Here is a 94,364-nt window from a genome sequence, read left to right as displayed (position 1 = left end):
AACCCAACCCCAACCCTCAGCAACTACCCTAAACTATACGGTATTGATATGGCATAGCTGGCCTTCAGAGGGCGTAATCATGCATGTGAAATCTGTTTTTGAATCAGTTTGCAGTCTGCTGTGGTTGTTTGTATCAATTTGGCTGCTAATGACGTTATCTGTTTCTTTTGCAATGGCGGCGACTCAGCCTCGGCCACAGGATGACTTCTACACATATGTAAATGCCGACTGGCTGGAAAAGACGCCTATTCCGGAGGATTTACCGGGCATCGACAACTTTACGCAAGTGACTCTGAATGTGAACAAGCAGGTATGGGATACGCTGGAAACGTTGCGTAAGGCAACGTCTCCGTTAGCGCCGTACGAGAAGCAGTTGCTGGACTTATACCTTTCTTACAACGATATCGAACAGCGCGATAAGCTGGGGATCCGTCCGCTCACTACGGAGCTCGAGATGATCGATAACTGTAAGGATCATTCATGCATAGCCAGAGCCTTTGCCGAACTGGAAAAATTGGGAGTGGGTGGCCCGTTGATTATTGGCGTGACCAATGATGCCAAAAATTCCTCTCGTTACATTGCCACCGTGGTGCAGTACGGTCTGGGCCAGACGCAGGCCGTGCTGGTAGGCGACGATGATCGCTCACAGAAGATTCGGGCGTTGTATCAGGAGCACATCTCAAACATGTTAACTCTGGCGGGTTTTAATGACGGCAAGGAAAGGGCATTACGGGTAATAAATCTGGAACAGAAGCTGGCGCAGATTCACTGGACTCCTGCTCAGAACCGGGACCCTCAGAAAACCTATAACCTGTTTGATACTGCCAAACTTCAACAAACTCTGCCACATTTCCCGGTGAAAGATATGCTGTCGGTTCTGGGTTTTGAGCCTGAACTGGACATGGTCGTCAAGCAACCGTCATACCTTGTCGCGCTCAATGCGCTGTTTGCCAACACCAGAATCGAAACCTGGCAGGACTACCTCCGAATGCGGTTGATTGCTGAGCATGCCGCGTTGCTGTCGAGCGCTTTTCAGGATGAAGTAAATGCTTATCGCCGGAAAATGGGTATCGCAGGGAAAGACATGCCGCAATGGCTTCGCTCGGTTTTTTTCCTGGAAGAAAAAGCCGACATGCTGGTTGGCCGGGTATATGTCGAACATCATTTCAGTGATGACGAACTGGCCCAGATCCAGAAAATCATTCAGGCCATTAAAGAGGAATACCGGAGTGCGATAACCGATTCAACCTTCTTCAGTGAGCCGACCAAGGTACAGGCACTCGCCAAGCTTGAGGCGATGCGGTTTTATATTGGTTATCCCAAAACCTGGAAGGACTACAGCGCACTGACAATTACCCCGGATGATCTGATTGGCAACACACGACGGATTGCGCTGTTTGACCATGAGGAAATGGTGGCCAAGCTGAACAAACCTGTCGACCCGGATGAATGGCTTCAGGCTCCAACCATGGTAAATGCTTACTACCAGCCTTCGGCGAACAAATTCATGCTAATGGCGGCGATTTTGCAGCCACCGTTCTTTGATGCGTCCTGGAGCGATGCAGCTCAGATGGGGGGCATAGGTTTTATTATCGGTCACGAAATCGGCCACGGTTTTGATGACCAAGGCAGCCAGTATGACGCCGAGGGTAATTTGAGAAACTGGTGGACACCAGAGGACAGAAAAAAATTTAACGCGGTAGCGAAAAGGGCGGTGACACAGGCCAATGCGTATGAGATTTTGCCGGGACATTACCTCAACGGTGAGCTGGAACTGGGGGAAATTCTGGGGGATCTGAACGGCTTGCATATTGCTCATCGTGCCAACCTTCGCATGGTGAAAGCGGCGGGAAGTACCAATGAAAATGAGCTCAAACTGCAGATAGAAAAAGCCAACCGTGATTTCTTTGAGCAGGCCGCGAAAGTATGGCGTAGCCATCTTCGCGAGGCCACGTTGCTGAAGTTTCTGGAAATCGATGGGCATCCGCCGGGGAAATACCGGGTAAACGGCATATTCCCCCATCTGGATGCGTTCCATGATACCTACCAGATCAGCCCCGGCGACGGCATGTACTTACCGCCGTCAGACAGGCTGAAAATCTGGTAGTTCGCCAGGAAAGACTGTGATCAGACCTTGGTGGTCTTACGTTCAATCAGTTTGACCGGGACCATCATCTTGACCAGGCTGCTGTTCTGATTGCAGATTTGATCCACGATGATTTTGACCGACTCGCGCGCCAGACGTTTAAAGTCCTGGCGGAACGTTGTGAGCTGGTAGCTCAGCCATTCGGTTTGCGGAATATTGTCGAACCCGATCACCTGCAAATCGTCAGGAATGTCTAATCCACATTCCAAGCGGGCAACATCCATTACAGCCATCGCAAGGTTATCGGTGGCACAGAACACGGCCTCTGGTCGCTGTGATGTTTGTAACAGCTCGCGGATGGTATCCAGCGAGCTGGTGTAATCGTAGGACGCCTCAACCACTCTTGGTGTCTGCCCGGCTAGCTCTTCAAATTCAGCAATAAAGCCATTTTTTCGTTCAACGTTAGTAAATGTTGGCACTTCACCGGTCAGGTACACGGCCGACGTAACGCCGGTTTTGTGCAAGAGCTGGGCGGCTTGTTGCCCTGCCTCATAGTTGTCGCTGATGACATAGCTGCTTCTGGTTCCTTCCACCACCCGCGCGTATTGCACTACCGGAATATTGAACTCTTCACATTCTTCATACAGGGTCTTATTAAAGGTGGCCGAAGCGGCAATCACACCATCAACCCGGTACTGGAAGATGTTCGGAATTGAGTGATTGTCTTTTTCATCAACCTGCCAGGGGATTAAGACCGTCGAGTAGCCCTGTTTCTGTAATTCACTGGAAATCAGCTGCAGGGTTTTCATATGAATAGGGTAGTCGGCATCCGGAAAAACCAGACCAATGAGTCTGGATTCGTTGGTGGTCAGGCTGCGCGCAAAGGCGTTGGGCCGATAGTTGAGAGCTTTTGCGGCCTCAAACACTTTCTGCTTGGTTTTTTCGGATACAGAGCTGCCCGGTATAAATACCCGGGAAACCGTGGACTGAGAAACGCCTGCTAACTTAGCGACATCTTTGGATGTAACCGTGTTTTTTGGTGAATTCATGTGTGTTGCTTACCAGCCTGATGAAGAGTCGGTAGAGTAACATAAATAGGTACGTATTCATAAATAGAGGCAGGTTAACACTCGAAATTTAAAGGGGTCAAGCAGAGTTTACTCATGGGTTTGGGTTAATCCAATTCTGAACAGGCCTATCGAGCGGGTGGATCGCATTATAACAGCGGCTAATCGCGACGATCGGCAACGGTGTTGACCAAAAGTGCTGGTGAAAAAAGCCGCTCAAGCATTTGCGGTACTTGAGCGGCTTGTATCAGCCAATGTTAACTAGGATTCGCTTATTGATAACGTGCGTTTATCAATAACGTACGTTTATCAATAATCACTACGACTAATTGGTTTGCTCGACATCCTGATTGCGAGCCGGGCGTCGGAAAGAATAAGCGATATAGCCAAGCAAACTCAGTACGATAAGCACGGAGCAGCCTCGGACAAAATTGATTAATAGCGGCGCATTATCGATAAACTCATTGATGCCCCAGAGCAAGACGATAGAGAAGGCAAACATCATCAGCAGGCCGTAACAGGGTGCATCGATTTTACCCGGCACCACATACCAGCCGTCTTGCTTGATGGGCTTGTTCAGGCGGGCAAATTCAGCTTGCTGGCCTTTGACCGTATACAGGTGCATGGTTTTCTGCTTGCCGGACAACGCCAGGCTGGCAACATAGGCAACCACGCTGTTCACCACCACACCAATCACACAGTACCATGGCCATGAAATGTCGGTGGCCACTGCCACATACCAAATCGCAATGAAGCTTGCTGCGACCCCGATCAGCAGTCCTTTTTCTGTAATGTGTTTAGAGTAGAAACCCAGCACAAACATACAGAAACTCGCCCCAACAAAGTAGGAACCGGCTTTACTCAACACTTCCAGCACTGATCCGGTACTGGTCGCAAACATCAGCGCTGGCACGATAACCAAAATGGCCCAGGCAACGGTAAAGACGCGTGACATTTTGAGGTAATGCTCATCCGACTCTTCCGGCTTGTAAAAACGGCGGTAGAAGTCTGCCACCGAAACGGTCGCCATGGAGTTGAACGCCGAATCCAGGCTCGACATGCTGGCGGCCAGAATGGCGGCTGCGATGATCCCCATCAGGCCCGGCATGCCGTATTCACTGGCGTAATGCAGAATGATAGTGTTGCCGTTTTCAAACTCTTTGCCGTCGTAATAGGCGTAGAACAACACACCCAGCAGAATGAACACGAAGTAGATGAAGAACGCTACATAACCCATCATCAGCATTGCTTTTTTTGCATCGCCCATGCTTTTGGCTGCCATGCAACGCTGTACCATCATTTGGTTACCGCCGTAGACCGTAGTGTGGAACATGGTCATTGCGATCACACCAGCCCAAACGGTCGTCACCTGGCTCAAATCCATGCTGGTTAACAGGGCATCGGTCATGCCGTCCGCTTTGAGCTTGACCATAATATCCGTCATGGGGGCAGGCATGCCGTTCCATACCGCTTCGATGATGATAAAGGCACCGGCGAACAGAATGAAGGCCTGAATCACGTCTGTCCAGATCACTGCCGCAATGCCGCCCATGACGGTGTAGATCAGCGCGATAGCGGTCACGATGACGATGCAGTACACCACGTCGATACCCGTAATGAACTCTAGAATCATCGCGGTCGCATAAAGTACAGCGGCAGAGCTCAGGGCTTGCTTGATCAGGAAGATCATTGACAGCGTCAGGCGGGATGCCTTACCAAAACGGCGTTCCTGGTATTCATAAATCGAGGTCAATCCGTTGCCGTAGAAAAATGGCATGAATACCGACACGATGAAAAATATCACCAATGGGTAGTTAAGGTGAATGGCAATGACTGACAGCCCTTCCTTGTAGGACCAAGCCGGTCCGCCAAGGAATGACATGGCGCTCACATAGGTACACACGACTGAGATACCTATGGCCCACCATGGGATGTTTTTGTCACCCAGCGCAAACTGGTTCGCTGAGGTGACTTTCTTACCGATCACCGCGCCCAATATAAGGGTGAGCACAATGTAGCTGCCAAGAATTAACCAGTTGAGTGTGCCGAATTCATGCATACGTTGGCCCCTCCAGTTGCTCTTTCATTTGCGCGAACACGTCGTAACCCAGTTGCAGCAGCATGTGGATAATGTCGATCGCGACCCAATTTTCTTTCAGTAAATCGCCTTCCCGACGCCAGAAGTCCATGACACGAAGATCGATTCTTTTACTGGTTGGTGCCATGCCCAGCCAGCCACTGTGCCCGGTATGGGTACCGAACATGTGAGGCCAACCGCCAGTGGATACGTAGTCATTTTGAGCCAAAATATTAATGTCTACAGTCACCCCGCGATCAGGGAACGCAAATACAAATGGTGCCTGGTGGTGGTTGCGGAAACCTTTAATGCCCCGTGTGGTGCCAATACCCGCCGGGCCGTACCACATGAAGTCGTCATGCCAGTAGTTTTCGAGATCCATCGAATACAGGTCTTTGCCATCAAAGCGACCCAGGCAGGCCAGCATATCCAGTACTAACTGAAGACTTTTCTGGCTGCGATCAGGGCAAACCGCACCGTGGTTAAAACCGTCACAGGTTGCCGGTGCCGGAACCAGTCCGTCGTGTCCCAGGCTCTTGCGCAGCGGGTTCACACCGGCCTGATTCATGGCATCGATGAAATCCGGAATCATATAAGATTCGGTGATCTGATTGTCTTCGATACACACAAGCTCGGTGTAACGTAAATACAGTGTCTTGCCTGTCGCCGGGATACCGAACAGGGCATTGTCGAACGTACCGACAAAGTAACCTGTCGAGTTGTACCAGGTACGGCCTTCGTACTCGCCGTCCATGACGATTTGCGGGCGGCGCTCAATATCCGGCAAGGCGGATTGCAACTGGATGAGGAACTGCTCATGCGCAGACTGAGGGTTGTTCAGATCATTAACAGGGTGAGCCACACACCATTTCACATCCGGGTTCAAGTACTGTTGGGCGATAGATGCTTTTTCATCGGCAGAAGCGCGAAAGTAGTCGTGGTAAAACTGCTCTATTTTATTCAAAAACATGGTGTTTCCTTACATTATGTGAGTATGAACGGCTTAACCGAGGGGGCCGGTTTATCCCTGTTGGAGCAAAATTTGTTTCCATACGGCGGTTTCATCAAACAGGGTGAATTCACGACGTAGTCCCCAGGGACCAAATTCGGCGTGGCTGATACCCATGATGTAAACGTCCTTGCCTGACGGCTTCCCAAAGATGCCGTGGCCTTCATGTTTGCCCTCTAGTGACCAGCGAATGGCTGCACGTGGTGACATCATGTCGTCGTTACGGCCAATGCGATGGTGAACCTTGAAGGTGGCATTAGGGAAAGCTGAACGGAGTGACATCCAGAACTGATCAATACCCGCGTGAGAAAGTGCCGTTTGGCCGCCGGTGTATTCGCCGATACAGGCCCGGTCATATGCTTGAGGAATAACAGAAAACTCAGCGCGCATCAGACGTTGAAGAATATCTTCGTATCGCTGGCCGAATTCGTTGTCATTGCCGATGCCGGTGTAAGGGCCGGCGACATCCTGCTCAGGGGTAAACGGGAAAGGGCTGGATTCAACGCCGCCTCCCTGTTCAATCTGCTGGCGTGCGAACGCTTCTGAAGTTATCCCTAACTGGTGGGCAATGGCAGCCACATCGCGGATCATCCACTCGTCGTTAATCTGGTTATTAATGGCGTGGCAGTCGGCGATGATGCGAAACTGGAGTTTCTTGTTGGTAGCTTGACCAAATGCGCCATGGTTGGCATGGGTGGCGGTTGAAATAATGCGGTGGGAAGAAAGCATGCCTTGCTCGGGATTACCAGACCAAATGACATCTTCGCCATACAGGGTGCGATCGGGAAATTCCGCGAGTGTACCCATGGTCGCACTGATGACATTGTCGTTACCTTTTACAATGGAAAGCGGCGTCCGTACGATAATGTCTGGCGCGTAATAGTGCTGTAAAGTGTGCAGCCCTCTGTCTTCCCAGATCTCTTTCGTGATTCCCAGAATGTAATCGGGAAAATCACGCCACTTTGGGTCAAAGCCTGCCATAGCCATAAACTCTCTCCTTGTTGAATGCATGCTGTAATTGGTTTTTGATTACGTATCCAAAATCGTAGAATGTTGCGTTTATGTCAATGGAATGTTTTTCTTGTGTGTGTGGTTTGTGCTCGCGATCGGGTTTTTAATAAAATAATAAATAGCGTTTTGACAGGAAATAATCGTCGTCTATGGCATGAATCTATTCGTTTGTTGGCACTGATTATGAATATTCAACCATTACCGTATGGGGAGGAGAACTGTGGGGGAGTGACGTTTACGGCGAGTGATGATTACCTCATCCTGACGAATTAAATTGGATACGAATCCAATGTGGCTTTTTCAGTTGGGGGATGGACCCAGCACGTTATGCGTAAGCAGAAAGCAGAAAGCAGTAAGGTGAACGTGACGGGATGGCAATAAAAAAGCCCTGCCAAGAAGGCAGGGCTTTTTAGTGTTTGTGAAAACGGCATCTTTGCCGTTCGAGCAGATTGAAGTGCCTAAACGCTGCCGCGCTCGATCAGAGTACCTTCTTCGAACAGATAAGCGCCTTCTGCATCCTGATTAGCGTTAATCCGGTTCATCAGATCTTCGACGGTGCGCTTCACTATTTTATCTATTGGCTGGGCGATGGTGGTCAGGTTGTAGCTCGGCCATGCTGCCATAGGAATGTTATCAACCCCCATGACGGCATAATCTTGAGGAATCACCGCGCCTTTTTGCCGCAAACCGTCCATTACGCCCATGGCCAGAATATCGTTGGCACAGAAGATGGCATCGGGCTTCATCCCATGCCCCAAAATTTCACTGGCTGCCGCCAGTCCCGCTTCAAAGCTATATTTGGCCTGGATAAAAATGGGGGATGGTAACCCCAGTGCCTGCAATGTAGACGAAAAACCTCGCCAGCGTTCTTCACTGGTCATCGAGCCTGCATCACCACTGACGTAGGCTAACTGCCTGTGTCCCTTGCGACTGAGGTACTCTGCTGCTTGTTTACCTGCCAGCTGATTATCAATACCGGTGATATTGGCATTAATCCCTTCCGCATAACGGTTAATCAGGCTTAGGTGTACCCCAAATTTCTCACATTGGGCAAAAGCGCGAGAAGTCAGTCGACTGGTAGCAATGATTAGCCCATCCACCTGATATTCAATGGCGCGCGAGATGGCCAGGTCGAGATCATCCTTGTCGATTGGGCACAGAACAACCTGACCGCCACGCCGTTGGATTTCGAGTGCTAATGCCCGGGACTGGAGATCGTACATCGGGTTCGATTCGCTATCTAAGGCAATAGCGACCAGTCCGGAGCGGTTGGAGATCAGGCCGCGGGCGATTGCGTTAGGCGTGTAACCCAGTTTGGCCGCAGCATCCATCACCATTTTGCGCTTTTTCTCGCTGATGCTTGCTGTCGGACTGAATGCCCGGGATACCGTCGATTGTGAGACGCCGAGCATTTTGGCGACGTCCATCGAAGTCACTTTCGCTTTAATGGTGATACTCCTCTAACTTAGCGTAAGCCAAGAGTGTATGAGCTGAATGATTTGCGTGTCTAGTCGAGACCGGTAATCCTCAATAAGTAGAAGAAAAAACTTATGAATTCATCACATTTATTTCTCTTTTGAAGCCGTCTATGATCATCTTATGCTCTGATCCGACACAGAAAAACTGCACACCCAGCTCTGCCCACTGTTTTGCTGCTTCGGCTGTCGCGACAAACATGCCCACCGGTTTATGGCTCGCTTTTGCAGCTTCAATAATCCGGATACTGGCCTGAGTCACACGATCGTCATTCACACTGCTTGCCCCATAGGCGACGGTTAAATCCACCTGTCCGATGAAAAGCGCATCAATCCCTTCAACCTGCGCAATACGCTCAATATTTTCAACGCCTTCCGGGTCTTCAATCTGAGCAATCACCACCGTTTTTGCTTTGCTGTCTGACAAGTGCTTTGCCATTGGTTTGGTGGTGTAGCATGCTGCCCGACTTGAGCCGGCATAGCCCCTTCCACGCTCTCCGTAATGACACATTCTTGCGATGTCTTCGGCTTGTTGCGCTGTACAGACATGGGGGATCTGCACGCCAGTCGCACCGCAGTCCAAAGCATTGAGCACGGTCGATGGGTTGCTGTCCGGTACCCGGACAAGACAAGGCAACTGATGTGCTCTTGCAGCCAGAATACAGACATCAAGACTTGCCCTGTCGAAAGGGGCGTGCTCGGCATCCAGCACAATAAAAGGCAGTTCCGCTATTGCCAGCACTTCGATGATGTGCGGGTGAGGGGTTTTGACAAACGTGCCTAATAGAACCTGCTCACTGATTGATGGTTTGAAATTGAACATTGTTAACTCCTGTTGCAAAGGTATGCAAAATCTAACATTTAAAGTTGTAAATAAAGAGTGAAATTTGTGTGATCTATTTATCATTAATGAGGTTGAAATCGAATTCAGACACCTGGAAATCTTCATAATTTAAACGAAAATCAATAAAAATCAGTGCTTTGATGGATTTTTTTGATGGTGGAGACAGTATCTTGCTTAATGTTAATTTTATGTTTATCGTTATTTTGCATTCGTATCCAAATATCGAAATTAACTTATCGTTTGCCTCAGCTCATTAAGGAGAAAGTCGCATGGCTCGCATTTTGAAAAACGGAATCACGGAAGAAGTCTCAGCATCAAACGACGCGAAAGTGCGTCAGACGGTGGAGAACATTCTGGCGGATATTGAGAATCGTGGAGACAGTGCCGTACGCGCACTATCAGAGCAGTTTGATAATTGGTCACCAGAGCAGTTTCGTCTGACACCTGAGCAGATTCAGGCGTGTGTCGATGCTCTGGATGAGTCTACTCGTCATGATATTGAATTCGCTCAGGAGCAGGTGCGTAACTTTGCGCAGATCCAGCGTGACTCGATGAAAGATGTCGAAGTGGAAACCCTGCCGGGTGTCGTGCTGGGCCACAAACATATTCCGGTCAACAGTGTGGGTTGCTACATCCCTGGGGGGAAATACCCTCTGGTGGCTTCAGCACACATGAGTGTCCTGACGGCTAAAGTGGCTGGCGTGAAACGTGTTATTGCATGTGCCCCTCCGTTTAATGGCCAGCCTAATGTCGCGATTGTTGCGGCGATGGCGATGGCGGGGGCGGATGAAATTTATTGCTTTGGTGGCGTGCAGGCCGTGGGTGCTATGGCTCTGGGAACCGAAACGATTGCCCCGGTCGATATGATTGTCGGCCCGGGGAATGCGTTTGTGGCAGAAGCAAAGCGCCAGCTGTTTGGCCGTGTGGGTATCGATCTGTTTGCGGGGCCGACTGAGACCCTGGTGATTGCCGATGAAGAAGGCTGTGATCCTGAACTGGCTGCTGCTGATCTGCTGGGCCAGGCTGAGCACGGTTATAACTCACCGGCAGTGCTGTTGACCAACAGTGTGCAATTTGCCGAAGAAACCATCAAAGAGGTTGAGCGTCAGCTGACGATTCTTCCGACGGCGGAAGTGGCAGGCAAAGCATGGGCCGATTATGGTCAGGTTATCGTGTGTGACAGCTATGAAGAGATGGTGGCTGTGGCGGATGAGATCGCTTCTGAGCATGTGCAGGTGATGACTCGGGACCCTCAATATTTCCTCACTAACATGACAAATTACGGAGCGCTGTTTCTGGGGCGTGAAACCAATGTGTCTTATGGCGACAAGTGTATCGGGACTAACCATACCCTGCCGACCAAAAAAGCGGCGCGCTACACCGGTGGATTGTGGGTCGGCAAGTTTATTAAAACCTGTACTTACCAGCGTGTCAGTGAAGCTGCCTCGCTGAAAGTCGGTGAGTACTGCTCACGGCTGTGTGCGCTTGAAGGGTTTGCCGGCCACAAAGAGCAGGCTGATATCCGGGTTCGCCGTTACAAAGGCAAAGTCGAAGAGGCGTGATATGTCAAAAATTGCCTTAGTAACAGGCGGCAGTGGCGGCTTAGGTGCTGCCATTTGTCGAAAACTGGCGCAGTCCGGCTACCGTGTTGTCCTGACTTACAACAGTAACAAACAGGCGGCGGAGGAACTGCTCTCTGTGTTGCCGGGGGGCGGCCATCTTGCTTATTCGCTCAATGTTGAAGATTCGTCCGCCATCGTGAATCTGGCCGCTCAGGTCTCTGAAATCGGCGGCAAGCTGGACTTGTTAGTGAACTGTGCAGGTATGACCAAATTTGTTGCTCACTCCGATCTGAATGGGTTGAGTGATGCGTTGTTTGATCAGATCTTCCGAGTCAATGTCAGGGCCCCCTTTGCGATGGTCAGGGCGTTTACTCACTTACTCAGAAACGCTGGTGGCTGCGTGGTTAACATCACGTCTATTGCGGCGCAGACGGCCATGGGCAGCAACATTGCTTATTGTGCCAGTAAGTCGGCGACGGAAAACATGACTCGCTCATTGGCCCGCGCACTGGCGCCGGATATTCGTGTTTTGGCCGTTGCTCCTGGCCTCGTCGATACCGAATTCGTCAAAGGCTTAGATGACAGTTGGCGAAATCAACAAGAAATGTCGACGCCGCTGAAACGCCTGGCCAGTGATGATGAAGTGGCGAATGCCGTTTATGCGGCGGCGGAAGTGCTGACGTTTTCGACGGGTAACACAATTTCCGTTGATGGTGGCCGTCCGCTGGGAAACTGAGCCTTTAGCTTTAACAAAAGTGCATCTTACAAAGGACGTTTTATAAAAAGCGTCTGACTAAAAGCGCTGTAATGGATGAAAGGATTCTTATTATGTCTCTGCAACAAGCAATTGATCGTAACCTGGTGCGTTACCTGGAGCTGATTCCCGGTACGAGTGCCTTCATTGATGCCCGTACGCCGGGCAGCGATATGAAAGACAACTTTTGTATTATTGGTGCCGGCGTTGCGGAAAGCAGTCGTCAGCATGTCCATATCCGTGAGACGGCAGGGTTTAACATAGGGGCGGCCGGTCAGCCGCCGGGTATTAAAAACTCTCTGCATTCACACCGCACTGCGGAGTTGTTTATTGTGTTTAAAGGCCTGTTCCGTTTTTACTGGGGCAACAATGGTGAACACGAAGCGGTATTGTCTCACGGTGATGTTATCTCTATCCCGACCAACTTGTTCCGTGGTTTCGAGGTAGTGGGGCGTGACTATGGTTTCATGTTCTCGGTACTGGGTGGCGATGACTCTGGTGGTGGCGTAACTTGGCACCCAAACGTAATCAAAGACAGTCAGGGCTATGGGTTGTATCTCAAAGCAGATGGTTCACTGGTGGATACCGTTGACGGTGATCCTATCCCGAACACGGAGGAGCTGATGCCGCTACTGACCCAAGACGAGCTGAACACGTTTGATAACTACACTACTGAGGAGATGATGCCATTTGTTGCGTTGCGGCGTGACTATCACACGATCAGCAGCGATTTTTCTTCTTCTGGCGTAAAGCAATATGCGTTAACCGGTCATCCGGCCGCGGAATACGATTTTCAGGTAAAGAGTGCCGATGACGTAAGCATTATGGCATATGAGCTGTCGGAAGGAGCCTCGATTCCAGCGCACAATCGTGGCGTCAAAGAAGTGCTTATTAACTTTGATGGTGATACCGAAGTCTGTGTCGAACAGGATGGCGAAGAGGCCCGTCTGGTAATGACTCGGGGGGATGTATTCAGTGTGCCGGAAGGGGCATCTTATGCACTGAAAAATCTTCGTGGCAATAGTTTTACCTACTCTGTGATGGGATCGGATCTGCCGGGTAAACCGGGATGTTCAAAAGGAGTGTAACATGGCACAGCCTCTGTCTTTGCTCTGGCTTCCCGGACTACTGTGTGATGAGACGTTGTTTGCTGAGGTGAATCAGACATTACCGAAATGGGTGAGGCCAGAGACGGCTCAGCTGGGGTATTTGGAGTCGATGACGCACCTGGCGAGTAAGGTGCTTCAGGAAGCCCCGGAGCACTTTGTGCTTGGCGGATTGTCGATGGGGGGCATCCTCGCATTTGAAGTATATCGTCAGGCCCCCGAGCGGGTGAAAGGGCTGATCTTATTGGACACTAATGCGGCTGATGAAAAACCAGAGGTGAGCGAGCGACGCAATGCGCTGGTGGAACGCGCGCTGAATGGTGAGTTTGAGGCCATTACACCGGATGTTCTGATGCCGCTGCTGATCCATCCGAGTCGGTTGGGTGACACGCGGCTGACTGACTGCATTTCGACTATGGCCATTAATGTGGGTATCGACGCTTTTCAGGCGCATGCAAATGCTCTGGCTTCACGTCCGGATGCCCGACCGCTGCTACGTGATATAAGTGTGCCGACACTGGTGGTGACTGGCCGGGACGATTTGCTTTGTCCTATCGGTAACCATCTTTTAATGGCAGAGCAGATACCTGACGTCACTTTACACATCATTGCGGATTGTGGCCACCTGTCAACGTTAGAGCAGCCTGTGAATGTGGGTCAACGGATCAATGCCTGGTTAAGTCATCACTTTAGTTAACTTGATCGCTTTGGCTCCTCCACTATTTATGTTCCTCCACGACTTTGGTTCATTTGCCACTTTTCTTAACGCACCACTTTGGCTGAGCTACGGCTGTCTCTGAGTGACAACCTGATCTCGGCCTGAGTCATTGTAAATCAGACATTAGACCCGGTCGGAATAGAGTTTTAGCATCACAGGTGATTCAAACTCTTATCGTCGACGTGGAAGGTCACGCCAATATAAAAATCCCCCATCGAAGCATTCTCCCCGTGAGCAGTAGCCACATCTGATCGCCATTTATCGTGTTTTAACATCTGGAGCCAGATGCTCTGCTTGGTCTCTTAATTTTTGCTAAAGAAAGCTTTTGAAGAAAACTTGTTGAAGAATGTTTGCTGAAGAGAACCACTGTGGGTTCTCGTCCGTGTTTGTTGAATCAATGAGAGACTGTCAGTCGAGACGGAGGCAACAGGTCGAGGTAAAGAGTGCCTCATCCATGATGAGGCACAAGTTGGGTACTGACACCCGAACAGAGGAGCGTTCGGGCGCTGGGACTGATTGTAAGATTGGCTTGAGGACTGGCTTAAAGTGAAGGATTCATGATCTTCTGTGTGCGCTCGAACACATCCAGGCCTTGCTGTTTCAGCCAGTATGGCAGGTCAATCAGTACCCAGTTTTCAGAAAGTTTGTCACCGTCACGGTAGTAAACATCGACCACCTGCATATCGGCACGGATTTCACCGCCAGTCATTCCCAGGAAGCCGCCGATCGGAGTATTAGATAGGTTCGGCCAGCCGAAGAAACAAGCAAAGTTGCCTTCAGCAAAGCGGCAAACGTGGCCATTAAACTTCTTATCCTTCAGGTTATTACGGAAGGGAAGCTGGTGCTGCTGCTGGTAGCGTGGAATGGTATAGGAAGCGCCGATACCACACGGGCCGTACCAAATCATGTCTTTCGACCAGCTTTTTTCAAGCACTTCCGGCGGGCAACCCATCGCGCCGCTGTCGTTAAGAGTTGACAGGTCATCAACCATCTTGTTAACCAGAGCCAGTGTGGCGATGCCTTCTTCGGATGCCGCATCCTCAAACAGCAGGCCATCATGGTTACGTGGGCCCGGATACACGTAGTGTTTGCCGGTTGATGGTGGTAGTGGGTAACAACCTGCCTGATCCATGACACCTAGCAGATCCAAGAACAAACCTGTTTTCGTGATTTTACCGTTTTCAACACAGTTAAATTCTGCGTATCGGATGTTCATGATTTTTCCGGTTGGGCGCATTCCCAGATATTCCGTATCAAACAGCCCCATGAAGTTGCCCATGCTCATTACCCAGATTTCATCAGGATTGATTTCGTTATTACCGCCGATAAAGATGTCCTGACGTCGCTGCATGCGAGTCATTGATTTCATCAACGGTGACCAGAAAACGTCAGCGGCGGCTTGGGCTCCTTGCTGTTCGCGGAACGGGTACACGCCGCGCCATAAATAGTCGTCAGACGTATGAGCCTTCAGCACTTCGGCCACGTTTTCATGGGTTGCGTTTTCCATCGCCGAAAAATAGTTGCGAACAACACGTTTAGCTTCTTGATATTTCGCCATTGTAATCTCTCTTGTTTGCTGTCGAGCCCGCTTGGGCGCAGGGCTTGAAGATGTTTGGGGTTCCGGCTGGTTGTACCAACCGGATATGTCATTTCAGTCAGGCTTTTGCCGTTTGTGCTTTCTTGTCCTTGTCGAACAGACCGCCTTTGAGTGTTTCTGGTAGGGACAGCCACAACAGACCCGCCGCAATCCATACAACAGGGGAACCCCACATCGCCGTTTGCAGATCCGTGCGCTCTTGAATGAAGATCAGTACCATTGGCGCCCACATGCCGATGATTCGGCCTCCGTGGAACAAGGCTGCGCCAAAGTTGCGCAGATGAGCCGGAAACAGTTCAGAGAAGTAACCGCCCCACACCGCAGAAGCTGAGAGGCCAAAGTTGTAAATCAGGCCGAGAATAGCCAGCATGTTGAGGCTGCCAATCATCAGATCTCCCGGTGCTACAAAGAAGACCGACGCCATGATGCCCGCCAAAATGAAGCCAAAGGCATTCACTTTTCGGCCAAATTTATCGGCGATAGCACCCCAAACCCAGGCACCAAACAGAGAACCAAACGCTGAGATGGAGAAAATGACACCGATGGTGGAGCCGTCGAACTCACGCACTTCTTTCAGGTACGTTGTTACGAAGCCGCTGAAAAATTGGTAGCCGTAGAAGTTCAGACCCGCAAGAAGAAGACAGGTGATGGTGAGTATGCGATAGGGTTTGCTCAGCATCTCGCCCCAGGAGCCTTGTTTAGCTTTCAATTGGGTAGGATCTGCCTGTGATCCCATGTCTTGATCTTCTTCCCCGTAAGCGATCACTTTTTTATCGCTCGGTAGCACAAATACCATGGCCACGGCGGCGACCAGAGGCGGAACACCCCCGACCCACATCAAACTTTCCCAAGGGGCGTCAACGCTTGAAATAAAGGCGGCATACGCACCCATTACCATCAGGGCAACGGAGAACATTGATGAAGCAAATGCGGTCAGCTTCCCGCGTACTGTCGGGGTAAACAGGCCAATCATCAGGCTGACAGCAACGGTAAAATAGCCTCCCAGAGAAAGACCAATAATGAAACGCATCGCTGCCCAGGTTGAGTAGTCGGTAAACATCATATTAATGATGGTCGCGCTACCGTTTAACGCAGTGATGGCGATCAGCGTGGATTTCTTACCAAATTTTGTGGCGAACCAGGCACAGCTCAATGCTCCAATCAAGGCACCGACGGATTGCCAGGTATAGAACTGTGCAGTATCTGACAGGCTGATCCCGTCGTAAGCTTCAACAATATATGGGCGTACGTAATCAATAATTACAAAGTTATAACAATAGAAAAAGTAACCGACCAGAATCGCTAGATAGGCCGCTACCCTTTGAATCATAGGAACTTCGCTCATGTGTCGTTTGGCATTCATGACCGATAAACCTCTATTTCAATTAGGATTTTTGGACTTTTAAGTTCACGGATAATGATCGCTCAAGGATCCTTCCCGTTTTCATTGCGTTGAGGATAGTAATTTTTTTTCGGTTAAATGATCTGTGATCATTATCAAGTTTAAAATGAGTGCGTACCCATTTTGTGGGTTTTGGTGATCTGGATCTCACTCAGGAACTGGTTATACAGTTACTGAATAGTTTCTCAGTAATCTTGGTGATTCTAGTCACAGTTATGGCTGGTGTTTAATCCATTGTGGGCTTTTTTAAGTAATATGGATCGAAAATCAATCACTGACAGGGATTAGGAAAACCTTAAAATGGTTACGTACTCAAGTTTTGTGGTGATCGCGTTATACGTATCAATTACCATTTTAATCAGCTATTTAGTGAGTCGGCGCGACAAGGTAAGTGGCGACTTTTCTACCGGTGGCAAACAATTTGGTTGGTTTACCGCTGGTGTGTCGATCCTGGCGACTTACATCAGTGCGATGACATTTGTCGGTATGCCCGGTTGGGTATACAGCGCAGGTATGGAAGCGATGAGCGTTCATCTTAACTACCCCATTGTTATCTTTTTCGCCGTAGTCTTCTTTGTGCCGGTGTTTTACAAGCTGGGTTTGACGTCAATATATGAGTATCTCGAACATCGGTTTGGGGTGTATGCCAGAACAATAAACTCTGTCGTGTTTATTGTTGTGCAGTGCATTTCAGCCGGTGTCATCTTGTATGCGGTGTCGTTGATTCTGGTGCAGGTGCTTCCTATCAGTATCTCCGAGGCCATTATTTACATCAGTATCTTTACTGCAGGTTATACCTATGCCGGCGGTATCTCGACGGTGATATGGACGGATATGCTGCAATCGGCGGTGTTAGTGGCGGGCAGTATCGCCATTTTTGCGGTGTTGCTGATGGAAGTGAATACCGCGAGTGTGCTGTCTCGAGATCACCTCAATATTGTCAACCTGACGTTTGACCTGGGGGTCGACACTAGCTTGTGGGCGGGCGTGGTGGCAGTCAGCTTTTTGCACCTCAGCGTGTATGGCACCAACCAGTTAATTATCCAGCGTACCTTAGCCACCAAGTGCGAAAAAACAGCTCAGAAGTCGATGCTGCTTTGCGGCTATGGCGCTTTTTTCATTTATCTGTTTTTTTCGATACTGGGGGTATTGTTAAGCCTGTTCTATCAGGACACAACGTTTGCAAACAGTAACGAAGTGATCCTCGATTTTGTGTTTTACCATACCAACCCCGTCATCATCGGGCTGGTGATTGCTGCGTTGGCGGCAGCGGCTATGTCGACATTGGATTCTACATATAATTCGATGGCGACCGTTGTCACTTTCGACATTTATAAGCGCTTTGTACGCCCCGAAGCCCCGGGTAGTCACTATGACGGCATTGCCCGTAGAATGAGCCTGCTAGCTGCCACTTTAGTGGTTGTTCCGGCATTGCTGGCGGTTTCTAATGAATCTGTACTCAAAACCATTGCGAGTTTAACTTCGATTTTTGTCGGTATTCGACTGGGCTCATTTTTGTTGGGGTTATTTTGTGCCCGCGCGAATGAGGTGGGCATTATCGTGGGCAGTGTTGCCAGCGTGGCTGCGGTATTTGGCTGCATGATGCTGAACATCGCCTGGCCTTGGTTTGCTCCTGTCGGTACCGCTGTGTTCCTGTTATGTGGCATCGTCACCAGTTATTGGTGGGGGAGCAATACGGCGGAACAGCAAACCTTCTTCAAAAATCAAAAGTCCCTTTTTGCAAAGCCAACTGCCAGCCATTACGGTTTGCTGATGTTTGCGGCCGCAACCATTGCATTTTGTATGGTTATTCCTGATTGGCTTTATTCTGCACTGACATAATGAGTGAGTTTATGCTGTCTATTTTTGATATCTACAAGATTGGGGTCGGGCCTTCGAGCTCACACACCAATGGGCCAATGATTGCGGGATTTCAGTTCACCCGTTTGCTTAATTCAAAACTGGAATCGGTAGTTCGGGTTCAGGTGGATCTGTACGGGTCACTGTCACTGACTGGGATCGGGCACCATACCGACCGGGCGACGATACTGGGGCTGTTGGGCAATAAGCCGGATACCATCAAAATCTCAAGTGCCAATCAGGCGATGCGTCAAGCTATGGATAAGGGGCTGTTGTTGCTCGATGGCCGTCATGAAATAGCCTTCAATTATCAGACGGATATGCGGTTTCATCAGGAAAATCTGCCTCTGCATGAAAATGGGATGACCATTACCGCTTTGGACAGCCAGGGGCAAATCGTGGCGTTTGAGACCTATTACTCCATTGGCGGCGGTTTTATTGCTACTGGCGATGAGTTGCAAAATGGCAGTACAGAGAAACCGGTCGCTGTCGAGTTTCCTTTTTCTTCTGCCGATGAAATGCTGCTCAGGGCTGAAAAGAATGGGATGAGCTTGGGTGGCATGATTCTGCGAAATGAACTGGCTTTTCAGGATATGGCAGCCATTAACACCAAAGCCGAACAAATCTGGCGTGTGATGACTCATTGTATGGAACGCGGCTTTGAAACAGAGGGCATTCTGGAAGGTGGGCTGAATGTCACCCGGCGTGCACCTAATTTGCTGAAAAAGCTGGAAGCCAATGCCGCCATTGAAAATGATCCGATGGAGATCATGGACTGGATCAATCTGTTCGCGTTTGCGGTCAGTGAAGAAAACGCGGCTGGCGGACAGGTTGTGACCTCGCCGACGAACGGTGCCGCAGGCGTCATTCCGGCAGTATTGATGTATTACCATCGTTTTATAAAGGCGCTGGATACCAAGCAGCTGAAAGATTTCCTCGCAGTATCAGGCGCAATCGGTATTTTGTATAAAACCAATGCTTCGATCTCTGGTGCGGAAGTAGGGTGTCAGGGTGAAGTGGGGGTCTCATCGTCAATGGCTGCCGCGGGGCTGACGGCATTGCGTGGCGGCAGTAACGAACAAATCTGCATGGCGGCGGAAATTGCTATGGAGCATTCACTCGGAATGACCTGCGACCCGATAGGTGGCCTGGTGCAGGTGCCTTGTATTGAACGAAATGCCATGGGGGCCATGAAAGCGATCAATGCATCAAGAATGGCGTTAAAGCGTACCAGCAAATGCCTTATCTCTCTGGATAAAGTTATTGAGACTATGTATCAGACCGGCAAAGACATGAATAAGAAATATCGTGAAACGTCGCTAGGTGGACTGGCACTGATTCACATCGCGCCACCTTGCGAATAACCAGCCAATCACATCTGTACCGCCTCGGTGTGAGATTCGCTGGGGCTGTATGCTATTCGCCCTGCTCTTTAATTTTGTCCCGGCTCTGGGGCGCGTTTGCATTCTTTATCGAAAATCTGACGGTGTCTGGTTGGTAAAGCGTTTGAATTTGGTGCTGAAATAATTGCTGTCTTTGTAACCAACCTGAAAGGCGATGTCAGTGATTGACTGCTCTGAATAGTGCAGCAGGTTCATCGCGTTGTTGATGCGTACACGGTGAACGTAGTTATTGAATGAAAGATTAGTGATTTGCTTTATGCGGCGGCTCAATGTTCGTGATGATACGTTAAACTGGTCTGCCACCGTGTTAATGCTAATTTCTTCCGCATAGTTGTTTTGAATCCAGTCGATGACCTTAAGAATACTGTTATCCGCTTCGTTTTTAGAGGCTGATGATAATCGGCCACGAGAGAGTTCCACTACCAACTGTTGAAACAAGGCTTCAGTCATTAGCCGTGAATCCACGGTGTGATGCTGGGATTCATACTCAATTTGGTTGAGTAACAGGTTTACCTTTTTCATGCTCTCGGCAGTAATGAACCAACTGTTTTGTTCGTCTTCATCCTTGGGCAGCATGCTTTTCAGCAGCGGGGAGTAGGCCAGCTTGTTTTTCTTGAACAAGATATTGGTCAAATGTAGGTTATCGACTTGTTCGTACAGATGACGGTCTTTTGGGGAAAGGTAGCAAATATAGTTCTGTGACAAATTAGTCGGCACGTCGTTAATAATATGCTGACCAGCTCCTTTGGTCACAATAATAAGTTCATGAAAATCGTGAGCATGCTCAGGGTAGGCTTCCTGAGGCGAGCGTATTTCGGTACAAATTGTACTGTCAGACGTTTTGAAAAAGTCTTCACAATTTAATTGAAACATATTTTCATTCCTGGGGTCTTGAGCTTTTAAAGTAGATAAAACACTCAATAGGCTCAAGTGATGCAGATCATAGATATGATGTAGAAAAAATGGAAATATCCTGAGTGTGATCTTGCTTAAAAAAGCCTGGCAGTGATGAATTTCGCTGACAGGCTTTTTGATACTGAGATTGGCATCGTCAGATTGTCTACTGCTTGATTAGAGGCCTTTGTTATCTCAAAGATTAAAGGTGTCCTTCAATGCCTGCATATTTTCGACACTGACTCCTTCCGGTATAAACCCGCTTGCCAGACATTTCAGGAATAGCTTGGCCCCTTTATTGGCGACATCAATGTAGTCGAAAGCGGTTAATGCGTCGCTGCCGGTGGCTACAGCGCCGTGTTTTTCCCATACCGCAACATCGTGTTGAAGCAATTTGTCACGGGTGCCGTCAGCCATTGTTTTACTCCCTGGCATGCAGTAGGGCACGATACCAATTCCACGGGGAACAAAGGCTCTGACTTCCGGTAACATTTGCCAGCAAGCGTGGGTATAAACTTTATCGCTATGGGCATAGTCAGGGTGGTGTGACAGGACAATCAATTCCAGTGGGTGGGTATGTACGACGCAGCGATCGTCGGAGCCGCTATGACGTTTGGCCATGATAATCTCGACATGTGAGATAAACTCGCTTGTCGGAGCAAAGTCACAGCGGTTACCCCCTCCCCACAGAAGGTGATAACCTTTGGCTTCATCATCAATGCGCAGAATACAGCCGGCTAAATCGGGACGGCGAAGTTCGCGGATGCGTTCACCAGTACCTTTAACGAAAAATATGTGTCCGGCACTATGACGCGGGAAAGTATCATCTCCAATCATTGCCAGCGTTTGGTATGGATAGCTATTAAGATCATCGGGTAGTTCGCCAAAAATATCTGTCAGTAAAACGGAAATGTTTCCCCCGTTGCGTTCTGCCCATTCCCGTTGCCAAAGATAGTCTGCCACTTCAGAGACTTTCGCGATTTCTGCCAGAACGGCATCATTCAAAATCAGTTGTTTCATGTGGTTGCCTGCTTGTCGTCACTCAAAATAAAACATGTCGGTTAGTGAGGTGTGTTTTGGAGATAAGTCGTCATTGACGAGCATGATGTCCGACATATAACACCACCATCGCTGACACACCTCGCTGTCGGCGATAGCCTGCCATCGAGCGGCATCGTCCACTTCCAGGTAGGCGAACAGCTGTAATGTCTCCGGATGGAGAAAAATCGAATACTGATGGGCACCATGGGTTTTCAGCAAAGTGGCCATTTCTGGCCAGAGTGCGTTATGGCGTTCTTTGTATGTTTGTTCTGTGCTGGGTTTGAGCTGCATCACCGATGCCAGCCGCAATTTTGGTCGCTGACTTTGTTGCTGAGTCATCTTTTTCTGCCTTTTGCTGAATCGGGTTAGCCTTCGCGGTGACGCAATATGGTTTCTTCATACGCTTTAACATGCTGCAACCAGTCGATACCTACGGGTACGCCATGCTGATGGCAGTAATAGTCCCAAACGGCAGACCAGGGGGCGGTGCGTGATTCCTCCATCCAGGCGAGGCGAGCGGTGTAGTCGCCATCAATCTCAGCATGTTGAAGCTGGTGCTGAGGTTCCAGCATGGCTTTGAGCAGGGCTTTTCGCATGTTGCGGGTGCCGATGACCCAGGCCGCAATCCGGTTGATTGAGGCATCGAAGAAATCCAGCCCAATATTTACCCGGTTGAGTAGTTGATGACGGACAACCTCATTGGCAATCGCCTGGGTTTCATCGTCAAGCAGTACGACGTGGTCGCTGTCCCAACGGATTGGTCGGCTGACATGAAGCAGAAACTCTTTGACATACAAAGAGCAGGCGCTGATCTTGTCACTTATGACCTCGGTCGGATGAAAGTGACCAGCATCGAGGCACAGCAGGATGTCTCGCGAACTGGCGTAACCGAGATAAAATTCATTGCTGCCAACGGTGTAGGCTTCGGCACCAATGCCAAAGAGCTTACTCTCGACTGCATCTTTGTGGTATTTCACATCAATAGGCTCGGCGATGATTTCATCCAGGGAAGCCATCAACCGCTGTCGTGGTCCCAGTCTGTCGTAGGGTAAATCTTTCATGCCATCTGGAACCCAGATGTTCATCACCGACGGGGTACCCAGTTCTTTGCCAAAGTACTCAGAGATGCGGCGACTGGCTTTGCAGTGGTCAATCCAGAATCGGCGAATGACAGGGTCGGGATGAGACAGGGTCATACCATCTTCACTCAGCGGGTGTGAAAAACAGGATGGGTTAAAGTCGAGTCCGGTACCGGTTTTTTTGGCCCATTCGACCCAGTTTGCAAAGTGTTCCGGGCGAATGTGATCGCGCGATACCGGTTCATCGGCTTCCAGATAAAGCGCATGCAGGTTCAGGCGTTTGCAACCGGGAATCAGGTTGAATGCCTGATTGAGATCCTGACGTAATTCCTCTGGGGTACGGGCTCGTCCGGGATAATTACCGGTGGCCTGAATGCCGCCGCTCAAGGTCTGATCCGGGTTTTCAAATCCTCGTACATCATCGCCTTGCCAACAGTGAATAGAAATAGGGATGTTATCAACAGCCTGAATTACGCTGTCGGTATCAATACCGAGCTTCGCAAAGTGGTTTTGGGCTAACTGGTAGGCCGTTTCAATGGCATGAGTTGGTGACAGAGTGCTGGTCGCGGTGACTGGCATGGTGACTTCCTTTACTGAGTTTGAGTTAATTGTTCGAAACAGGTGATGGCAGGTTTAAGCCCCGCAATGGCGTTCGGAGAATACTGTGTTAATTCAAATGACTGGCGGACGATGCAGCGACCTTCCGATATGTTGGCAATTCGGCCAATGGCAACCAGCTGGCCAAGCGCATTCCCGATGGCAGAGGCTTCGGTAGGATTGGCGCACACGGGCACCTCACAAATATCAGCACATAACTGATTGAGAAAATGGTTTTGAGCTCCGCCACCGACGATGTGGATGTGTGACAGTGGTGAGTCTGACAGGTGTTGTAATTCCAAAAATACCTGACGGTAACGTAGAGCCAGGCTGTCATAGATGCAACGGACGATCTGTCCCAAAGAACCAGGTGCGCCCTGGCCGGTATCCAGACAGTAGTCAATGATCGACTGTTCCATGTTGTTTGGATGCAGGAAACGCTTGTCGTCAGGGTTGATCAGGTAAGCAAATGCTGGTGCCTGTTTTGCTAATGCAGCCAGATCGGAAAAACTGTAAGCCGGGTACTGTTGTTGCAAGCGCTGGATCAGCCACATGCCCATGATATTTTTCAGCACTCGGTACAGGCCTTCACTGCCACCTTCGTTGGTGATATTCGCGTTGAGTGAAAGTGCATTGATGATTGGTGCCGCACGCTCAAGACCCATGAGCGACCAGGTGCCAGAGCACAGATACACGGCGCCGGTCTCTGATAGTGGTGTACCAACGACCGCTGAGGCGGTATCGTGGCTGGCAATAGACGCTACGGGTATCTGATGAGACTGACGTTCTTTATCCTGGGTTTGATAGTGCCCAATAATCTGATTTGGCTGTTGTGGCGGCAGAAACCAGTGGGACGGTGCCCCGATTTTGTCCAACAAGGCCGAACTCCACTGGCGGGAGTTGCTGCCTAGCAATTGGCTGGTGGAAGCGTTGGTATATTCACAGTGTTTGACCCCGGTTAGACGAAAGTTGAGGTAATCCGGAATAAACAGCAGAGTCGCCACTTCGCCCAGCCACTCAGGTGCAGTACGGGTCCCGCGATAAGACGCTGATTCAAGGGGAAGTAAGTCAGGGTTGAGCAAGGCAGCAAGCTGATACAGGGTATTGAATGGCAAGAACTGTATGCCGGTCTCGGTATACACTTCTGCTTTATTCTGGTGCTCTGCAAGAAATGCATCCATGACACCGTCTGTGCGGCTATCGCGGTAAGACACAGCTTGACCCAGGCGATGCCCTTCTTTATCCAGTAAAACAAAATCGACTCCCCACGTATCTATGCCGATACACGCTGGCGTAATGCCCGCGTCGAGGACGTGCTGAATACCGAGATAAATTTCAGCGAGTAGCGCATCCGTATCCCAGCATACCTGATTATTTCGGTGACACAGTCGGTTAGGAAAACGGTGTACTTCCTGCAATGAGAGTCGTTTGCCGTCCAATGTGGCGACCATAATCCGACCGCTGGAGGCGCCGATGTCGATAGCAATCACTTGAGTGGTCATAAGGATTTCCTGAGTATCGTTCATGGGCTCATTATCAGAAAAGCGGCGAAGGTCAGACTTAAAAAAACGACCGGTTTAGACGGTGAAATGTCAGTTTTATCGATATCCGCGTGCGTTACATCACACTTGCCTGTTTTAAGCGATTTGGTGCTTGTTGCGGTGGGTTAACAAAGGAATTCAGAAGGGTTATTGATTATGATTGTTATTAAATCGAAGTCGTGATGCGCAGATGAGCTGCCGAAAAAAGCCCCACCAGAGGTGGGGCAAACGGCGTGTATCCAGAGGTATCAAAGATAGGTTCGCAGGTATTCCGACAGGCATAAAATTGCCATTGCCTGCCCGTATGGCATAGATGTGAGTGGAATTTGACGATAATAGTCGAGATCATCCCCCATCGCGGTACCAAACGAGACATTGAGTAGTTCGCCCGAATCACTGATGAAGTCGCTGACCAGAGCATCGACGGCTTTATGGGCTATGTCAGCGTATTTCGGATCGATATAGCGTTTTCGTACTGCTTTAAGAATGCCGTAAGCAAATCCTGCGGTCGCAGAGGCTTCAACGTACGAGCCATCATCATCCAGCAGGGTGCACCAAAGGCCTCCTGCTTGCTGGTAGCGGGCCAGTGCCTCCACCTGTCGATTAAGAATATGGATAAGGTGGCGACGGTAAGCGTCGTGTTCAGGTAAATCCAGCAGTTCCAGAAAATCCGGGATCACAATGGTGACCCAGCTGTTGCCACGAGCCCAGCGTGCATTGGCAAAATTATGGTTACCATCGAAAGTCCAGCCGTGGAACCAGGTGCCGGTGTCACGATCCATCAGATACTGAATATGGGTCAGGAACTGGTATTTCGCTTCTTCAACATATTCCGGACGATTGAGCAACAGGCCGATTTTTGTCAGCGGCATGACACTCATCATCAGGGTGTCATCCCACATTTGCTGCGGGTTTTCACTGTTGTAGACAATGTGCTGGATACCTCCGCTTGTTGTGCGTGGCATCTGGTACATCACGTAATCCGCCCAGGTTTCCAGGTAAGGTATGAGGGACTGGTCTTTGGTGTCTTCGAAGCGGTATGCCAGTGTCAGAAATGGGCAGACTGTATTCACGTTCTTTGTGGCTTGCTCTTCGGCAAACCGGTCTTCAAACCATTCATCAATGATGTTCAGCACGCTCTGGTCGTTTGTCTGCTGATAGTATTTATACATGCCGTAAAGGCCAATACCATGGGTCCATTCCCAGCCTGCCCAACCTTTGGTATCAATGGTTCGGCCATCATCAAGATGCAGCAGAAATTCACCGGTTTCATCTTGAATATTGATTAGGTTGTTAATCAGGCTGGTGACTTTATCAACAATCACTTTGCGTGGATGGGGGCGTTCAACCCGACGAAGAAGATCACTGTGTTTTACGGGAAATACGTTCATAACGTCCTCAGAAATAAATTACATTACGCCAAGCAGTTTTGGCAGAAACAGGGTGAGATCCGGGATATAGGTAATGAGCAACAACATCACGATGATCGCGGCATAAAATGGCAGTAAGGGTTTAATCAGATGTTCGACTTTTACCTGTCCGACACTGGCGCCCACGTACAAACCGCTACCGACCGGTGGCGTGATGGTGCCAATGGCAAGGTTAAAGACCATCAGGATGCCGAAATGGACGGGGTCAACCCCGATCTTCTGCACAATGGGCAGTAAAATCGGCGTAAAAATGAGGATTGCTGGGCCAATATCCATAAAGGCGCCGACGATTAACATGAACAGTGTGACAACCAGCAGGATGATGGCCGGGTTGTCGGAAATTCCGAGAATCATCTGGCTTAATGCGCAGGGAATACCTGTCATCGACATGGCAAATGACATTGCCGAAGAAGTAGCCAGCAAGAACATGATTACGCCGCTCATGATGAAAGTCTGAATCAATATTTTGGGAAGGTCTTTCAACGTCAGCGTTTTATAAAGAATGAGCGTCAGATACGCGGTATACACCACGGCAATGGCCGACGCTTCGATGGCAGTGAAAATTCCTTGTACGATCCCGCCGACAATAATCACGACTAGCAGCAGGCTGGGCAACGCATCGCGGGTGACTTTCAGTGCCATCCCTTTTTGCAGCGAAAAGAAATTACGGTAGTTATTGCGCTTCGCCACAACATAGGTCACAGCCATGCATCCGATTCCCCATAAGCTGCCGGCAACGAGACCTCCGGCAAACAAGGCCGCGATGGACGTCCCACCACTGGCCAAGGCATAGAGAATAAAGGCTGTTGTCGGCGGGATTAGCATACCGGTTGGAGCTGAGGCGATATTGACTGCTGAGGCAAAGTTACGGTTATAGCCTTCTTTAGCACTCATCGGAATCATTACACCACCGATAGACGTGGAGGCTGCGATGGCTGACCCTGATACTGCGCCGAACATCATATTTCCGGCAATGTTGGTATAGGACAGAGAGCCTGGAATGCGACCGGTGAAAAGCTTAGCGAAGCTGACCAGACGGGTCGCAATGCCGCCATTATTCATGATGACGCCGGACAGAATAAAAAACGGCACAGCCAGTAGGGCAAAACTGTCAAGGCTGGAGAACATTTTTTGGGCGGTGGTGAACATCGCGATATCGAAGGGCAATACCAGCATCAGGGTGCTTCCGGAAGCGATGACGATACACAACCCTATCGGGGTACCCAAGACGAGTAGCAGCACAAACACCCCGACCAACATGGCAGAGGCGATGACGGGATCAATCATAGCGACCTCCTGCCAGTTCATTGGATAAAGGCGTGTCTGATGCTGCTGCTCGTAATGAAGCAATCAGATCGGAAATATTGAGCAGGCAGTAAAGAATTGTCAGTACGCCGGAGAGTGGCAGGGCGTAATAGACCTTGCCCATAGACAATTGCAGAACTGGAGAGATTTGCAGCATGGCATTGGATGAGACTTTCCAGCCGCCAATGACTAGGATGTAGGCGGAGAACAGTATGAATACCACTTGAATGGCAATCTGCCAGTAAGTGGTTAGTGATTGAGGGCACTTGTCGAGAAACAGTGTCAGGCTGATATGCTCACTTTTTCCGGCAACATAGGCCAGCCCGATGACAGAGAGCCAGACTAGCGAGAAGCGCAGGAACTCTTCGGAGAATGTACTGGGCGTGTTAAATACATAGCGACTGATTACCTGCCAGCAAGCAATCAGAACCATGACACAGATAAGGCTACAGCTGAACATCTCTATTGTTCGGTCCAGCCAGCGTCTAAGTTTTTTCATAATAACCTCTGACCATATTGGTGCAGAGAAGGCCTCAGGCTGACAGGCAGCCTGGCCTTCTGCAGCATGGTACGCTTAGTTGACCTGACTGATTTGTTGGAACAACTGATAAAGTTCAGGTTTATTTTGGAGCTGGTCGTAAATAGGCTGAACGGCGGCTTTGAACGGGCTAGTGTCAATGTCATAGAACTCAACGCCAAACTGGGATTGAGCCAGTTCACGTGTTTTCTTCATTTCTTTCTGCCAGGCGCTTTTTTCTACCTCAATGGATTCCTGAATGGCTTCGTTTAGCGCAGACATCTGTTCAGGCGTGAGTTTGCTGGTGGTCAGATTGCTCATTACGATGATGTCAGGAATGCGGGTGTGCATGTCGTAGCTGTAATGTTTTGCAACTTCACCATGGCGGGCAATAGTGAGGGCAAATTCATTATTTTCAGCACCATCGATGATGCCTTGTTGCAGCGAGGTATAGACTTCGGCCTGACTCATCGCGATCGGGGACGCGCCAAGAAGTTTCATCGAGTTAATGGAGGTTTCACTTTGCATTACCCGAATTTTTTTCCCTTTCAAGTCATCAACGGTCTTGATGGGACCTTTACTCATGTAGAAGCTACGTGCACCTGAATCGTACCAACCCACACCGGTAAAACCCTGTCCGGCGGTAGATTGGTAAACCGGGGTCATAATGTCCGGGTTGTCCATCACCTTGTAGAAGGCCTCTTGGTTTTCAAACAGGTAAGGTAATGAAAAGACACCGTAATAGGGTGAAAAGCTTTCCAGCAAACCGGATGACACTTTGGTGAGATCGATGGCACCAACTTGTGCCATTTCCACCAATTCTCGCTCGCCCCCCAGTTGGCTGTCGGGAAAATACTGAATGGTGACTTCGCCCTTGGTTTTCTCGGATACAGCCTTGCCGATATATTGCAGCGCCTCTTTAACAGGCTGGCTATTCTCGGCATAAGCCAGTTTTAATACCGTTGCTGCCTGCGCGACGTTGCTCAGTGGTAGCAATAAAGATGTCGCTAGTATGAGTTTCAGTGGGGTACGGGTAGCGGACATGGATCCTCCAAACACTTTTGTCTTTATTCCGCTGCCTGTTGTTGGTGGTCAGTAACTTTGGCAGCAGTTGATGATTTGTATTAAGCCTTGTCATCATCGCAGCCTGGAAAGTCCTCCACCTTTGTAATTCTGCCAACCTGATAAAATGTGACGGTGATTTTGTCCCTTTTTCGATGTTTTAATCACAGTTTGGTGCGAGCCTTCATTGGGAGGAGACGGGAGGGGCTAAATGGACGTTCCCTCTGGCATCGAACAAATGTTGGCAGTGCAGGAAGAAAACCACGGAAGTATAAACCAGTGCTTTTGCCATGATGGCAAACACTTAAGAGGCCTGTCACGGAGGGAGACGTTGTGGTAGGCAACATAGAAAGGAAAGGAAAAGAAAATATAGATAGGAAAGGGAGCAGTAAGCGGATACCAATAAGTTGATACCCGTAAGTCATAAACTGTGCGAGCGGGTTTTAAAGCAAACAATGCGGACGATAACGGATGCTGAGGTAAATAAAATGACAGTCAAAAATCAGTGGGATGTCTTTAATTTATCCCGCTATGTGAAAGCCGGATCGCCCGTAACATTGACCAGGCGTTAGTTCGTTCTACGCTGCAATCCTGCCATTTCGCACCAGTGCCCGGCGGACGTTTTTACACAGTTTGCCAAAGCTGTATAGCTCGTCGAAAGTGGGCGGGAGGCCACGGTTGAGTTGGTGTTGCCAGTAAGACAGTTCAGAATCGACAAGCTCCATTAACTTTTTCGGGCAGCCGACACAGGTGTTATCCGGTCCGCAGACAAAAGTATCTTCCTGATACAGTGGAAATTCCTCTTTAACCGCATCAATGATCTGCTGCATGGCGGTGATTCTGTCAGGTTTTTTACTCATGGTAACGACAGTTGGCAGATGAAAGCGACATATTTTACCCTGCATACCGGATTAAACCATACCTTTAAAGTGGGTAATTTTTTTTGGAGGGGCCGTAACAAGGCGTTTTTCCTGAGCTTTTGTGGTGCGCAAGGCAATCACTGCTTGGTGAGCATTGCAGGTAGCCGACAATGAATCCGGGGTGATTTACGCTCGGCATTTTGTTGTTGCCACTGCCGTGGGGCGATGCCAAACCATGACACAAAAGCGCGTGAGAAAGCGCAAGCGTCACTGTAGCCCAATAATTCAGCTAGCTGAGCCATGCTCATGTTGGATTCTGTCAGATGACGTGTCGCCAGCCGCTGCCGGGTCTCTGTCAGGATAGCCTGAAATGACGTGCCTTCAGCTTGCAAGTAGCGTTGCAGGGTTCGGGGACTGAGCATCATGTATTTTGCTACCTGGCCCACTGTGCTTTTTCCGGAAGGCAATAAGTGATGGAGCACATAGCGGACATAGTCCGGCAACTCCTCAACGGTAAGATTGGTCAGCGCGTGGACATGGTTTTCTATCAGAGCGTGCAGCGACGGGTCGGCATGGTTCAGGGTTGTTTTCAGGGCACTTTTCTCAAACGCGATGCCGGTCAGAAAAGCGTTGAAATGAGGAGTAACAGGGAGCAACTTCTGATACTCCGTGACGGATGCCAGAGGATAGTGACGAATGTAAATCGCCTTGGGTTTCCAGGCATGACCAAAGAAGAGCTGGAGCAATTTTAGCCCCACACCAATCGCTATTTCGGTACATTGCGCATGATCGTGCTGCTCGAGGAAAATGCTGGGCTCATAGCAAAGCAACATCTGATTTTCTTTTTCTGTTAACTGCAGGGTAGCCCCCTGAGAATGCCAGTGGAAATAGCTGATCAGCTCGCTTAGCGCCTGTTCTACGGTTTGGGCGTTGTTTATGAGGTGAAATAACGGGCCAATGGCGGCAATGCTCTGAAACTGTCCGAATTCCAGCCCGAGCAGTGGGCAGGAGAAGTGGCGTTGGGAAAGCTCGATGAGGCGCAAAAACTGATGATAAGAAATCAGTGCTTCAGGGTGGGAAAACACATCGTCCGATAACCCGACCGCATTGAGTAAGGCATGATGGTTGACCTGGTGCTGAGTGGCAAACTGATCAAACCGAGCGATGTTTGCTCCGCGGATGTATAAGTTTTTCATCGTTTCCCTGAATCCTTTCTCTCTTGGTTTCAAACCCTGTTTTCAGTCAGTGTTCCAGCTTTAGCTTCTGCACATGTTTCAGTGTTAACCACGCTATTGAGCCTTCTGTCTGTCGATGAATGGAAAATGCCATTGCGGTATGAATAATTGCCACAGGCAGTATTTGTATAAAACTTGGCGTGAATTATCAATGCTAAGTTTGCTACTTTGTTTCAATCTTGTTGTGAAAATGATGGTTTGGACAACAAGAATAGAAAGGAACGCAATATGGGATTTCCATTTTTAGTGAATGAGCACCATGAGCTACTGACCCTGAACAATAACGACCTGCCGATTTACCGTGACCTCTTACCGGGGGTGCATGTTCAGCCGCAATTTCTTGATGTGGTCAACGGTGTTTGGGCACTGAGAGTACAGTTTGAACCGGGTGTGGTGCTACCGGCACACTACCATACCGGCAATGTGCACTTCTGGACTCTGTCGGGTAAATGGTATTACAAAGAGTACCCGGACCAGCCGCAAACGGCAGGTTGCTACCTGTACGAACCGGGCAGCTCAATTCATCAGTTCATCACACCTGAAACGAATACAGAACTGACCGAAGCACTCATGATTATTCAGGGAGCCAACATCAACTTTGACGATGAAGGAAACTATCTGGGCATGCTGGATGCTAACTTTATCGTTGCCACTCTGGAAAAGCACATCGCTGACAATGGATTGGATCCGGCCAAGTATATCCGTCCACCGCAAACGGATTACTCCACGAAGTAATCTCCCCTCTATCGTTTTGATCAAAGGCCGGTTTTGAGCCGGCCTTGTTGACTCTCCGAGGAATCATCGATGAGCAAAAACATTTTTATTACGGGTGGAGCAAGCGGTATAGGTCTTCAACTGGCGAAGCATTACCTGAAAAGTGGCCATAACGTTGCGTTGTTTGATCTGTCATTTTCAGAATCTGTGCTGGAAGAGCTGTATCCGTATCAGGGGGCTTCGCAAAACCTTGTTAGCTTGCAGGCTGATGTTTGTGACATGGCATCACTGAGTGGGCAGGTGGAAGCTGCGGTTAATACCCTGGGCAGCCCGGATCTGGTTATCAACTGCGCCGGAATCTTACGGGCAGGACGATTTACTGAGCTGCCACAATCTGAATTTGAGCAAGTGGTCGCGATCAATCTGTTCGGCACCCGTAATTTTATCTGTGCGGTATTGCCGTTCATGAAAAAGGGGGCGCATGTCTCCATGATTTCTTCAATGGCAGGCGTTAGCGGGGTGTATACCTATGCGGCGTATTGTGCATCAAAGTTTGGTGTGATGGGGCTGGCGAAAGTGTTGCGACAGGAGTTGAAGCCACGTGGCATCGATGTTTCAGTGATCTGTCCGCCGGAAGTATCCACACCTATGGTGGTAAAAGAGCACCAGACCATTGACCCTATTTGCCTTGAACAAAAAATGGTGGCCGGGGTGCTGACGGTAGAAGAGGCCGTTTCGAAAATTGCCGCGGGCTTAGCCACCCGAAAACACGTGGTGGTTCCGGGGGGCAGGGCGAAGATCATTTACCTGATTAACCGCTTTGCGCCGGACAGCATCATGTTCGGAATTGTTGACAGAATCATTGCGAAAGGGCTGGCTCGACAGTCTCAGACACCTCAAACTGACATTTAACCGGCCTTATTGTCCGACGGGAGGGCGTTAAGCGCTCTCCTGAACCTCGTGACTCTTTGCTGCAACATGCTCAATGCAACATGTTGTTATTCCACTTTTAATCAAAGGGCAATACTGCTGTCACTTTGGCACTTCAGGATTAGCGCGTTTAAAAACAACCACTAAACTAAAGACAGCCAAGGATAGTCAATGAGCAAGGCAATTTTTAACCCGACTCGTTTTAATAAAAGTGACAACGCGACCTTCGATGATGTACTGGATGCATTTGTTTCCCGCCGCAAGATTCTGAAAGGGGGCATGGGCCTCAGCGCTATGGCGGCCATGGGAGCGTTTGGACTGACCGGCTGTAACTCCGATTCCGGCAATACCACAACCGACACGCCGGACGCGCTGACACGCGTATCACTGAAATTTGAGTCGATTCCGGGCTCGCTGACGGATGCCGTCAGTGTCGCAGAAGGCTATACCGCTCAGGTATTGGCGCCTTGGGGAACCCCGTTGAATGCCATTGCTCAGGACTGGAAAAATGATGGCAGCAACACCGCGATTGATCAGGCGAATGCCGTGGGCATGAACCATGACGGGCTACATTTCTTCCCATTGAATGACAGCGCGACTGAAGGCCTGCTTTGCGTCAATCACGAATATATTGAGACCGCTGAGCTGCATCCTGATTTCGATGCGACGTTTAACGCCGAAGGTGACCGTATTGATGTTGACGCGGTACGAAAAGAGATTTTTGCCCATGGTGTCAGCGTTATTCATATCGCACTGGAAAACGGCAACTGGGTGGTGAAAGAGGATGCCCGCAACCGCCGCTATACCGGGGCAACGGCAATGGATATCGCCGGACCGCTGGCGAACAGTTCGCATCTGGTAACTCCTTATTCACCTGACGGCAGCCAGGCGCGCGGTACCCTGAACAACTGTGGCAACGGCTACACCCCATGGGGGACGTACCTGACCTGCGAAGAAAACTGGCCGGGATATTTTGTGAATCAGGGAACGGCGGCGGCCGATCAGGAACGTATCGGTATCACACTTGGTGCGGATGCAACGGGTCGTTATCGTTGGGAAACCCTGGCCGGACACGCGGACGAGCAAATGGACGAATTCCGTCGCTTTGATATCACGCCAACCGGCAGCAGTGCACTGAGCGATTACCGTCATGAAGCCAATGGCCATGGTTACATCGTCGAGATTGATCCGTACACAGCCAACTCCCGCGCGGTAAAACGTACGGCGCTGGGGCGCTTCCGTCACGAAGGTTGTACTTTCGGGAAACTGGAAGAAGGCAAGCCGCTGACGTTTTACTCGGGCCATGACTCGCGATTCGAGTACCTGTACAAATTTGTCTCGAAAGCGGTTTGGGATGCGGCAGATGCAACCCCTGCAGACCGTCTGGCTACCGGTGATAAGTACATGAACGACGGGACGCTGTATGTTGCCCGTTTTGATGCCGACGGTAAGGGCGTATGGCTGCCGCTGACACTGGATGCCTTGACCAAAGACGGCGGTGTGCTGGCCGATCATTTCGCGACGTTGGCGGACATCATCCTGAACACTGCAGGTGCCGCAGATTGGGTGGGGGCAACACCGATGGATCGCCCGGAGTGGTGTGCGGTGGATCCGATCACCGGCTCTGTGTACCTGACACTGACCAACAACACCAAGCGTACAGAAGAGACCGGCACTAACCCGGCCAACCCACGATTGCTGAACAAGTTCGGCCACGTCATTCGCTGGGATGAAACTGAAAACCACACAGATTTCAGCTGGGATATCTTTGTCTTTGGCTCATCTGCCGACGCAACTGCGGATGTGAACCTGTCAGGATTGGATGAAATGAACCAGTTTGCCAGCCCTGATGGCCTGGCTTTCGATCAGCGCGGTATTTTGTGGATTCAGACTGACAACGGCGCCAAAGAAGTCACCAGTTATACCAATGACCAGATGCTGGCTGTGGTTCCATCCAACCTGATGGATGAAGCCGGTAATCAGCAAACTATTGGCAGCGGCAATCAGGGGGAACTCAAACGATTCTTTGTCGGCCCGAATGGCTGCGAAGTCACTGGTTTTACCATCAGCCCTGATTACCGTTCGATGTTTGTATCAATCCAGCATCCAGGCAACTGGCCGTACAGCGACAATGCCGCTGAAGCCGCCCCCGAGGGCACCACAGTCCGTGCTCGCGCATCGATTGTCGTCATTCGTCGTCAGGACGGTGGTGAACTGGCGGTATAACGCTGCGCTTTAAACGTTGAACACCCTTAACCCTCAACGTTTATTCTCAAACTACTAAACTAAAACCCGCCAATGTCTGCGCATTGGCGGGTTTTATTTTTCCGCCTGCAACCTCAGCACCTCTCTTAATAACTCACCGTCAACTTCGGGCAGGGTGTCACTGAGCCGGATGGCTTCGCCAGGGACAAAAGAGAGCATCACGTTTTTCAGGGTGGCATCCGGGTTCTGCTGATTTTGGGTGTGGAAGTTGACCAGTTGTTCGTACAGTTGTCCTTCCATTTTGCGGATTTGCTCGTCCGTCAGTTTAATCCGGGCCATGCAAATGGCGGGGCGTTGCTGATGCCGGTCCTGGCTGGTTTTGAAACGCGCCACAAATAGCTTGTCTAAGGGGCTGTTTTCTTCCGTAATAAAACGTTTTTGAGGGTTAAGTTTTACCCGGGTTTTTTCGATCGTCTCCACATAGCCCATCATTTCCAGCGCCCGCAGGTAGTGGATGATGGACTGTTCTGACAGGGTAAAGTGTGTCTGAATATCCTCGACCGACCAGCCTAACGATGTCAGCAGGTAAATGAAATCGTACAGATACGGGTGTTTTGCGAAGATGGCATTATTATTCGGCGAGATGGCTTTAATGTCCCGTTGCTGAATACGGTTTGCCAGCTCCGACAGTTTCACTAAATCGGTGTCCAGGTAACTGGCATAAAACGTGATTTTATCAATGCCCAGGCTCGGATTATGAAACTGGCGCTTCAGACTGCTGACTGGCACGCTGCAGTATTCTGATAACTGCGCGTAACTGATATTGCGTACCTTCAGTGTTTCCCGCAAAGCCGCCAGTAAATACTGGGCTGATACCGTCATGGTTCCCTCCATGTCTTACATCTTTCATTACCAAATGGTGTCGCTGTCACGAGTCGCTGAGCCATGAGTCGCTGAGAAGACGGCCAGTTTGTTCTCTCAAAGGTGCCTAAGGTACCTAAGTTGTCACGCTGACTCGTTCAGGAAGTATAACGATCAAAATTGTATATTGTATGCGAACTGCATTTGTCGTTGTGGTTTCTTGAGAAACCTCGCACTTCAGAGCGGCGCATGAACAGTCTCCAGTCAGTGAAGAATGGTATAAATAGAGCAATTAATGGCTACGGCAATGAATGGCGTGGCTAGGGCTGGCGGTAAAGATTCTGACAAGGCGATTCGCCAAACGGCGGATGACAGGGGGAAACATGCTCAACCGGTTACGACAATTCTTCCATTTTCTGACAAAAACCAATCCGAATATTGAGCAGGAGGTGGATGACGTAATAGCTGCTCTCGGCGGGCTGGACAATATTCTTCAGTCGGGAGCCTGCGCGACCCGGTTGAGAATGCACCTTAACGATACCGGGCGTGTGGACAGTGAAGCCCTGAAACAGTTGGGCGCATTCGGTGTCGTGCGTCTGGATAAGCAGAATGTACAGGTTATTTTTGGCCTCAAAGCAAACAGCTACTCACAGCTGATCGAGCAAAAGTTGCAGCAGCTAAAATAGGAACAATTGCTTTTCATTCCTGACCTCATTTTTCTGATAGCGGTTGGGATAGGATGGGGCCAGTTGGTAACTTAACAGGCAGGATAGCGTCATGACGACACATGCTGAGACAACATTTCCAAAGCACTTTTTATGGGGCGGCGCCATTGCGGCCAATCAGGTGGAAGGCGCCTACGATCTTGACGGCAAGGGGCTGTCAACGTCAGACATGCTGCCTAAGGGGATTCTGAGCCCGCATCAGCCACGTAATGAACGTACACCGGGGATCAAGGATCTGGCGATCGATTTTTATCATCGTTACCCGGAGGATATTGCGCTGTTCAAGGAAATGGGGTTTACCTGCCTGCGGTTGTCGATCGCCTGGACTCGGATTTTCCCGAATGGCGATGAATCAGAGCCGAATGAAGCGGGGTTGGCGTACTACGATAAGATTTTTGATGAGCTGGTCAAGCATGGTATGCAGCCATTCGTGACCCTCTCGCACTATGAAATGCCGTTTACTCTGACCGAAAAATACGGAGGCTGGGGCAGCCGTAAACTGATCGATTTCTTTGCCCGTTATGCGCGTACGGTGTTCGAGCGCTATAAAGACAAAGTCAAACTGTGGCTGACATTCAATGAAATTAATATGTCGCTTCATGCGCCGTTTACCGGCGTTGGTCTGCCTGAAGAGGCATCGGAGCAGGAAATCTATCAGGCCATCCACCATCAGCTGGTGGCTAATGCCAAGGCCGTAAAACTGTGTCATGAAATTATTCCGGATGCCCGAATCGGTAATATGCTGCTGGGTGCGATGAACTACCCGTATACCTGTCACCCTGATGATGTGTTGGCGGCCATGCATGAAAACAACAAATGGCTGTTTTTCGGCGATGTGCAGACTCGCGGTAAATACCCGGGTTACATGTTGCGTTATTTTCGTGAGAAAGGCATTGAAATAGCCATGGCCGCGGGGGATCTGGAAGAGATTGCCGGTGCCAGCGTTGATTTTGTGTCTTTCAGCTATTATGCCAGCGGGTGTGCCAGTGCAGATCCGAAGCAGAAAGAAGTGGGTAACATCATCGACAGCGTGCCAAACCCGTATCTGGAAAAAAGCCAGTGGGGCTGGCTGATTGATCCGAAGGGGCTGCGTATTTTGCTGAACTTCCTGTATGACCGTTACCAGAAGCCACTTTTCATTGTCGAAAATGGCCTTGGTGCCCGTGATGAGCCGGATGAAAACGGCGAGATTCAGGATGATTATCGCATCGCTTACCTGAATGGTCACCTGGTACAGGCGCATGAAGCGGTCAAAGATGGCGTTGAACTGATGGGGTTCACCAGCTGGGGGCCGATTGATCTGGTGGCAAACTCGACGGCAGAAATGAGCAAGCGTTACGGCTTTATCTATGTGGATCGCCATGATGATGGCAGCGGTACGCTGGCACGTAAGCGCAAGAAGAGCTTTTACTGGTATCAGGATGTGATTCGGACACAGGGGGCATCGTTAACCCGGTAGTGAAGCTGTGTAAATTTACTCTCAACAAAGGGCGCATAGGCGCCCTTTTCTGTTTTTCATGTTCTGCGGATAACGCAATGAACGGATAAAATTTATAAAACCGAATGCACATTAAATCTGTGTAGCGCTGAAACCTCTCGCTTTGTAACTGAATACGGTTCTCATTTCCATCACCGCCTTTTACTTTCCGGGATTGTATGTTTGCATATTGTATACAATATACCAGTATTACCTTCTGTCACCCTGGTGATTGCATTTACACATCCTGTTTGAAGTCGTTGAAGGATGAAAACATTAACTTCAAGAGAAGAAAAAGATGGAACTTAAAGCACTTGCGTTAACGGTATCAGCCCTGCTTGTGGGTCAGTCGGTGTATGCATCTGAGGTGTTTTCTCACCCGGGCATGCCGGTTCAACAAAAGTTGCAGCCAAATTTGCTGCAGCAAAGTACCAGGCTTCAGCCAGAGCAACATATCCACGGGCTTGAACGCACGGATCGGCAATATCGGCCGACAGATGCTACTCAGCAGCCGGAACCGCCAACGTTACTGAAACGTCAGGTATCGGTTCAGCAGGATGCGGTTGAACAGTGTGATCTCAGCCAGTTTCAGACGACCAGCAGTAACCAGTTGATGGCCGCGATTCGCCAGCAGGGCGCCAGTTGTGTCAATGCCTTGTTTAGTGCTGACACGGGAGTACAGGAAGCCGCGTTTTCGTCCAACCACATGTATAACGTCGCACAATATACCCGAACACTGGCGCAGCAATATGCGGGCGGGGGCAGTGATGAGCTGGAAGCCTTGTATCTGTATCTTCGGGCGGGGTATTACGCTGAGTTTTATAACAGCAATATCACGTTTCTGTCGTGGGTGACGCCGGCAGTGAAAGGTGCCGTGGATGCGTTTGTCCAGAATGCCCATTTTTATGACAACGGCGACGCTCATGGCAAGGTGCTGAACGAGGTGATCATCACGATGGACAGTGCTGGGCTACAGCATGCCTATCTCGATGTAGTGACGCAGTGGCTGACCCGTTGGAATGCGCAATATGCCGAGCACTGGTATATGCGAAACGCGGTCAATGGTGTCTTTACTATTTTGTTTGGCGGGCAGTGGAACAATCAGTACACCAGCCTGATTGGCGAGCAGACTGCGTTGGTGACGGCCTTACAGGCATTTGCGCTGGACCGTACGAAAGTGAATTCGCCAACGGAGTTTATGGCGGCCAATGCGGCCAGAGAACTGGGGCGGTTAGCTCGCTACACGGACGCGACCATTGCGCCTAAAGTCACGGAAGGATTAACCGCGATCTTCGGCCAGTATCCGTCCTATGGCGATGGAGATGCTATCTGGCTGGGGGCGGCGGATACGGCCTCTTATTATGCTGATTGCAGCCAGTTCAACATCTGTGGCTTTGAAGACGCGCTGCGTGATGCGGCGCTGAACCAGACTTTTATCTGTAGTGATACGATTAAAATTCGCTCACAGGATATGTCGCAGGCACAGCATCTCGCGGCTTGCGACAAAATGGCTTATGAAGAGTCATTTTTCCACACCACGCTTGAAACCGGTAATCAGCCGGTGGCTGATGATCATAATACGCAGCTGCAGGTGAATATTTTTAATTCCGATACCGATTACGGTAAATATGCCGGTCCGATATTTGGGATTGATACCAACAACGGCGGTATGTACCTCGAGGGGAATCCGGCCAATGTGGGCAATATTCCCAATTTCATCGCGTATGAAGCCAGCTATGCCAACCCGGACCATTTTGTCTGGAATCTTGAGCACGAGTACGTCCACTATTTGGATGGGCGGTTCAATATGTATGGCGATTTTGGTACGCCTACCGAGCTTGTGGTCTGGTGGAGCGAAGGGGTGGCCGAGTATGTGTCGCGGGTAAATGATAATCCTCAGGCGATTGCCACCATTCAGGATGGCAGCACGTACACTCTGGCGCAGGTGTTTGACACGACGTATGACGGTTTTGATGTGGATCGTATTTACCGATGGGGATATCTGGCGGTGCGATTCATGTTTGAGCGTCATCCTGATGAAGTTCAACGTATGCTGAGTGCCACCCGACAGGGACGCTGGGCTGAATACAAGGCGATCATTAGCGGTTGGGCAAATCAGTATCAGTCAGAATTTGCCCAATGGACCGAGGCGCTGGCGAAGGGCGACAGTGGCGCTGGGAACGGTGAGGGGACAGGCTCCGGTAATGAAGGGGGCGGTGAATCTGGTGGTAATACCGGCTTGCCGGAAAACTGCGTAGTACTGCCAAAAATCAGTGATGGGCGTTTAGCACTGGATGAAGCGGCCTGTCTGGCCGACACGGCTTCAGCGTCTGACGTATTGTGGTTCAGTATTCCGGCTGTCAGTGAATATCAGACCACTGCCATTACGGCGGGCAACGGGACTGGCGACCTGACGCTGGAATACAGCAACCTGAATTGGCCAGATGGTACCAATGTGCAGGCATCATCGGCAAATATGGGTAACAGTGAATGCATTATTCTGGAACATCAGGCGAATTATTGGGGATATCTGAAAGTCTCGGGTTCCTTTGAAAATGCAGCGTTATTGGTGGAGGCTGGCAGTAACCAGTGTCGTCAGTAACCCGTTTCAGCGGTGCTTCTCGCAGCCCGGCTTTTGCCGGGCTTTTTTACTACTGAATGCGATGTATGATTCCAGGCCGGTGAAAGAGCGGCGAAAAGTGGCAGGGCTACGGGCTGTCGTGCCGCGTTACCTATGTATACCTCACACAAAACCGATAATGCTCCGAATAATGGAAAAGGTCCGAATAATGGGGCTCGCCACCAAGTTTGTTCGCTATAGATCGTCCTAAAACGAACGTCCTGAAACAAAGTCCTTCAAACTCTGATTGCTTAAAGCCAGGGCACTTGAAATTAGCGACATCAAAGCCATCAACTTGAAAACAAACCATTTCAAGACTAGCCACTTCAAATCCAGTTACTTCAAAACCAGTCACTTCAAAATCAGCTACCTCAATGCCTCCAGAACAATGCCTACAGATCAATGTTAGCCGCGGCATAAAGACCCTGAATATCTTGGCTATAGCGTTAAAAGGTCAGTTGGTTGGCGTCTCAGAAGGGCTCACAGCGTGAACGGCAGCGAGTTTAAGTCTCTGTTTAAGTCACTGATCATGGCATGACATGGTGAGGGGGGAGATTAACATCTTGGGGCGATGAAAAAAAAGCCGGCTCCAGGGCCGGCAAAACATAACAGAAGCAAGGAAAGTGAGGGCCAGCCTTAAACGATGGCAGTGGCTGGTAATGAGGGACACAAAGGATATAGGTAAACGCCATCGCTTCCGGAGACAAACCCGGTGGCTATGCGTTGACTACACTCACCGCGCTTACACCGGTGCGGTCGCCGTTTGAAGCCAGTTTCGTTCTTGCAGCGTCAACGCCTCATTGAGCACGGCATATACCTGTGCGTGATAGGTGTTCAGCCATTGTTTCTCTGTGTTGTCCAGCATCTCCAGGTCCAGAGCCTGCGTGGCAATCGGCGCGAGAGTCAGGGTTTCGAAGCCATAAAACGCACCAAATTCTGTTTCTTCACATTCCACAACCTGCATGATGTTTTCGATACGTACGCCGTATTCACCTTCACGATAAACGCCCGGCTCGTTAGTGATCACCATGTTAGGTTCCAGTGCTACTTCTTTGTGAGACTGAGAAAAGTTTTGCGGTCCTTCATGCACGTTCAGGCACAGGCCAACGCCATGGCCGGTACCGCACTTGTAGTCAATACCATGCTGCCAGAGTACCCCTCGCGCCATAATGTCCAGGTTGGCCCCGGTTGAACCCTTCAAAAATCGGGTCTGGGTCAGGCGAATAACCGCTTTTAACACCAAGGTGTAATCGGTGCGTTGTTGCTCACTGAGCTGACCAAAGCTGAAAGTACGGGTGATGTCGGTCGTGCCGCCAAGGTACTGGCCACCGGAGTCGACCAGGAAAAAGTTAGGTTCATCGACGTTGGCATTGCTTTCGATGTCGGCGGCATAGTGCATTTTGGCTCCGTGTGCGGCAAAACCGGCAATGGTCCGGAAACTGTCGCCGATATATGTCGGTTGTTGGGAGCGAAATGCCTGCAACTGCTGCTCAGCATTCAGCTCGGTCACGCTGCCCCCAGGCACTTGCTGATCCAGCCAGTGCATGAACTTCACCATTGCGATGCCATCCAGACGTAAGCTTTCTTTCATGTTGCACAGCTCAGTCTCGTTTTTGATGGCTTTGAGCTCAGTGAAATAACTTAATCGGTGGCTGAGTGTGACGGTGTCAGGCAATTTGCTGACCAGCAGAGCATCCGTGTGAAGGTCACAACAGCGGAAATGGCGACCGGCAGCCAGACCGGAAAGGGCGGTGGCAATCTCCTCATACGGCTGGCATGTCACCCCCTGGGTTTCAAGGTGGGCGGCAACGTCTGTCGGCAGTTTTTGCAGGTCAATAAACAGTGTCGCGTGAGTCTCTGACAGCAGCAGGTACGATTCCGAAATCGGGCTGTACAGGGTATCACCACCACGAATATTGAGTGCCCACATCACATCATCCAGCGTGGAAACCAGCAGTTCGTCGACGCTGTCCTGAGACATCAGTTGGCGTACCTGCGACAGTTTCTGGGCCGTTGTCAGTCCTGCATATTTAAGTGGGTGATTAAATACCGGCGTGGCCGGACGCGCTGGGCGATCAGCCCAGACTGCGCCGATCAAATCGTGAGTGAGGACAATATCGATCCCTTTGCCAGCCACCGCCGCCTGCAGGGACAGATAAAAATGATAGCTGATGGTGCGTCCATCTACCCCAATGCGACTTTGGGACGGCAGGGTATCAGCCAGCCATTGCGGAATACTCGGCGTTTCCGGCAGGCGGGCCTTAAACAGGTCTAGTCCACTGCCGCTTAACTGCTCTTCGGCCTGAATGTAGTAACGGCCATCGGTCCATAAACCGCCGCCTTCCGGCAGAATCACCGCTTCGCCAGCAGAACCGGTGAATCCTGTGATCCACTGGCGGGCCAGCCAGTGAGCAGCTGAATACTCGCTGGCGTGCGGGTCATAGTTGGTCGCAATATAGGCATCTAACCGGTGCTCTGCCATTTGGGACCGCAGCTGAGCAAGGCGTTGCGAAACAGTCGGTTGGTTCATGGGTTTTTCCTTAAACATCAAGTTGTGAACAGAAAATATGGTGGCCGGTTTTACCGGTCAGTGGCGGACGTTGCTCGGCGCAGTCCTCTGTTGCTTGCGGACAGCGGGTACGAAACACGCAGCCCGACGGCGGATTCAGCGGTGACGGTAGGTCGCCCGGCAGCAGCTGAATATCCCGGGTTCTGGCCAATTGTGGGTTGGCAACAGGCACCGCGGACAGCAGCGCCTGAGTGTAAGGGTGACGGGCATCGTCAAACACGTCCCGGAAATGGCCGATTTCCATGGGGCGACCCAAATACATCACCATGACCCGATCGCTGATGTGGCGTACTACGCTCAGGTCGTGGGCAATCATGACCATGGTCAGCCCCATCTCCTTTTGCAGGTCGCTAAGAAGGTTGATGACCTGCGCCTGAATTGACACATCGAGTGCACTGACGGGTTCGTCACACACGATCAGTTTGGGATTGAGGATCAGCGCGCGGGCGATGCCAACCCGCTGGCACTGTCCGCCGGAAAATTCATGGGGATAACGGTTTCTCTGGCTGGGTAGCAGACCCACTTTGTCCATCATCTGGAACACGCGTTGCTCGCGGTCGCGACGGGAAAGCTGGGGTTCATGGGTAAGCAGCGGCTCTGCGATACATTCTGAGATGGTCAGGCGCGGGTTCAGACTCGCGGAGGGATCCTGAAAAATCATCTGAAAGTCACGCCTTTTGCGGGTCAGCGTCGATTTGTTGTACGCCCGCATGTCCTCTCCCTGCCAGTGCAGGCTGCCATCTGTCGGTTCAATCAGACGCAGCAGGGCGCGTGCCAGGGTCGATTTGCCGCAGCCGGACTCACCGACAATCCCCAGGGTTTCTCCCTGATAGATGTCTAAATCAATGCCGTCCACCGCTTTCACCTCGGGACGATGCGACGACAGCCAGCGTGGCAGAATTGTCTGACCTGTGCGGAAATGGACTTTCAATCCGCGTGCCGACAGCAAGGTTGGTTGGTGTTCCATGGTGATTTCCTCAGGCTGATTTCACGACAGGGTTTTGAACGGCGTTGTACGAAGACAGGGATGCCGCACCAGCCAGGTGAGAAGCCTGCTCCTTGAGATGACAAGCGAGTGCTTGCGTCGCAGACAGTCGGGTAAAATCCGGTATTTGCTGGTGGCAGACGGATTCAGCCAGACTGCAGCGATTCTTAAACGGACAGCCCTGATGATTGATCAGCGCACTGGGCGGGTTACCCGGGATGGTCGGCAACCGATCCATGTCTTCATGAATGGACGGAATCGCTTGCAGCAGTCCTTGCGTATAAGGATGCTCCGGATGCTCGAACAGCGTGAAGGTCTCCGCTTCTTCCATTTTACGTCCGCCGTACATGACCAGCACCCGGTCACACATTTCGGCGACCACCCCCATGTCGTGGGTGATCAGAATGATGGCGGTGTTGAATTCGGTTTGCAGATCCCGTAGCAGCGCCAGGATCTGTGCCTGTACCGTCACATCGAGAGCGGTAGTCGGTTCATCGGCAATCAGCAGTTCAGGTTTGCACAGCAGGGCCATGGCAATCATCACCCGCTGGCGCATACCGCCGGAGAGCTCATGTGGATACTGGTTCATCCGCGTTGCTGCGGAAGGAATACGCACCGCATCCAGCATGGCAATCGCCGCAAGGTTGGCCTCTTTTCGGCTCATGCCTTTATGGATGCACAGCACTTCAGCCAGCTGTTTACCGATTTTGACGAACGGGTTAAGCGAAGTCATCGGATCCTGAAAGATCATCCCGATTTTTTCCGCGCGGATATGGTTGAGCTCACGAGCAGACAGGCCAAGTAAATTGGTGCCGTGGAAGTTTGCCAGGCCTTCTGTGATGCCGTTGTCTGCGGTCAGCCCCATCAGGGCAAAAACCGACTGGCTTTTGCCTGAGCCGGATTCGCCGACAATGCCCAGAGTTTCGCCGGCGCTGACGGAATACGACAGATCACTGACCGCCTGCACCAGCCCGTCAGGGGTGCGAAAACGCACATTCATGTTTTCTACAGATAAAATCGTCATTGCTTATCCTTGCGAACTTTTCCTTGTGAGCAGCGCTTTCACGCGCTGCGCGGATTAACGGTCTTTCGGGTCCAGTGCGTCACGCAGGCCGTCGCCGATGAAGTTAAAACAGAACAGCGTGGCAACCAGAAACAGAGACGGAAACAGCAGCTGCCAGATGGCAACATCGATAGTTTTCGCACCTTCTGAGATCAGGACGCCCCAACTGGTATCCGGCGGCTGCACGCCAAGCCCAAGGAAGCTGAGAAACGATTCAAACATGATGAAACCGGGCACCATCAGCGAGGAATACACCATCACAATGCCCAGGACATTCGGCAGAATATGGCGGCGGACAATAGTCAGTCTCGATACCCCGATCGAATGCGCGGCTTCGATGAACTCGCGTTTTTTCAGGCTGAATGTGACGCCCCGTACCACCCGAGCAATACCGAGCCAGGACACCATGCCAATGACAATAAAAATCAGATAGATATTGTTGCCAAACAGGGTCACAAACATGATGACCATGAACATAAAGGGTACCGAGTCCAGCACCTCAATCACCCGCATCATGGCGCTGTCGACGACTCCTCCGACAAAGCCGGATATGCTGCCCCATAGGGTGCCGATTACCACGGCCACCAGTGCGCCGAGGAAGCCAACCATGATCGACAGCCGACCGCCCTGCATGGTGCGGGCAAACAGATCCTGTCCCAGATCGTCGGTGCCGAAATAGTGGCCGGAGCTCAGGGACGGTCGGCCCAGCTCATGGGGCTCTGCCACTACGCTCCAGTCAATTTCATCGTGGGCGAACGATGACAGGGATGGGCCAAAGGAGATGCACAGGACGATCAGCAGTAGTACACCTACTGAACCCATGGCCGCTTTGTTCTGCCGGAACCGCCCCCAGGCGTCCTGCCACAGACTGCGGCCTTCTACCGCATCGGGAGTTTGGGTCAGTGATTCAGTGAGTGCCTGTGTGTCGAGTTTTTTCGTTAACATGCTCGGGTTCCTACATACGAATGCGAGGGTCGATGACGGTATAGAGAATGTCGACCACGAGGTTAAACAGGATGGTGAGCGTGGCCACGATAAGGGTAATTCCCATCACCAGGCCGTAATCCCGGTTCAGTGCGCCAGAGACAAAGTGCTGACCCATACCACCGGTACCAAAGAAAATATCAATGATGACTGAGCCCGTAACCACGGCGACAAAACTGGGACCCAGCATGGCAATGATGGGGATCAGTGAGGGGCGTAGCGCATGGTGAATCAGGATATAGCGGGTTGAGAGCCCCTTGGCCTTGGCGGTACGGATGTAAGGCTGGTTCAGGGTTTCGATCATCGCCCCGCGCATGACCCGGGCAATGCTGGCGATGGAGCCGATGGCCAGACTCAGTACCGGCAGCACCAGAAATGCGGGTTTGCCGCCTTCCCAGCCACCGGCAGGCAGCCAGCCCAGGTGTACAGAAAACACCGTTACTAACACCGGAGCCAGTACGAATGCCGGAATCACGATGCCTGTCATCGACAGGGACATCAGCAGGTAATCCAGTCGGCTGTTGCGATTCAGAGCCGCCACCGTGCCGAGAAACATGCCGGTCGGGACAGCAATTACAAACGACAGCAGTCCCAGAATGGCGGATACCGGCCAGGACTGGGCAACCAACTGGGTGACGGTAAAGTCCTGATAAACAAAACTCGGCCCCAGATCACCCTGAACAAAGTTTGAGATATAGATGAAAAACTGCACTAAAAAAGGCTCGTTTAAGTGAAACTTGGCCTCGATATTGGCGCGAACGATCTCCGGCATCGGCCGTTCCATATCAAACGGACCACCGGGGGCAATGTGCATAAGCCAGAACGACACCAGTGCGATAAACAGCAGGGTCGGAATGGCGATTAACATACGACGAAAAATATAGAGAAACATTAGGTCACCTTATTGACCGATTTGAACGATGCCGGTTTCCTTGAAGCGCATAATCAACATCAACCTCTCAGCCAGCTGAAGAGCCCAGCCAGTGGAAGCCTGACCATAACGCTTGCAGAAAATGGCATAGCGGGCAGCGCGGTCAGGGTGCCGGCTGCGTCGCCATGCCAAGTTCAATACCGGGTTATAAACCGAGAAACGTACCGGAATTCAAGCCGGCAGAGGCATTAGTGCGCCTTGACGTAGACGTTTTTGCGATAGAATGCCGACTCTGGATTTGTGCGTTCATAGCCGCCGATATAAGGCTGGCGCAGGTACTGATCATCGCCCGGGCGGAACATCGGAATGACGGCCATATCGGCGATCAACTGTTTTTCAGCCTGCATGTAGATTGCGGCGGGATCGGAAAGGGACTTGGACTCCTGCATCCATTCATCATATTGCGGGTTGTTGTAGCGGGAATCGTTGTACTCGCCGGTGGAAACAAAGATATCCAGCCAGGTTGAGGCTTCGTTGTAATCAGCCGTCCAGCCGCCGCGGCTGATGTTGCCCGGCTCTTTCAACGCATAGAACACCTTGGGTTCCAGCTGTTTGATTTCCACCTGAGCACCCAGCACGCTTTTCCACATGCCGGCCATCGCCGTGGCGATTTTGACGTCAGTAGAGAACGTTGGAATGGTGAAAGTCAGCTTAAGAGGATTTGCTGCGCCGTAACCGGCGTCCGTCAGCAGTTGCTTGGCTTTCTGGTTGCGGACTTTTTGTGTCCAGGTGGCAAATTCCGGGATAAAACTCTGGAACCCGTCTGTTTGCGGCGGCACCAGGGTATACATTGGCACCCCACCGTTTTTCACCACCGCTTGGGTCATGATGTCGCGGTCAATGGCGTAGGCCAGAGCCTGACGCACGCGCAAATCCTGGGTCGCACCGGATTGCGTGTTCAGGTAATAGAATGTCGAACCCAGTGACGCACCGGTATTGGCGACCTTCTCCGGGAACTGTTTCAGAATGCGGTTCTTTTGTGCTGCCGGGATCGACAGGGCTTCATCAATCTCACCCGCCAGGAAGCGGTTCAGTGACACGTTGGCATCCCCAATTGGTAGCCAAGTAATTTTATCCAGCACCACCTCATCGGCGTTCCAGTAGTGGGCATTTTTCACCATCACCATTTTTTCATTCACCTTCCATTCGGCAACGGTGAAAGCGCCATTGGTCACGATATGTGCCGGTTGGGTCCAGGCACTGCCATTTTGTTCAACGATTTCACGCGGCACCGGTGCCAGCACCGGATGGCTCAGCAATTTGACGAAAAACGGCACGGGCTTCTCCAGCGTGACCTCAAACGTCAGATCATCAATGGCTTTCACGCCAAGGGTGGCGGGATCAGCTTGGCCGTTCATGATGGCCTTCGAATTAACAATACCGGGAATGGCGGCAAACCAGGCATACGGCGAGGCGGTTTCAGGATTGATCAGACGTTGCCAGCTGTACACGAAATCCTGTGCAGTCAGTGGCTTACCGTTTGACCAACGGGAAGGGCGCAGATGAAAGGTATACACCGTATTGTCGTCGTTAACCTCCCAGCGGGTCGCGATACCCGGAATGGTTTTACCGGTTTTATCCTGCGTGGTGAGCCCTTCAAATAAGTCGCGTCCCAGATTAAATGCCGGCTCAGCAGCCTGCTTGGCCGGATCGATGGACGTGACTTCTGCGCCATTATTCAGGGTAATTTCCTGTTTATTGGCCAGTTGGGTTCCCGCCGGATAGGGGGCGGCCATTACCGCCGGGCTAAGCAAACTCGCTATCAGGGTACTGAGCAGTACGATCTTCTTGGCTTTCATCATATCCGTTTACTTCCGTGTGAGTGGGTCTGATAGAAAATGTATATTGTATACAAAACGCTCACAACAAAAGGTTACATCTCATTAACAAAGGGCCGTTATTTGAGACTGGCAGGATTAAAAAGTGAGACTCTCAGTGTGCTACCCGATTTAGCATACAGGGTTAAATGACGAGTGCTTCAAGGGGCGAGCTGAGAACAGAGGACTGAAAGTAGAGAAAAACAATTGAGAAAAGAAGCAGAGAAAAGAAAACAGAGAGGGGAGTGGAGAAAACCCGTACGAACAAGTCACAGTAAGCGGCTCGCATTTCAAACAATGTCCTGTTTTCTTCGAGTGCGAGTGTTACAACAAGGTAGTTGGATGCTCATCGGGTAAGGGCTGGCAACATTGCCAAGCCTTTCCTGTATATAGCTCCAATATATTCAATCCAGCATCGTAGCTGATCACCGAAATTCTGGTGGGTCATCCCGGTCTTAGCGGGTTAACCAGGTGCGCTGTTTATTTTTCTCTTCTTTTTGGCGAAAGGCATGTTCAAGGTTTATGTCATAGCGGTTTGCCAGTGAGCAGAGGTAAATAAACACATCAGCCAGCTCATCACCAATGTCGCCGATTGTTGAGTGAGGATTGGTGGCGATTCCTTCTGCTTTGCGAATGGCTTTAAACAGTTCGCCGACTTCTTCACCCATTAACAGGCATTTTGCTAGCACCGGTTGCTGGGCAAAATTGCGTTCGATTTCCAATTCCGCGACATAGTGCTGGAAGTCACTCATGGTTGGTTGGGGAGTAAGGGTAGGCATCACGTCTCCTGATTAACTGAATATTCCTGACATCTGACGGTATTATGCATGAAAAATAGCCGGTGAAATGATTGGAAAGGCAACAAAATCCATGTTTTCGCTGTAACCTTAATCGCTTGATTCGGTGTGGGTAATTTTGCCCTTTACAAGCTACCGCGGGATTCGTAATATTCACCGCACTTACGGAGAGATGGCTGAGTGGTTGAAAGCACCGGTCTTGAAAACCGGCATACGTTAATAGCGTATCTAGGGTTCAAATCCCTATCTCTCCGCCACATTCTAAACCCCAGCAGAGATGCTGGGGTTTTTCGTATCTGGCGACAGGTAACCACTGCTTGGGATGTAACCAGAGAGGCCAGTGCCGCTCATTTCCCTAAAGCAATCTTCCAGTCCATCCCACTTTCCCCCTGATTTCCTGCTTTCTGGTGGGCAAAAGACAATTTTTGGTTGCTACACCGCCGTGAAAACCTCAGAATGTCGGACTTTTCGTCACTATCGTTGGCGACGAATGTTTATATCAACAACAATTGAGAATCAAATATGGGTTTTACCTCGTTAGGTCTTTCTGCACCAATCCTTAAAGCTGTTCAGGAAAAAGGATACGATACCCCTTCACCTATTCAGGCGCAGGCGATTCCTGCCGTGCTGGAAGGCAAAGATGTCATGGCAGCAGCTCAGACTGGGACAGGTAAAACCGCAGGCTTCACGCTGCCGATTCTGGATCGCCTGGCTAATGGCCCGCGAGTCAAGGGCAACCATATCCGTGCCCTTATCCTGACGCCAACCCGCGAACTGGCGGCTCAGGTACAGGAAAACGTCTACACCTACAGCCGTCACCTGCCGCTGAACAGTGCGGTGGTTTTTGGTGGCGTGAAGATTAATCCGCAAATGTTGCGTCTGCGCAAAGGGGCTGATGTACTGGTGGCTACGCCGGGTCGTTTGATGGATCTGTATCAGCAGAAAGCGGTGAAGTTTGATCAACTGGAAGTGCTGGTTCTGGATGAAGCAGACCGCATGCTGGATATGGGCTTTATTCGCGATATCCGGAAAATTCTTGATTTGCTGCCAGCGAAGCGCCAGAACCTGCTGTTCTCTGCCACGTTTTCTGATGAAATCCGTGCGCTGGCCAAGGGGCTGGTGAACAATCCGGTTGAGATTTCGGTTAACCCGGCAAACTCGACAGCCAGAACGGTTGAGCAGTGCATTTATCCGGCGGACGTGAAAAAGAAAGCGCCGATGCTGGTTAAGCTGATTAAAGACGGTGACTGGCAGCAGGTGTTGGTCTTTACCCGTACCAAGCACGGCGCAAACCGACTGGCTGCATTCTTGACTGAAGAAGGTCTGGCGGCTGCAGCAATTCACGGCAACAAGAGCCAGGGGGCTCGTACCAAAGCACTGGCCAACTTTAAGTCAGGTGAGCTTCGGGTGCTGGTGGCGACGGATATCGCTGCTCGCGGGATTGATATTCCTCAGTTGCCTCAGGTGGTGAACTTTGAACTGCCAAAAGTGGCGGAAGATTATGTACACCGTATCGGGCGTACCGGCCGTGCGGGAGAAACCGGTAAGGCCATTTCTTTGGTCTCTGCCATAGAAGCGCCAGAACTGTTCGCGATTGAGCGTTTGATTCAGGAACTGCTTCCGCGTGTTGAACTGGACGGCTATAAGGCAACCAATACCGTACCGGAATCGAAACTGGATACGCGTCCAATTAAACCGAAGAAGCCGAAAAAACCAAAAACGCCAGGTGCTGCAAATGCTGAGGGTAAGGAATCTAAAGCCGGACAGCAACCAAAACGTCGCACCAATGGTGGCGCTGGCCGAGGGGCTGCGAAAGGCCCAGTGAAAAACGGTGCCGCTAAAGGCAACAGCAAACCAAAAGGGCAAGCGCGGGATGCCGCTGGTACCAAACCAGGTTCATCGCGTTCGGGTGCTGCCAAACCGGGTAAACCTGCGGGCAAAAAGCCAGGCGGTAATCCGCAAGCAGCAAAGCGTCGTCAGCCGCGTCCGCAGTCGGCGTAACATTACCTGACGGGCTTGGGCCGGACAGACAGTAACAGAAACAAAAAACCGCTGTGATGACAGCGGTTTTTTTATACCGGCTTTTGTGGTCGGCAGTCATGCTCTTCGAAGTGCTGCCCGCTAGGTTTTTTTGTATTTATGCAAAAGATCAAACGGGATGTGGCAATAGCTGTGATCTTCAGGGTGAAGGGTCAATCTGTCCTGATGCTCATCGTCACTTTTGACATAGTTGTGCAGCGGTAACACCTCTACAGCGATCAAACGCGCATCATCTCGGGCAAGGATGTAATTTTGCACTTTTTCTAAGTGTGCCGGATGGCGACTGTAAACACCGGTGCGGTATTTTTCTCCCACATCCTGTCCTTGTTTGTTCACGCTGTAGGGATCGATGATCTCGAAAAAATAGTCCATCAGCTGCTCAACCGATATCACGCTTGGGTCGAACTGGGTGCGAACACACTCGGCATAGCCGTCATACTCGCCTTGGGTCGTGTTCGTTGTGCCGTTGGCTCGGCCCGCTTCGGTGCTTATGACGCCGGGCAGGTGCTTCATGAACTCCTGAACGCCCCACAAACAGCCACCGGCAAAAAAGATTTCTTCCATTTCAGATGATTAGCATAAACAGAGTCAAAGATAGGAAAAACTGTAACAAACTTGGTTGCAGAGATGAACGCAAAACTGGTTCAACCTCACGGAACCTGGCTATATCGAAGGGTGATCAGCGGTTGATCACAGAAATTTCGCTGGGTTGTTTGATTTCCGTGATCGCTCGCTTTTTATGCCAAAAAGCCGGTTGGGTATCAGGCGGGGACGTAATAGAATCCGTGTTGCTCATTCATGAGCGTATAACGAACAATCACAATTCAGACATGTGGTGTTTTCACCCTGTCATTATTGCAGTCAGGCTTGTCCTGACTTCTTTTTTGCCCTTGCTTGGGAACGGTTCCACTTTGATCTGTTCCCGAAAACGGTGTCACTGGTTTCGTGCTGTATCATGCCCCTGCTTTTGAGCTGGCTGGACATTGGCTAACCAGAGCCCGCTGAATCCCCAAAAACTATTACCCAATATCTATCACCCAATATTTATCTCCGAATATCTATCACCGAAAATCTAAGACCGACTAATATCTAATGCTTGCTACCAGCTGGCGTCGGGGACGTCTGCCAGTCTGGTTGCGGATTTACTTCAGGTACTGGGTGACGGTTGCCCGCCCGTTATCGACAGCCACTTCGGCAAGTGCCCCGTTAAACAGGGTCAGGTTCGGTGGAAAGTGACCGATATCTGCATCGTACACGACAGGAATATCGATATCGTCAAGGGCTGACAGCAGGGCTTCTTCTGAGGTCATGGCCTGATTGGCGTCGGCGGCCATAGAATCAGAGATAAACGCGTTGCGGCCAAAGATCACGGCGTTGACTTTGCTGAAGACCCCCCGGTATTTCAGGCTAAGCAGGGCGCGGTATAGATCGGTTGGTGACATCTCTGCATTTTCGAGATAGAGAATAATACCGTCACCCTGAAAGCGCCGATCCAATGCGTTGAGATCCAAATATTCTGTGCCGACAAGGTGGTGCAGGATATCAAAGCACCCTCCAATGAGTCTCCCGCGAAAAGAGGCACTACGCTGTTTGCCAAGCAGTTTCCAATAGGTCGGCTCGCAAGGCTTGAGGATTGTATCCGGATTGACAGCAAACGATTCTCCATGAATCTGATAGGCGGTGGAGGATTGCTGATGCAGGCTGGCCCCGGCTTCTTGTTTCAAAGAGGGGATTACGCTGATTACGAATGCACAGCCCTCATCAGGATGCATCTCCATCAGGTTGGCCGTGTGAACGGTAGCCCAGCCCAGCTTGGTGGTCATGGCGGTCAATACGGTGCTGACATCGGAAAACCCAACCAGCCATTTGGGACGCACGGTGCGGAGACGGTCGTAATCAAGCAGGGGCAGGATATCCATTGCCAGCTCGCCGCCCCAGGGAGGCATCACGGCATCAATGGAATCGTCACACAGGAACCGCATCAGCTCCTGTGCGCGTTGTGCTTTGCTGGCGCTGGCGTGCTTAATGTTTTGTCGCAGACACTGGCCTTCAATGACGTCAAATCCTTGTGCTCTGAGGTTCGCCAGCACTTTGTTCAACCTCGGATGACACTCTGCTTCTACGCCGGAGGAAAAAGCCGTCACGGCAATTTTGCTGCCAGCCGCTAAGGGGCGGGGGTATAACGTGTGGCGCGGTATGAAGTTTGTCTCGGTCATGCTTATCCCTGAAGTTGTCATTGTCGGGTCCATTGAGGCTGCAGCGCACGAGGTGCTGCTCAACGATAGATATGATTTGGTTCCGGTCTCGCTCCCGTCAGGCAATTCTGGTTGTGGCCTGTTTAATGGGTGATTTATCCATGTCGTTTTTACTGCGATGCGAACGTTTTTTTGAAGCGGATAGAATGACAATATGCAACGTCTTGTTTTTAAAAGCAACGGCATCAGAACGGGTATAACTGGGTTTGGTAAAATGCAACAGCCCCTTCCATCTTAGGAAGGGGCTGCATGACTAACTCGCCAGAAGTGGCGGCGACATTAATCGATAGCCAGAGCTGATGGGCTGGCTTCCGCCAAGCGCTCCTCTTTCGATAACGTCTTTTCGTACTGGCTGTATTTCCACCACGCGTAGCCAAGGAAAATCACAATTCCGCCGACGTTGTAGAAGATGATGGTCATGATGTCGGCACCGGTCGGGAATGTCGATGCCAGGAAGCCGACGGTGAAAATACCAATCAGGATAGAGACCGCCACAATCCCGGTCATTCGTGAGCCCATTTTGAAGTCGCGTTCCAGATGATCCAGCTTCAGACGCAGGTTCAGGTAGGCCAGCATGATAAACAGTGGTGGCAGCATAGAAGCCGCAGCAGTCATGTTGATCACTGTGTTCATCAGATCCTGTGCAGTGTTGGAACCCAGACTAGGGATAATCATCAGCGGCAGAACAATCAGGTACTGGATCCAGGCTGCGCGAGCCGGTACGCCGTTTTCGTTCAGCGCGACAGTTTTCTCACCAAAAATGCCGGACGGGATTTCAGAGAAGAAGATTTTCACGGGTGTAGCTGTCCACATCAATAGCGAGCCAAACATGGCGGTGAAAGAAACCAGTCCGACAAAGCGGTTCATCAGAATTTCAGGCAGGCCAAAATGGGTTGCCAGGCCTTCAAATACCTGAACTGAGCCACCCGTGAATTTGAGGTCGTCACTGACCACAAACACATTGATCAGCACAGAAGCGACCGAATACAGCACCCCGATAAAGATACCGGCCAGAATGATCACTTTGACGAAAGATTTAGAGCCGCCTTTTACGTCATTGACATACACGGCAACAGATTCTGCGCCACCGGCAGCCATAAAAATCCAGGTTGTAATGCCAAGAAATGCCCAGCTGAAATCAGGGATCATCGCCTCTACCGTAATAGGGTCTGCAGGTTCGACACCACCCAGCAGCGCTGCGCCGGACAGCAGAATGTAAGACAGCGTCAGTAGCAGCATGAGTGAGGAAGTGACCGACGTAATAGGCCCCAGCATTTTGGCTCCGTTGGTTGAAACATAGGTGGCAAAGGCAAAAAGCAGCATGCTGAGAAAAGTGGTCGCAAACGGGGTAAGCACGTACTCGTAGCCAAGGAACGCATAAGAGGCATACGCAATAACGCGCGGCAGCAGCGAGGTAAAAAAGAACAGGTTCACGAACCAATAGGTGTAGGCGGAAATGAATGCCCAGCGTCCGCCTAGAGAGCTTTTGACCCAGGCATACACACCGGCTTCCGAATTTTTGTTCAGGGAAACGAACTCCGCCACGATCAGGCAAAACGGAATAAAGTAAAAAATGGTTGCCAGAAAGAACATCGGCGCCGAAGCCAGACCGATTTCGATGTTGTTGTTAATGACATTGTTAAAGCTGAAAACGGCGGCAAAAGTCATCGACAATAAGCCGAACTTGCCGAGCGTATTACGTTTGGATTCAGACATAGGGTTCTCCAGTGAATCACGTCGGTATTGTAGGGAAGGAGGGACTGGGTAACTGTGATACCTGTCCCTCTCTGTTTTTTTGTTTCGTTCCCGGACCACCGAGGCAGATGCCGCGCCGGGTGCTTTTCGGTTAAATCGCTACGGTTAAATCGCTACGGTTCAGGTGCTACAGTTCGGTAGCTATATTTCAGTAGCGATATTCAGTAGCGATAGCTTTCGGTGTTGCTGGTATCTCAGAACTTGTTATTTATTCAGGAAATAGCCGTCTTCAATGGTGACTTTGAGGACGACTTTCCGTACTGGATGCCCCTCAGATTCGCCACAGAATCGGTAAGCTTTGGTGTTATCGAAAATGGCGATTTGTCCGGCGCTGACATGGCGCATTTCAGGTTTTTCATCTGTTTCGCCTTTCTCTCCATCACAAGCCAGCCATTCGCGATCGGTTTCATTCTGATAGGCTTCAAGCGTCCTTAACGCTGATTTATCCGCAACTTCAAAGGTTTCACTGCCGCTCAGGTAGTAATGCACATCCAGATAGCGGCGGTGACCCAGAAAAGCGTCTGATACCGGCTCGGCACTTTCCTGAACCATGTACACCAGTGAATCGCCCACCGAGTGCATAACGCCCGGACGAAGCTGGTGGCTGTTGGCGATGGCTTCCAGGCAGCGTTGCCATTTCCGGCCTTTGTGGTAGATGGCCTGAAATTGCGTCAGGTTGTCTAAAACGATCATGGTTATGCCTCCACGGTGGCAGCAGTGAGCTGCGATTTCTGAACTGTGCGTGTATCGCTGCCGGATTTACCCTGCGGCGGTACATCGATGGCAGTGAAAAAGTCACGGCCGAAGTCGAACGCCGCCAGGGTTTGAGCACGGCAATTGCCGGTATTAACAGGAGCAAGCGTCAGACCGAATCGGAAATCCTCAAGGTAGACCCGGTATGAGTCCAGCACCTCGCTGCCCCAGGAGTTCGAGCCTAAGCCCAGCACTTTGTGGTCAATATTCAGGGTAATAAAGCCACTTTCCTGCAATTCATGGGTATGCTGTGCCTGATGAAGTTTCTCGCTGGTATACAGCCAGGCACTGAGGTGAATAGGCTGCTGGGGTTTAACCAGTAATCCGCTGCCATGGCGGTCAGTAAGCGCGGCCCAGCGTACGTCCTGACGGTTACCGTTGTTTTGCGGGAACGGGTAGTTTTCAAATAAACCAGCAACCGTGCTCTGGTACACATCAATAAGGTTTGCCTGGCGGCTGTCGGGATAGTTTTCTTCCGGACCGCGACCGTAATACTGCACCTGATCAAACTGGCGACTGATGCCCAGATCCAGACCGATGGCTGGAATCACATGCGGATAGTCACCGTATTTTTCTCCACTCAGTTCGAGATTGAGCTGACCTGCCGCCGTGATTTGGTAGTGATAGGTACAGCGCATACCGAAATCAAAGACCGGTGGGGCAATAATGCTGGTGACCGCCACGATGACGCTATCATAGTGCTGAACGACATCCAGAGTGCGGAAATGCTCCTGCATGATCTGCAGATGTGCCGGGTGCCACAGCCCTTCGTATTCCTGCTTGTGGTTATCGATCATCGGCTTGAAGAAATGCAGTTTTGGCTCTGCAGCAATAAGCTGCTCCCCATTGACAATCCATGAAGTCAGTTTGCCGTTGAGCTTGGAGAAGCACAGTGCAAAGTGCTGACCGGTGATCTCGACGGTAAGGCAATTGTGCGTAACCTGAAGCTCTGTTTGCGCTGGCTGACAGAGTGTTTTGCGTGGCGCGGTGCTGGCTTTCAGCGGGAACTGGTAAACCGCGACAGGATGGTTGGGCTCGCTGTAGCGGGTGCGGCTGTCTTTACGAATAGTGAAGTTAATAAATGCTTCGCGCTCATCCAGCCAGCTATTCTGTAAATAGGGCTTCTCCCCGTTGCTGCCATTCGAACTGCTGTCACCCGAATCCCTTACTTGGCCAGTCATCAGCAGGGGCTGGCTATTGAGCACAACCATGGCATCTTCTGCCAGTTCCGGCAGGGTAATGTCGCGGCTGCTATTCGCTGCCAAGGCTTCCACTTTGAAACTGAACGTTTTCAGCGTCTCGCCTTCGGCGCGGATTTCGGCCGTGATGGTGTGATCATCCAAAGTCGAGAACCAGAATTTGTTCTCTACCGTAAAGATGCCCCGGCGAATGTCTTTCACGCGGATTTTAACCGGCGCAATAACCTGCTTGTATTCTTTCAGACCCGGCCCCGGCGTCTGATCCGGATACACCAGCCCGTCCATGCAGAAGTTGTAGTTGTTAGGGTAATCCCCATAGTCACCGCCGTAGCGATAGTACTCTTTGCCATTTTCATCACAGGCCAGAATGCCGTGATCGCACCATTCCCAAACGTAGTGCCCTTGAATGTGGTCATGGCGGTAAAACACGTTCTGGTATTCAGCCAGTCCGCCAGGCCCGTTGCCCATAGCATGGGCGTACTCGCAGATAATGCGCGGTTTGTGATGCGGGTATTCGCCAAAGTAGTTCATTTGCTGAACCCGGGAGTACATGGTGGAAATCACGTCAACGACCTCGGCATCGCGGTCTTCTTCGTAATGCACCAAACGGGTGTCATCAATGGCTTTAGTGGCATGGTACATGGCGCGGATATTACAGCCATAGCCCGATTCATTGCCCAGTGACCACATGATGATCGACGGGTGGTTCTTTTGGGCATGAACATGACGTACGGCGCGATCCACGAATACAGCTTCCCACTCGGGATCGTCGGTGATCCGACTGAGATCGCCGATATTGGCAAAGCCGTGCGTTTCCACATCGGTTTCGGCCATCACAAACAGCCCGTAAATATCACACAGTTCATAGAAACGGGGATCGTTCGGGTAGTGCGCGGTTCGGACAGAATTGATGTTGTGTTGTTTCATCAGGATCAGATCTTTCTCGACCCGGTCCATGCCGACAGCACGGCCTTTGCGGTGGTCGTTGTCGTGTCGGTTGACCCCGTGCAGCATCACATAGTGGTTATTGACGTAAAACAGGCCATCACGCACTTTGATATCTCGAAAGCCCACGCGTTGTGGCACGATTTCCAGCACATTGCCCTGAGGATCTTTCAGGGTCAGTAGCAGGTGGTACAGGTAAGGGGTTTCAGCGCTCCAGTGGGTTGGGTTTTCCACTGCGATCTTAAACTGAGCATGGCCATGAGGTGTCGGACACACGTTGTTGAGGTTGCCTTCAGCCAGGCAATGCTGCTGGTCAAACAGGGCATAATTCAGGGTGTAGCCGGTCGTTGGTTCGGCGAGCAGACTTTCAAGCGTCAATGCACAGCTGAGAGTGGCACTGTGGTAATCGTCGGCAAAATCGGTACGAACAAAAAAATCCTGAATATGGACGGGATGTTTACCGATCAGGTAGACATCTCGGAAGATCCCGGCTGTCCACCACATGTCCTGATCTTCAATGTAGGTAGAGTCTGCCCATTGCATGACCCGCACGGACAGCAGGTTGTCACCGATCGTTACAAAGTCAGAAATATCAAACTCGGCGGTCAGGCGGCTGCCTTTACTGAAGCCGACATAGCGACCGTTTACATACACTTCAAAGTAGGTTTCCACCCCATCGAATTTGATAATGGTCTGCTGGCCCTGCCAGTTGCTATCGAGGGTAAAAGTACGCTGGTAGGCACCGGTCGGGTTATCAGACGGGACGAACGGGACATCGATCGGAAACGGGAAGCCTTCATCGGTGTACTGCAGATGTCCGTGGCCTTCCATTTGCCACATGTTAGGAACGGTGATGTGGCCCCAGTTTTCCATCTCCTGAGAATAGAAATCTTCCGGTACCAGCAGCGGGTGGGAGAAATAGCGGAATTGCCACTGACCGCTTAATGAAATAAAGCGCTGACTCAGCTCGCGCTGAAAGGTACGGGCAGTGTCCTGCGAATCATACGAGAAGAAATAGGCGCGAGGTGCTATTCGGTTCTCATGCAGTAAATGGAAGTTTTCCCAGTTGTTCACGTGGCCTCCTGATTATTATGCCTACGGTATGGCTAGGTGTTGTTATTGGTATGGATGTCATTGGGCTGTTAAAAGACAGGCATTCCTGCCGGGAGCTTTGATCAGGCGTCCTGGAAAATATATTAGTAAAACTTTTACTAAATAGAATTGGTGAAAACGTTTTACTTTAACTTGATCACGATTTAATGAGTGATTTATCGAGAGGGTGTGATCCGGTTAAAGAAAAACCGGTCTGTTGGTTTTTTGGTGCAGTTGTCCTTCGGTACTGTTCAGACGCTGCCTTGTTTTACGACCCTTGAAAAACCGAAAAACAGGTGCGGCTAAGCGCTCAACGCAACAACAGCTAGTGCAATAAACCGAGTGACGAGGTGGGCGACAAGTTGAGCGACAAGATGAGCAAACAGTAAGTGGAGAGTTGAATGATAAGGCGAACGGTCAGGTAACGCACCGTGATGTCAGCAGAAAAAGGGGCATTAAAAGGGAGCGGAAGATCGTATAAATACGAATTTTATCAATGCGTTACATGGTGTCTTTGTAGTTTGTTCAGGCGTGTTTAAAGGCGTACAGGGTACGCCTTAATCACTTACCGTATTGGTTTACTGACGTGTGGTATCGCGCAGTTTCAGCTGGCTCGGCACATAGACCTGCAAGGGTAATGTCCGGCCATCACGGTTTTTCTCGACAAGCAGATTGACCCCCTGAATTCCCATCATCTCGGAGTGGATACGCACTGTTGAGAGGGAAGGGTAGGTAAACTTGGCGGTCGGGATATCATTGACGCTAATCAGCGCAATATCGTCGGGAATCGCCAGACCGTGCTCGTGAATTGCACGCAACACGCCGATGGCAATCGAGTCGGAAGCGATAAACAGCGCTTGCGGCCAGTGTCCTTTCTCCAGCATGGTTTTTGCCAGATCGTAACCAGAGGCACTGGAAAAATCACCGCGATAAATATCGTCTGGGCTGACCACCCCTTTCAGCACACCGTACTCAGCAAATGCTATTTCCCGAATATCTGGGGTGTTTGGCGCATCTTCGCCACCAATAAAGCCAATTCGGTCATAGCCTTGTGCGATAAAAAAGTCGGTGATTTCTTTGCTGATACGCGCCAGGTCAATATCGACGGAGTCGTAAATGCCGTCGAGATCCGTGCAATCAATAAAACAGATATTGTCGGTTAGCTTCTTGGCTTGTTTGAGGACGGCAGGTTTGTTTCTGCCGATTAGGAGAACGCCTGACACCTTGTGCGGCGCGTTATCCATTACCCCGTCATAACAGTTTGTCAGGGTGATCCCCAGTTTGTCGCACTGGGTTTCAATACCGTGGCGGATAGACAGGTAGTACGGATCATTCACTTCCGCAGCTTGCGGGTAATGGTAAATGGCCAGAAAGTGGTGCTGCTGGTGTTTGCCTTGCACATTTTTCTTGGCGCTGATGGTTTTGTATTCCAGTTTTTCAGCAATTTCGAAAATACGGTGCTTGGTTTCTGCTTTGACATTCAGGGTGGGATCGTCATTGAGCACCCTGGAAACGGTGGCCAGCGATACCCCCGCCTCAGTCGCAATATCTTTCAGTGTTGCCATTGTTACTCTTTCCTGTTGGCAAGCTTCTTATCGGAAGTCGTCATGAATCTACCGTCCCCATTGTAAACAATCCGATCCCGGATGCACGATTTTTTAGTAAACCGATGGAAACTGACCGCAAAATTCCGCTGTTTGTGGCCGGAGGTCGTCGTCCGTCGTCGGGTATGGCCTGGTAGTCCTTGTGGTTAGCGTACAGCTTTAGGCGAACGGTTGCTCTGGGATAATGCACTTCTTTCACTAAAGCGATGATCTCTTATGGCTTAGTGATGACATTTTATGGAATTTGTGGAAACGTTTACACTCTGCGTGTTTGATCACGGATCGATCCTATAACGGCTTGCTAGACTTTCGTCATATCGCGAATAAACGGCAATCGGAAGAGGTGAGGCGTGAAAGTATTAGTGACCGGCGGCATGGGGTATATCGGCAGCCACACATGTGTGCAGTTAGCGGAAGCGGCGATAACGCCAGTGATCGTCGATAACCTGAGTAATGCAAAAGCTGAGGTGCTGGCACGGATTGAAGCGCTGACAGGTATCCAACCTGATTTTCATTTGGGGGATATCCGGGACGAGACTTTTCTGGATTCGGTGTTTGCAGTGCACGACATTCAAGCGGTGATTCACTTTGCCGGACTGAAAGCGGTGGGAGAGTCGGTGGTTAAGCCACTCGAATACTACGACAACAATGTAAACGGCACGTTGGTGCTGGTGCGCAGCATGCGAAAAGCCGGGGTGAAATCGCTGGTCTTCAGCTCATCAGCGACGGTATACGGCGATCCTGACAGTGTTCCGATCACCGAATATTCACCGACCGGCGCAACCACGAACCCGTATGGTCGCAGTAAATACATGGTCGAGCAGTGCCTGTCGGATCTGTATGCCGCTGAAAATGACTGGAGCATTACATTGCTGCGCTATTTCAACCCGGTTGGCGCGCACGCCTCTGGCACGATGGGAGAAGATCCGCAGGGAATCCCCAATAACCTGATGCCGTTTATTGCGCAGGTGGCGGTCGGGCGTCGGGATCACCTGTCAATTTTTGGCAACGACTACCCGACCCCAGACGGAACCGGGGTGCGGGATTACATCCATGTGATGGATCTGGCTGATGGTCATCTCGCCGCACTCAGAGTTGTCGGCCAGCAACCTGGTTTGCATATCTACAACCTTGGCACGGGAAAAGGATCCAGCGTGCTGGAGATGGTCGAGGCATTTCGTCTTGCTTCGCAGCAGCCGATTCCCTACGAAATCTGTCCGCGTCGTCCTGGGGATATCGCAGAGTGCTGGGCAGATACAGGCAAAGCCGAACGTGAACTGGGCTGGAAGGCCACACGGACGGTAGCCCAGATGGCGGCAGATACCTGGCACTGGCAGTCACAAAACCCACAAGGGTACTGATCGATTTCTTTGCCGATTTTTCCTGATGAATTGGCTTCCCAGCTCTTTATTGAATCGCCTAGCCTGAGAGAAACCCGAAATGACACACACTGAGTTTAACCCTGTTGATCATCCGCATCGTCGCTATAACCCGCTGACCGGGCAATGGGTGCTGGTCTCCCCTCACCGGGCCAAACGTCCCTGGAGCGGTCAGGATGAAAAAGCGTCCACAGAAGCGCTACCGGCTTACGATAGCGGCTGTTTTCTGTGCCCAACCAATACCCGGGTATCGGGGGATGTGAATCCGGACTATGCCGGAACCTATGTGTTTAACAACGACTTTGCCGCCCTGATGACGGACTCGCCGGATGCTCCGCCATCCGACAATCCGCTGTTTAAGACACAAGGGGTACGCGGCCTGAGCCGGGTTATCTGTTTTTCACCCGATCACAGTAAAACCCTGCCGGAACTGTCACTGGAAAGCCTGCGTGGCGTGATTGATACCTGGGATACCCAGATTGAAGAGCTGGGTAAAGAGTATGTTTGGGTACAGGCGTTTGAAAATAAAGGGGAGGCGATGGGCTGCTCTCAACCTCACCCGCACGGTCAAATTTGGGCAAACAGCTTTCTGCCGAACGAAATTGAGCGTAAAGACCATAACCTGAAAACGTACTATCAGGCACACGGCACCAACCTGCTGCTTGATTACGTTCAGGCCGAAATGCAGGACGGCGCACGGACAGTGGTCGAAACGGAGCACTGGCTGGCGGTGGTACCGTATTGGGCTGCCTGGCCATTTGAAACCCTGTTACTGCCTAAAACGCACATTCGCCGCATGAGTGAGCTGAATGCCGCACAGCGTGATGATCTGGCTCTGGCACTCAAGAAACTAACCAGCCGTTATGACAACTTATTTCAGTGTGCTTTTCCGTATTCCATGGGGTGGCATTATGCCCCGTTTTTTGAAGCCAATGGCCCGGAAGGCAAGCCGAATACGCACAACACAGACCACTGGCAGTTGCATGCCCTGTTTTATCCGCCGTTGCTACGCAGTGCAACGATCAGAAAATTTATGGTGGGCTACGAGATGCTGGCCGAAACTCAGCGTGATCTGACGGCTGAGCAGGCCGCCCAGCGATTGCGAGATGTGTCCGATGTGCATTACAAGGCCGTTGATGCGGATAACCGCTGAACGACCGCACTCTTGTTATTCATGCTTTTGATGTAAAGCACTTTTGTTTTTAAGCAATGTTGTTTCAACACATTTTTTGATTTCAGCCCGTCAGATTTTACGACGATGTAGCAGAGAACTTTTGTATGACTGATCTTATTCACACAGTAAATAACGCGTTTTCTCAGGTTCTGGGTTATGCCCCTACACATTGGGTGCAGGCGCCGGGGCGGGTCAACCTGATTGGTGAGCATACTGATTATAATGACGGTTTTGTGCTGCCTTGCGCGATCAATTACCAGACCGTTGTGGCCGCAGCCAAACGCGAAGACAATCGGGTTCGGGTGGTAGCGGTTGACTATGGAAACGAAACGGATGAATTTGACCTGACTCAGGATATTTCTTTTCAGCCTGAAAAAATGTGGGCGAACTATATCCGTGGCGTAGTCAAATGCCTGCTGGGACGTGGTTTTCAGCTTGGCGGTGTCGATATCGCGGTCAGCGGAAATGTGCCGCAAGGAGCCGGGTTGAGTTCCTCTGCGGCGCTCGAAGTGGTGATCGGCCAGACCTTCAAAGTGCTGTATAACCTTGAGATCAGCCAAGCTGAGATAGCGCTCAATGGCCAGCAGGCTGAAAACGAATTTGTGGGGTGTAACTGCGGCATTATGGATCAGCTGATCTCGGCGGAAGGGCAGGACAATCATGCCCTTCTGATTGACTGTCGCAGCCTGGAAACGACACCGGTTCCAATGCCGGAAGACATGGCGGTGGTGATCATTAACTCCAACAAACAACGCGGACTGGTCGACAGTGAATACAACACTCGCCGGGCACAGTGCGAGGCCGCCGCCAAGATTTTCGGAGTGAAAGCCCTGCGCGATGTTTCTCTTGCGCAGTTTGAGGCGTGGCTTGAGTCTCAGAAAGCGGCGCAGGCAGAGGTGGATCCACTGGTGGCCAAACGGGCGCGACACGTGATCACGGAAAATGCCCGTACGCTTGAAGCGGCGCAGGCTCTGAGTCATGGTGACCGAGTTCGCATGGCGCAGCTGATGGCGGAGTCTCACGCGTCTATGCGTGATGATTTTGAGATCACAGTGAAGGAAATTGACGCCTTGGTCGACATTGTTAAAGCCGTGATTGGTGAAGAGGGCGGTGTGCGTATGACAGGTGGCGGTTTTGGCGGCTGTGTGGTTGCGTTGATGCCGCCGGCGCGGGTGGATGACGTGATAGCTGCAGTTAGCACTCGCTACCCGCAAGAAACTGGCCTGAAGGCTTCCGTGTATGTCTGCCAGGCTAAAAATGGCGCAGGGGAATGTGTGAACCTTGAATCCGCGGCTGATACGGCGCGTGTATCCGCCTCTGATTCAGTGGCAGCGGCACAGGAGTAACGCGATGCAGGTTTCATTATCAACATCTTTATTAACGTCAGGCTCAACTTCCGACTCGGCCTCTGAATTCACCACGACCTCAAGCTATCTGGTTGCCGTGGAGCAAGCGATGACCCGCTCGCCTGCCGCTGACGGGCAACCTGCCCGGGTGGTTCATCTCACTAACCCAAACGGCATGACCGTATCACTGATGGATATCGGGGCGACTTGGCTGAGCTGCACGCTGCCCGTCAATGGCGAGTGCCGAGAAGTGCTGCTTCGCTCACCGGACATGGCGGCACACTTGCAGCAGAGTGCCTACTTTGGTGCGATTGTCGGCCGTTATGCGAACCGTATCGGCGGCAGCCAGTTTCGTCTGAACGGTGTGCTGTTCAGGATCAGCGCCAATGAAGGGGGGAATTCACTGCATGGTGGGCAGTTCGGATTCGATAAGCGGCGTTGGGATATTACCGGGCTGAGCGCGCAAGCCGTGACGTTCCGGTTGTATTCCGAAAACGGTGATCAGGGGTATCCCGGTAATCTTGAGGTCGCCGTTACCTACCGCCTGACCGACGACAATGCAGTAGAGATTTCTTATCAGGCTGAAGGCGATCAGGATTGCCCCGTCAACCTGACCAACCATGCTTATTTCAATTTGGCCGGGGCGGGCTCTGGGGCTAAAAGTCTGGATCATGAACTGCAACTGCACGCCAGCTATTACCTGCCGACACGACCTGATTTGATCCCAACGGGAGCGCATCTGGCGGTTCAGGGAACCAGTTTTGATTTCACGCAGCGGAAAACCATCGGGCGGGATTTTCTTTCAGAGCCGGATCAGGTCACGGCTGGCGGATATGATCATGCCTGGTTGTTTGATGCCGCGCGCTGCGATGGTCAGGCTGTTGTCGCTACGCTGATTTCACCGGATCAGCGAGTGACTATGCAGATGGCGACGACAAAACCGGCCGTGCAGTTTTACGCTGGCAACTTTTTGGCGGGCACGCCGGGAGCGCTTCCTCAGAACAGCGCGGTGGTGCATGACGCTGCAGAGGAGGATTTTGAGGACGATATTGAGACTGACAAAGAGAAAATGGCCGTTCAGCATTATGAGTATCAGCAACATGACGGGTTGGCGCTGGAAACGCAGTACCTGCCGGACGGACCTAACCATCCGGAATGGGGCAGTTGCAGCGGTATTTTGCTTGCGGGTGAACCTTATCAGCACCGTACCGTCTACCGATTTATCTATTAGTCGTTGCGGTTGAGCCGCTGAAGCTTAGTCGCCGAAGTTTAGCCGTCGAAGTTTAGCCGCTGAAGTTTAGTCGCTGAAGTTTAGTCGCTGAAGCTTAGTCGCCGAAAGTGAGTCGTTACAAAATACAGAAACGCCCGGTGTAAGTGAACGCTTACGCCGGGCGTTTGTTTTAATCAGATTTTGAGGGCGTGGCCGTCGGCCGCTGTGAAGAGCGGCGGATGATAAGCTCGCCTTCCACTTTTCGTCTATGCGACAGAATGGGCTGTTGATTGAGCAGCGCCAGCAGCGTTTCCACCGCCTGTTTGCCCATGTCGGCATAAGGGAGTTCGACGGTGGATAACGCCGGAAAACTCTCAGAAGCTATTTGCTGATTGTCATAACCCACCACCGCAATATCTGTCGGAATTTTCAGTCCTTTTTCTGCAATGGCCTGATAGCACCCCATGGCCATGTAATCACTGCTGCAGAAAATAGCCTCAGGCGGGGTATCCAGCTCAAGCAGCTCGATTGTCTGCTCGTACGCTTCTTTCAACGACCAGTTCGCTTCTCGTATATAACGTGCGTTGGGCATGATGTCAGCATCAATCAGTGCCTGACGGTAGCCGTCGATGCGCTGTATCGCTGCCTGCATCCAACTTTCACCGGCCAGCATCGCGATTTTCCGGTAACCCTGATGGGTCAGGTGCTGCACGGCTTTGTAAGCCCCGATCATATCGGCCGGCAGAATGGCCGGTGTGGTGTCATGATTTTCACTCACGCAGTTCAGCAAGACCGTCGGAATCGTGGCCTGTACCCGCTGGTGTTCAAGGTGCCGGGTCATACTGGAGGCATAGATAAGCCCGGCATAATCGCCACTGTTCACTTCGGATTCGATCTGAGACGCCAGCACTTCATCATGGCTGTAGTTAAAGGTGACCAGTACATAATCATTCTCCCAGGCTTCTTCCCGTGCACCATTAATGGCATCGATGAAAGGGTCGTAGCTGGTGAGCCCGTTGAGGACAAAAGCAATTTTCTTCGGCCGTCCCATTGCGTGGGCAACTTTCTTGTTTTGGTAACCGAGTGTCTTCGCGGCCTGCAACACCCGTTGTTTGGTGGCCTCTGCAATTTTGACTGACTGCGAATGATTGAGTACGAGCGACACGGTTGACTGAGACACACCCGCCTCGGTCGCAATGTCACTCATGGTGACTTTCTTGTTTCTGTTCATGATGACGGTACTGGGTAATATCTTGACTAAAGATATTAGCTAATTGTGGTACAGATTGCACTCCCTCCCCGCCTTGCTTCCTTACCGTTCTGAATCCTGTCCGACAAGGATCACAGATTGATCTTTATGGTGGCTGATCAATGTGACTGATCGCACAAGCCGCTTATTTGACACTGGTGGTCAGCGGGTTAATAAATATATTAGCTAATAATATTAGCTAATATATTTATTGGCTGGTTCATTCGTTTGATCGCATCGTGAAAGAGGTAATGAAATGCAAAAGTGGTCTGAAGAACGCGCATGGCAATGGCAGGCTCAGCATGGTTGGCTGAGAGGATTTAATTACTTACCGCGTACGGCCGTGAACTGGACGGAAATGTGGCAAGCCGAGAGTTTCGACCCGGCTGTTATGGAGCAGGAACTGCGTTGGGCATCGGAGGTGGGCTACAACACACTGCGTACCAATTTACCTTTTATTGTCTGGCAGGTTGACCGGGATGGACTCCATCAGCGCATTGATCATTTCCTCGATATCTGTGAACGCAACCAGATCAAAGTGATGCTGACCCTAATGGATGACTGCGGTTTTTCCGGAGACCATCCGTATCTGGGAGAACAGAAAGCCCCGGTACCGGAGTTGCACAACAGTCAGGCCGCCGCCAGCCCTGGCCGGAATATTGTGATGGATATGGCACGTTGGGATGAAGTGGAGCACTACGTCCGGGACATTATTTCGGTCTACCAGAACGATTCCCGCATCGTCATTTGGGATCTCTATAACGAGCCAACCAACCGGATGATTTTTACCACCGACGGTGAGGTGGCATTCGATGAAGAAATGGAACGCTTCAGCCATGCGCTGATGGAAAAAGCCTTCGAGTGGGCACGAGATATCAACCCGACTCAGCCGCTGACCGTCGGTGCGTGGCATGCCCCGAGTATTTTGGATCGTCAGCTGCCGGTCTATGAACATCCAACTGATCGCCGTGCCATGGAGCTGTCAGACATCATCACGTTTCATGCCTATCTGCCGCTGGACCTGTTCCATCGGGCGGTCGATGTCGTGAAAGCGTATCAGCGCCCGATGATGTGCACTGAGTGGCTCGCGCGTCATGCGGAATCTCACCTGCATGAACAGCTCCCGCTTTTCAAAGACATGGGGATTGGCTGCTATCAGTGGGGGCTGGTGAAAGGGAAAACACAAACGCACCTGCCGTGGCCTGAAATTAAGCGTAATGACAGCAATTATGCCCGTTGCTGGTTCCACGATTTGCTGGACGAAAACGGGCAGCCTTATGACGAATCGGAAGTGACATTGATAAAAACACTCGCAGAAGTGGAATAACAGGGTGTGAGCCGGTCCTGCGTAACGGGCCGGCTGACAAAATATAATGCACAAAACAGAGACGTGAAGATGACAACTGTACCCAGCAATACACTGACCCACCGGGAGCTGATGTCCTATTTTGGATATGGCGTCGGTCAATGCTTCAGCTTTGGCTTGGTCGGCTCCTTTATTCTGTATTTTTACACCGATATTCTCGGCATATCGCCGATTGCCGCCAGTACCATTTTCCTGATTGCCCGGGTGTGGGATGCGGTCAATGATCCGCTAATCGCCGGTTACATGGATACGCTGGAATCACGCTTTGGCAAATTCCGCCCCTACATGCTGTTTACGCCTTTCCTGATTGTGTTGGTGACGGTCGCATCGTTTTACAATATTGATGCCGATACCTCGACCAAGGTGATGTATGCCGGTATTACCTATATTTTGTGGGGAACCTTATACACCATCTCGGATGTACCGTTCTGGTCAATGTCCGCAGTCATGACTGATGAACCGCAGGAGCGTGCCAAAGCGGCGACCTGTGCCATGCTGGGGGTGAATGCCGGGATAGGCGCGACACTGGTGATTTTTCCTAAGCTGAGTGCTTATTTTGCCGATGGTCGTACTGATCAGGGCTATCTACCGGCAGTGCTTGTCCTGATGCTGGCGGGGCTGCTGTTTATGCTGAACGGTTTTTACAATACCCGAGAAAGGGTCAAAACATCCGGTTGCGAAAAAGTCACCCTCAAGCAGACTTTCCAGGCGGTTCGCAAGAACAAACCGTTGTTTATCATTTTGGCCGCCTTCTTCATGAACGTGTTCTTTAACATGGTCAACGGGCTGTATGTCTTCTTCTTTACCTACAATCTGGGTGATGCCGGACTGGTTTCCCTGATAGGTACGATCACTCTGGTCAGCGCGATTGCCTGTCTGGCGACGCCGATGCTGACCAAGCGTTTCAGAAAGCGGGATATTTTTATCGCTTTGTGTGTTCTGGAGATTGTAGCGCGGATCGGTTTCTATCTGTCAGGCTACGATAATCCAACGGTCGTGATGGTCTGGCTGTCTGTGATCACCGCCATCTTCATGATGACGAACCCGCTGATCTCCGCCATGATTGCCGACACTGTGGAATATTCTTACTACCACAGCGGGAAGCGCACGGCGGCCATTACTTTCTCGGGACAAACCTTCACCGGTAAGCTGTCGGTGGCGGTAGCAGGCGGGTTAACCGGTATTGTGCTGACGATGATTAACTATGTTCCCAATGCTCAGCAGACGGAGACGGCATTAAACGGCTTGTTCTTCTGTATTGCGCTGTTACCGGCGTTGGGCGCCCTGATACGCATTTTTATCATGTCGCGTTACACCTTCACCGAAGATCAGCATGCCATTTTGCGGGATAAGCTGAGTCGCGGAGAATTTGCTGAAGGGGTAAGGGTTGAATCCCGTCCGATGAAAGAAGTGACCAGCTGATCGCCTGAGTCACAGAGTGAGGGGGATATCGATGATGTTCTCCTCACTGTTTTTGCCACGCGGCTTATTTCCTGCTGTTTAATGATTTACTGTTTAGTGATTTGTTGTTTAATTATTTGCTGTTTATTTCTTGTTTGTCATTCCTCACTAGTCCTCACTAGTCCTCACACCCTTCGCGACTTTAGGCTTCTCTGAGTTTTACACCGCGGTATTTTTTATCGCCCAAAGCTCATTGCCAAAAAAGCTCACTGCCTAAGAGTTCTTTGCAAATAAATATACCCCCCCAAAAAAATAAAACAGCCAGCCTGCGATGAACGTTGCTTAGCAGGGCGGCTTGTTTCTGTCTTGGTAATTTCTGTCTTGTTTGTTTCTATTTTGGGGGAGGTATCTTCGAAGCCTTAATCGTATGGCCTGTGAGAAGTCCGGTGCGGTGACTTACCCCACCCGGGTAACTGAATCACGCCGTACCACGGTCGGGGTAAACCGCATGGTTGCGCCGGCGGGCTGAGGGGCGTCTTTCGCCAGTTGCAGTGCCAGCGTGGCGGCATGCTCGGCCATCATTTCAATCGGGTAGCGGATGGTGGTCAGGCGAGGGGAGAGATAGCGGGCGATTAAACCGTCATCGAACCCGACAATAGACAGTTTGTCGGGGACCGGTATTCCGTTTTCCTGCGCGACGGAAATGACCCCGGCAGCCATGTTGTCGTTGTATGTTACCAACCCCGTCATTGTGACTGACTTGGTCAGCAGCTCGGTCATTGCCGCTTCACCCCCTTCACTGTCCGGCGTTCCGCGTGCGATATAGGTTTCAGGCAGATGGATATCATGTGCGAGCAGTGCTGCCCGGTAGCCCTGAATGCGCGCATCAGCATCTTCAATATCATGGTTAGAGCTGATGCAGGCGATGTGGCGGTGGCCGTGGCGGATCAAAAACTCCGTGGCCAGATACGCCCCTTTAAAGTTATCCAGAGAAATACAACGATCGGCGATTTGCTCGATGTGGCGGTTGATCAGAACTAACCCTTTCACTTCCTGCGCATAGCTGCACAGCTCTTCATCCGATAAGCCTTTGGCGTGCACGACCAGTGCATCACAGCGGTTGTTGATCAGCAATTCCAGAGCCTGACGTTCATCCTGTGCGTTGTGATAGCCATGGCCAATCAGAATATGTTTGCCGTTTTGCCGGGCGACATTGTCCACGGCTTTGACCATAGTGCCGAAAAAAGGATCGGACACATCACCAACCAGGACGCCGACGGTATTGCTACTTTGGCTGACCAGGGCTCTGGCGGTGGCATTCGGCCGATATCCCAGCTTTTTCATCGCCTTGGTAACCGCTTCAATGGATGATTTACCCGCTTTAGGGGATTGATTGATCACCCTTGAGACGGTGGCGACTGAAACCCCGGCCTCGCGGGCAACATCTTTGATCGTTGCCATGTTTTACCTCTGCCATGCTGTTGGCAGCAATTAAACACCCTATGTGTAACTATGGCAATGAGGGATCAGAGTAATTGGTATAAATGCGATCTTTACCACTTATGAAATCTACAGTTTCTGCTAATGTAAACGTTATCTTTTACTAAACTTTACTTTTTGTTTTACTTTATCAGGAGCAGCCAATGGAAAAGATTGCGTATTCAGATTTTGCCAAACTCGATATCCGTGTCGGTAAGATCATTGAAGTCGCCCGCCATGCCAATGCCGACAAGCTCTATATAGTCCAGATTGATGTGGGTGAGCAAACCCTACAGACCGTTACCAGCCTGGTACCGTACTACACCGAGGACGAGTTAATGGGCAAACAGGTTGTCGTGCTGTGTAATCTGCAAAAAGCCAAGATGCGAGGCGAAACGTCTGAGTGCATGCTGCTGTGTGCAGAAACTGATGATGAGTCGGAAAGTGTTTTGCTGACCCCTGAGCGCGCTATGCCTGCCGGTGTGAAAATTGTGTAATGGTAACCTGATGCTGAGGGGGGGCTGCTAAGGGCACATGCCCTTAGCAGTTGTGAGTGGGTGAGTGTTTTATTAACCCTTTTCTATCAACCAGTTATCTATCAACCAGTTTTCTATCAATTAGTGTTTTATAAACCAGGGCTTTTTAAGTCTGCTTATTTTCTTGCTGATTTTCCTATGTATTGTCGGTATGTCTTTTTCAGTAATGCCCTTTTAAGTCGTATCTTTTCATTAATTCCCTCAACATCCGTCCCCTGTTCATCATCGGCCTTTTTGACCGTGTTCTTTTTGTGAGTGCTCTGTTAGCACATGATCTTTATGGCCAGCGTTACTCTCGCTAGGCTGTGCTGCTCATCGTGCTCGTAGTACCCATCTAGTCCATCGTACCTAAAGCTTAACGGGTGTTTGAGCTCTCCCGCTGACTTGGTTTATGTCTCGATTGTCTTATGGCTCGACTGTTTCATGGCTCCTGCGTTGAGTTCTTTCTCTGGTGATCTCCCGATTTTTTCCTGTGTTTGTCCCAAACAGTGTCTGGTTTTGCAAATTAAACTAAAAAATCATACTTTGTGAATTTTTATTCTCATGGGTTGGTGTGCTAGTCTTGTCTTTAATGTGAAAATTTTGTACTGAATGTGATTTATTACTAACCACAATATGCTGATTTGGTATTGGCTTGGTGGGTTCGAGTTGGTGGTTTATTGTTCGATTGTGTTTGAGTTAACGGGATTTTATTTGTTATAACCAAGCAAGTATCAGCGTGATACATTGCAATTAGACTCATAAGAAGGATACAAGGATGTCTGTACGTAAATTTGTAAATGGTATGGTTGCCACTTGTGCATTAATAAGCGCTTCTGCATCGGTTTCGGCCGGCCCGATTCTGGATGATATTGCTAAATCAGGCGAGCTGCGTGTGTGTTTCGATGCCGGTTATATGCCGTTTGAAATGAAGAGTAAAAATGGCTCTTACGTCGGGTTTGATATCGATCTTGGCAAGATGATGGCTCGTCAGATGGGAGTGAAATATGTACCGGTGAACACCGCATGGGACGGGATTATTCCGACGCTGCTGACTGGCAAGTGCCATATGATCAACGCAGGGATGACCATCAACGCCCAGCGTAACATGCGGGTGAACTTTGCTGATCCGTACATCGTGATTGGTCAGAGCATCCTGCTGAATCCTAAGCTGGAAGGCAAAGTGACCAGCTATAAAGATTTGAATAACGGCCAGTACACCGTGGTGACCAAACTGGGGACGACAGGCGAGCAGGCGACCAAACGTATGCTCAGCAAAGCCAAGCTGAATGTGTTTGAAACGCAGGCCGATGCTGCGCTGGAAGTGGCCAACGGTAAAGCAGATGCACTGATTTATGACATGCCGTTTAACGCCATTTACGCGGCTCAGAATAAGGGCAAAGTGGTGCACCTTGAGCAGCCTTTCACTTATGAGCCTCTCGGCTGGGCAATTGCGCAGGGCGATTCTGACATGCTCAATTTCCTCAATAACTTCCTGCGTCAAATCAAAGGCGACGGTACCTACGACCGTATCTATGACAAGTGGTTTAAAGACGACAGCTGGCTGAGCCAGGTGCAGTAAGACCACGGCGGCTGGCTTGGGTCAGCCGCTCCCCGTCAGTGTTCTGTTCTCCCAACGCCTAAGGAAGATGTATATGATTAGGACGACCAACCGCTGGCTCTGGCACCTTGTTTCAGTAGTCATCGTCGGTGCACTGATGCTCGGTATTTACCAGGCATCACAAAGCATAAATTACAACTGGCAATGGCAACGGGTGCTGCCGTTCATTGTCGATACAACCCCGCAGGAATACCGGGCACAGGGTGACGGCACCGCAGTGATCAACCCGGATAATTCCATCACCATTAATTTTGATTACAGCGACGATGCCCAGCACATCGCAAAATATGATGAGCGGCTGGTTCAGCAGGGGGATCTAGTTTTTGAAGGTGACGTGCTGGCACGCAGTGACCAGTGGACGATTGGCCCGGTCACACTGGGGTTATGGGTCACGCTGAAAATATCGGTGCTGTCGCTGTTTTTTGCCATTATTCTCGGGCTGGTGGCCGGGTTAATGCGCATTTCTCATAATCCGGTGAGCAAAAATCTGGCATTTCTGTACGTCGAAATTATACGGGGTACGCCGCTGCTGGTGCAGATTTTCATTGTGTACTTTTTCCTTGGCACCATCTTTGAGCTGGAGCGGTTCACCGCGGGTGTCGTTGCCCTGTCGATATTCACCGGCGCCTATATCGCCGAGATTATTCGCTCCGGGATCCAATCCATTCCGCCGGGGCAGATGGAAGCCGCCCGCTCGCTGGGGATGAGCTATCCCAAGGCGATGCTGTATGTGATTTTGCCACAGGCTTTTAAGCGGACTCTGCCACCAATGGCTGGCCAGCTTATTACGCTGATTAAGGACTCCTCGCTGGTGTCGGTGATCTCCATTACCGACCTGACGAAAGCCGGGCGGGAAGTGATCAGCGGTAGCTTCGCCACATTTGAAGTCTGGTTTGTGGTGGCGGGACTGTATCTTGTGCTGACAACCAGTTTGTCGTGGGGTGTTCAACGGATTGAAAAGAGGCTGGCAAGCAGTGACTAGAAATTATCAAGGCGATGACATGATCGTCGCGACGAACGTGAACAAGATTTATCCCAACCAGTGCCATGCTCTGAAAGATGTCAGCGCGACCATCAAGCGCGGTGAAGTCGTGGTCATTATCGGGCCATCCGGCTCAGGGAAATCAACGTTTTTGCGCACACTGAACCAACTGGAAGTGATCTCGTCCGGCGCGATTCAGGTGGATGGGATGGACATGTATGCCAAAACCACCAACATCAATGATCTGCGTGCGAATGTCGGTATGGTGTTCCAGTCGTTCAATTTGTTCCCCCACAAAACGGTAAAAGGCAACGTCATGCTGGCGCCGGAAAAAGTGCTGGGGCGAAAAAAGGCGGAGGTTGAGCTTGAAGCAGAAAAGCTGCTGAAGCGAGTGGGGCTGGGCGATAAAATGAATGTATTTCCGTCACAGCTCTCCGGTGGTCAGCAGCAGCGGGTAGCGATTGCCCGAGCGCTGGCAATGAAGCCGGATGTGATGTTGTTTGATGAGCCAACGTCGGCACTCGACCCGGAAATGGTCGGTGAAGTGCTGGATGTGATGAAAGATCTGGCCTCAGACGGGATGACCATGGTGGTCGTTACCCATGAAATGGGCTTCGCCCGTGAAGTGGCTGATCGGGTGTTGTTTATGGAAGACGGCGAACTGCTGGTCGGGGATACCCCGGAGCATATTTTTGATACGCCTAAGCACCCACGCCTACAGCAGTTCTTATCCAAGCTTCTGTAAGTCAGTTTTCTGCTGGCCTATGAAGCGCTTCAATATGACACCCTCCGGAAAAACCAAGGGCGGACAGCACTGTGTCTGTCCGCCCTTGTCTAATGACTTGTCAGTCATCGCCGCTATAAAGAAACGTGAAAAAATTCAGAAAGAAGCGCAGAGCTGTATGAAATTTGTCCGTTTCGTTTCCTCGATGTGACTATATTAGTTCTGCCCCTTTCCGCCTTAGTGCGATTACTCAGCAACGGATTACGCTGCTGAGTTTGCAATACATGAAGTTATGGCAGATACCATAACGGCACTGCGCGGGAACTCCCATTTACTTTCAAAAACGGGACTACTAATCAGAAATCATAGCCTGCATTGTTATGCATTTCAGTTGAAAGATCTAACCTAGAACTGGATATTTCTAATTTAGCAGAGAAAAACAGATTCTAATCTTCAGCTAACATTCCTTATCCCAAATAGATTATCGAAACCACCAGATTTTTCAGAGAGGTGACAAGTCTGTTTTAAGCTAACTAAAAGTGGTCAATTTGACATTACTCGGTAATACTTTTCTGTCTCTCAGACGATTGATTTGAGCATAGCCTCAATTTAAGCAATGTTTTCCAAGGCAATAAAGGCAGTATAATCATGAATATCCCTAATAGGGTTAAGATGTCTGGCACTTCATCGAACCATATCACACCAAATAAAGTGACAAATACTAGCCCTGAGTTTTCTGCAACAGCAATAGAGCTAGCTGGTGCACGTTGATAAGCAGCTACAACCAACCCATTGTAAGTAAGAACCAAAGCTGCACTGGCTAAAATCAACAACAGGTGTATGGTCGAAATAGGTGTCCAGTAGAAAAAAGCTAGGCTAGCTGATACAGGTAGTGAAAGTAACGATGTCCAAAAGAGTGTGCTTACAACCGTTTGCTGCTCTGGTAATTTTCTTGCAGTGATATTGAATAGTGCTAGGGTTAGCGTGGTAGCGATCGCGAAAATTGCTGCCCATTGAAATTCTGATGGTCTCAACACTACAATAACGCCAATAAATCCTAAGAGAGTTGATGCACTGCGTTGAATCGTCGGTTTTTCGCTGAGAAGTAAGATGGATAGCGGTAGCATCACTAGCGGCGCTGCATAAAAAACCGCGTTAGCCGTCGCTAGAGTTAAGTGAGTTATCGCTACAACCATGCAACCGCTGCCTATGACAATCAAATGTGCTCTAAATATATGGAGTTTAGGGCTATACAACTTTCGCTGCTGCTTAGACTGCTTCAACCATAAAGGACAAATAACCAAAGCGGAAAATAATTGGCGTATGAAAATGTACTGAAAGGTTGAGATTTCGCCATTAAGTAACTTTACAGCAACATCAGACAGTGAAGTAGCAAAGTTACCTATTATGAGAAGTAGTATCGCAACATTGGTTACAGAGAAAGGCATGGTTACTTTTCCAACTTCATATCGATATGTGGGATGTCATCTTCCAAATACATAGCCGAAGTCGGTATAAATCCATGATGCTGATAGAATTCTGACAGATACTCCTGTGCGCCAATCTCGATTGACTCGCCAGGCCACAACAGATCACATGCACTTAAAGCCTCTTGTAACAGTTGATGACCAAAGCCACCCCCGCGATGACTTTTTGAAATAGCCACACGACCGATACTGACAGATGGGTAACTAACCCCCTTTGGCAATAGGCGTGCGCAGGCTATTAGTTTGTCACCTTGATAGCCTAATAAGTGGTAAACATCTTGTTGGTGATCTTTGTTATCCAATTCTGGATAAGGGCAGTTTTGCTCAACAACAAACACATCAACTCTGAGTTTAAGTAGTTGATATAGTTGTGTTGTAGTTAGTTGAGAAAACGATTTGAGTTGCCAAGTAATCATTCTTTTTCTGCTTTGCTATTGATGAAGTCTGCAATGTAGCAAGGCAGGATTATTTAGGCATTAACAATAGTTAACTTTGGTTACGCTTTTTGATACGACTTAGACTGATAGAGGTAATGCCAAGATAAGCGGCAATTTGATAATCGTTGAGACGTTTTCGCAAGTTGGGATAATGTTGGCAGAACAGTTCATAGCGCTCTTCAGGAGTATAGAGCAACATAAAGCGTTCTTTGTTTTCCTTATACATTAGTTGCGTTTCAAGCAGCTTAAGATAAATACTGTGCTTTTGCTCACGCCAAGTTATCAATGTTTCGATAGGCAGAGACAGAATAGAGCACTGGGTAAGAGATTCTAGCTGGTATGGTGAAGGTTGTTGGTTGACTAAGCTTTCAAAACCAATGATCCAGTCATTTTCCCAATAAAACTGTTTGCTAAACTCTTTCCCCTTATCAGTCAGATAAGCGGCGTGACATATTCCCTCTAATAGAAAGAAAATCTCTTTTGCAACTTCACCCTGATGGAGCAACATATGCCGTGTCGGTAACTCAATTAGTTTTGCTGACTGCGTTAATTGCTCTATCTCTTGCCGAGTAAAGTCATACTGTTGTAATTTTTGCTGGAAAGCGTCAAACATAGGGCGTGGTATCTAGGTTGTCTCTGTAGCTAATCGAACGGGATGTTGAAACATAATAACCAATTTGCCAGAAAAAATTAAGACGGACAACATCATGCTCGACGATGTTAACTTATAAACAATGGATACTGCTTCCATTCTCACCATACCAGCAAAATATGCCCCCACTCTTTCAAACTCATTTCCATCCTGATTACGCATGAAACACTGATTGCATATCAATGTAAAAATAAATATTTATACATACTATCTTTGTTCGAAATTGTTTTTTTTTCATCGATTCTCCGCTGCCAACCATGAGGAATGTATTGAGATCTCAGTGGCAAAATTTACCACTGAATAATGGCGTCAACTTAGAAAGGGGCGAGAGCGCTTCAGGGATTAGCCATGGGTTGCATGTCCTACGAAAAATCATGCATAAAGTGAATCTGGCACTACAGATCAAGGATGAACGTTTATGTCCAGAACCTTGAATTATCGGCATCTCATAGCGAGGTACCGTTTGTCATTTTAGGATACCAAAAGTAATCTGAAGGGTAGAAACCGCGCGAAGCTTGTAAGAAGGTTCTGTCCATTAATCTTCTAGGCCACTACAGATTTGCTTGAGAGCGCTGAGCCTATAACCATGCTTTTTGCATTCGCTGATTGGTAAGTTCTGTTTCATTGTGCGCCAAGTGTCATATTGGCCACGATCACCCAGCTTTCAATGTGTATTAAGATAGTATTTTGCTGGAAAACGCGCATAATCTTGCTATTCAACACCCAAAGAAGAAATTATCTATGACTGATTTTCAATATTACTTTCATCAATTCCCTTGTTTTAGCTGTAAAAAAACCACAGTAAGCACTGATCTTGGTTGGCTAACGCCTGCGATGAAAGAAGATGTCTTAGCGCAAGTGGCTGCGATTCTCGCGCAAGGTAACGTTGAAGCAGATTTTTCGGTGAACGTTACTTGTAAGACTAAAGAAGAAGCGCGTGAGTACTTATTGCTGAATTTCTACGGTTACTCCGAAGAAGAACTAGCGGATCAAGTTGAAGCGGATGATGAGCAAGAAGTTGCTGATGAAATTGCTGAGCTGCTGGCTGAAGGTAACGATGTAGCAGTCTTTGAACACGAAATCGCACTACAAAATTGTACTGATTGCGACGTTGGTTAAGAGTTAAACCAAGCGTAATAATCAAACTTAAACATGTGCGTTCTACGTAACATGATGCTCTTTTTATTAAAGGCGTTAGCAGAGTAAGGTTTGCTAACGTCTTTTTCGTTTATGCGGTTTGTCGTCAAGTACAGGGCAGTTGTTGCTTTTTTCCTGTCGCGACCTCCTATACCTGAGATAACCCATGAAAGGCGAATTTCGCCAAGGAACTAATGCGGTTGTGTCCGGTTGTGAGTGACGATACCTGCCAAGTGTAACTCACTGCGAATGTGTAAGATCGAGCGTGAGCGTCTACAGCTAAGCAAAATAAGCTCAACTGCATTGAGCCAGGTTAAGTTGAGCGAGGTTAAGTTGAGCGAGAATATGTCTCGGGGGTAATTTGCGGATGAACAGCGTGTTATCGGCACCGTATCAGAACTTCAGTCCGATCCGTAGGCTGATAAGATCAAGCTGTGAGAACTGGTAGCTGAAATTGACATTGATGTGGTTGATGAAAACGAAGCGTCCGCCGAGTCCGAATACGCCTTGGGTATCGGTCTTGTTTTCCCGAATCAGGCTACATTCGTCGTTAGTACATACTTCTTCGGTCAGTTTGGTGTCGCTGTACACTCCGCCGAACATTACGTAGGGCTTTATCGTCAGTTCATCGTGTAAACGGTACGGCAGCCCGACTTCGAGATTTGCTCCGGTGCCCAGGTAATCTACCGCTAAATCGTCTTTGGCATAGGCAACAGACAGGTTCATGCAGAGGAAGGCATTAAAGTCATACCCGATATTGAGTTCCATGCCGTGTGTCTTAAAGCCATTACCGTTGATGGCAATAACCCCAATGTCGCCATGCGCCCCGGTGAAATAGTCTGAAGACCAGGCGACAGTTGACCATAACGGTGTTGTTGATAGCAGTACGGCAACGCAAACCCGTTTAAACATTATGACATCACTCCAGCTCCCCCATAAGATTGTGACACATTGTCATAAAACTTCTGTGTTTTTCTTAAGATCACCGTAAGGTCGAACCACTTCTTTAGCCGCTGTAGCGGATGGCACGGCTAGGGCGAGTCATCGCTGTAAAGGATGGAATCCGGGCTGACTTTTGCTATAAATGAGAAAATCCTGTTTTTGTTTTGGAGCTCTCATGCGTACCCGATCGGATGATCTGGAACTTTTTCTTGCGGTGGTCGACAGTGGCGGGTTTTCAGCGGCGGCGGAAGTGCTTGATATTCAGATTGCGCGGGTTTCCCGGGCCGTCAGTAAAATTGAATCTCAGCTGGGGGTATCACTGCTGAACCGCACCACACGGCGGGTAGAGCTGACCGATGAAGGCCGCCAGTTTGTCAAAACGGTGCGTGCCGGGCTGCGACAATTGCAACAGGCGGAAGAAGAAATCGTCAGCCGTGGTGAACTGCCCAAAGGCCGGTTGCGGGTGGATGCCGCCAGTCCGTTTCTGTTTCACCAGCTGGTTCCACTGATTCAGCCTTTTCGTGAAGCGTACCCGGATATTCAGCTTGAATTGACCTCGAATGAAGGGTTTGTTGACCTGCTGGAAAAACAAACTGATGTCGCAATTCGGATCGGTCAGCTGACTGATTCCACCCTGCATGCCCGGCCTATTGGTAAAAGCGAACTCTATATCGTGACCTCACCGGAATATGTGTCCCGCCGCGGTTGCCTGCATCATCCCGATGAGCTGGAAGGGCATGACTTAATTGGCTTTAATAGCCCGAAAAATCTGAACCAATGGCCGCTGCCGGGTGGGGTGGAAATTGAGCCGACCATTGCTGTCAGCAACGGCGAACTGGTAAGGCAACTGACACTGGCAGGCAATGGTATTGCCTGTCTGTCGGGGTTTATGGTGAAAAAAGACATTGAGCAAGGGCGGCTGATCCCGTTGTTCGAATCGATCAAAACCGGCAATACCGGGCGCGAGCAAATCAATGCCGTCTATTACAAATCTTCCTCGGTCGCGAGACGCATCTCTGCCTTTATTGAGTTCATCCAGCCACGTCTGTCGCTGTAGCGATTATTGCAGTTATCACAAAAATCATTTGTGATAACTGCGCTCAATATCCAGCGTGCCACTTGTTACTATGCCCTCAATTCCTACTGAGGACAGAATCAATGAGCACATCACTCTTCCAACCTATTACGCTCGGTAACCTGACGTTAAAAAAACGCATCGTGATGCCGCCAATGACGCGCTCTCGCGCCAGTCAGCCGGGCGATGTCGCAAATGATCTGATGGCCACTTACTACGCGCAGCGCGCCAGTGCCGGGTTGATTGTTTCAGAAGGCACCCAGATTTCGCCCATGGGGAAAGGCTACGCCTGGACGCCGGGTATTTATAGCCCGGCGCAGATTGCCGGCTGGCAAAAAGTAACGGCTGCTGTTCATCGTGAAGGCGGCGCCATTTTTGCTCAGCTCTGGCATGTCGGTCGGGTGACGCACCCAGACAACATTGGTGGGCATCAGCCGATTTCTGCTTCGGCGGTAAAAGCCGAGAACGTCAAAGTGTTTGTCGATAACGGCACTGATGCTCCGGGCTTTGTCGATGTGGTGGAGCCCCGAGCCATGACGAAAGCTGATATTACGCAGGTCATTGCGGAATACCGTCAGGCGGCGCTCAATGCTATCGAAGCCGGTTTTGATGGCATCGAACTGCATGCGGCCAACGGATACCTGGTCAATCAGTTTATCGATTCTGAATCAAACCACCGCACCGATGAATACGGCGGCAGCCTGGAAAATCGCCTGCGTTTTCTCGATGAAGTCGTGGGTGCGCTGGTGGATGCCATTGGTGCTGAGCGTGTGGGGGTGCGTCTGGCGCCGTTTACAACCCTCAATGGCACGGTGGATGCTGATCCCGAAACGACGTATACCGCCGCGGCGGCACTGTTGAATCGTCATCGCATTGTGTACCTGCACATTGCAGAAGTGGACTGGGACGATGCGCCGGAAACACCGGTAACGTTCAAACAAGCAGTACGTGAAGTGTTTGACGGGGTACTGATTTATGCCGGTCGTTACTTTACCCCGCGTGATCAGGCTGCAAAAGCCAACACCGCAATCGAACAGGGGATGGCTGACATGATTGGTTTCGGTCGCCCGTTTGTCGCGAACCCGGATCTGCCCGCCCGCCTGCAGCATGGCTACCCGATGGCAGATCATGACCCGACTACCTTATTCGGCGGTGGTGAAAAAGGGCTGATTGATTACCCGGTTTATGGTGAGTCAGCCAGTCAATGAGTGAAACGGGAACAAAGGAAAAACAACATGCTATTTGAAACTTTTAATGGCTACGGGTTATCACTGCGTAACCGCATTGTGATGGCACCGATGACCCGCTCCCGTACTACGCAGCCGGGTGACGTGCCGAACGAAATGATGGCCACCTACTATCAACAGCGCGCCGACGCCGGACTGATCATTACCGAAGGCACGCCGATTTCGCCGGTAGCCCGAGGTTATTCCTTAACGCCGGGTATTTATACCCAGGCGCATATCGACGGCTGGCGGAAAGTGACTCAGGCTGTCCATGACGCAGGCAGCAAAATCTTTATTCAGCTATGGCACGTAGGACGCCGTAGTCATCACGATATTGCAGGCGAGCAGCCGGTTTCAGCATCGGCCATCAAAGAGCCGGATCAGGTCTTCGGCCCATTACCGGAAGGTGGCTTTGGCATGGTAGAAACCAGCGAGCCACGGGCGATGACGCGTGAAGATATTGAGCAGACCATAGATGACTTTGTGCTGGCGGCAGAAAACGCCATGGCGGCCGGTTTTGATGGCGTAGAAATTCATGCTGCACACGGGTATTTGTTTGATCAGTTCCTGCGTATAGCCAGCAACCAACGAACCGATGAGTACGGTGGCAGCCAAGACAACCGGATGCGGTTTTTGGTTAATACCCTGCAGGCGGTAAGTGATGCGATTGGCGGCCAGCATGTGGCGGTTCGGGTGTCTCCGCATGTTTATGAAGGCTTCGGTGATGACGATCCGGAAATTGCCGATGTCATCCTCAACGCGCTGGAAAAAATGGCACCAATGAATCTCGCGTATGTTCACTTTTCGGAAAATATCTCGCGGTACACCGATGTGCCGGAGTCCTACCGACAGCAAGTGCGTGCCGTTTATCCGAACCCGGTGATGGTGGCAGGTAAACTGAGTAAAGAAAGTGCGCAACAGTTGCTGCTGAAGCAGTACGCTGATCTGGTGGCCTTCGGGACGCCGTTTGTCACCAACCCGGATCTGGTGGCGCGTTTCCGCTATAGCTGGCCGTTGGCGGAGTTTGATGCCGATGCCCGGCTGAGCCTCTATGGCGGCGGTGCAGAGGGATACATTGATTATCCGCGTTACCAGCCTGCTGTTTGTAATGCCGAGTAAGTGCGCACGCTGAAGACGTTTGTAGCGCTGCGTATGCCTTTAACGATGAAGAACGTCAGGCGTACAACCGTTTCAGTCATACATTATTACACCGACAAAGAAGAAGTTAAGGGGAACAATATGTTACAGATGCCAATGCTGGGTGCCGGAACATTTCGTCTGAAAGATGATGTGGCGTATCAGTCAGTACTGACCGCGCTTGAGCTGGGTTATCGCCATATCGATACCGCGCAAATTTATGGCAATGAAGCAGAAGTGGGGCAGGCGATTCAGGATTCCGGCGTTGCTCGTGACGCTATTTTTCTGACCACGAAGGTGTGGATAGACAAGCTGGCAAAAGCCACATTTGCTGCCAGCGTCGAAGAGAGCCTGGAAAAACTGCAAACAGAGTACATTGACCTGTTGTTGATCCACTGGCCGTTGAAAAATGATGCGGTGCCAATGGCAGAATATCTGGCTGAGCTGAAAGCGGTGAAGGATAAGGGATTAGTCAAACATATTGGTGTCTCGAACTTTACCAATGCCCAGTTGGAGCAGGCGATTGCCATTCTGGGGGAGGGGGAGATCCTGACTAATCAGGTTGAGGTGCATCCTTACCTGCAAAACCGTAAGGTCGTCGCCTGCTGCCGAACGCATGGTGTGATGGTGACCGGCTACATGCCGTTTGCTTATGGTGACGTACTGAAAGATGCCGTGATTCAGGGAATTGCAGCAAAACACACAGCGACCGCTGCGCAAGTTGTGCTGGCCTGGATGCGTCAGAATGACTTTGTCACGATCCCGTCGTCGACCAAAGTGGCTAATCTGGAAAGCAATCTGGCTGCTGCAACCCTGACACTGGATGCGGAGGATATGGCCAGCATTGCGACCTTAGATCGTGACCATCGTCTGGCGAATCCGGACTTTGCACCTGACTGGGATTGAATGAAATCGGGTCAGTTAGCTGGCGCATGATGATGTTGGGCGCGGCGCATGGCGGCGCTGAGTGTCATTTACCTTCAAAACAACCTGCTTGTCGGCAGGTTGTTTTGTCTTTATTGAATAAGCCGTTGCTGGATAATTTCGTCCTGCTTCGTCCTGCTTCGTCCTGTTTCTGCCAGCATCATCGCTGAATCTGGTGTCATGAAGCCCAACGTGGTTATCTGCGTGGGTTAGTAAGGCTGGTAATAACTAAATCGTATTTATCCTTTTTTGTTAGAAGGAACGAACGGCATCACCCCTATGCTTTATGAAGGCTAAATGAAGCATCAAAATGCGCCTGATTGGCTGAGCCTGCTTTACCCTGCATTTCAAGTTCCCGTTTCATGCCTTTGAAATAGTGATAGGCATGAAGCATCCGGTCAGATCAGACGCTGAAGGAGGTGTCGATCATGGCGACAACCAATACAAATGCTGCCTTTAACCCCCAGAAAGCAGAAGTCTTTGGCGACCAGTTTGTGAATGCACTCAACAATGGTGCAATGTGCCTGATGGTTTCCATTGGTCACCGAACCGGTCTGTTCGATGTGATGAGTCAACTGGATCAACCCGCGTCATCGCAGGCCATTGCGGAACGTGCCGGTTTGAATGAACGCTATGTGCGGGAATGGCTGGGAGCGATGACAACCGCCGGGGTCGTCGAGGTCGATCCGGCGACTAACCGTTTCTGGCTGCCGGCCGAACATGCTTCACTGGTCACCCGTGCCGCCGGTGCTGATAATCTGGCCGTCTTCGCACAGTACATCGGATTATTGGGAGGGGTTGAAGACAATATTGTGGACTGCTTCAAGCAAGGCGGCGGTGTCCCCTATGAAAAATACCCGCGCTTTCATGAAGTGATGGCAGAAGACAGCAATCAGTCGGTGCTGTCTAACTTGGAAACACATATCGTCCCATTGGTACCGGGGCTGGCTGACCAGTTAGCGGGGGGTATTCAGGTACTGGATGTCGGGTGTGGTCGCGGTCGGATCATGAACCGGTTAGCGGAGCTGTATCCGGCCAGCCAGTTTCTGGGGGTCGATCTTTCCCGCGAAGCCATTGATTACGCAAGAGCAGAATCAAAAGCCAGGAATCTGCGCAATATTGAGTTTGAAATCAGTGATCTGAGTAACTTCGATGAACGTGCACAACCTGACGTGTTTGATTTCGTCACTACCTTTGATGCCGTGCATGATCAGGCCAAACCGCTGAATGTGCTTCGGGGGATATGCCGGACATTGAAACCTGACGGCATTTATCTGATGCAGGACATTAAAGGCTCCAGCCATGTGCATAATAACCTTGATCACCCGATTGGCACTTTCCTTTACACCATTTCCTGTATGCACTGCATGACTGTTTCTTTGGCGCAAGGGGGGGAAGGTCTGGGCGCTATGTGGGGTGAAGAAAAAGCCAGGGAATACCTGGAGCGTGCTGGTTTCAGTTCGGTGGTGAAAAATGAACTGGCGCACGATATCCAAAACAACTGGTACATCGTCCGTAAATAAACAGCGAACCTGAGACCTTGGTTTTTCCTGAGGTCTCAGGCTGTAGTGCCTGCCCCCTATATCAACGCCCCTGACTGGCGCCACTCGTGACGAAAGACCTTGATCCCGTCTTCGTATCCCAGAATCAACATCAACACGGCTATCCCGCCCACCATCAGAATCACAGCAAGGATCGGTCCGACGACATAGCTGAACAGCATTTGAAACGGAAGGTAAATAGTGTAGCGCCCGACAGCAAGCAGCAGGTATTTGAGTGGCTGACGGATGTTCATTAACAGGTTAATCATGCTTTTTCTCCTGGTGCAGGTAAGTTTTTAGGTTCAGGTTTTAACTGATAATTGAGCGCGCTCAATTAATATAAAATGAGCACGCTCATTTTTCAATGGGCCATCTGTGAGGTGTGTTAGGTTTATGACATGCGTGATCTCTGTGAGGAACGAGATGTTATGGGGGGATAACCGTTTACGGGGTGATAACTGTTTATGGGGTGATAACTGTTTATGCGTTAATAGCGATTGGGTTGCACAGGTCTGTGAGCAATTATGGATACTGGCCGCATGGTCGTGACTGATCAGGAGTAAGTTCATGAAATGAGAGGGGACAAGGCTTGAACCAGACGGGGTTTCGTCCTGCCTGTCATCAGGTACAATAATGGCAAAGCAGAGGATCTGACCGTGACGACGAAAAAACAGCAAACCCGCGATAAAATTTTGTCCCAAGCCTGGCAACTGTTTGAACAGCAAAGTTATGCCGAGACAACAACCCGGCAAATTGCCTCCTCCGCTGGTGTGGCGGCCGGAACTGTGTTTTCCCATTTTCCGACCAAGTTCGACCTGCTTAAAGCCGGGGTTGAACGGCAGGTCGACATGGTGATCGCCGAGGCTGCCGCCAGCGACGAACAACACTTACCGGGAGAGCGATTACTCCATTATGCCCGCTACCTTTATGGCTACTATCTCCGTCATCGTGAGTTCAGCCGAGAAATTTTCAAAGAAGTGATCTGGCATCAAGAGCAGCTCAATCCGCAAATTGAGGAATTCAAACAACGACTGTTTGAAACACAAGAGGGTTATGATGAGACCCGGGCTCAGGTCATGATGGAGCTGTATTTCATGACTCTGATTATGGGGCTCAATGAACCGGAGTCGGATACCGAGTTATTACTTCAAACAATGCTTGCTACTTTGCAAAACAAACTGCAATGCGTCAGTGTATTGACATAGCCATCCTGCCGATAAATCTGGCGAGTAATTTAGCTGTCAGCCAATAAATTAAACGCCTGTTTATATTTTTCTGTTCAGCGCAAGTTCAGCTTTCTATGGTGAGTATTAACAATGTGAAAACAAATAAATTACATTGTTGCAGCTATTCATCCGACGTGAACATAGAAAGGACATCATTATGAGTTTGAAGGAAAAAGTCGCGGTCGTTACTGGCGCTTGTGGCGGTATTGGCTACACCATCGTACAAAAGTTTGTGGCGCAAGGTGCCAACGTGGTGTTGGTCGATATGGATCAGGAAAAGGTCAATCAGGTTGCCGGTGATTTTGGTGCGGCAGTGAGAGGGTTCGCCGCCGATGTGACGGACTATCAACAAGTCGAAGCCATGCTGGACTTTGCCGTTGCCGAATTTGGCACTCTGGATGTGGTGGTCAATAACGCCGGTATCGGGATGGCAAAAAATCTGTTGGAACATGATCCGGAAAAAGATTTTGATTTGATCACCCAGGTGAATCAGAAAGGGGTTTATCACGGGATCCTTGCTGGCGGGCGCAAATTTACTGCGTTATCGAAGCGAGGCGTCATTCTGAATACCTCATCAGTGTATGGCACTATGGCGGCGGAAATGACGTTCACCTACAACGTCAGTAAAGCCGCCGTTGATATGATGACAAAATGTGCGGCGCTGGAGCTGGCTCCCCACGGTATCCGGGTTGTTGCGGTCGCGCCGGGTCGAGTGGATACACCAATGTTACGTCAGTACAAAGAGTTTGGTCTGTGGGAACATATCCGCAAAGAACAGATGCGCGACGAATTCACTCAACCTGAAGAAATTGCTGACGTTTTTGCCTTTCTGGCTTCTGATGCGGCTAATTGTATCAATGGCACCACAGTGTTTGCCGATGACGGGTTCGCTAACTTCAAATACCCGCTTAATGCTTAATGCTTAATGCTTAATGCTTAATGCTTAATGCTTAGAGCTTAGAGCTTAGAGCTTAGAGCTTAGAGCTTAGATTAGATCATAGAGCTGAACGCGAGCAGTCCGCCTGCGGTAAGTGGGCGCTGACCCGCACTGGTCAGTTCGTGAGAGGATAGGGCGACCAACAAAAAAGCAAACAGGGAACGCAATTTGCGTTCCCTGTTTTTCTGCTTTCAGCGAGTGACTTCCGGAAGCTGGCTGAATGGCGTGCTTACTATTATGCCGCTGAGCGGGCCGGTTTCTCCGGGGTATCCTGACGCTTTGCCCAGTATCCAGCCAGCAAAGAGCCTGAGATATTGTGCCAGACAGAGAAAATCGTTCCGGGTACTGCAGAAGCCGGTGTGAAGAACTTCATTGCCAGTGCAGTGGCGAGGCCGGAGTTCTGTAGTCCGACTTCCAGTGCGACGGTGCGACATACCGCCCGGTCAAAACGCATCAGACGGCAGCAGAGGTAACCGGCAATGAGGCCAATACTGTTGTGTAAAACAACTGCAACAGCGGCTAACGGCCCAATTTTACTCAGGTTATCGGCATTCAGTGCGACCACAGTAGCGATAATCAGCACAATCGCGACCATGGAAATCAGCGGCAGGACGGCGTGAATTTTTTCGACCTGTTTGCGGGCGAGCGTGTTGATCAGTAGCCCGATGGCAACCGGTAACAGCACGATTTTTACCAGACTCAGCAGCATGGCACCTACAGGTACGTCGACCGTCTGGCCGACCAGCAGCGCGACCAGAAGTGGAGTCAGTACCACGCCAATGAGTGTCGATAATGCTGTCATGGAAATGGACAGAGCCACATCCCCTTTGGCCAGAAATGCCATAACGTTTGACGCGGTGCCGCCGGCAACGCTGCCTACCAGCACCATACCAACGGTCAATTCTGTGCTCAGATCCAGCAAGTAACTGATCAGCAGTGCTGCCAGCGGCATGATGACAAACTGCAACACAACACCAATACCAACGGCGGCTTTTTTCTTCACGACATTGGCAAAATCACGGGGTGCCAGTGTGACCCCCATGGCCAGCATAATGATGGTAAGTAGCGGGACGATCTGACTTTTCAGATCAACAAACAAGGTTGGCTGAAAGAAAGCCAGCGCTGAAAACGCGACGGCCCAGACCGGAAAGAGTTGGGTAATTCTGTCTAACATGGTTATTCCTTTAACGTTGCTAATCAAAGGAATATTTCATATGCAAAATGAAAATCATAGCACCCGTCGGCAATAAGCGATGATGTGCTGAAAATGATGTTTACAGACACACAGCCCGCCGAATCTGCGGCACTCACCGCCCAATCTTTCTGCTAATAATGCTTGTATCAACACATCTTCATGCGCGACGGGCTGCTTTGCGTGCTCTGTGTCTTGTTGTTCTGCTCAGTGACGTGTTGATAATGCCCAAGTAAGTCTACAGACGCCAGGCTACAGGCTACAGGCTACAGGCTACAGGCTACAGGTTCCTGGCTCCTCATGATGAACGAAATGTTCTACCACCGACTTACCTGAAAATAGGCGTCCAGATAATCAATCAACGCACGGACTGTGGGGGACAGGTGTTTTCTGGACGGGTACAAGGCATAGATGGCCATGTCGTTTGGTTGCCACTCGGGCAACACAGCTGTCAGGTGACCTTGTTGAATCAGACTGTTAGCCAGATAAGTCGGTTGCATGGCAATGCCTGCACCGTGCCGAGCGGCTTCCAGCAGGGTCGTCGCTTCATTGGCCGTTAACTGACACTGCACATTTACTGAAGTATGTTCATCGCCGCGCTTCAGATGCCAGACATGCTGCTCAAAGTTTTTATAGCCGAGGCAACGCTGTTGGGCGAGATCTTCCGGGCTGACCACTGCTGGTGAAGCCGCCAGATAAGCGGGAGAGGCAACCAGTACTGACGCACAACGGCCAATGGGTTTGCCAATGAGTGACGGATCGGGGTTGGCCGCAATTCGAATCGCCAGATCGATCCGCTCGGCAATCAGATCCGAGGTGGTGTCCTGCAAATCGATGTCAATTTCCACTTTCGGGTGCTCGGCCATAAAGCCGGTAATGGCCGGAATAAGCTGGGAATGGCTGAATGACATACTCGCTGCCAGCCGGATTTTCCCGCTCAGTGCACCAGCGTCGCGGGAAACGAACGTCAGTGACTCGGCAGCCTGTAACCACTGCTCGACCTCTGCCAGGCAGCGCTCCCCGGCGGTCGTGAGCGAAATCTTACGGGTTGTACGGTGCAGCAAGCGGGTCTGCAGCCAGTCTTCCATGGTTTCGATATAACGCGTCACCATGGGACGTGACATCTCCAGCCGGTCAGCGGTCGCGGTAAAACTGCCGGAATAAGCCACGTCGACAAATACTTTGGCGGCGGTGAGTCGGTCCATTTATTTGCTCGTTTTATGAAATAATCATGCTCATTATTGGGCGTTTTTCCGAACAGATCAAATCTCTATTATCTCCTTCGTACCTTAAAGACAATCTTCATCCTTTATCGAATAACAATCGACAGACTTTTTCGGAGACAGACATGATCAAGCCCACTCTACTTGCTACCTCACTGCTACTGGCGGTTTCTTCTACAGCGAATGCCAGCACGCCACTGACGCTGGACGTGTATAACGCAGATGGCAACAGTTTCCATGTGAACTCAACCCTGGTTTATGGTGAGCACGAAGCCATGGTGGTGGACACTGGGTTTACCAAAGCCGATGCAATGCGTATTGCCGCCAAGGTGCTGGATTCCGGTAAAGAGCTGAAAACGATTTTTATCAGTCAGGCTGATCCGGATTATTACTTCGGAGCTGAAGTGCTCCATGAACTGTTTCCGGAAGCGAAAATCCTGACCACGCCGGGCGTGAAAAAAGCGATTGAAGAAAACCTGGCCGGTAAGCTGACTTACTGGGGACCGAAGATGGGAGCCAATGCGCCAGTTCATCCGGTGACGCTGACGGCGTTTACCGGTAATACCTTGACGGTAGACGGCTACAAAGTGGAAATTCACAGCCAGAAAGGTGAACTGGACCACCGTCCATACCTGTGGATTCCATCCAGCAAGGCAGTGTTAGGCAATGTGGCCGTTTATGGCAACGTTCACCTGTGGATGGCTGATGCACAGACCGATGCCATGCAACGTGCCTGGGCTGAGCAGCTACAAGATATTCAGGCGCTGCAACCGGACATCGTGATTCCGGGTCACATGAAAGCCGGCACCAAGCTAAATGCCGATACTATTGGTTTTTCTCTGCGTTACCTACAAGCTTTTAAAGCGGAAAAACAGGCAAGTAAAAACAGCGACGCGCTGATCAGTAAAATGACAGCACAGTATCCGGATGCCGCGCTGCCGATGGCACTGAGCATTGGTGCCAAAGTGCACATGGGAGAGATGAAATGGTAAAGGCACATTATTTTTATGACCCTATGTGCGGCTGGTGTTACGGCGCCACGCCACTGATGGAGGTAGTGGCAGCGCATCCGGGCATTGAACTGCACTACCATCCCGGTGGCATGCTCGACAACCGGCTGTTAGAAACCGGCATGCGCCAGCATATTATTCAGAGCGATCAGCGTATTGGGCAGGAAACCGGGCAGGTTTTTGGTGACCGTTATTTAAATCGTCTGCAAAGTGCTGAGCCGGTCGTGCTGGATTCCTACTTACCGACCCGAGCGTTGCTGGTGGCAAAAGACATGGGACTGGACACATTTGCGATGCTGAAAGCGATTCAGAGCGCCCATTATCAGCAGGGTCGCAATGTGAATGAACTGGAAACGTTGCTGGCCATTGCCGTTGCGATGGGGGCACCCTCTGACAGTTGGTTACAGCAGATGGCCAGACCCGATCAGGCCCTAAATTCCGCGATCAGCCAGAGCCATTCCTTGATGCAGACACACCAGGTAGGTGGATTCCCGACTCTGATGATTGAACGTGAACACGGCCGTTGGAAAAAGCTGCCGCTGAACCAATTTTATCGGCGTCCGGCAGACTGGCAGCAGTATCTGACACAAGCATTGTCAGCCTGAACCCGCGTGCGGTGAGTCTGTCACGAATGGGTGTTGTTAAGGTGGCAGACAACGAAATGCGCGCGGTGTGAATCAGGTAATGAAGCCAGCAAATCTGCTGGCTTTGTTATTGTTTATTTTTGCTTGGACAGCAGGCCGATGATGTCTTCGGCAGACACATCAATGTGACGCTTTAGCAAATCGCAGGCGGCAGCAATGTTGCGCTCGCGGCACAGAGTCAGTAGTTCGCGGTGCTCTGATTCTGCTTTGGCCACCCCGGCGGTGTGCAGTAGCTGGATGCGGATATAGCGATCCGATTGGGTATTAAGCTGAGTAATCAGCTGCAAGGTTTCCGGGCGGTTTGCCGGGGTGTACAGGGCTTTATGGAAAGCAAAGTTGTAGTTGCTCCAGTGATCAACACGGCTGCCGGTATTTAAGATTTCTTCATATTCTTGCAAGATCGCTTCAGCGGCATCGAGATCTGCATCTGTCATCAGTGGGATCGCATGCGCCAGCATGTGGCATTCCAGCAGCACCCGCAGTTCAAACAGTTCACGAATCTTGTCTGCTGACAGCTCAGTCGCAAAAGCGCCTTTGTGGGCACGAAACTCAAGAAGACCTTCAGATTCCAGGGTAAGCAGGGCTTCACGTACAGGAATACGGCTTACATCAAATTCTTTTGCCAGTGCGTCCTGACGCAGGGGATCGCCCCCTTTGATTTCACCCCGCAGGATCTTGCCTCGGATCGCATCAGCAACATATTGGGTACGTGTTTTGGGCTGCAAGGTAACTCCTTTTATCATTATTCAGACCGGCCGCCATGACAGCGGCCGGTTTTATTTTACTTTACTTCAAAGCCATACGCATAGGGATCTTCGCTGTCGACCCAGATCGTGTTATGGCCGGTTACTCTAGCCCAGCCCTGAATACTTGGCATGATGGCATCGTAATCCCCTACCTTTGTCAGGGATTCTACACGACCCTCAAACAGGCTGCCAATGATGCTCTCATGCACGAAATCATCGCCGACACCCAGGCGGCCACGGGCAACCCATTGAGCCATACGGGCACTGGTACCGGTACCGCAAGGGGAACGGTCAATCGCGCGATCACCGTAGAACACTGCGTTACGGGCATGGGCACCCGGCTGGGTTGGCGTCCCCGTCCACAGCACATGGCTGGCACCGCGCACCGTCGGGTCATCCGGATGCACACAGTCTACAACCTGATTAATGGCATCCCGCACTTTGGGGGAGTAGTGCAGAACCTGATCGGCAGTGAAATGCTCCAGGCCAGGGAAGTTTTTCTGCGGTTCAATAATTGTGTAGTAATTGC

77 protein-coding genes, 1 tRNA gene and 1 pseudogene (1 of these 79 running past the window's edge) are annotated in these 94,364 nt (G+C 50.5%); 35 read left to right on the top strand and 44 right to left on the bottom strand.

The window, feature by feature from the left end; all coding sequences use genetic code 11:
• Positions 1-148 precede the first annotated feature (148 nt).
• On the top strand, positions 149-2,107 hold the full coding sequence (locus C9I92_RS17825) for a M13 family metallopeptidase (protein WP_169776049.1): 1,959 nt from the start codon (positions 149-151) through the stop codon (positions 2,105-2,107).
• Between the two features lie 20 nt (positions 2,108-2,127).
• Here the strand turns inward: C9I92_RS17825 and C9I92_RS17820 are convergent, their stop codons facing one another.
• From C9I92_RS17820 to C9I92_RS17795, 6 genes are all read right to left on the bottom strand, one after another.
• Positions 2,128-3,135 carry a LacI family DNA-binding transcriptional regulator gene (locus C9I92_RS17820; RefSeq protein WP_047886299.1) on the bottom strand — a complete coding sequence of 336 codons (1,008 nt, stop codon included), beginning with the start codon at positions 3,133-3,135 and terminating at the stop codon, positions 2,128-2,130.
• Positions 3,136-3,478: 343 nt separating this feature from the next.
• Positions 3,479-5,212 carry a sodium:solute symporter family transporter gene (locus C9I92_RS17815; RefSeq protein WP_047886298.1) on the bottom strand — a complete coding sequence of 578 codons (1,734 nt, stop codon included), beginning with the start codon at positions 5,210-5,212 and terminating at the stop codon, positions 3,479-3,481.
• On the bottom strand, positions 5,205-6,200 hold the full coding sequence (locus C9I92_RS17810) for a nuclear transport factor 2 family protein (protein WP_047886297.1): 996 nt from the start codon (positions 6,198-6,200) through the stop codon (positions 5,205-5,207). Before C9I92_RS17810 ends, C9I92_RS17815 begins: the two co-directional genes overlap by 8 nt.
• A gap of 51 nt (positions 6,201-6,251) precedes the next feature.
• Positions 6,252-7,226, bottom strand: coding sequence for a nuclear transport factor 2 family protein (locus C9I92_RS17805; protein ID WP_084712632.1), 975 nt, complete (start codon positions 7,224-7,226; stop codon positions 6,252-6,254).
• Positions 7,227-7,708: 482 nt separating this feature from the next.
• Positions 7,709-8,662 (bottom strand): LacI family DNA-binding transcriptional regulator, encoded by a 954-nt coding sequence (locus C9I92_RS17800; protein WP_047886412.1) that lies wholly within the window; start codon positions 8,660-8,662, stop codon positions 7,709-7,711.
• Between the two features lie 136 nt (positions 8,663-8,798).
• Positions 8,799-9,548 (bottom strand): HpcH/HpaI aldolase family protein, encoded by a 750-nt coding sequence (locus C9I92_RS17795; RefSeq protein ID WP_047886296.1) that lies wholly within the window; start codon positions 9,546-9,548, stop codon positions 8,799-8,801.
• A gap of 290 nt (positions 9,549-9,838) precedes the next feature.
• Here C9I92_RS17795 and hisD point away from each other — a divergent pair, with 290 nt between their 5' ends.
• The 4 genes from hisD to C9I92_RS17775 all read left to right on the top strand — a co-directional run bounded on the left by hisD (position 9,839) and on the right by C9I92_RS17775 (position 13,688).
• Positions 9,839-11,131, top strand: coding sequence for a histidinol dehydrogenase (gene hisD, locus C9I92_RS17790; protein ID WP_047886295.1), 1,293 nt, complete (start codon positions 9,839-9,841; stop codon positions 11,129-11,131).
• Between the two features lies 1 nt (position 11,132).
• Entirely contained in the window at positions 11,133-11,867 is a 735-nt protein-coding gene (locus C9I92_RS17785; protein ID WP_047886294.1) for an SDR family NAD(P)-dependent oxidoreductase, read from the top strand.
• Between the two features lie 92 nt (positions 11,868-11,959).
• The gene (locus tag C9I92_RS17780; protein ID WP_047886293.1) at positions 11,960-12,973 is read left to right on the top strand and encodes a cupin domain-containing protein; all 1,014 of its coding nucleotides are present in this window, start codon (positions 11,960-11,962) and stop codon (positions 12,971-12,973) included.
• A 1-nt stretch (position 12,974) separates the two neighbouring features.
• Complete coding sequence (locus tag C9I92_RS17775; RefSeq protein WP_047886292.1) at positions 12,975-13,688, top strand: alpha/beta fold hydrolase; 714 nt, start codon at positions 12,975-12,977, stop codon at positions 13,686-13,688.
• A 562-nt stretch (positions 13,689-14,250) separates the two neighbouring features.
• On the opposite strand, the gene C9I92_RS17770 is transcribed toward C9I92_RS17775, so the two are convergent.
• Together C9I92_RS17770 and C9I92_RS17765 are read right to left on the bottom strand one after the other, a co-directional pair.
• Positions 14,251-15,267, bottom strand: a complete 1,017-nt coding sequence (locus tag C9I92_RS17770; protein ID WP_047886291.1) for a nuclear transport factor 2 family protein — start codon at positions 15,265-15,267, stop codon at positions 14,251-14,253.
• A gap of 97 nt (positions 15,268-15,364) precedes the next feature.
• The gene (locus C9I92_RS17765; protein WP_047886290.1) at positions 15,365-16,669 is read right to left on the bottom strand and encodes an MFS transporter; all 1,305 of its coding nucleotides are present in this window, start codon (positions 16,667-16,669) and stop codon (positions 15,365-15,367) included.
• A 339-nt stretch (positions 16,670-17,008) separates the two neighbouring features.
• Here C9I92_RS17765 and C9I92_RS17760 point away from each other — a divergent pair, with 339 nt between their 5' ends.
• The gene (locus tag C9I92_RS17760; protein WP_047886289.1) at positions 17,009-18,550 is read left to right on the top strand and encodes a sodium:solute symporter family transporter; all 1,542 of its coding nucleotides are present in this window, start codon (positions 17,009-17,011) and stop codon (positions 18,548-18,550) included.
• A gap of 11 nt (positions 18,551-18,561) precedes the next feature.
• On the top strand, positions 18,562-19,932 hold the full coding sequence (locus tag C9I92_RS17755; RefSeq protein ID WP_047886288.1) for an L-serine ammonia-lyase: 1,371 nt from the start codon (positions 18,562-18,564) through the stop codon (positions 19,930-19,932).
• A 105-nt stretch (positions 19,933-20,037) separates the two neighbouring features.
• On the opposite strand, the gene C9I92_RS17750 is transcribed toward C9I92_RS17755, so the two are convergent.
• The 11 genes from C9I92_RS17750 to C9I92_RS17700 all read right to left on the bottom strand — a co-directional run bounded on the left by C9I92_RS17750 (position 20,038) and on the right by C9I92_RS17700 (position 31,493).
• On the bottom strand, positions 20,038-20,844 hold the full coding sequence (locus C9I92_RS17750) for a helix-turn-helix domain-containing protein (protein WP_047886287.1): 807 nt from the start codon (positions 20,842-20,844) through the stop codon (positions 20,038-20,040).
• 216 nt (positions 20,845-21,060) lie between these two features.
• Positions 21,061-21,885, bottom strand: a complete 825-nt coding sequence (gene rhaD, locus C9I92_RS17745) for a rhamnulose-1-phosphate aldolase (RefSeq protein WP_047886286.1) — start codon at positions 21,883-21,885, stop codon at positions 21,061-21,063.
• 18 nt (positions 21,886-21,903) lie between these two features.
• The gene (gene rhaM, locus C9I92_RS17740) at positions 21,904-22,245 is read right to left on the bottom strand and encodes an L-rhamnose mutarotase (RefSeq protein ID WP_047886285.1); all 342 of its coding nucleotides are present in this window, start codon (positions 22,243-22,245) and stop codon (positions 21,904-21,906) included.
• 26 nt (positions 22,246-22,271) lie between these two features.
• The gene (locus C9I92_RS17735; RefSeq protein WP_047886284.1) at positions 22,272-23,564 is read right to left on the bottom strand and encodes an L-rhamnose isomerase; all 1,293 of its coding nucleotides are present in this window, start codon (positions 23,562-23,564) and stop codon (positions 22,272-22,274) included.
• Between the two features lie 11 nt (positions 23,565-23,575).
• Positions 23,576-25,084, bottom strand: coding sequence for a rhamnulokinase (gene rhaB, locus C9I92_RS17730; RefSeq protein ID WP_047886283.1), 1,509 nt, complete (start codon positions 25,082-25,084; stop codon positions 23,576-23,578).
• A 287-nt stretch (positions 25,085-25,371) separates the two neighbouring features.
• Positions 25,372-26,514, bottom strand: a complete 1,143-nt coding sequence (gene bglB, locus C9I92_RS17725) for a beta-galactosidase BglB (RefSeq protein ID WP_047886282.1) — start codon at positions 26,512-26,514, stop codon at positions 25,372-25,374.
• A gap of 18 nt (positions 26,515-26,532) precedes the next feature.
• Positions 26,533-27,840: a TRAP transporter large permease gene (locus C9I92_RS17720; protein ID WP_047886281.1), complete on the bottom strand. Its 1,308-nt coding sequence runs from the start codon at positions 27,838-27,840 to the stop codon at positions 26,533-26,535.
• The gene (locus tag C9I92_RS17715) at positions 27,833-28,357 is read right to left on the bottom strand and encodes a TRAP transporter small permease (protein ID WP_047886280.1); all 525 of its coding nucleotides are present in this window, start codon (positions 28,355-28,357) and stop codon (positions 27,833-27,835) included. Before C9I92_RS17715 ends, C9I92_RS17720 begins: the two co-directional genes overlap by 8 nt.
• A 75-nt stretch (positions 28,358-28,432) precedes the next feature.
• On the bottom strand, positions 28,433-29,419 hold the full coding sequence (locus C9I92_RS17710; RefSeq protein WP_047886279.1) for a TRAP transporter substrate-binding protein: 987 nt from the start codon (positions 29,417-29,419) through the stop codon (positions 28,433-28,435).
• A gap of 596 nt (positions 29,420-30,015) precedes the next feature.
• Positions 30,016-30,297, bottom strand: coding sequence for a hypothetical protein (locus C9I92_RS17705; RefSeq protein ID WP_047886411.1), 282 nt, complete (start codon positions 30,295-30,297; stop codon positions 30,016-30,018).
• A gap of 137 nt (positions 30,298-30,434) precedes the next feature.
• Positions 30,435-31,493 carry an AraC family transcriptional regulator gene (locus C9I92_RS17700; protein ID WP_047886278.1) on the bottom strand — a complete coding sequence of 353 codons (1,059 nt, stop codon included), beginning with the start codon at positions 31,491-31,493 and terminating at the stop codon, positions 30,435-30,437.
• A 267-nt stretch (positions 31,494-31,760) separates the two neighbouring features.
• On the opposite strand from C9I92_RS17700, the gene C9I92_RS17695 reads away from it, so the two are divergent.
• The 3 genes from C9I92_RS17695 (at position 31,761) to C9I92_RS17685 (ending at position 35,402) form a co-directional block, all read left to right on the top strand.
• Complete coding sequence (locus C9I92_RS17695; protein WP_047886277.1) at positions 31,761-32,267, top strand: 2,4'-dihydroxyacetophenone dioxygenase family protein; 507 nt, start codon at positions 31,761-31,763, stop codon at positions 32,265-32,267.
• Between the two features lie 69 nt (positions 32,268-32,336).
• The gene (locus C9I92_RS17690) at positions 32,337-33,158 is read left to right on the top strand and encodes an SDR family NAD(P)-dependent oxidoreductase (RefSeq protein ID WP_047886276.1); all 822 of its coding nucleotides are present in this window, start codon (positions 32,337-32,339) and stop codon (positions 33,156-33,158) included.
• Between the two features lie 189 nt (positions 33,159-33,347).
• Positions 33,348-35,402 (top strand): PhoX family protein, encoded by a 2,055-nt coding sequence (locus C9I92_RS17685; protein WP_047886275.1) that lies wholly within the window; start codon positions 33,348-33,350, stop codon positions 35,400-35,402.
• Positions 35,403-35,495: 93 nt separating this feature from the next.
• Here the strand turns inward: C9I92_RS17685 and C9I92_RS17680 are convergent, their stop codons facing one another.
• Entirely contained in the window at positions 35,496-36,263 is a 768-nt protein-coding gene (locus C9I92_RS17680) for a hypothetical protein (protein WP_047886274.1), read from the bottom strand.
• Between the two features lie 362 nt (positions 36,264-36,625).
• Between C9I92_RS17680 and C9I92_RS17675 the strand changes: the two genes are divergently transcribed.
• From C9I92_RS17675 to C9I92_RS17665, 3 genes are all read left to right on the top strand, one after another.
• Positions 36,626-36,928, top strand: coding sequence for a PTS sugar transporter subunit IIB (locus tag C9I92_RS17675; RefSeq protein WP_047886273.1), 303 nt, complete (start codon positions 36,626-36,628; stop codon positions 36,926-36,928).
• A 91-nt stretch (positions 36,929-37,019) separates the two neighbouring features.
• Entirely contained in the window at positions 37,020-38,426 is a 1,407-nt protein-coding gene (locus tag C9I92_RS17670) for a glycoside hydrolase family 1 protein (protein ID WP_047886272.1), read from the top strand.
• A gap of 316 nt (positions 38,427-38,742) precedes the next feature.
• Positions 38,743-41,046 carry a M9 family metallopeptidase gene (locus C9I92_RS17665; RefSeq protein ID WP_047886271.1) on the top strand — a complete coding sequence of 768 codons (2,304 nt, stop codon included), beginning with the start codon at positions 38,743-38,745 and terminating at the stop codon, positions 41,044-41,046.
• 760 nt (positions 41,047-41,806) lie between these two features.
• Here the strand turns inward: C9I92_RS17665 and C9I92_RS17660 are convergent.
• From C9I92_RS17660 to C9I92_RS17630, 7 genes are all read right to left on the bottom strand, one after another.
• Positions 41,807-43,594, bottom strand: a complete 1,788-nt coding sequence (locus C9I92_RS17660) for an aminopeptidase P family protein (protein WP_047886270.1) — start codon at positions 43,592-43,594, stop codon at positions 41,807-41,809.
• Between the two features lie 10 nt (positions 43,595-43,604).
• A complete protein-coding gene (locus tag C9I92_RS17655) occupies positions 43,605-44,600 on the bottom strand; it encodes an ABC transporter ATP-binding protein (protein WP_047886269.1) in 996 nt (331 codons plus the stop codon).
• A gap of 10 nt (positions 44,601-44,610) precedes the next feature.
• On the bottom strand, positions 44,611-45,642 hold the full coding sequence (locus C9I92_RS17650; RefSeq protein WP_047886268.1) for an ABC transporter ATP-binding protein: 1,032 nt from the start codon (positions 45,640-45,642) through the stop codon (positions 44,611-44,613).
• A 54-nt stretch (positions 45,643-45,696) separates the two neighbouring features.
• Positions 45,697-46,626: an ABC transporter permease subunit gene (locus C9I92_RS17645; protein ID WP_047886267.1), complete on the bottom strand. Its 930-nt coding sequence runs from the start codon at positions 46,624-46,626 to the stop codon at positions 45,697-45,699.
• 10 nt (positions 46,627-46,636) lie between these two features.
• Positions 46,637-47,557, bottom strand: a complete 921-nt coding sequence (oppB, locus tag C9I92_RS17640; RefSeq protein WP_047886266.1) for an oligopeptide ABC transporter permease OppB — start codon at positions 47,555-47,557, stop codon at positions 46,637-46,639.
• 227 nt (positions 47,558-47,784) lie between these two features.
• Complete coding sequence (locus tag C9I92_RS17635; protein ID WP_047886410.1) at positions 47,785-49,395, bottom strand: peptide ABC transporter substrate-binding protein; 1,611 nt, start codon at positions 49,393-49,395, stop codon at positions 47,785-47,787.
• Between the two features lie 473 nt (positions 49,396-49,868).
• The gene (locus tag C9I92_RS17630; RefSeq protein ID WP_047886265.1) at positions 49,869-50,192 is read right to left on the bottom strand and encodes a MazG nucleotide pyrophosphohydrolase domain-containing protein; all 324 of its coding nucleotides are present in this window, start codon (positions 50,190-50,192) and stop codon (positions 49,869-49,871) included.
• Positions 50,193-50,376: 184 nt separating this feature from the next.
• Between C9I92_RS17630 and C9I92_RS17625 the strand changes: the two genes are divergently transcribed.
• Positions 50,377-50,467: transfer RNA gene (locus C9I92_RS17625), tRNA-Ser, on the top strand.
• Between the two features lie 265 nt (positions 50,468-50,732).
• Positions 50,733-52,211 (top strand): DEAD/DEAH box helicase, encoded by a 1,479-nt coding sequence (locus C9I92_RS17620; protein WP_047886264.1) that lies wholly within the window; start codon positions 50,733-50,735, stop codon positions 52,209-52,211.
• A 120-nt stretch (positions 52,212-52,331) separates the two neighbouring features.
• Here the strand turns inward: C9I92_RS17620 and C9I92_RS17615 are convergent, their stop codons facing one another.
• The 6 genes from C9I92_RS17615 to ebgR all read right to left on the bottom strand — a co-directional run bounded on the left by C9I92_RS17615 (position 52,332) and on the right by ebgR (position 61,814).
• Positions 52,332-52,814: a peptide-methionine (S)-S-oxide reductase gene (locus tag C9I92_RS17615; protein ID WP_047886263.1), complete on the bottom strand. Its 483-nt coding sequence runs from the start codon at positions 52,812-52,814 to the stop codon at positions 52,332-52,334.
• Positions 52,815-53,392: 578 nt separating this feature from the next.
• A complete protein-coding gene (locus C9I92_RS17610; RefSeq protein ID WP_047886262.1) occupies positions 53,393-54,466 on the bottom strand; it encodes a S66 family peptidase in 1,074 nt (357 codons plus the stop codon).
• Between the two features lie 318 nt (positions 54,467-54,784).
• Positions 54,785-56,221: an amino acid permease gene (locus tag C9I92_RS17605; protein ID WP_047886261.1), complete on the bottom strand. Its 1,437-nt coding sequence runs from the start codon at positions 56,219-56,221 to the stop codon at positions 54,785-54,787.
• A 243-nt stretch (positions 56,222-56,464) separates the two neighbouring features.
• Positions 56,465-56,953, bottom strand: coding sequence for a beta-galactosidase subunit beta (locus tag C9I92_RS17600; protein WP_047886260.1), 489 nt, complete (start codon positions 56,951-56,953; stop codon positions 56,465-56,467).
• Between the two features lie 2 nt (positions 56,954-56,955).
• A complete protein-coding gene (ebgA, locus tag C9I92_RS25715) occupies positions 56,956-60,231 on the bottom strand; it encodes a beta-galactosidase subunit alpha (RefSeq protein WP_248827390.1) in 3,276 nt (1,091 codons plus the stop codon).
• A gap of 596 nt (positions 60,232-60,827) precedes the next feature.
• Positions 60,828-61,814: a transcriptional regulator EbgR gene (ebgR, locus tag C9I92_RS17585; RefSeq protein WP_047886259.1), complete on the bottom strand. Its 987-nt coding sequence runs from the start codon at positions 61,812-61,814 to the stop codon at positions 60,828-60,830.
• A 389-nt stretch (positions 61,815-62,203) separates the two neighbouring features.
• Between ebgR and galE the strand changes: the two genes are divergently transcribed.
• From galE to C9I92_RS17565, 4 genes and pseudogenes are all read left to right on the top strand, one after another.
• On the top strand, positions 62,204-63,214 hold the full coding sequence (gene galE / locus C9I92_RS17580) for a UDP-glucose 4-epimerase GalE (protein WP_047886258.1): 1,011 nt from the start codon (positions 62,204-62,206) through the stop codon (positions 63,212-63,214).
• A gap of 79 nt (positions 63,215-63,293) precedes the next feature.
• Positions 63,294-64,385: a UDP-glucose--hexose-1-phosphate uridylyltransferase gene (locus C9I92_RS17575; RefSeq protein WP_047886257.1), complete on the top strand. Its 1,092-nt coding sequence runs from the start codon at positions 63,294-63,296 to the stop codon at positions 64,383-64,385.
• A gap of 125 nt (positions 64,386-64,510) precedes the next feature.
• Positions 64,511-65,674, top strand: a pseudogene (gene galK, locus C9I92_RS17570) (galactokinase); the annotation flags it as partial.
• 187 nt (positions 65,675-65,861) lie between these two features.
• Entirely contained in the window at positions 65,862-66,983 is a 1,122-nt protein-coding gene (locus C9I92_RS17565) for a galactose-1-epimerase (protein ID WP_047886407.1), read from the top strand.
• A gap of 169 nt (positions 66,984-67,152) precedes the next feature.
• Here the strand turns inward: C9I92_RS17565 and C9I92_RS17560 are convergent, their stop codons facing one another.
• On the bottom strand, positions 67,153-68,193 hold the full coding sequence (locus tag C9I92_RS17560) for a LacI family DNA-binding transcriptional regulator (RefSeq protein WP_047886256.1): 1,041 nt from the start codon (positions 68,191-68,193) through the stop codon (positions 67,153-67,155).
• Between the two features lie 274 nt (positions 68,194-68,467).
• Here C9I92_RS17560 and C9I92_RS17555 point away from each other — a divergent pair, with 274 nt between their 5' ends.
• Positions 68,468-69,538 carry a cellulase family glycosylhydrolase gene (locus C9I92_RS17555; RefSeq protein ID WP_047886255.1) on the top strand — a complete coding sequence of 357 codons (1,071 nt, stop codon included), beginning with the start codon at positions 68,468-68,470 and terminating at the stop codon, positions 69,536-69,538.
• 69 nt (positions 69,539-69,607) lie between these two features.
• Complete coding sequence (locus C9I92_RS17550; RefSeq protein ID WP_107193895.1) at positions 69,608-70,999, top strand: MFS transporter; 1,392 nt, start codon at positions 69,608-69,610, stop codon at positions 70,997-70,999.
• A gap of 435 nt (positions 71,000-71,434) precedes the next feature.
• Here C9I92_RS17550 and C9I92_RS17545 read toward each other — a convergent pair whose 3' ends face one another.
• The gene (locus C9I92_RS17545) at positions 71,435-72,439 is read right to left on the bottom strand and encodes a substrate-binding domain-containing protein (protein ID WP_047886254.1); all 1,005 of its coding nucleotides are present in this window, start codon (positions 72,437-72,439) and stop codon (positions 71,435-71,437) included.
• Positions 72,440-72,621: 182 nt separating this feature from the next.
• Between C9I92_RS17545 and C9I92_RS17540 the strand changes: the two genes are divergently transcribed.
• The 4 genes from C9I92_RS17540 to C9I92_RS17525 all read left to right on the top strand — a co-directional run bounded on the left by C9I92_RS17540 (position 72,622) and on the right by C9I92_RS17525 (position 76,320).
• Positions 72,622-72,954, top strand: a complete 333-nt coding sequence (locus tag C9I92_RS17540; RefSeq protein WP_047886253.1) for a tRNA-binding protein — start codon at positions 72,622-72,624, stop codon at positions 72,952-72,954.
• Positions 72,955-73,777: 823 nt separating this feature from the next.
• Positions 73,778-74,554, top strand: a complete 777-nt coding sequence (locus tag C9I92_RS17535) for a transporter substrate-binding domain-containing protein (RefSeq protein WP_373689514.1) — start codon at positions 73,778-73,780, stop codon at positions 74,552-74,554.
• Between the two features lie 73 nt (positions 74,555-74,627).
• Complete coding sequence (locus C9I92_RS17530) at positions 74,628-75,575, top strand: amino acid ABC transporter permease (RefSeq protein WP_047886251.1); 948 nt, start codon at positions 74,628-74,630, stop codon at positions 75,573-75,575.
• Positions 75,576-75,594: 19 nt separating this feature from the next.
• On the top strand, positions 75,595-76,320 hold the full coding sequence (locus C9I92_RS17525) for an amino acid ABC transporter ATP-binding protein (RefSeq protein WP_157038327.1): 726 nt from the start codon (positions 75,595-75,597) through the stop codon (positions 76,318-76,320).
• A gap of 533 nt (positions 76,321-76,853) precedes the next feature.
• Here the strand turns inward: C9I92_RS17525 and C9I92_RS17520 are convergent.
• From C9I92_RS17520 to C9I92_RS17510, 3 genes are all read right to left on the bottom strand, one after another.
• Positions 76,854-77,747, bottom strand: coding sequence for a DMT family transporter (locus tag C9I92_RS17520; protein WP_047886249.1), 894 nt, complete (start codon positions 77,745-77,747; stop codon positions 76,854-76,856).
• 2 nt (positions 77,748-77,749) lie between these two features.
• On the bottom strand, positions 77,750-78,202 hold the full coding sequence (locus C9I92_RS17515; protein ID WP_047886248.1) for a GNAT family N-acetyltransferase: 453 nt from the start codon (positions 78,200-78,202) through the stop codon (positions 77,750-77,752).
• A 70-nt stretch (positions 78,203-78,272) separates the two neighbouring features.
• Entirely contained in the window at positions 78,273-78,836 is a 564-nt protein-coding gene (locus C9I92_RS17510; protein ID WP_047886247.1) for a Crp/Fnr family transcriptional regulator, read from the bottom strand.
• Between the two features lie 780 nt (positions 78,837-79,616).
• Here C9I92_RS17510 and C9I92_RS17505 point away from each other — a divergent pair.
• Complete coding sequence (locus tag C9I92_RS17505; protein ID WP_047886246.1) at positions 79,617-79,994, top strand: hypothetical protein; 378 nt, start codon at positions 79,617-79,619, stop codon at positions 79,992-79,994.
• A 411-nt stretch (positions 79,995-80,405) separates the two neighbouring features.
• On the opposite strand, the gene C9I92_RS17500 is transcribed toward C9I92_RS17505, so the two are convergent.
• Complete coding sequence (locus tag C9I92_RS17500; protein WP_047886245.1) at positions 80,406-80,924, bottom strand: outer membrane beta-barrel protein; 519 nt, start codon at positions 80,922-80,924, stop codon at positions 80,406-80,408.
• A 205-nt stretch (positions 80,925-81,129) separates the two neighbouring features.
• Here C9I92_RS17500 and C9I92_RS17495 point away from each other — a divergent pair, with 205 nt between their 5' ends.
• The 5 genes from C9I92_RS17495 to C9I92_RS17475 all read left to right on the top strand — a co-directional run bounded on the left by C9I92_RS17495 (position 81,130) and on the right by C9I92_RS17475 (position 86,839).
• A complete protein-coding gene (locus C9I92_RS17495; protein ID WP_047886244.1) occupies positions 81,130-82,011 on the top strand; it encodes a LysR family transcriptional regulator in 882 nt (293 codons plus the stop codon).
• Positions 82,012-82,112: 101 nt separating this feature from the next.
• Positions 82,113-83,237 (top strand): alkene reductase, encoded by a 1,125-nt coding sequence (locus tag C9I92_RS17490; protein ID WP_047886243.1) that lies wholly within the window; start codon positions 82,113-82,115, stop codon positions 83,235-83,237.
• A gap of 27 nt (positions 83,238-83,264) precedes the next feature.
• Complete coding sequence (locus C9I92_RS17485; protein ID WP_047886242.1) at positions 83,265-84,374, top strand: alkene reductase; 1,110 nt, start codon at positions 83,265-83,267, stop codon at positions 84,372-84,374.
• Positions 84,375-84,494: 120 nt separating this feature from the next.
• Entirely contained in the window at positions 84,495-85,298 is an 804-nt protein-coding gene (gene dkgB, locus C9I92_RS17480; RefSeq protein WP_047886241.1) for a 2,5-didehydrogluconate reductase DkgB, read from the top strand.
• A 446-nt stretch (positions 85,299-85,744) separates the two neighbouring features.
• On the top strand, positions 85,745-86,839 hold the full coding sequence (locus C9I92_RS17475; protein WP_047886240.1) for a class I SAM-dependent methyltransferase: 1,095 nt from the start codon (positions 85,745-85,747) through the stop codon (positions 86,837-86,839).
• A 56-nt stretch (positions 86,840-86,895) separates the two neighbouring features.
• On the opposite strand, the gene C9I92_RS17470 is transcribed toward C9I92_RS17475, so the two are convergent.
• On the bottom strand, positions 86,896-87,126 hold the full coding sequence (locus C9I92_RS17470; protein WP_053061895.1) for a hypothetical protein: 231 nt from the start codon (positions 87,124-87,126) through the stop codon (positions 86,896-86,898).
• 387 nt (positions 87,127-87,513) lie between these two features.
• Between C9I92_RS17470 and C9I92_RS17465 the strand changes: the two genes are divergently transcribed.
• Together C9I92_RS17465 and C9I92_RS17460 are read left to right on the top strand one after the other, a co-directional pair.
• Complete coding sequence (locus tag C9I92_RS17465) at positions 87,514-88,062, top strand: TetR/AcrR family transcriptional regulator (protein ID WP_047886239.1); 549 nt, start codon at positions 87,514-87,516, stop codon at positions 88,060-88,062.
• Positions 88,063-88,240: 178 nt separating this feature from the next.
• A complete protein-coding gene (locus tag C9I92_RS17460; protein ID WP_047886238.1) occupies positions 88,241-89,002 on the top strand; it encodes an SDR family NAD(P)-dependent oxidoreductase in 762 nt (253 codons plus the stop codon).
• Positions 89,003-89,255: 253 nt separating this feature from the next.
• On the opposite strand, the gene C9I92_RS17455 is transcribed toward C9I92_RS17460, so the two are convergent.
• Both C9I92_RS17455 and C9I92_RS17450 read right to left on the bottom strand, forming a co-directional pair.
• A complete protein-coding gene (locus tag C9I92_RS17455) occupies positions 89,256-90,194 on the bottom strand; it encodes a bile acid:sodium symporter family protein (protein WP_047886237.1) in 939 nt (312 codons plus the stop codon).
• Between the two features lie 335 nt (positions 90,195-90,529).
• A complete protein-coding gene (locus tag C9I92_RS17450) occupies positions 90,530-91,417 on the bottom strand; it encodes a LysR family transcriptional regulator (protein WP_047886236.1) in 888 nt (295 codons plus the stop codon).
• 143 nt (positions 91,418-91,560) lie between these two features.
• Here C9I92_RS17450 and C9I92_RS17445 point away from each other — a divergent pair, with 143 nt between their 5' ends.
• Together C9I92_RS17445 and C9I92_RS17440 are read left to right on the top strand one after the other, a co-directional pair.
• Positions 91,561-92,427, top strand: coding sequence for an MBL fold metallo-hydrolase (locus C9I92_RS17445; protein WP_047886235.1), 867 nt, complete (start codon positions 91,561-91,563; stop codon positions 92,425-92,427).
• Positions 92,421-93,050, top strand: coding sequence for a DsbA family protein (locus C9I92_RS17440; protein ID WP_047886234.1), 630 nt, complete (start codon positions 92,421-92,423; stop codon positions 93,048-93,050). Before C9I92_RS17445 ends, C9I92_RS17440 begins: the two co-directional genes overlap by 7 nt.
• A 113-nt stretch (positions 93,051-93,163) precedes the next feature.
• On the opposite strand, the gene C9I92_RS17435 is transcribed toward C9I92_RS17440, so the two are convergent.
• The gene (locus tag C9I92_RS17435; RefSeq protein WP_107193894.1) at positions 93,164-93,814 is read right to left on the bottom strand and encodes a GntR family transcriptional regulator; all 651 of its coding nucleotides are present in this window, start codon (positions 93,812-93,814) and stop codon (positions 93,164-93,166) included.
• Between the two features lie 56 nt (positions 93,815-93,870).
• Positions 93,871-94,364: the 3' portion of a 4-hydroxyproline epimerase gene (locus tag C9I92_RS17430; protein WP_047886232.1), read on the bottom strand. 508 nt of this gene lie beyond the right edge of the window; only the last 494 of its 1,002 coding nucleotides appear in the window; its start codon lies off the right edge, out of view — the gene reads right to left on this strand; the stop codon is at positions 93,871-93,873.

Origin of the sequence: Photobacterium ganghwense, assembly GCF_003025595.1 — a bacterium.
Lineage (GTDB): Bacteria > Pseudomonadota > Gammaproteobacteria > Enterobacterales > Vibrionaceae > Photobacterium > Photobacterium ganghwense.
Note: the sequence above shows the minus strand (reverse complement) of the source record. Positions and strands in the feature narration are given on the sequence as shown.

Coding starts and splice junctions, on each gene's coding strand:
- C9I92_RS17690 (WP_047886276.1), top strand. CDS start 32,337: ATGAGCAAAAACATTTTTATTACGGGTGGAGCAAGCGGTATAGGTCTT.
- C9I92_RS17700 (WP_047886278.1), bottom strand. CDS start 31,493: ATGAAAAACTTATACATCCGCGGAGCAAACATCGCTCGGTTTGATCAG.
- C9I92_RS17455 (WP_047886237.1), bottom strand. CDS start 90,194: ATGTTAGACAGAATTACCCAACTCTTTCCGGTCTGGGCCGTCGCGTTT.
- C9I92_RS17825 (WP_169776049.1), top strand. CDS start 149: ATGACGTTATCTGTTTCTTTTGCAATGGCGGCGACTCAGCCTCGGCCA.
- C9I92_RS17445 (WP_047886235.1), top strand. CDS start 91,561: ATGATCAAGCCCACTCTACTTGCTACCTCACTGCTACTGGCGGTTTCT.
- C9I92_RS17505 (WP_047886246.1), top strand. CDS start 79,617: ATGACTGATTTTCAATATTACTTTCATCAATTCCCTTGTTTTAGCTGT.
- C9I92_RS17525 (WP_157038327.1), top strand. CDS start 75,595: ATGATCGTCGCGACGAACGTGAACAAGATTTATCCCAACCAGTGCCAT.
- C9I92_RS17520 (WP_047886249.1), bottom strand. CDS start 77,747: ATGCCTTTCTCTGTAACCAATGTTGCGATACTACTTCTCATAATAGGT.
- C9I92_RS17650 (WP_047886268.1), bottom strand. CDS start 45,642: ATGACGATTTTATCTGTAGAAAACATGAATGTGCGTTTTCGCACCCCT.
- C9I92_RS17815 (WP_047886298.1), bottom strand. CDS start 5,212: ATGCATGAATTCGGCACACTCAACTGGTTAATTCTTGGCAGCTACATT.
- C9I92_RS17670 (WP_047886272.1), top strand. CDS start 37,020: ATGACGACACATGCTGAGACAACATTTCCAAAGCACTTTTTATGGGGC.
- C9I92_RS17490 (WP_047886243.1), top strand. CDS start 82,113: ATGAGCACATCACTCTTCCAACCTATTACGCTCGGTAACCTGACGTTA.
- C9I92_RS17635 (WP_047886410.1), bottom strand. CDS start 49,395: ATGAAAGCCAAGAAGATCGTACTGCTCAGTACCCTGATAGCGAGTTTG.
- C9I92_RS17500 (WP_047886245.1), bottom strand. CDS start 80,924: ATGTTTAAACGGGTTTGCGTTGCCGTACTGCTATCAACAACACCGTTA.
- C9I92_RS17770 (WP_047886291.1), bottom strand. CDS start 15,267: ATGGCGAAATATCAAGAAGCTAAACGTGTTGTTCGCAACTATTTTTCG.
- rhaD (WP_047886286.1), bottom strand. CDS start 21,885: ATGAAACAACTGATTTTGAATGATGCCGTTCTGGCAGAAATCGCGAAA.
- C9I92_RS17440 (WP_047886234.1), top strand. CDS start 92,421: ATGGTAAAGGCACATTATTTTTATGACCCTATGTGCGGCTGGTGTTAC.
- dkgB (WP_047886241.1), top strand. CDS start 84,495: ATGTTACAGATGCCAATGCTGGGTGCCGGAACATTTCGTCTGAAAGAT.
- C9I92_RS17720 (WP_047886281.1), bottom strand. CDS start 27,840: ATGATTGATCCCGTCATCGCCTCTGCCATGTTGGTCGGGGTGTTTGTG.
- C9I92_RS17675 (WP_047886273.1), top strand. CDS start 36,626: ATGCTCAACCGGTTACGACAATTCTTCCATTTTCTGACAAAAACCAAT.
- C9I92_RS17785 (WP_047886294.1), top strand. CDS start 11,133: ATGTCAAAAATTGCCTTAGTAACAGGCGGCAGTGGCGGCTTAGGTGCT.
- C9I92_RS17765 (WP_047886290.1), bottom strand. CDS start 16,669: ATGAATGCCAAACGACACATGAGCGAAGTTCCTATGATTCAAAGGGTA.
- C9I92_RS17715 (WP_047886280.1), bottom strand. CDS start 28,357: ATGAAAAAACTTAGACGCTGGCTGGACCGAACAATAGAGATGTTCAGC.
- C9I92_RS17660 (WP_047886270.1), bottom strand. CDS start 43,594: ATGAACCAACCGACTGTTTCGCAACGCCTTGCTCAGCTGCGGTCCCAA.
- C9I92_RS17755 (WP_047886288.1), top strand. CDS start 18,562: ATGCTGTCTATTTTTGATATCTACAAGATTGGGGTCGGGCCTTCGAGC.
- rhaB (WP_047886283.1), bottom strand. CDS start 25,084: ATGACCACTCAAGTGATTGCTATCGACATCGGCGCCTCCAGCGGTCGG.
- C9I92_RS17550 (WP_107193895.1), top strand. CDS start 69,608: ATGACAACTGTACCCAGCAATACACTGACCCACCGGGAGCTGATGTCC.
- C9I92_RS17750 (WP_047886287.1), bottom strand. CDS start 20,844: ATGTTTCAATTAAATTGTGAAGACTTTTTCAAAACGTCTGACAGTACA.
- C9I92_RS17470 (WP_053061895.1), bottom strand. CDS start 87,126: ATGATTAACCTGTTAATGAACATCCGTCAGCCACTCAAATACCTGCTG.
- C9I92_RS17495 (WP_047886244.1), top strand. CDS start 81,130: ATGCGTACCCGATCGGATGATCTGGAACTTTTTCTTGCGGTGGTCGAC.
- C9I92_RS17735 (WP_047886284.1), bottom strand. CDS start 23,564: ATGCCAGTCACCGCGACCAGCACTCTGTCACCAACTCATGCCATTGAA.
- C9I92_RS17600 (WP_047886260.1), bottom strand. CDS start 56,953: ATGATCGTTTTAGACAACCTGACGCAATTTCAGGCCATCTACCACAAA.
- C9I92_RS17705 (WP_047886411.1), bottom strand. CDS start 30,297: ATGAGTAAAAAACCTGACAGAATCACCGCCATGCAGCAGATCATTGAT.
- C9I92_RS17545 (WP_047886254.1), bottom strand. CDS start 72,439: ATGGCAACGATCAAAGATGTTGCCCGCGAGGCCGGGGTTTCAGTCGCC.
- ebgR (WP_047886259.1), bottom strand. CDS start 61,814: ATGGCAACACTGAAAGATATTGCGACTGAGGCGGGGGTATCGCTGGCC.
- C9I92_RS17530 (WP_047886251.1), top strand. CDS start 74,628: ATGATTAGGACGACCAACCGCTGGCTCTGGCACCTTGTTTCAGTAGTC.
- C9I92_RS17685 (WP_047886275.1), top strand. CDS start 33,348: ATGAGCAAGGCAATTTTTAACCCGACTCGTTTTAATAAAAGTGACAAC.
- bglB (WP_047886282.1), bottom strand. CDS start 26,514: ATGAACGTATTTCCCGTAAAACACAGTGATCTTCTTCGTCGGGTTGAA.
- C9I92_RS17575 (WP_047886257.1), top strand. CDS start 63,294: ATGACACACACTGAGTTTAACCCTGTTGATCATCCGCATCGTCGCTAT.
- C9I92_RS17775 (WP_047886292.1), top strand. CDS start 12,975: ATGGCACAGCCTCTGTCTTTGCTCTGGCTTCCCGGACTACTGTGTGAT.
- C9I92_RS17760 (WP_047886289.1), top strand. CDS start 17,009: ATGGTTACGTACTCAAGTTTTGTGGTGATCGCGTTATACGTATCAATT.
- C9I92_RS17710 (WP_047886279.1), bottom strand. CDS start 29,419: ATGTCCGCTACCCGTACCCCACTGAAACTCATACTAGCGACATCTTTA.
- C9I92_RS17630 (WP_047886265.1), bottom strand. CDS start 50,192: ATGCCTACCCTTACTCCCCAACCAACCATGAGTGACTTCCAGCACTAT.
- C9I92_RS17540 (WP_047886253.1), top strand. CDS start 72,622: ATGGAAAAGATTGCGTATTCAGATTTTGCCAAACTCGATATCCGTGTC.
- C9I92_RS17665 (WP_047886271.1), top strand. CDS start 38,743: ATGGAACTTAAAGCACTTGCGTTAACGGTATCAGCCCTGCTTGTGGGT.
- C9I92_RS17695 (WP_047886277.1), top strand. CDS start 31,761: ATGGGATTTCCATTTTTAGTGAATGAGCACCATGAGCTACTGACCCTG.
- hisD (WP_047886295.1), top strand. CDS start 9,839: ATGGCTCGCATTTTGAAAAACGGAATCACGGAAGAAGTCTCAGCATCA.
- C9I92_RS17610 (WP_047886262.1), bottom strand. CDS start 54,466: ATGACCGAGACAAACTTCATACCGCGCCACACGTTATACCCCCGCCCC.
- C9I92_RS17460 (WP_047886238.1), top strand. CDS start 88,241: ATGAGTTTGAAGGAAAAAGTCGCGGTCGTTACTGGCGCTTGTGGCGGT.
- C9I92_RS17475 (WP_047886240.1), top strand. CDS start 85,745: ATGGCGACAACCAATACAAATGCTGCCTTTAACCCCCAGAAAGCAGAA.
- C9I92_RS17795 (WP_047886296.1), bottom strand. CDS start 9,548: ATGTTCAATTTCAAACCATCAATCAGTGAGCAGGTTCTATTAGGCACG.
- C9I92_RS17555 (WP_047886255.1), top strand. CDS start 68,468: ATGCAAAAGTGGTCTGAAGAACGCGCATGGCAATGGCAGGCTCAGCAT.
- oppB (WP_047886266.1), bottom strand. CDS start 47,557: ATGTTTCTCTATATTTTTCGTCGTATGTTAATCGCCATTCCGACCCTG.
- C9I92_RS17820 (WP_047886299.1), bottom strand. CDS start 3,135: ATGAATTCACCAAAAAACACGGTTACATCCAAAGATGTCGCTAAGTTA.
- C9I92_RS17805 (WP_084712632.1), bottom strand. CDS start 7,226: ATGGCTATGGCAGGCTTTGACCCAAAGTGGCGTGATTTTCCCGATTAC.
- C9I92_RS17605 (WP_047886261.1), bottom strand. CDS start 56,221: ATGTCTGAATCCAAACGTAATACGCTCGGCAAGTTCGGCTTATTGTCG.
- C9I92_RS17680 (WP_047886274.1), bottom strand. CDS start 36,263: ATGACGGTATCAGCCCAGTATTTACTGGCGGCTTTGCGGGAAACACTG.
- C9I92_RS17565 (WP_047886407.1), top strand. CDS start 65,862: ATGACCCGCTCGCCTGCCGCTGACGGGCAACCTGCCCGGGTGGTTCAT.
- C9I92_RS17800 (WP_047886412.1), bottom strand. CDS start 8,662: ATGCTCGGCGTCTCACAATCGACGGTATCCCGGGCATTCAGTCCGACA.
- C9I92_RS17450 (WP_047886236.1), bottom strand. CDS start 91,417: ATGGACCGACTCACCGCCGCCAAAGTATTTGTCGACGTGGCTTATTCC.
- C9I92_RS17535 (WP_373689514.1), top strand. CDS start 73,778: ATGGTTGCCACTTGTGCATTAATAAGCGCTTCTGCATCGGTTTCGGCC.
- C9I92_RS17620 (WP_047886264.1), top strand. CDS start 50,733: ATGGGTTTTACCTCGTTAGGTCTTTCTGCACCAATCCTTAAAGCTGTT.
- C9I92_RS17645 (WP_047886267.1), bottom strand. CDS start 46,626: ATGTTAACGAAAAAACTCGACACACAGGCACTCACTGAATCACTGACC.
- C9I92_RS17560 (WP_047886256.1), bottom strand. CDS start 68,193: ATGAACAGAAACAAGAAAGTCACCATGAGTGACATTGCGACCGAGGCG.
- C9I92_RS17515 (WP_047886248.1), bottom strand. CDS start 78,202: ATGATTACTTGGCAACTCAAATCGTTTTCTCAACTAACTACAACACAA.
- rhaM (WP_047886285.1), bottom strand. CDS start 22,245: ATGACTCAGCAACAAAGTCAGCGACCAAAATTGCGGCTGGCATCGGTG.
- C9I92_RS17780 (WP_047886293.1), top strand. CDS start 11,960: ATGTCTCTGCAACAAGCAATTGATCGTAACCTGGTGCGTTACCTGGAG.
- C9I92_RS17615 (WP_047886263.1), bottom strand. CDS start 52,814: ATGGAAGAAATCTTTTTTGCCGGTGGCTGTTTGTGGGGCGTTCAGGAG.
- C9I92_RS17655 (WP_047886269.1), bottom strand. CDS start 44,600: ATGGAACACCAACCAACCTTGCTGTCGGCACGCGGATTGAAAGTCCAT.
- C9I92_RS17485 (WP_047886242.1), top strand. CDS start 83,265: ATGCTATTTGAAACTTTTAATGGCTACGGGTTATCACTGCGTAACCGC.
- C9I92_RS17810 (WP_047886297.1), bottom strand. CDS start 6,200: ATGTTTTTGAATAAAATAGAGCAGTTTTACCACGACTACTTTCGCGCT.
- C9I92_RS17510 (WP_047886247.1), bottom strand. CDS start 78,836: ATGTTTGACGCTTTCCAGCAAAAATTACAACAGTATGACTTTACTCGG.